This is a genomic window from Lacicoccus kunmingensis DSM 17847, from assembly GCF_059568765.1.
Map to the genome: position 1 here is coordinate 10,066 of NZ_JCANUC010000006.1, position 115,343 is coordinate 125,408.

Here is a 115,343-nt window from a genome sequence, read left to right on the forward strand (position 1 = left end):
CGTGGCGCTATATGCAGGTGTTTCGCACGTGAGTTATAGCGTTTAGCAGGCCGTACCCGTTATAATTGATGGTCTAAATTGATACTTGTGGCGGGAGACTGTTGAGCTACAGGGTTTTGTGTCATTAAGACGGGCAAAGAACAGGGTTTGAATTAACTATTAATGTCAATTATGTAAAGTGTTGATTTAACATAAGTAAAACTTATCTTTAAACTTAACTTTTTCAGTGAAGATTAATGAGCATATTAACATTAACTTAATAATTAACGGGTATAATCTAACTATAAACATTAATTTGACCATTCCCCTTTGGTCAAGTCCCCTTACCCGAAATCCTTCCCCTGGGATTTTGGGTACTTTTATTTTTAGGAAAGTATGTGTACAATAAAGCAAATATCAACTTGACTGACGAGGGATACGAATGAATATTAAAAATATTGAAATATGCGAAGGGCTGCCGAAAGTGGTCGTTTCCATCAGCGGCACGTCACTTTGTGATATACAGAAGGAAATCGAACAAGTGCATGAAAATATCGATGTGCTCGATATCATCGAGATCCGAAGTGACGCATTTGATAATATGAGCCGTTCGGAACATTTAGGTCTGGTGGATGAAGTGTGTGCGGAATTGTCCGGTCTTCCGATCATCTATACATATAGAACATCCCATGAAGGCGGCAGCGGTTCTAAATCCTACGCTGAATATAAAGACCTTCTGATGGATGTCATTACAAAGTGCGATATCGATATCGTCGACATAGAATTTGTGACCGGCGGCAAAGCGCTGTCGGAAATTGTGCATTGTGCCAGTGAGAATAATAAGAAGGTTCTCCTCAGCCATCATAATTTCAAAGAGACACCGCGCCTGGAAGAGATGCAGAAGCTGTTATACAACATGCACTCGGCAGGCGGCGAAATTCTAAAGCTTGCCTTCCGTCCGAATGATGCGGACGATGTGCTCAATATGCTGAAAATCGTCAAAATCGGCAAGGAAGCGATTGGCAATAAAATCATCGGCATCTCCATGGGAGAGCTTGGGAAAATGACGCGTCTCGCAGGCGGCGACTTTGGTTCATGCTTGACATACGGCTATATTACGAATAACAGTGCGCCCGGCCAGGTGCATGCATCAAGAATCAAAGATGCACTGAAAGCGTACGAAATTTAAAAAATGCCCGGAGATTAAAATGAAATCTCCGGGCATTTTCATATTTTACAGCTGTTCTTTTAAAAATTTCCTGACATCGCCGGGTGATTTGGCATTCAACGGATGAAGGTGGGCGGTCTTTTTACCTTGCTTAAAAATCAGCAGCGCCGGTATGCCTGTCACATCATTTTCATCTGCGGCGGAAGGCACTTCATCACGGTTCAGTTCATACCAGTCCATATATCTGTACTCTTTTAAGATCGGTTTGATGAAATGATTCAATGCACTGCAGTCCGGACACCAGTCCGCATAAAATTTTATGATGACCTTGTCATTGCTTTGAATGATCTCTTTATAATCATCATATGTTCTTATCGCATCCATCTATACCCCTCCTGACCGTATTTTAAAATCATCTTAATATTACCACTTAAATATTGTAGAATGGAAGTAAGGGGAATAATTAACATGAATACCCGCCAGACTATCGGGTATAGAATAATGACTGACTATCTATTGGAGGTACCGGATGATTACTTTTTACGAATATTCCAAGTGCACGACATGCAGAAAAGGCAAGAAGTTTTTAGAAGAGAATGGTGTTGATTTCGAAGCGCATGACATGGTGAAACAACCGCCGTCAAAAGAAACGCTGAAACAAATCGTTGAAAAGTCCGACCAGGACATCAACAAATTTTTCAATTCCAGAGGGAAGAAATACAAAGAAATGGATTTGAAAAATAAACTCCCGGAAATGTCCGATGATGAAAAACTCGATATTTTATCTTCAGATGGAATGTTGATAAAACGACCGCTTGTCGATGCCGGCAGCGATGTTCTGCTCGGTTTTAAAGAGGCGGAGTATAAGGAAACGTTTTTATAATTATTAATCTTGAGAAACTTTGTGAAATATGTCATTATATAATTGTATAGATTATTATGAGGAGGTTTTCTGTTATGGCATTACCAAATGACTTAAAGTATTCAGAAGATCATGAATGGGTAAAAGTTGATGGAAATACAGTAACAATCGGAATCACTGATTTCGCACAAGGTGAACTTGGAGACATCGTTTTCGTTGAGCTTCCAGAAGAAGGCGACGACATGACTCAAGGCGAATCATTCGGAAGCGTAGAATCAGTTAAGACTGTTTCTGAACTGTATGCGCCATTAAACGGTAAAATCGTTGAAGTGAACGAAGAGCTTGAAGACAGCCCTGAGTTAGTCAACGAATCACCATACGAAGAAGCATGGATGGTAAAAGTTGAACTTGAAGACACATCACAATTAGATAACCTGTTAGATGCTGACGGATACAAAGCAGTTATCGAAGCATAATTTTAACAACTCTAGACATTGTCTAGAGTTTTTTTAAAATAAAATAAAACTCCAAGGGTGATGGAAATGTATCTTTCTGATAAAGTACTCATTGTTGAGGGTAAAACTGACAAACGCCGTATCGAGGAAGTGCTTGTAGAACCTGTGCAGATCATCTGTACATTTGGTACAATGGGAGTCTCAAAACTTGATGATATTTTGGAGCAGCTTGACGGTTCTGATATTTATATTTTATCGGATGCCGACAAGGAAGGCCGCAACATCCGGAAGTGGTTCAAAAAACATCTCAGTGAAAGTACCCACATATATATAGACCCTAAATTTGGAGAAGTCGGCAGATGCCCGAGAGATTACCTCGCAAACCTTCTGATGCGTCATGGTTTTTATGTCGACACGAGCTTGATTATGAAAGGTAAGTTTTATGATGAAAGAGCAGTTAGAGACACAGGATATATACAATCTTATTCATACTGAAGAAAGATTTATATTATACGGATATGCGCCGATATGCGCAAACTGCAAAATAGCGGAACGTATGCTTAACTTATCACAGGAAATTATAGATTTTGAATATACGTCGATAAATTTGAATTTTCACGTGGATTTCATCAATGATTATAAAATAACGTCCGCGCCGGCGCTGTTGATATTTGAAAACGGTGAACTGAAAGAAACTGTATTCCGTTTTGAATCAGTCACTAACCTGGTGAACATACTGGGACGTTAGTATTGACGAAAGTCCGGACTGATGATAATATAATTCACAATCGAATAAATACTCTTATCAAGAGTGGTGTAGGGAAGTGCCCGTTGATGCCACGGCAACCGTCTTAATGACAAGGTGCCAAGTCACTGAATCAATCGATTCAAAGATGAGAGGCTGGATATAAAAGAAGCCTACTCATTTCATACTAAGTGAGTAGGTTTTTAATTTATAATAGTTTGGAAGATGATCAATGATAGATATTTTAAATGTAAATAAAAACTATAGTACGAAGTCAGCGGATATTACGGCAGTCGATGATGTCAGCCTGCATATCGAAAGCGGCGAGATATTCGGTGTCATCGGTTATTCAGGTGCCGGAAAATCAACGTTGATCCGTCTTCTGAACGGTTTGGAAGAGCCGACGTCAGGTGATATCACCATCGGTGAGGATACGATCAATCAACTGTCCAAAAAGGATCTGCGGCAAAAAAGACAGAAAGTATCGATGATTTTTCAACATTTCAATCTGCTGTGGTCAAGGACTGTCGAAGAGAATATCAGCTTTCCGCTTGAGATTGCGGGCGTTGCGAAAAAAGAACGCAAAAAGCGGACGCAGGAACTGATTGACCTTGTCGGTCTTAAAGGGCGTGAGAAAAATTATCCGAGTGAATTGTCAGGCGGCCAGAAGCAGCGTGTCGGCATCGCACGGGCACTCTCCAATGAACCGACGGTGTTGCTTTGTGATGAGGCAACCAGCGCACTCGACCCTGAAACGACGGATGAAGTGCTCGAGCTGTTGCAGGAAATAAGAGATGAAATGAACTTGACGATTGTCCTCATTACACACGAAATGCATGTCATCAGAAAAATATGCGACCGTGCAGCAGTCATGCAGAGCGGTAAAGTGGTTGAAACGGGGAAAGTGCTCCAGCTGTTCCAGAATCCGTCGCACAGCGTAACGAAAAGATTCGTCAAAGATGATATCAATGATGAGGAAACAGCGCTCGCCCTGGATGAAGTGAGGGAACTGTTCCCGGACTCCAAAATACTTAAAATCGGATTCGTCGGTACCAAATCCAAAACGCCGGTCGTCTCCAAAGTAATCAAGCAGTTCGATCTTAATATGAACATACTGTCAGGGAACATCAAACAGACGAACAATGAATCGTACGGCCACCTTTATGTGGCGATGGAAATTGACAGTGAGACACTGCAAAAAGTGATCTATGCGCTTGCCAATGACGATATTACAGTGGAGGTGGAGAAATAATGAATGAATTTTTCCAGGCCTTCAGTGATATGTTCAGTTTCGAAAACGTCAAATGGGACGTTGTATGGGAAGCAACAGTCGACACCATTTATATGACAGCAATCGCAACGTTCTTTACATTGATTATCGGACTTGTTCTAGGCATCATACTTTTCCTGTCCGATAAGAGCGACAACACGGGGAGTCAGCCGGTCTACGGCGTTACTGCCTTTCTCGTCAATCTGTTCAGGGCGATACCGTTCATCATTTTAATCATATTGCTGATTCCGTTCACAAAAGCGATCATGGGCACCATCATGGGCGTTCAGGGTGCACTGCCTGCCCTTATTATCGGCGCATCACCGTTCTATGCACGTCTCGTTGAAATCGGCCTTAAAGAAATAGACAAAGGCGTCATTGAAGCGGCCGAATCGATGGGGGCAAACACATGGACGATCATCCGGAAAGTGTTGATTCCGGAATCGATGCCTGCTCTGATTTCAGGTATTACGGTGACAGCCATCATGCTCGTCGGTTCGACGGCGATTGCAGGCGTCATCGGCGCAGGCGGTCTCGGCAACCTTGCCTATATGGTCGGATTTACACGGAATCAGAGTGACGTCACACTCGTAGCAACAATAGTAATACTGATTATTGTCTTTATCATTCAGTTTGCAGGGGACTTCCTTGCGAAAGCTGTCGATAAGAGATAATGATCATACATTATAAATAAAATATTGTTAGAGAGGATTGGATGTATATGAAGAAGTTTTTACTGTTTTTAGCTTTATCAGTTTTTGCAGTCGTTCTTGTCGCATGTGGCAGCGGTGAAGAAGAAGGGGCTGAAGAAAGTGCGGATACAGGTGAGGAAACTGAAGAGTCTGCTGAAACTGGGCAGGATTCATCTGAAGAAGCATCAGAAGAAGGCGGTACATTATCAGTTGCTGCATCACCGGCACCGCACGCTGAAATTTTAGAAGAAGCGGCAACGATTCTTGAAGAAGACGGCATTGAGCTCGACGTGAATATCGTCAATGACTATACCACTCCAAACCGTCTCCTTGCAGATGAAGAAGTGGATGCAAACTTCTTCCAGCATACACCTTACTTAGATGGTGAAGTCGAATCACACGGTTATGATCTGGTATCAGCAGGCAACGTACATATCGAGCCGATGGCTGTTTATTCCCAGGATTATGACGCTCTGGAAGACGTTCCGGACGGCTCTACAATTCTTGTATCGAATAACCCTGCTGAAGAAGGCCGCTTCCTGTCATTCTTTGTTGATGCAGGCTTAGTGGAAATCGAAGAGGGCATTGATATTGAAAATGCGACATTCGATGATATTACTGAAAACCCGCACGACTTCGATTTCAACAACCAGACAGCACCGGAATTATTGGTTGAAATGTACAATAATAACGAAGCGCCTGTCGTCATCATCAACTCTAACTTCGCACTTGACGGCGGACTGAGCCCGGTTGATGACTCAATCGCAATCGAAGACGGTGATTCTCCATATGCCAACCTTGTTGCTGTACGTTCAGGCGATGAGGAAAGAGAAGACATCCAGAAACTGATGGAAGTGCTTCAGGGTGATGAAATCAAACAGTTTATCGAAGATAACTATGAAGGTGCAGTCATCCCTGCAGAATAGTATGAATAAAGACCACTGTGAATCTGATGATTTACAGTGGTCTTTAATTTTTTTACACGAAGTGTGTATGTTAAAATTAAATTGTGAACACGCTATATAAATGGTATGATTACACTAAGAATATAAATAGGAAAAGGGGAGGGTAATTAATGACACAGAACACGCAGAATTCTAAAGCAGGCTATGATTCGTCACTCGTCCTTGTTTCGTATATTTTAGCGATATTTACTATGATTGTCGGTCCGCTGCTGATATGGGCATTGAAAAAAGATGATGACCCCGAAACGGCAGAGGCTTTAAGACATGTTGCAAACTTTGGCATCAGCTATACGATTTACGCATTTATCGCATGGCTGACGACTGTAGTATTGATCGGTTTCGTCCTTGGACCGATTGTTCAGGTTGCGATGATTGTATTCATCGTCATTGGTATCATTAAAACTATGAATGGTGAATCTTACAGACCGCCGTTCACACTGGATATCATCAAGTAAATACTGATTGAACGGAAGCCGGATGCTTAAAGAGCGTCCGGTTTTTATTTTTTAAATAAAAAACCATATCTTTTCAACAACGTCCTGTTATGTGTTATATTCAAATCATAGTAGTTAAATATGATTTGAGAGGATGCTTTAATTGTCAGATAAAAACACGAAGTTTGTTTCAACAGAATGGTTAAATGAGCATTTAGAAGATGAAAATTTAAGAATAATAGATGCGACGACATTTTTACAGATTCCTGAAGATGGCGGCTATTACGATGTATGGAGCGGTAAGGAAGAGTATGATAAAGAACATATTCCCGGCGCAGTATTCGCAGATTTGAAAAATGATTTTTCTGATGCGGATGCATCATACAATTTTGCGGTCATCCCTCATGATGAGTTTGTAGAAAAAATAAAAGAGCTCGGAACCACTGATGATTCCTTTGTAGTGATTTACGACCGCGGAGCGATGGTAGGGGCTGACTTTGAAGCTTCTGACTGGGCATCGCGCTTCGCATGGCAGCTGAAATTTGAAGGATTCGACAATATCGCGATACTTGAAGGCGGCTATGAAAAATGGAAGAGAGAGAATCGTCCGGTGACCGATGAGGTGAATACACCTGAAAAAGGAAATCTGAATATAGAGCGCAGACCAGAGCTTTATGCGAGTAAAGAAGATGTTTTAAACGCCATCGATGATGATAGTGTCATCATACTGGACAGTCTGCAGCCGGAAAGTTATAACGGTACGGCGGACACGTATGCACGTCCGGGACATATTAAAGGTGCAGTCAATGTCTTCTTTGGTGATTTGGCTGATTCTAATACCGGAGAAATCTATGATGACGAAAAATTAAAGCAGAAGTTTGAAGCAGTCGGCGCGCTTGATGAAGATAAGAAAGTAATCACTTATTGTGGAAGTGCAATCGCAGCGACATGGACGCAGTATCTTCTGAATAAGCTCGGCCAGGAAAATGTGGCTGTGTATGACGGGTCTTTGTCAGAGTGGGCGGCTGATGAAAAATTACCAATGGAGACTAAAAATTCAAAATAATATCATCAATTTGATGAGAGAAGTATTACAACCTGAATGATTTCTGAAATCATTTAGGTTTTTTCATTCTCAAAGAATACTAATTCCATTTAAGCTGTGATTCATACTTTAAGATGAGGGGATTCCCTTTAATATGTTTCGTTTTTAAGGTATAATAAGGCAGTATGAAACATACTCCATATCTTTGACTATAGATTAGAATTATTATAAACTAGTGGAGTATGGAAATAATATTTTCTAATTGGAGGATAAGTAAATGACTTCTGTTCTGGAAATCAAAAACTTACATGTCGAAATAGACGGTAAAGAAATCTTAAAAGGTGTCGATCTGACACTTAAGCAAGGCGAAATTCACGCGGTAATGGGACCAAACGGTACCGGTAAATCCACTTTGGCACAAGCGATCATGGGTCACCCACGTTACGAAGTAACACAAGGTGAAGTAATTCTTGATGGTGAAGATGTACTTGAAATGGAAGTGGACGAACGTGCACAGGCTGGTCTTTTCCTTGGAATGCAGTATCCATCAGAAATCTCTGGTGTAACAACTTCTGACTTCCTGCGTTCAGCAATCAATGCTCAGCGTGAAGAGGGCGACGAAATTAACTTAATGCAGTTCATTAAGAAGCTAGATAAAAACATGGAACACCTTGAAATCGATCAGGATATGGCTACTCGTTACCTGAACGAAGGGTTTTCCGGCGGTGAGAAGAAGAGAAACGAAATCTTACAGCTTATGATGTTGGAGCCTAAGTTCGGTATTCTGGACGAAATTGACTCAGGTCTTGATATTGATGCACTGAAAGTTGTTTCAAAAGGTATCAACAAATTACGCGGTGAACAGTTCGGTTCACTGATCATCACTCACTACCAAAGACTTCTTAACTACATCTCACCTGACTACGTACACGTTATGATGAGAGGTAAAATTGTTAAATCCGGCGGTAAAGAATTAGCTGAACGTTTAGAAGCGGAAGGTTATGACTGGATCAAAGAAGAATTAGGTATTGATGACGTAACTGTAGAATCTGACGTTAATTAAGACAGGAGGATCATAATGGCTACTGTATCTAATGAATTAATTTTAAATGCAGACGAAGTCATTCAGCGCGCTACTGACCGCGGTGAATCAGACTTTCTAATCAACAAAAAGAAAGAAGCACTTGAACTGATTGAAAATATCGATATGCCGAAACCGGATAAGACGAACATCAAGAGATGGGATTTCTTCACAATGTCCGAGCCGGTTGTCGACAGCAGTGTTTACAACAGTCTTGAAGAGCTGCCGGAATCGGTAAAGGCACTTCTTGATATCGAAAACACTAAAAATATATATGTACAGCACAACAACACACCTGCTTATCTCCAAATTGATGAAAAATTAAAAGATAAAGGTGTAATTATAGAGAACATTGTTGAGGCGACTCACAATCACCCGGAACTGGTTGAAAAATATTTCATGCAGGACGGCGTAAAAGTTGATGAGAACAAACTCACTGCTTTCCACACTGCAATGCTGAACGGCGGAATGTTCGTCTATGTTCCAAAAGATGTTCACATCGAAGATCCTGTCCAGATGGTTTTACTTCACGACGATGAGAAAGCATCCCTTATCAACCACGTATTGATCGTGGCGGATAAAGGTTCTGAAATCACTTACGTTGAGAACTATTTATCCAACGTTGAAGAGACTAAAGAACAGATCAACATCGTTTCAGAAGTACTTGCTTTGGATAATGCCAAAGTGACGTACGGTGCGGTTGACGTTCTTGCTGAAGGCATGACTGGTTATATCAACCGTCGCGGTATCGCTTCAGACGATGCAAGAATCGACTGGGCGCTTGGTCTGATGAACGATTCAAACGTCATCAACGATAACACGACTTATCTGATGGGCGACCGTTCGAATTCAGATCTGAAAACAGTAACAATCGGACGCGGACAGCAGATCCAGAACGTTACGACACAGATTATCCACTACGGTAAAGATTCAAACGCACATATCCTGAAGCACGGTGTGATGAAGGACAGTGCCACAAGTATCTTTAACGGTGTCGGATATATCAAACACGGCGGTACACGTGCTGATGCACAGCAGGAATCACGTATTCTTATGCTGAGCGACCGTGCACGCGGAGACGCGAACCCGATTCTTCTCATCGATGAAGATGATGTAACTGCAGGTCACGCAGCATCAGTCGGACGCGTTGATCCACTTCAGCTGTTCTATCTGATGAGCCGCGGTATCTCTCAGGAAGAGGCTGAAAGACTTGTCATCCACGGTTTCCTGGATCCTGTGGTGGCAGCACTGCCTATCGAATCAGTTAAAAGACAGCTTAAAGAAATTATCGAGATGAAAATTTTATCGAAATAAGTCTTAAAGGGGTTTTTCCCACATGGATATAAATGCTATCCGCAAAGATTTTCCAATCCTTAATCAAAAAGTTCATGGTAACCCTTTGATTTACCTGGATACTTCAGCAACGAGCCAATCACCTGTTCAGGTGGTTGACGCGATGAGTGAATACTACAATGAGTACAATTCAAACGTTCATAGAGGTGTCCACACACTGGGAACGAAAGCGACGGACGGTTATGAGCAGGCCCGCATGAAAGTCAGAGGCTTCATCAACGCACAGCGTTATGAAGAAATCGTCTTTACACGCGGTACAACTGCTGCCATCAACCTGGTAGCCCGCAGCTTTGGCGATGCTAACATTTCAGAGGGCGATGAAATCGTCGTCACTGAAATGGAGCACCACGCCAACATTGTACCTTGGCAAGAACTTGCAAAGCGCAAAAATGCCAAACTTGTTTTCATTCCACTCGAAGAAGATGGAACGATTAAGTTAGAAAATGTCGAAGCGGTAATGACAGATAAAACGAAAATTGTCGCAGTCACTCATATCTCGAATGTCCTCGGTACGATTAATGACATTAAAAGTATCGCGGAAATCGCTCATAAACATGATGCCTACATCACTGTGGACGGTGCGCAGTCAGTGCCGCACATGAGTGTTGATGTGCAGGATCTGAATGTCGATTTCTATGCATTCAGCGGCCATAAGATGCTGGGTCCTACAGGTATCGGCGTGCTTTACGGCAAAGCTGAAATACTTGATAAAATGGAACCTATCGAATATGGTGGGGATATGATCGACTTCGTAGATTTGAGAGAATCTACTTGGACTGATCTGCCGGTTAAATTTGAAGCGGGAACACCGATGATTGCCGAGGCAATCGGATTATCTGCAGCGATTGACTATATAAATGATGTCGGTGCTGATGAGATCCTCCGCTACGAACAAGAGCTGGTGAAATATGCTTACGATAAGATGTCTGAAATCGAAGGCATAGAAATTTACGGTCCAAAAGAAGAACGAGCCGGATTAATCACATTCAACTTAGATGGTGTGCATCCACATGACTTGGCAACGGCGCTGGACTCAGATGGTATCGCAGTCAGAGCAGGGCATCACTGTGCCCAGCCGCTGATGAAGTTTTTAGACGTATCATCCACAGCCAGAGCGAGTTTTTATCTATACAACACGAAAGATGAAATTGACTTTTTCATCGACTCACTGAAACGTACGAAGGAGTTTTTCACACATGAATTTTAACAATTTGAACCAGCTGTATCGTTCAGTCATCATGGATCATTACAAAACACCGAGAAACAAAGGTGTCATTGATGATGGTACAATGACTGTAGATATGAACAACCCGACATGTGGAGACGCTATTCGTTTAACATTAGACGTTCAGGATGATATCGTCCAAGATGCTAAATTTGATGGTGAAGGTTGTTCCATCTCTCTTGCAAGTGCATCTATGATGACTGAAGCCATTAAAGGCAAGTCCATAGAGCATGCGCTTGAGATGAGTGAAGAATTTAGTAAGATGATGCTTGGCGAAGATTACGATATTTCAGAAGAAGATGGGGATATAGAAGCATTGTCCGGGGTAAGCCAATTCCCTGCACGTATAAAATGTGCGACGTTAACTTGGAAAGCGCTGGAAAAAGGCGTTAAAGAAACCGGGCAGTAATATTTAGAAGGAGTGATAGTCATGGCTAAAAACGCACCAGAAATAGAAGATTATAAATATGGTTTCCATGATGAAGACGTTTCAATTTTCCGTTCAGATCGCGGATTGACACCTGAGATTGTCAAAGAGATTTCGAATATGAAAGAAGAACCACAGTGGATGTTGGATTTCCGTCTGAAATCATTACAGCATTTCTATGACAGACCAATGCCAATGTGGGGTGGAGATTTATCAGAGTTGAACTTTGATGAAATCACTTACTACGTTAAACCGTCAGAGCAGACGGAACGTTCATGGGACGAAGTACCAGAAGAAATCAAACTTACTTTCGATAAATTAGGTATACCTGAAGCAGAACAAAAATACCTTGCAGGTGTTTCTGCACAATATGAATCAGAAGTTGTTTACCACAACATGGAACAGGACCTTGAAGATAAAGGTGTAATCTTTAAAGATACAGATGCTGCACTTCGTGAAAACGAAGACCTGTTCAGAGAATACTGGGCAACTGTAGTCCCTCCGACAGATAACAAGTTCTCTGCACTGAATTCAGCTGTATGGTCCGGTGGATCATTCATCTACTGCCCTCCTGGAGTGAAACTGGATTCGCCGCTACAGGCTTATTTCCGTATCAACTCTGAGAACATGGGTCAGTTCGAGCGTACACTGATCATCTGTGATGAAGGTTCAAGCGTTCACTACGTTGAAGGTTGTACAGCGCCTGTTTATACAACAAACTCACTGCACTCTGCAGTTGTTGAAATTGTTGTTAAGAAAGATGCTTACTGCCGTTACACGACAATCCAGAACTGGGCAAACAACGTTTACAACCTGGTTACTAAACGTACTTTCGTTGAAGAAAACGGAACTATGGAATGGGTTGACGGTAACTTAGGTTCCAAGATTACTATGAAGTATCCTTCAATCTTCCTTAAAGGTGAAGGTGCACGCGGTATGACATTATCAATCGCTTTAGCTGGTAAAGGACAGTTGCAGGATGCGGGTGCGAAGATGATTCACCTTGCGCCAAACACATCTTCTACAATTGTTTCAAAATCCATCGCTAAAGGCGGCGGTAAAGTCTCTTACCGTGGACAAGTCCACTTCGGTAGAAAAGCTGAAAACGCAAGAGCAAACATCGAGTGTGATACGCTGATTTTAGATAACGAGTCCACTTCGGATACGATTCCTTACAATGAAATCTTAAACGACAACATTTCATTGGAGCACGAAGCGAAAGTTTCGAAAGTATCAGAAGAACAGTTATTCTATCTGATGAGCCGCGGTATCGGTGAAATTGAAGCGACAGAAATGATCGTTATGGGCTTCATCGAGCCATTCACAAAAGAACTTCCAATGGAATACGCGGTAGAGATGAACCGTCTGATTTCATTCGAAATGGAAGGTTCAATCGGTTAATAGATAAATTCAAAGAGGCTGTCATTTATGACAGCCTCTTTTTTGTGCAGAAATATTCGTAAGGGAAGTGAACTTATAGTAGGATGAAGGCAACGGGAGGTGGATCATATGAATATTATGATGGGCATAGTCTATTATGTGATCATCGCCTGGCTGATATTGAAAGGGCCGGATCATTTCAACCGCAGTGAAATAAAGAAAACATACCAGCCCCGTGATGATGAATCTGTCCACACACCGCAGGAAGTCATAAAAATGTATGAAGCGGGAAATATGAATAAGGCGATGGCCTACCAGCTGATTGACCAGCAGACTTTCATGGTCTTCCATAAAATGTTGGACAAAGAACCTTTGCTTGTATACGAAATGGCGAATGGTTTTTTCAACAGGCATTCCATTTCCAATGTTGCACACACTTTGAAAATAATCGGCTACTGCCATATCATCTTTACCCCGCATGGCCTGGAGAAGGGGACACCGCAATCGATGATCAGGATGGGGCCTGCATTGTTCCGCAATAAAATGACGAAAAGCGTCTTTTTGGGCATTACGAGAAGAATGTTCGTTTTCCTCTCGTTATTCACAGTAATCGCCGCAATACTGGCCGGTGATTTGATGTTCGCCCTTGAATTTCTGCCGTTTGTCCTTATTCTGACATTGATCAGCTATACTGTGTATATTCTCAGGGAAGTATGGCTTTATATCAGGCAAAACAGGTTCTCATTGAAAACTGCCGGAGAGATGGGCTTTGATATGGACGATGCCGACTATTTACGGAGGTATTTAAGGAAATCACTCTTCAGGTTCATCGTACTTCAGTTCATCCTCACCATTTTCATGTTCGTCTTGACTCTGTGGATGCTGGTTGCATTCAATGCAAGCTGAATCATCACTTTCGGATGATTGATTAAATTAATAAAACCCCCTGTGGAATGGGGGTTTTATTATGTAAAAGTTATGCAGCGACACCTGGATATGTCATCAATATCATGACGGCAAAGGTCAGTATCAGATAAAACAGTGAATAACGGAGATTGAGCTGTGACCACCTTGCAACATCTTTTGTTCTGAAGCCCTGTACACCGATGACAATCCATATGATGCTGAGTGTCAGTGTAACGATGAAGAATATGATGCCCATTTCACTAAAAAGAAGGAATGGAAACGGCAGCAATGCAATGATATAGATCAGCATCTGCCTGACGGTCAGCGGAACTCCGGACACTACGGGCAGCATGGGTACGCCTGCCTGTCTGTAATCATCCAGGCGTTTTATCGCGATGGCAAGTGTATGCGGAATCTGCCAGATGAACAGCAGATAGAACAGGGAAACCGGTATGATATGAAAGGCAGGTGCGATGACCGACCAGCCGATCAACGGTGTGAAGGCACCGGAGATGCTGCCGATGATTGTGTTCACAGTATATCGCCGCTTTGACCAGAATGTGTAGAGCACCACATAGAAGAACCAGCCGAGAAATGAATATATGGCCGCTTCGGCAGTGGTCAGCATCATGATGCCCATTCCGAGGATGGTTGCTGCGATTCCCGCATAGAGTACATAGCGCAATGGAAATGCACCGGTCACGGTCGGCCGATTCTGTGTGCGTGACATCTTTTTATCAAGATCGGCTTCAAACCAGTTGTTGAACATCAGTGCACCTGATATGACGAGTGTGCTGCCGATCAATGTCAAAGCGAGAGTGCCCAGATGATCTGTGAAACGCTCTCCTGTAAAATAAAGAGCAAGCCAGAATGCTGTAAAGACAGGGAGCACATTTGCGATGAGCACTTTGCCTTTCAGCAGATTTTTTATATTGATCAGAAAGTCTGTAAGTTTGGATGTGCTTTCTGCTTTTGATTTATCTTTAGCGGATAGTTGTTCATTCTTCAAAAATATTCCCTCACAAAAATTTATATTCGGCAAGGCCGATGCTGGAAATGTCCATTATACATTATACCAGTTAAGGATGTATTTGGCTTGTCCATGATATTACAAATGAGAGACAAATTCGAAACACGTAAAAACACCCTGAAAGATGACGTTTACGTCCGTCTTCCGGGGTGTTCTTTATTCATGAAAAATTATTATATACTATTATTAGTTGGCAAATTGGTAATAGCCCTGGCTGTGCATATGCTGCAGATCAGCAAGTGACATGCCGTAGTCCAATTGCAGGTGAGGGTAGTCGACAAACGCTTCCCAGTCGCCGCCCCATGTAAAGCCGACGCTTTTCGCTATGTTACCGACATCTTCCCAGTCAGGTACCCCGTTGCCGTTTGCATCGCGTTCAAGACCCCACTGTGCATTGCCGTATGCATCAGTTAAAACGAAGTCGATGGCAAGCCCGAAGTTATGGTAGGACTGTCCGCTGCGTGCGTTTGTAACGATGGGACCCGGTGCTGAACGGCCCTGTTCAAAAATTGCGTCCTGGCTGTCAAAAGAGCGGTAGCCGTCAGTATATCTGATTAAGATACCCTGATTTGCAGCGATCTGTTTCACAAGCTCAGCTTTCTCTTTCACATCCGGGTGCAGACCGTAATAAACGGAATCGGATGATTCACTGGCTTCCGCCTTATTGCCATATGTAAATGCGACAGCAAATAAAAGCGATAAACCAATCATAATGCCTGAAAATCTCTTGAGTGAATGTTTCAAATATTATGTCCCCTTTCACAAATTTGTTACATTCCAACCGTAACACAGGGAACTTTTAATATTGGCAATATTAACAGGATGAAACTGAATTGTAATTCCAGCGTAATCTTTTAGTTAAATATAGTGAATATATGTAAGAATCTGCTAAGCCAAGTATGCTATAATACCGACTATATATTTAATAATGAGAGGACGTTTATTTTGGCTGAGAATATCATTAAAAAAGGTACGGCTAATTACTGGCATGGCATTCATTCCGTGAAGGGGCAGATGTTTTTAACGGCAACGCGCCTGATCCACCAGCCGCGCCTGATGCAGGTGAAACGTAAGGAAACGACCATCATGCTGGAAGATGTGAAAACTGTGGAAATAGTGAACAATATGCTTGGTAAAATCCCGATTCCGAACGGTCTCAGAGTGACGACGCATGATGATGAGGTGTTCCAGTTCGTCGTCAACCGCCGTAAAAACTGGCTGAAAAAAATTGAAAACTCAATGTCGGAACTGTCCCGCGAGACGGTGGGCAGATAATTAAGAATTTAAATTGATTATGGTAAAATTAATGTAGTGAGATTACTTTAGGAGGAATCGCAGTGAATTTAAATCATTGGTTTGATAAAGGCATCACTTATGGAGAGTATGAAAAAGGTCTGACAGACCATGAAGAGAACTATAATAAAATTTACGGTCGGTTTGAACTTCCGGATGATGAGGCGTTTTTCAAACAGCTGGCTGACAGCAATTTGAGAACGATCATCATTGCGGAACCATGGTGCGGCCACTGTATGATGAATCTGCCGATATTTAAAAATCTGGCGGAGAAGACGGATACGAAAACGCGTCTATGTCTGAGAGATACACATCCTGAGCTGATGGATGCTTATGAAACAGGCGGTAAACGTGTCATTCCGATCTTCGTGTTCATCGATGAAGCGGGGAATGAAGTCGCGAAATGGGGCCCGAGAGCGCCGGAAACGACGGAAATTCAAAAAGAGGTTCTGAAGGACATGCCTGAAAAAGGTGCGCCGGACTACGATGAAATGTTCAAAGTGAAAGTGAAGGAACTCTCATCAACATTCGCAGGCAAGGAAGAATTATGGCAGGCGATTTATCAGGATATGAAGAAAACGATTAAGACCGCTCTATAAAATAAAGGTCACCCCTCCACTGAAATGGTTAAGTGGATGCGGGTGACCTTTTGGTTTGAGGACGGCTGCTGATGAGGTCGGGGCTGCTCACTTGCAGTGATTTCTGGTGTTAAGTGAGCAGATGGGCTTTATTTATTAAAGAGTTAAGAGAGTGCTGATGTGCAGGTAGATGCTAAATATCTCCTAACTAAACGGAAGCAGTGACTAAATGTGAAGATAGAATAAAATCTGTCGCCATCTAAACGGCGATCATGCTGTCCTGTTTAGTTACAGCATTTTTTTCTGCCTGTCTGAAGACGGGCATTACTCATACTTCATATCTGAGCCGTAAACATCGAGGTTATGGAAGTCAACAGTCTCTGTCTTCACATAAAATACGGCCGGGTTGGCCACTTCTGTACAGACGACATCGTCTGCATCGGCTTCTCCTGCAGCGACGGGTGTCAGTTCGAACATGAATTTCAGCAGGCCGTCATCGTTCTCGATGGACGTGAGGCTGAAACCGCAGCCGTTTTCCGTAATCGATACTTCAAACAGCAGTTCTTCTTCAAAGTCAATATCGTCTGCATCGATATCGACGCCACTCGCCTCGGCGGATGTTCTCAGCATGTCTTCGTCATGAATGAGCTCGGCGCCGTTTTGAAATCCTTCACCGGCGACGGTCTGGGACCGGTCGACGACTTCGAACCCGACATCCGTTTCCGGTTCGGCTTCGTCGCCGGAGCAACCTGCCATAATCATGAGCATCAAGCCCAAACAACTGATAAATAAGAATTTTTTATTCATAAAAAAGCACCTACTGTTCTGATTGTGTGAGTCCGACATACTGGAGTCTTTCATTAAATAGTTTCGGGTAGGATAAATATCCGACCATGACTGACGCCATTGCGGCGGTCGTCAATATGAGAAACAGTATTAATAACTGGTACATTACCGCTTCAAACGGGTCGGCGCCGCCGATGATAAGGCCGCTCATCATGCCCGGAAGCTGGACGAGTCCCATCGTTTTCTGGGCTTCGATCGTTGGAATCATGCTCGTTCGGATCGATGACTTCAGGCTTCTTGACACCGCATCTTTCGGTTCGCCGCCGAGTGACAGGATGAGCTCGACCACTTCTTCGCTGTGGTTCAGCTCATCCTTGAATTTGTTCAGGAAGAGCAGGGACAGAACCATACAGTTGCCGACGACCATGCCGCTGATCGGGATGATCTGTTCGGGTTCTGCAGGGATGATGCTGAAGCCGAGAAGAATGCCCATGGTCACCGCTTCAACAACCACGAGTGTAAATATGATGATCAGTGTAATGCCCGGAATGCCGGAACCTTTTTTAACAACGTTCTGGCTCGCTGCGGCAATCATCAGAAGAATCATCAAAATGATGAATATGACGGAATCACTTTCAAAGACGAATGTCAGTATGTATCCGATGATGAGCAGCTGGATGATTGAGCGGACTGTCGCGATGATGATGTCCTTTTCAAGACCGAGTTTCAAATATAATGCAAGGCCGAGTGGGATGGCAACAAATATCAGTGATAAGGCAAGCTGTGCAAATGACATTATTTTTCCCCCTTAACGAATGCTTGTATTTCAGGATTTTCCGAGTGCTCGATAAACTCCGCCGGGCCCTGCTCGAGGAGTTCCCCGTCACGGAGGAACCACATATCATGGCTCACCCGTTTGGCCTGTTCAAGGTCGTGCGTCACCCAGATGACGGTAATATCCATTTCGGACTGCAAGCGCTGTACGAGTCTCTCGATTTCCCGGACCAGAACGTAGTCCAGGCTGGAGGTGATTTCATCAAGCAGCAATACTTCCGGTTCGTGGACACATGTCCGTGCAAGGGATACGCGGCTTCTTTCACCGCCGGATATATCCCGCACCTGGCGGTCGAGAAATGATTCGTTCAGGTCGACAAGGCTGAGGAGCTCCGCTGCATGCCCGCGGTCGAGCGTTTCCCCGTGAATGTCCGACGGCAGATTCAAGTTGTCATAAACGGTGCCGTCAATCATCGGAGAACTCTGGAACGCCATGCTGATGCTTTTTCTGAGCTTTGTGATTTCATAATCGAAAATGTTTTTGTCTCTGAATAAAATTTCGCCCGTATCCGCTGAAAGGAGGCCGTTGATCATCTTCAGGCATGTCGTTTTCCCCGCACCGCTCGGACCGACGAAGGTAGTGATTTTACTTTCTCTCAAGGTGCCGGATATGTTGTGCAGAATGTCATTATGGCTGACATTCTTAAATTCTAAAATGTCCATTATAAGTTTCCTCCTTTGAATATATGGTAAAATAATAGTAAGGTGATTTAATGATATATATCGGTTTAACAGGCTGGGGAGACCATGAGGATCTTTACACCCACCTGACAAATAAAAAAGATAAATTAATTACATATTCAAGTGTTTTCCCAATTGTTGAACTGGATGCCACATATTACGCGATACAAAGAACTTCGACCATAAATAAATGGTGCAAAGAAACGCCGGAAGATTTTAAATTCATCGTCAAGGCGCATCAGTATATGACCGGCCACAGTGACTACAGAACGGATTACACATCCATCAAGGAAGTATTTAAAGCATTCAAAGATATGTTACACCCAATGGCTGCACAAGACAAACTTGGCTTCGTCTTATTACAGTTTCCGCCATGGTTCGACTGCACGAGTGAGAACATACGCTACGTAAAATTTGCGAAGTCGATGCTGGAACCTTACAAAGTGTCCGTCGAATTCAGAAACCGGACATGGTTTACGAGCGAATATAAAGAAGAGACGCTGTCGTTTCTTTACAACAATGATATCATTCACAGCATATGTGATGAGCCGCAGGCGGGTGTCGGAAGCATACCATTCGTCAACCGTGTGACGGACAGTACCGCATTCATCAGGCTGCACGGGCGGAATGTCCACGGCTGGACACAAAAAGACCTTACTTCGGAGGAATGGCGGAATGTGCGCTACTTGTATGACTACAACAAGGAAGAACTCGAATGGCTGAAGCGGCAGGTTGAAATACTCAAACATAAATCTAAAGATATTTTTATTGTTTTTAATAATAACTCTGGAAGACATGCGGCAGGCAATGCACAGAATTTTATTGAAATGATGGACATCAGATATACAGGTCTGTCACCAAAACAAATGAAATTATTTTAAGGGGTAGTGCATATGGAGTATCTAATATTGATATTGATCGGCCTATTTGCAGCTGCTGTGGGTTCACTTGTCGGTATCGGCGGCGGCGTTATCATCGTCCCACTATTAGTTTTTTTCGGTATAGATAACGACGTCATTTCAAATGTGACACCTCAGTCTGCCGTCGGTACATCCAGTGTTGTACTGATATTCATCGGACTGACTGCGATGATGTCCTACGGGCGCAGCAACCAGCTTGACCGGAAGAACGGGACGCTTTTCCTCTTCGGCATCATCCCGGGGGCCCTTGCAGGCTCATACTTAAGTGATGTATTTACAACCGAAAGTTTCAAACTGTATTTTGGTATATTCCTTATATTTTTAAGCATCCTTTTAATTGTGAGAGACAGAATCAAGCCGATGAATATTTTCCAGGATGCGCGCTATGTCAGACCGCACGTCGACCACATGGGTAATGTGTACCACTACGGTTTCCCGCCGTATATCGCAGTCATCGCAAGCTTTATCGCGGGTCTGACGGCAGGTCTTTTCGGTATCGGCGGCGGTGCGATCATGACGCCGATGATGCTGATGCTGTTCCGTATGCCGGCGTCCATCGCCATCGGAACGAGCATGCTGATCGTCTTTTTCGGGGCATTGTCCTCCGGGACGGGCCACCTGCTCCAGAATAACGTCAATTTTCTGCACGCGGCATTTCTGGTGCCTTCTGCTTTTGTCGGTGCTAAAATAGGTGTGTACCTCAATCAGAAATTCAATTCCGACACTGTGATCATTGCACTCAGGACGGTACTTTTACTGCTCGGTTTATACATGATTATTGAATCTTTTCTATAGGAGAGTGACAGCATGGAAATCAAACTCTTTCATACCAACGATATCCACAGTCATCTATACAACTATTTAAAAATAAAGAACTACTTGACGCATCAGAAAAAAAGATATCGTGAGAAGATGGTCTATGCAGACCTTGGTGACCATGTAGACCGCTCCCATCCTTATACAGAAGCGACACTCGGAAAAGGCAACGTCGACCTTTTGAATCAGGCGGGCTGTGATGTGGCGACACTCGGAAATAATGAGGGCATCACACTTGAAATCAATGATTTGAAATCGTTGTATGATGATGCAGATTTTGATGTCGTCTGTGCAAACCTTCTTGAAGCGGGTTCAAAAGAACCGTTTTTCGATCCCTATGTAATCAAAGATATCAACGGCATAAAGTTTGGCTTTATCGGTATTACAGTCGAATTCACCCCGTTTTATAAAGCGCTCGGATGGAAAGTGTCCGATGCGTTCGAATGGGTGGAGAGATGTGTCGATCAGCTGTCCGGCCAGGTGGACTGCCTCGTTTTGATGAGCCATCTCGGCAAGTATGACGATGAAACGCTCGCGAACCGCTTTCCTGAAATAGATGTCATACTCGGTTCGCATACCCACCATCATTTTGAGAACGGTGAAACAGTCGGTTCCGTATTGATCGGGGCGGCCGGCCGGTTCGGAGACTATCTCGGTGAGATCACCTTGACGTTCGACGGGAAGGCACTGGTGGATAAATCGGCACGCCTGATCGATACGGACCTGCTTTCGCACGTGGACGACCCTTATTACGAACACGGCAGGGACCTGATGAGGGAAAATATCATCAAATGGAATACCGCACCGGTGCCGAGACATTTATTTCACACGAGCCGCTTCATCAGCCGCCTCGCATATATGATCAGGGATTTCACAGATGCGGATGCGAGCATTATCCATACCGGGCTCATCGCGAAAAGTTTCGAAGGCGGTACATTGTCCGAGTATGAACTGCATAAGGTGCTGCCGCATCCGATCAACGTCGTGAAGATCAAGCTGACGGGCAGGGAGCTGAAGGAAATCTTCAATCAGTCGATGCGCCATGAATTCCGCGACGATATCGTCCGCGGCATGGGATTCAGAGGCGATATATTCGGCACATTCGTCACGGATAATATCGGCTACGTGGAATCGAAAAGGGAGTATTACATCGGCGGGGAACGGATCAAGGAGTCGGAGACCTACACACTCGGCACGCTCGACATGTATACGTTCGGCAGAATTTTTCCGCAGTTCAAGTCGGCAAAGAAAATCTATATGATGCCGGAATTTTTAAGGGACATCGTAAAATTATATAATGAGGATTTATAGTTGATGAAATTTGCAGTTATGCTATAATATTAATGTTAATTGAATAGAAAAAGTAGAGGTTGCGATTATTATCAGTACTACTGACGAGCAGGCATGCGTTTGAGTCGGTTGGAAAGGGATGATTGCCGAAGGGCGTTTTTGGCGGAAAACTTCCTGGGACCGGTTTGAATAAACCCGGTACTGTCATTATGATGATGCGCTACACGAATGTATATTTTGTCACGTGGCTAATCATAATGTCACGTGACTTTTTTTAATTTTTTAGGAGGAAATACATATGGAAAGTTTTTTATCATGGGAATATATGCCGCTCATACCCCCGCTTTTGACACTGGTGCTCGTTGTTTTAACGCGTAAAGTCGGCATCAGTCTGGGTGCGGGTATCATCACTGCCGCTTTTGTCGTGGCAGGCGGCAGCATCACCGGCTCCCTCGGTCTGGTGTGGGAAGCGTTCATTGGCATTTTCATCGCTGACGGCGCAATCAATACTTGGGAAGCGTTCATTCTGATCTTCCTGACGATGCTCGGCATCATGACGGCGTTCATGAATATGTCGGGCGGCGCGAAAGCATTTACGAGCTGGGCATTGAATAAATTCAAGACGAGAAGAAGTGCAGGACTTGCGACTGGTTTTCTCGGCATCATCATTTTCATAGATGACTACTTCAGTGCACTCATCACCGGCCAGGTCGCAAGACCGCTGACAGATAAATATAATATTTCCCGGGCAAAGCTCGCGTATTACGTGGATACGACCGCTTCACCTGTATCGGTCATCGCCCCGATATCCAGCTGGGGTGCCGGGATAATGGGACTTGTCGCACCGTTACTGCTCGCAGCAGGATTGACGGACATTTCACCATTCCAGGCGTTCATCTATATGATTCCGATGAACTTCTACGTCATTACGGCGATGATCATGATGTTCATCGTCATAATGACGCGTTTTGACATCGGACCGATGCGTGAACAGGAAAGAAAAGCGATCGTCGACGGCGTGGTCGTCGATGAAATGAGAGAAGTTCCCGGAGACACGGATGAAGAGCTGCCGAGCGTCAACAACAGTTCCGCTCAGGCGCTGCTTGTTCCGATGATCGGCCTTGCAGTGACCGTCATCATCATGATGTTCATCACAGGCGGGCTTGAAGCGGGCTCATGGTCTTTATTCTCAATACTTGAAAATACACTGGTGACACACAGTCTGATCGCCGGCGGTATCGTCGGGCTTGTACTCAGCCTGTTCTATTACTTCAGATACACTAAGACGAATGATGCATTCGGAGCGGATAAAATCTGGCTCGGCATAAAAACAGGATTCAAGGCAATGTTCCCGGCAATGCTGGTGCTGACACTCGCATGGATCATCGGTAACCTGATCAGCCAGCTCGGCACCGGCGACGTCCTTGGTGCGATGGTTGAAAACTCCAACCTGCCGGTCAGCCTATTGCTCGGCGTCGTGTTCGTGGTTGCATGTATCATGGCACTCGCGACAGGCACAAGCTGGGGTTCATTCGGCATTCTGATTCCGGTGACCGGCGAAATCATGATTTCACTCGGCGAAACGGACCTGTTGCTGCCGGCTGTCGCCGCAGTGCTTGCAGGGGCGGTATTCGGCGACCACTGTTCACCGATTTCCGACTCGACCATCCTGTCATCGACAGGGGCCGGGAGCAATCACATCACACACGTACTGACACAGCTGCCGTATGCGGTACTGTCAGCGTCAATCGCGCTTGTGGGGTACGTCATTTTAGGTTTCACATCCAGCGTATGGCTGTCACTCCTTGTGATATTCGCATTGCTCGCGGTTGTCGTCTTCGTGTCCAAAGCGGTTTATAAACCAATTGAAAAAACGGCACAATAATAAAGGGACCCCTTCAGCTGAAGGGGTTTTTATTTTATAGAAATACTCAGCAGGCAAAATATATGATAGTATGAAATAAACACAGATGTGCGATGAATGATTGAGAGGTGAGCGTTGACCATGATTACGATTGATCATATGAATTTTGAACTGATGGAAAATTATCGGGATGCATTTGATGAAGAACAGTTCATGGGGAAATACAGCGAGGTTTTGAACAAATATGATTATATCGTCGGTGATATCGGTTATGAAAAACTCAGACTCGCCGGTTTCTTCAGGGATAACAAGAAAAAGGTGGAGCGCGACAAAAAGTACAGCGCCATCGAAGACTACCTGAACGAGTACTGCAACTTCGGCTGCGCGTACTTCGTGCTGCGTAAAGTGACCAAGGCAGAGTTAAAAGAAAAAGGTCTAGTCGCTGATGAACGGGAAGAAAAGCACGGGGAAAAGAACGTTGCTGAGGCGGAGGCGGTGCCGGAAACGGCGCCTGAACAGGAAAAGGATGCTGCCGGTGAAGAAGAGAAGGCAGGACGGGACCGTGATAAAGATGCTGCCCGTGAAGAGAGATCGGCTAAGCCCGGACGTGACAAAGAAGCCCAGGCTAAAAACAAGCCGGAATATGACGAAAAGAAAAAGGGCGGGGCCCGTCCGGAAGAGAAGAAGAGGAAACCGGATAAGCCCCGTCAGAAAGATTCCCATCAGAAACAGGAAAAAGCTAAAAATGCACAACCGCAAAATAAAACTTTTGCCTCCTTCCAGAGGGACAGATAGCAACTATAAGTGAAATGATAAGAGAGCCCGGGTTGCGTGCTCTCTTTTTTTCGTATGGATTATGATATTAGACGGTGCCTGCTCACCTGTGCCGATATTTAATGCTGGGTGAGCAGGCTTTTTGGAACCTCAGCGTTTAGTCAAGACATTTTTCGCCCCGTCTTCACGCCCCGACAAACATAAAAAACTGCGCAGCCCACCAGAGGGCGCGCAGCTTAAACTTACTCCATATCTCCGAAGTCTGTGACGATGATGTCGCTTAAAAACTCGACGACTTCGTCACCCTGTTCCGGTTCCAGATCCAGGATGTGGGCGATATAGCCTTCTTCTTCCAGATCATCCGAACCGATTATGCCGAAACGGTTGCTCTGGGTGTTCAGCACGAGTGCCTTGCCGAAAAATCTGCCTGTCTGGATGATAGCGAGGTCATATCTGCCGTGGTCGCCGACAAAACCGACGTATCTCGAGTGGTTGTCTTCTGTTTCATCATATAAGAAAAAGTCAAGCATCATAGTTCCTCCGCTTCTACTGTACTATCAAAATTATGCTATCATAATATTATCATGACCACAAAGAATGTAGAGGAGTGTAGGCTTTGTATTTTGTAGATCGCGAATTACTGGATGAGCGGCTCGATTATATCGAATCGCTCACGAAAGAATTTAAAAATGCTGAAGGATTTGCACTGGAGCGTATTTGTCATATGCTCATCGAGTCCACTGTGGACGTAGGAAATATGATTATTGACGCTTTCATTTTAAGGGACCCGGGGACATATCTGGATGTGATGTTCATTTTGAAAACCGAGGGTGCAATAACTGAAGCGGATGAAGATGATTTCAAGGCAACATTCAAATGGAGAAACAAACTGAATCGAGAGTACACGACGCTCGACCGCGAAAGCATGAAGGATGATTTTAATAAACATCTCTCTGCTTTTGAAAATTATAAAGCAAAAATTAATGCATTTGTAGAAAATGATGGTCAGGCAGTGACCGCTTTTAAAGGTGAATGAAATGAATTATAAAGGTTACTTGATAGATTTAGACGGCACTTTGTACAACGGCACTGCACTGATTGAAACAGCGAAAGATTTTGTCGCAAGACTGACGGCGCGTAACATCCCTTACGTATTTCTGACGAACAACGCGACAAAATCCCAGGCAGAAGCGGTGCAGAAAGTGCTGGCCATGGGTGTGGAAACGACGGCCGGCAACATGTACACATCTTCCATGGCGACGGCGGCTTACATCAGGCAGCACCATCAGGGCGAGAGCGCCTATGTCATCGGCACGCCGTCACTGAAGGGAATTCTTCAGGATGCCGGCATCATTCTCACAGAGGAGAATGCAGACCTCGTCATCGTGGGGCTCGACCTCGAAGTGAACTATGACAAACTGAGCCGTGCGGCACTTTTAATCGGAGCGGGCGCGACATTTATCGCAACAAATCCGGACAAGCGTTTCCCGACTGAAAATGGCATCGTCCCCGGGAACGGCGCCATCCAGCAGGTGCTCATTGAAACGACCGGCATCCAGCCGATAACCATCGGTAAGCCGAGCAGTTTTATTTTAGACGGTGCCCTGAAGCAGCTGGGTCTCAGCAAAGATGAAGTGGCCCTCGTCGGCGACAATTATGACACGGATATTTTGACAGGCATCAATGCCGGTGTGGATACGATTCATGTCGATACGGGTGTGAGCCGTACCGAAGATGTACTGAAAAAGGACATTGCACCGACACATACTATAAATAATTTATCTGAATGGAGCATATAATATGACAAAAAAAGTGGTTGTTACAAGACAAATCAAAGATGAACATTTAAATCAGCTGAAAGAAAAATTTGAAGTATTCATGTGGGACAGCGCAGGCGAGCCATTACCGAGAGAGCAGTTCCTTGAAGAAATAAAGGACGCAGATGCGGCGCTGACGATGCTGAGTGAAACAGTCGACGCTGAAATGTTTGAAACGGCAGAGAATCTGAAAGTCGTTTCAAATCTCGCAGTGGGCTACGACAACATCGACCTTGAAAAAGCTGGGGAAAATGATGTGACCATCACAAATACACCGGAAGTGCTGACAGAAACGACGGCGGAACTGGCGTTTACATTAATGTTGACGTCTGCACGCCGCGTCATCGAAGCGAACCGTGAACTGGAAGCGGGCGACTGGACGGGGTGGAGCCCGTACCATATGGCGGGCACGGATGTTTTCGGCAAAACGATCGGCATCTTCGGCATGGGCTCGATCGGTGCAGCTTTTGCTCGACGTCTGAAAGGGTTCGACTGTAAAATCGTCTATCATAACCGCAGTGAATCCAAATATGCGGCGGACCTGGATGCAGCGCTCGTGTCATTCGATGCGCTACTTGAACAGTCTGACTTTGTATTGTGTGCAGCACCGCTGACAGATGAAACGAAATATAAGTTCGATAAATCAGCATTCGGTAAAATGAAGCCGGAAGCACACTTCATCAATATCGGCCGGGGTGCACATGTTGTGGAAGCGGACTTGAAAGAAGCGGTCGAGACAGGTGAAATCGCAGCAGCGGCACTTGATGTCTTCGACGGCGAACCGATTTCTAAAGAGCATCCGTTCATCGGCATGGACAACATGACACTGCTTCCGCATATCGGCAGTGCGTCGGTTGCAACACGTGATAACATGGTGCAGCTGTGCGTGGATAACATCACGAACGTACTGGAAGGCAAGGCACCGCTCACTCAAGTTAAATAATTTTTAAAGGGAGTGTATGTTATGGAGAAGAAAACAATCGCATCAGCGCGTACATTTGACGAAGCACGTTTTACGAAAGTGGATATATTCAAAAGCAGAAACAGTTCGATGTTCCTGCTGAACTTTACTGCGGGCCAGACAATGAAATCCCATGGCCATCCGGGCAAAGAACTGTACTTGCATGTTCTGTCGGGTAAAGGTGAATTTATAATCAAGGATGAAAAAGTCCAGGTGACAGAAGATGACGTCATCCATCTTGAAAAAGACGAGATGATCGGCTTTGAAAATGGTGACGACGAGACTTCGGTCTATGTGACGATGAATAAAATTCAGGAATAGATTTAAAGACAGACCCCATTGTTAACCTTTTTGAATTATAGGTTAACAATGGGGTCTTTTCATGCTATGATATAAAAAACAACAAGGAGGTTTCATAGATGAAGACAAAACATTTAATTTTCGTCGCACTGTTCGCTGCACTGATTGCAATCGGTGCACAGATCCGTGTGCCCATCGGGCCTGTTCCGTTTACTCTGCAGATGCCGATGGTTCTGCTCACAGCACTCATACTGGGGTCCAGACTGGGCGCTTTATCGACAATATTATATCTGCTCGTTGGTCTGATCGGCGTGCCTGTATTTGCCGGAAGCGGAGGCATCGGCGCTTTCATATCACCGAGCTTCGGTTTCGTACTCGGCTTTATACCCGCTGCATACGTCGCAGGCATCGGCGTGAGAGAAGGCCAGCCGCTGTATCAGTCGCTCATCTATACATATCTCGCAATTCTTGTAACGTTCATATTCGGGGCATTATATTTTGTCTTTGTGATGAATGTACTCATCGGCACCCCGGTCGGTGTCATTGAAGCGCTGATGATCACAGTCGTGCCCTTTGCCATAAAAGACCTGATCGTCGGCACACTGACGGTAATGTTCGCCCGTATATTGAAATCCCGGGGTATCTTAAGAATCGCAAATTAAAGCTGAAAAACCCTCTGTGCTGAAAAAAATCAGCGCAGAGGGTCTTCTTTAATCAGTCCATCGGCGGAAAAAGTATAGTCGGGACTTCTGTCATCCTAAATGATCAGAGGCGCTTTTTCCTCATCGGAAAGCTGTGCCACTTCAGATGCAGGCTTTTCTTCTTCAGCATCAGATGGTTCTTTCTCCCCGGAACCAGCGTCTGATGTCTCAGTGCTGTTTTCCTCGCTTTCAGATCATCCTTCGGACGCTTCTGCATTGCCAGGTGCAGTTTCTTCATCTGTACCGGATTCCTCTTCGTTTTCATTCACAGTTTCGTCCGTAACATTTTCAGAATCACCGGCATCTGCCGTTTCTTCTCCCTCACCATTACCGCATGCAGCCAAAAATAACCCCATTAATAAAACACTTAAAAAATACTTTTCATCGATGTCCATCCTTGATCATAATTATTTTTATTACTGTACACCATTGATGCTTTGACAATTCGGCAGTCACTCCAACTACCTTGAATCAAACTTTCTTCCTGACCAGCCATTTTACGACCGTTTCCACATCGGTATGACCGTGGGAGGCAATCTCATCATTGACGGCGACGAGGGGCACCGACAGGTCACCGTTTTCAATCTGTTCGATGAGGTTTTCATCGTAATCAGTTAAATTGTCGACGGCGTCCATATTTATAAAGGTAGAATAAAATTCCTCATCCGGAAATTTGTTTTTAAGCGTCCTCTGCAGTCTGTTACAGAAATTTTCGGAATCTGTAATAGTGACAGAATTTTCAGGCGAAATATTATGACCATACACATTTACTACATATTTCACGTCAACATCCTCCTTTAAGATGATGGATTTTTTCTTCAATATCTATTATAATACATATATAGAATCTGTATCATTAAGATTGGAGGAATTACCGATGTCAACAACTCAAGATACGATGCAAGAACAGGTCGAAGTAGTTATAGAGAAGTTACGTCCGTTCCTGCTCAGAGATGGCGGGGACTGCGAATTGGTGGATGTGGAAGACGGTATTGTCAAACTGCGTCTGCTCGGAGCATGCGGCACATGCCCAAGTTCAACAATTACACTTAAAGCGGGTATTGAAAGAGCAATGCTCGAAGAAGTACCAGGGTTCGTTGAAGTTGAACAAGTATTCTAAACCGATCGTTGGGACTCCGTGTTCCAACGGTTTTTTTATTTTCGAACGAAGGAGGGGCGGATATGTACCCGATGAACCTTGTTGAGTTCTGTAATGCGAATATGCAAAAGGGCTCTGATGAAGTATACAGGCAATTAGATGCAGATGGTGATGTGGATGTGTTAGATTATGAGTGTACCAACAATTGCGGTATTTGCAGCAAAGCGACATTTGCCATCGTGAACGGACAGCTCGTCGGTGCACAGTCTGCTCCCGATCTGCTGATAAAAATTTATAAACAGATAGAAAAACAACAGGCAATAGAAGATCAATACGATTTTTTAATATAGACATAAAGTTTGAGCTGTAAAATAACTTCTTATATAATATAAACCAATGGAGGAAGATAATATGACTCAGATTGAACTCACGGAAAGTGCAGCTTACGAAGTGAAGGACATGCTTGAGCAGAACGACATGCCTGAAGGATTTTTAAGATTCAAAGTTCAGGGCGGCGGCTGTACCGGTCTGACTTACGGTATGGCAGCAGAGATAGAAAAAAGTGAAAACGATGAAGAGTACGAATTTCACGGTGTGAAAGTCTTGGTGGATAAGTATGATTCACCAGTCATCGACGGCACGGTCATCGATTTTAAGCAGTCGCTTATGGGTGGCGGTTTTACAATCGATAATCCAAACGCATCATTATCCTGCGGGTGCGGGGCATCATTCAGAACGAAGACAAATGCAGGGGCTCCGGGAGATTGTTAATTAATTATCAAAAACTCTTGAAATATGTGAAGTAAATCGCTAATATTAATGATGATATTAATATTAGCGGTCTTATTTATAGTGTAGATATATTTAATATAATTTATGAGGAAAAGGTGACATTTATTATGAGTTTTGAGAGAAAGAAAATTCTTGTACTCGGAGCAGGTTATGCTGGTTTGACAACAGTAACCAGATTGCAGAAAATTTTGGGCTTCCAAGATGCGGACATCACTCTGGTCAACAAGAATGAGTATCATTACGAGTCTACTTGGTTGCACCAGGTGGCAGCAGGAACAATCCACTGGGAAGAAGCTACATACCCGATTACTAAAGTGATCAACACTCAAAAAGTCAGATTTGTGCCGGCAGAAGTGACTGCCATCCACCGTGATGAGCAGCGTGTGGAAACAAACCAGGGCGAATTCGAATACGATATCCTGGTTGTTGCATTAGGATTTGAAAGTGAATCATTCGGTATCGAAGGCATGGACCAGTATGCCGAGACGATCACAAGCCCACAGACAGCTGTAGATGCACGTCAGGAAATCGAAAGAAACTTCATCAACTATAAAACATCAAAAGACCCGCGTGACCTGGCAATACTTGTCGGAGGCGCCGGATTTACAGGTGTCGAATTTTTAGGTGAACTGATCGAAAGCATTCCTGAGCTGGCGAAACAGCATAATATCGACTATGACGATGTTAAAATTACATGTGTTGAAGCGGCACCGTCAATGCTGCCGATGTTCAGTGATGAACTGACGCAGTATGCGGTTGACTTCCTTGAAAGTAAAGGCGTTGAATTCAAGATCGGAACACCGATTGTTGCAGCGAATGATAAAGGCTTCGTCGTTAAAGTCGACGACAAAGAAACTCAGCTTGAAGCAAGCAGTGTAATCTGGACTGCAGGTGTCAGAGGTAACAGACTGATGGAAGAGTCATTTGAAGGTGTTAAACGCGGCCGTATCGTGACGAATCCTGACCTGACAATCGACGGTTATGACAACATCTTCGTTATCGGTGACGTTGCAGCAGTAATGAACGGTGAAGGCGAAAATGCCAGACCTCACCCGACCACAGCACAAATTGCAATGCAGCTGGGTGACCTGACTGCTAAAAACATCAAAAATAAATTGAATGGTGACAGACTGGAAACATTCACATTCGATGATAAAGGTACAGTATGTTCCCTTGGTTCTGATGAAGGAATCGGTGTTGCATTCGGCCGTGAAGTCAAAGGCGCGAGAGCAGCATTCTTAAAACGAGTCATCGATACGAGAGCGGTCTTCAAGATCGGCGGCCCGTTCCTCGCTTATTCCAAAGGTAAATTTTTATAAAAAGTAATGAACAGGCATGGGCGCTTTCTTGCCCATGCTTATTTTTTTGGAGGTTAAAAACGTGGCAATCATTATCCAACTGATCATCTCTATGGTTTTATTTTTCGTCTTATTCTACGGAATCAGTTTCATCCTGAATATGATTTTAAAAACAACCTGGCTTATGGTGGTCGTCTATCCATTCATCATCGTATTGCTGATGGATGGAATATCCACATTCAGTTACCTGACAAAGCCTGTACAGTCCTTCCAGGCTGCGTATGAAGGCATTGCAGGTCTGGATCTGCCGAATATACTGATGCTCGGCAGCGGTTTTATAGGCGTCATTTTAGCGGGCTTCACCATCAGGTTCTTAAGAAATGCCGGATATAAAATGTTTTAAGGAGAGAACACAATGAATATTAAGTACTTGGAAAGATATGAATTATCACATGAACCGATTGTTATCGGTCTGCCACACGATCTGAACGATCTGACGAATTTTGATGATGTAGACTCATTATTGAACGGTGTGCTATCGGACCTGGTCGGCGAGAGGGTTTTATCCACCAATTTCGGAGATATCACGACGACCGGTGTGACGATACAGACTGAAGTCAGAAAAATTATCGCGATCGGTCTCGGCAGGCAGGAAGACATGACGAGCCATAAAATGCATAAAGTGTTCGGAAAGCTGTTCCAGCATTTAAAGATTAATAATGAAAAAAGTGCACAATTATTATTCGAAACATTCGGCAGTGACCTACAGCTTGCTGCTGAGGCAATCGGTTATATGTCCCACGTGAGTGTCTATGAATACTCCGGTAAAAAACACCGTGAAGATGAGCCGTTCCTATCTGCCTTCGAACTGACGATCACTTCAAGAGATTCTGTGGCGTCACACGTTTCAAAAGGGATGATCATCGGTCAGAGTGTGAACGATGCAAGAGATATTTCAGAAACACCGCCGAACTATATGACGCCTGAAATATTCGCGGACAAAATATTATCCACATTTAAAGGGAGAGACCACGTGAACATCCAGATCAAGGATGAATTCGACCTGAGTGATGAAGGGTACGGCCTGATTACAGCCGTCGGCAAAGCGTCTGAAAATAAACCCCGCCTCGTCACAGTGGAATACCGCCATCCTGCGGCGCATGATGTTAAACCGGTCGCGCTGGTCGGTAAAGGCATTACATATGACTCGGGTGGTTACTCAATCAAGAGTAAGACGGGGATGCCGGGGATGAAGTATGACTTGAGCGGTGCTGCCAATGTTATCGGCATGATTCAGGGTATTGTTGAAATGGAACTGCCTGTCCATGTTGTTGCGACTGTTGTGCTCGCAGAAAACATGATCAGCGGTAATGCGATGAAACCGGATGATGTCTTCACTTCACTGAGCGGTCAGACTGTCGAAGTGAAAAATACCGATGCCGAGGGCAGACTGGTACTCGGAGACGCTGTCTTCCATGCATCCCAGTACTCGCCGCGCATCATTTTGGACTTTGCGACATTGACAGGTGCTGTAATAGCAGCCATCGGCAATGAACGTACAGGTGTATTTACAAATAAAGACCAGGATCTTGTTGCGCCGATCTTCGATTTGTCTGAAGAAGTGGGCGATGAACTGTGGAGACTGCCGCTTGGAGATAAGGAAGAGCGGTCGGTCAAGTCTTCAAAAGTCGCTGATTTGACGAATCATGTGGAAAAACCGGGGCGTGCTTCATTTGCAGCAGGCTTCATCCGTCAATTCGTCAACGGCAGCCCGTGGGCACACTTTGACATTGCAGGTACCGGTACACGTTCAAGAAGAGACGCATACGGTCCTAAAGGCGCGACAGGCGTATTGATCCGTTCCGTCATCAAAGCCGTGGAGGGTGATTTGATATGACACACAATGAACCTTCAAACCTACTTGAGTTTCTGGATATTAAAGTGGTCAATGAATCAGAAGGGCTTATGGTCATGTCCATGCCCATCACACCGAAAGTGCATCAGACTAAAGGATTTATCCACGGCGGTGCCAATGTGGTCCTGGCTGAAACCGCCGCTTCTGTCGGCGCTTCGAGACTGATTGCGGAGAATGAGATTACTTTTGGCATGGAAATCAATGCCAATCATCTCCGTACGGTCGCAGACGGCCTGATCTACGCCACAGCAACGATGCGGCACAGAGGAAAAAGTACACAGGTATGGGAAATAGATATTACTGATGAAGATGATAATTTGACATGCGTTTCAAGATGTACGATGGCCGTTAAGAAGAAAAGATAAACACCCAATACTTTTTCTAAATTTGTCATCCGACAATTATAGTGTTAATATACACTAATAAATCGATTTTCAGTGTACAAAAGCGCTTTATTTTTGTTATGATTACTTCTATAAGAAATTGAAAGGGTTAACCGGGCAAAAATTCATGAGGTTAATCTCGATGTTGTTGACTGAAAATTCGCAATAACATTCATAAAGTGAATATACAGAAATATCCGGAGGAGTCTGTCACCAGGGCATAACTATGTCTATTTTGACGATGGCTCCTTTTTGTTTTGACAAAAATCAGTTATGAAAAGGTAATCATTGTTTATCAGGAATATTGGGGGATCGAACATGACTTTATTACATATTGCGGTACTTGCACCTTTTCTATTTGCATTGCTGGTGCCATTTTTATTCAAGTATTTAAGAAAGATTCATACGGGCTGGTTCGTCATGATTGTCCCGCTCGTACTGTTCATTTATTTTGTGTCGTATTTATCGACGACGTCAGATGGCGGAACGGCGATGGAAAGGTTTGAATGGGTGCCGTCACTCGGCATCAACTTTGATTTATACGTAGATGGATTGAGTCTGCTGTTTGCATTACTGATTACGGGAATCGGTACACTGATCATCCTGTACTCAATCTATTACTTATCAGATAAGAAAGAACGGCTGAATCACTTTTACGTATATATATTATTATTTATGGGTGCGATGCTCGGGGTCGTGTTATCGGATAATATCATCGTCCTCTATGTATTCTGGGAAATTACCAGTATATCTTCAGCGCTTCTGATCAGTTACTGGTACACAAAGGACGCTTCAGTATACGGTGCCCAGAAATCAATGTATGTTACAGTGTTTGGCGGATTGACGATGCTCGGGGGCTTCTCGCTCCTATACGTTATGACTGAAACATTCAGCATCAGGGAAATGATTGCGGAATCCGACATCATATTAAATCACGAGTTATTTTTACCGGCAATGATTTTAGTGCTGGTCGGTGCTTTTACAAAGTCTGCGCAGTTCCCGTTTCATATCTGGTTGCCGGACGCTATGGAAGCGCCAACACCGGTCAGTGCGTATCTCCACTCCGCAACGATGGTTAAAGCCGGAATCTATCTTGTGGCACGTATGACGCCGGTATTCGGCGGCGGTGCCGAGTGGTTCTGGATCATTTCATCATTCGGTATTTTCACGATGCTGTGGGGCGGACTGTCCGCACTGCGTCAAAAAGACTTGAAGGCGATACTTGCATTCTCGACAATCAGTCAGCTGGGTATGATCATGAGTCTGCTCGGTGCGGGATCTGCTGCGTTTTATTATATGGATGGTGACAATGCGCTGTATACAACGGCTATTCTTGCTGCAGTATTTCATCTGATCAACCATGCGACATTCAAAGGCAGTCTCTTTATGGTTGCAGGTATCGTCGATCATGAAACAGGGACAAGGGATATCAGGAAACTCGGCGGTCTGATGACGATCATGCCGATTACGGCAACAATATCCGTCATCGGTCTTGCAGCGATGGCAGGCCTGCCGCCGTTCAACGGCTTTCTGAGTAAAGAGCTGTTCTTTACCGGTATCACGAATATTGCAGAGTATGATATGTGGAACGGCGATACCGTCGGTATCATACTGCCTGTAATCGCCTGGGTGGCGAGCATCTTTACGTTCACTTACAGTGCGATTATTTTCTTCAGAACGTTCAGAGGAAAATTCAAGCCGGAAAAGCTGCCGGTTAAGAAAGTGCATGAAGCACCGGTCGGCATGCTGATCAGTCCGATTGTACTTGTCATTGCGGTATTGTTAATCAGTATTTTTCCGAACATTCTGGCCTACTCGATTATAGAACCCGCCATGATGTCGATATTACCGGGGATACTGAGTGAAGGAGCAAACTTCCATGTCGATATATATCACTGGCACGGCATCAACCTTGAACTGACGATGACAATCGGTGTGGTAATAATCGGTGCGATCATTTATATGACGATGGACAAGTGGTCCAAGCTCGGCATCTATCAAAAAGATGAAGATATCGTCACAACAATTTACGATTATGGCTATGACGGTCTGATTAAAGGGTCTCAGTGGGTGACGGGCATTCAGATGACCGGCCTGCTGCGTGACTATATTGCTTACATGGTGGGCGCACTTGTACTGCTCATGTTCTATACGATGTTCAGATTTGATGCATTCCAGTTCAGTATGGACAATACCAGCCAGATTCAGCCGTTCATGTATTTGATATTGGTAGTGCTGATTATCTCAGTCATCCTGCTGCCTTCAGTCAAAAGCCGTATGACTGGAATCATTTTAGCTGGCTTTGGCGGCTTTCTTGTTGCATTCATATTTATGGTATTCAGAGCGCCTGACCTTGCGCTGACGCAATTGATGGTTGAGACGGTCTCGGTCGTCATGTTCATGGCAGTCTTCTATCACCTGCCGAACTTGACTAAGGAAGATATCAAGCCGCTGACAAAAGCAGTCAACATTATCATTGCGACAAGTGCCGGTCTGATGGTCACACTTGTTTCCATCAGTGCATTCACTTTTGGACAGATTGTCCCTTTTGCAACAATTGCAGAATACTATCTGGAGAACTCCAAAGTTTTAGCCGGCGGATACAACGTCGTCAACGTTATTCTGGTCGACTTCCGTGGACTGGATACGATGCTCGAGCTGCTTGTACTGGCAATTGCGGCATTCGGAGTCATTTCATTGGTCAAATTAAGATTAGGGGAGAGTGATGACGTATGATGAATAAACCGAATGATATGATGTTCCGTGTATTTATCAGACTGATTGTCATCGTCGTCGTCACCTTTTCATTCTATATATTCTTTTCAGGACACAATGAACCGGGCGGCGGTTTCATCGGCGGCCTGATGACAGCGATTGCAGTTCTTATGCTGTACCTGGTGTTCGGACGTCAGACAATCAAAGCGGCGCTGCCGTTCAACTATACTTACTTCATGGGTATCGGCCTGCTTCTGGCAGCGTTTACCGGTGTAATTTCCATGATTGCCGGAGATCAATATTTAAAACAGTACTTTGATTACTTCCAGATTCCCATGTTCGGGGAAGTGGAATTGACGACAGCACTGATTTTTGATCTCGGCGTATATCTCGTTGTCGTCGGTGCAGCCATGACATTAATTTTAACGGTAGTGGAGGATGATACGTAATGGAGATAGTGATGTCTTTAGTCATCGGGGTTATATTCGGAACTGCGATATACCTGATGTTTTCCAATAACATTATCAGAGTGCTGTTCGGCACATTGATGCTGTCTCACAGTGTCCACCTGCTGCTCTTAACGATGGCTGGCCTTCAGACTGGTGCACCACCGGTCATCTCACTGGATGCGGAAGCTTATACCGATCCGCTGCCGCAGGCGATGATTCTGACAGCAATCGTTATCAATTTTGCCATTACAGCATTCATGTTTGTTCTGGCATACAGAATTTATCAGGACCACGGCACATTGGATCTACAACAGTTGAGAGGAGCCAAGGATGAGTAATTTAATTATTTTACCCATACTATTACCATTTATCGCAGGTACAATACTTATATTCTTTGCGAAAAGCTCCAAATTACAGAAAATCATCAGTACATTCACTGTGCTGGCTTTAGTGGGTATATCGGTATATTTGGCGTTTGTTGCGTATCAGGATACGATTATCCTTGAAGCGGGCGACTGGGTCGCACCTTACGGTATTATACTGGTGCTCGACAACCTTGCAGCACTGATGATGCTGATTACGAGTATACTTGCGGCATCATGTCTGTTTTTCGCTTTTGGAACAATATCCGAAAAGCGTGAGAAGTTTTATTTCTACCCATTCTACTTCTTCCTTCTTGTCGGGGTGAATGGTGCATTTTTAACAGGTGACCTGTTCAACTTATTCGTATTCTTTGAAGTGATGTTGTTATCTTCTTACGTCTTGATTGTTAACGGGGGTTCGAAATACCAGCTGAGAGAATCATTCAAATATGTTGTTTTAAACGTTTTTGCATCAGCGCTATTCGTCATGGGCGTGGCATGGTTGTATTCCGTTACCGGAACAGTCAACCTGGCGCAGCTCTCAGAACGCGTTGCAGAAATCGGACAGCCTGGAATAGTGACTGTCATTGCAGTGATGTTTTTTGTCGTATTCGGTTCAAAAGGGGCGTTGTTCCCTTTATACTTCTGGCTGCCGAGATCATATTTCGGACCGCCGGCGGCGATTGCGGCACTATTCGGTGGTTTACTTACAAAAGTCGGGATTTATGCAATCATACGTTCATTTACGCTGATCTTCTACCACGAACCGCTCTTTACACATAAAGGGCTCATTACAGTCGTCGCAGGACTGACAATGTTCTTCGGCGTACTCGGTGCAGTATCACAGTTTGATTTCAAGCGGATTTTATCCTACCACATCATTTCCCAGGTCGGGTATATGGTGATGGGTCTCGGAATCTTTACACCGCTTGCGGTGGCGGGTGCGATATTCTATATCGTTCACCACATGTTTGTTAAAACGGCATTGTTCCTGCTTGCCGGCGTCACTGAAAAAATTACAGGGACAACGGATATTAAAGAGATGGGCGGGTTGATAAAATCACATCCGGCCCTCACATGGGGATTCTTCATCGCAGCGGTTTCTCTTGCAGGTATTCCGCCGCTGTCAGGATTTTTCAGTAAGTTCCCGATTATTTTATCCGGTTTCCAGGAAGGCCAGTGGGTCATCTCAGCCGTCGCGCTGCTTGTCGGCCTGCTGACACTGTTCTCCATGATGAAGATTTTCGGATATGTTTTCTGGCGTGAGAATAAGCTCACAGAGAAACAGAGAAATACATCCGTTACAAAATTATTGATTCCTATTGCACCGCTTGTTGCATTTTCGGTCGTTTTGGGTTTCACGGCAGAACCGATCTTTGCGTACTCACTTCATATTGCAGAGCAGATTTTAGAGCCGTCGAATTATGTAGATGCGGTACTTAAGGAGTAGATAATATGATAATTCAATTTATGATCAATCTATTGATTGCAGTCATCTGGATGTTTCTGCAGGACAGTTATTTGATGAGTACGTTCCTTTTCGGCTTTATACTCGGTGTGCTCGTATTGTTCATTCTAAGAAGATTTTTCGAGTTCGATTTCTATTTCCGGAAGGTTTATGCCTTTGTAAAGCTGATGCTGTTGTTTCTGAGTGAATTGATCAAGGCGAATATCGATGTTATAAAAGTGGTGATCAAACCGCGTCTCGATAACCAGCCGGGAATCATCGCGGTCGAGACGAATCTTGAATCGGAAATTGAAATTGTCACACTGGCGGCGTTGATTACATTGACGCCGGGAACCGTTTCTATGGATTTCTCAGCCGACGGCAATACGATTTTCGTCCATGCACTTGATGTCAGCGACAGGGATGAAATGGTTGCAGATATTAAAGGGTCATTTGAAAAAGCGATTATGGAGGTGACAAGATAATGTTCGATATCATATTAAATATTTCATTGGTTATCACTTCAATATCATTGCTCTTGGCGTTGGTGCGGGGGATTTTGGGACCGACCACCAGCGACAGGATAATGGCGCTTGATACTCTCGGCATGATGCTTGTCGCCATCATCGGCATGGTCATGCTGCTCCATGAAACAGTCGTTTATGCAGATATCGCATTGGTCGTTGCCATCATTGGTTTCGTCGGTACGATCACAATGGCGAAATTCATTGAAAAGGGTGATATCATTGACGATAACTGAGATAGTGACGAGCGTCTTCGTATTGACGGGTTCGATACTCGTGTTTCTGAGTTCACTCGGGATACTGAGACTGCGTGATGTTTACAGCAGAATGCATGCAGCAGGTAAAAGTTCAACGCTCGGGGTGATGTCGATCATGACCGGTGCCGTATTGTTCTTTTTAATGGACCAGGGGAACTTCAACTTCAAGTTATTATTGACGATAATATTCATCTTTATAACAGCACCGCTCGCGGGGCTTGCGATTAACCGTTCAGCCTATCGTACGCATGTGCCGATGTGTCAGGAGAGCGCTTTGGATGAGCTTGGTGACGCGATGGATGCAGAAAGAGAAAAAAAACGTCTGAAGGAATTTGGAAAAAGCTACGATTACGAGTAAAAAAAGCTCACCGGAGCAGGCTGGTCTGAAAATGACCATTCCGCTCCGGTGAGCTTTTTATTTTTATGAAATTTTCTATTCGACGAGATCCCGCTTCGGATCATTTTCCACATCGGGATGTGTTTCATCTCTTTTCAGGTCGTTCAGTACTGTCAGCTTATAAGGTTTGACATCTGCGTGGAATGCGCTTCTTGAAAGCAGATGGCTTGCCACGGGTGAAGTGAGCAGTATGAACAGTGCACCGAGCAGCAGATTGGTTTCAATCAGCCCTTCTATATACCAGAAGTATATGAAGGCGCCTGTCATGATCATGATGACGCCGAGCGTCGTACTCTTAGTCGCTGCGTGCAGCCGGGAATACATATCCGGCAGTCTGATGATGCCGACGACTGCAAGTGCTGTCATGATGGTTCCGCCGACCAGCATAAAAGCGATGAGGCTATTCATCATTATCTCTATCATCATCTATAATCACATTCCTTTCTAAGTATTTCGAGAAAGCGACAGTGGACAGGAATGCAAGGGTACCAATGAGTAATATGATTGGGATGAAATAAATCGATCCGAGCGCAATTGCGGTCAATGCGATCATTCCCATAAGCATGACACCGAATGCATCCAGTGCGACTATTTTATCATGGAGCGTGGGCCCGATGACGATGCGGTAGGCGAGACCGATGAGCGACAGCGCGAATACGATACTGCTGATGATGACGACAACGTTTAAAAATGTGGTCATGGCTTAGCCACCTCTTGAATCAGCTTTTCAAAGCTGTTTTTAATTGTTGCAATCTCTTGATCCACATCCAATGCGTTTATACCATGTATATAGATGGTCGAGTGATCATCGGAAATGGCAACAATCAGTGTGCCTGGTGTCAGTGAAATCAATGCTGAAATCAGTGCAATCTCCCATTCTTCCTCGAGGTCGCACGGATAGGCAAAGAATCCGGGATGGATATCTATTTTCGGACTCATAACAATTCTCGACAGTTCATAGTTCGCCTTCACCAGCTCGATTGTAAAAACGACGATGAGTTTCAGGATATAGTACACCCTGATCAGATAAAATCTGCCCGGCAGAAATCTGCGGATGATATAAATCGGGATGATCCCGATAATGTACCCCCAGACCAGACTGCCGAGAGAGAGGTCGGAAACAATCAACACCCATACGAAAGCAAGCGTAATATTAATCAGAATCTGTAATGGCATTTATTCCACCTCCAACAGGTAACTAGAGTAAGATGCAGGATCATACAGTGACTGTGCTGCACTTTCAAAGAGCGGATATACGATATCTGCGCCTAAACCGAGTATGACAACCATCGCTACCATGATAAATGATGAGAAGAGCAGCTTATCATAGCTGATCGGTTTTAATTTTGTAAAGTCCATGCTTTCACCCCAGAATACGGAGATGAAGATGCGCATGACGGAGTACAGCACAACGAGGCTTGAGAGCAGTACGATGACTGCTGCGATCAGGTGGCCGTTGTCGATGAGTGATTCTGTGATGAATAATTTTCCATAAAATCCTGAGAATGGCGGCACGCCCGCAATACCGAGCGCTGCAATGAAAAATATCCAGCCGGTGATGGGGTGGATTTTGATCAGGCCGCCGAGTTTTTTAATATCGCTTTCGCCTGTTCTGTATATGATGAAGCCGATCAGGAAGAACAGGCCGGCTTTGATGATGATGTCATGTATCAGATAGTACGTCGCTCCGATTGTGCCTGATTCGTCCATCATGGCGTAGCCTGCGGTGATGACGCCGATTGCAATCAATATGTTATAGATGATGATCTTTTTCATATCGGTGTATGCAAGTGCGCCGATCGATCCCATGACGATGGTCAGTATTGCTAAAAACAGGAGCATCTGGTGTGTAAATCCGATGTTGTCTATAAAGAATAATGAGTACGTTCTGGCAATCGCGTACACACCGACTTTCGTCAGCAGGGCTCCGAAAAGCGCCATGATTGGAAGAGGCGGTGCGAAATATGAATCCGGCAGCCAGAAATAGAATGGAAACAGTCCGGCTTTAGTTGCAAAGACGAACAGCATGACGACTGCGATGAGTGTCAAAATAGCTGTATCACCTTCGAATGCCGACAGTTTCTGGTGTATGTCCGCCATATTCAATGAACCGACTGAAACATAAAGGTATGCAACCGCCAGTACAAAGAAGTTTGATGAAATGACGTTTACAAGATAATATTTAAAACCTTCCTGCAGCTGTATCTTCTTTCCGCCGATAGTAATCAGCACGTAGGATGCGAGCAGGAACACTTCAAAGAATACGAACATGTTGAATATGTCACCTGTGATGAACGCGCCGTTTACGCCGGTGATCATGAACATGACCATCGGGTAATAAAAGAAGCGTTCTCTTGCGACACCGATGGATTGGAATGAAAATACAACGACGGTGAAGGTCACAAGTGCCGTTCCAAAGAGCAGCAGTGCAGCAAGCATATCGATGACCATGCTGATGCCATACGGGGCGTGCCAGTTACCGACATGTGTCACGACCAGCCCGTCACCTGCTATATAGACAATGGTGAAGATGGAAACGATGATGAGAAGCAATCCTGTGACGGCTGATATGACTCTGTGCAGGAAGATGTTATGTCTGCCTGTAAAGAGCATCACAATCCCTGCAAGGACCGGTATCATCACCGGTAATAAAGGTATAATATCAGTCATCATCTCTAGGCACCCCTTTCATTTCTTCGACGTTGTCTGTGCCTAGCTCTTTATAAACACGGATGGCAATGACCAGCATATAGGCAGTCAGTGCAAAAGTGATGACGATGACGGTCAGAAGCATCGCCTGCGGCAATGGATCCGAGTACGATTGAACACTGTCATCGAGTACGGGAACACCACCGCGTTTCAGTCCGCCCATCGTAAGCAGCATGAGCAGTATACCGTGGCTCAGTACACCCGTGCCGATAATGATGCGTAAAAGGCTTTTTGACAGCATGAGGTACACGGAAGCACCGATAAGAATGCCTGCAAGAACAATCACTAAAATTTCCATCAGCTTCTGTCCACCCCTTCACTGTCCGACATCGCCTGTTCCGTTGCAAGTAAGCAGATGATCAGCAGTGTGGTCGCAGCGACTGTAATGTAGACACCGACATCAAAAAACACTGCAGAGTGTACCGGAACCTCTCCAAAAATCGGCAGTTTCATATAGAAAGCCTGGTGTGTAAAGAAAGGGACGCCAAATATCATCAGTATCAGCGGAATAAACATCGAAATCGCAAGGCCGACCGCAATCAGCCATTTATGATCAAAAGGAATCATTTTATTGATTGTTTTCAAATCGTACGCAAGGAGCAGTAATATGATCGCAGCAGCCGCAAGGAGGCCACCGACGAATCCGCCGCCCGGAGCGTAGTGTCCTGAGAAGAATAGATTAACGGAAAATACCATGATGATCAGAAATACGACTTTGGCAGTGTATTTCAGGAATACATCATTCATCTGCTTATGGACTCTGGCATAACCGAGTTTTTTAAGCGTGCTCTTCATATTCATTCTCTCCTTTCTTATTTACTCTGAGTCTGAGCAGAATGAATATACCAAGACCTGCAAGTCCGAAGACCAGTGTTTCAAATAAAGTATCCATTCCACGGAAATCGACAAGTATGACGTTGACCATGTTACCGCCTGAAGCGAGGTCATATACATTTTCGATATAGAATTGGCTGATTGAATCAAACAGTCTGTTTGAGTAGGCAGCGATGCCGAAAATGATGGATATTGCGCCGACCGCGACAGAAATGAACATATTGTTCAGTTTGAATCTTCTCCGTTCCTCATGACGTGCACGTTTTGGCAGATGGAAGAACGCAAGGAGGAACAGTGACGTAATGATTGCTTCAACCGCAAGCTGTGTCAATGCAAGGTCCACTGCACGGAAAAATACAAAGAGCAGTGACAGTGAGAAGCCGATGACACTGAACATGATGATCGCAACCATTCTTGATGCTGTCACCAGAATGGCGACCAGTGAAACAAGAATAATCAGCATGATGGCCACTTCAGGAATGGTGATTTGTGAAACGGTGCTCCAGTCGAATGTCATATCAGTATTGACCATGGTAATGACTGAAAGCACAATGAATCCGCTGAATGTATAGACCAGGTAAGAACGGATGTAGCCGCTCATATAGCCTTCGGTGATTTTTTCAGCGCCAAGGCTGCTGTATATCAGACCCTGATCATAGAAATGGTTGATTGATAATGACTTGCTGCCCAGTCTGTAGACGGACATCCATGTGTTTCTGAATAAATACAACAATGTACCGATCACGACAATGGTAACGGTCGCCCACAGTGCCGGGGAATCCCAGCCGTGCCAATGTGAAATTTTTGTATTCAGAGGTTCTGTCGTATTGAGAATACTCATTGCTGCCGGATCGATGATCGTACCGGACAGAAGATTCGGGAACAAGCCGAATACAACGACGAGAACGCTGAGAATAATTGGTGAAATCAACATCAGCGGCGGTGCTTCCCTCGGTTCTTTCGGCGTCTTCGGCTGTACTTTGCCGAGGAATATGCCTCTGATCAATATAACTGAATATATTAATGTGAAGATACTGCCCACAATAGCAAGTATCGGGAACAGCACGCTCACATCAGCGAGTGCGCTGAAGTCCGCTTCGCTGATAGCGAACATCGCTTCCAAAAACAACTCTTTGGACAGGAAGCCGTTGAACGGCGGTATGCCTGCCATGGAAAGTGATGTAATGAGTGTCAATGTGAACGATATCGGCATGATGGTCACGAGACCGCCGAGCCGTTTTAAACTTCTTGTGCCTGTTTCATGGTCGACGATACCGATGACCATGAATAAAGTACCTTTGAATGTTGCATGGTTGAGCAGATGAAATACTGCTGCAACGATGGCGATTGTAAATACCTGTTCTGATGCGCCGCTGTGTACACCTAAAGCACCAATACCGAGAAGCGACATGATCAGGCCGAGCTGCGAGACGGTCGAGAAAGCAAGTACAGCTTTCAGGTCATCCTGTTTGATGGCATTGAATGACGCCCAAACAAGGGTAATGAGTCCGCCAAGCAGAATCGTCCACACCCACAATTCTGAAAAGGCGAATAGCGGGGTGAATCTTGCGACAAGATACAACCCAGCTTTAACCATCGTAGCTGAGTGCAGGTATGCACTGACGGGTGTCGGTGCCTCCATGGCATCCGGCAGCCACACATAGAATGGAAACTGGGCTGATTTTGTAAAAGCTCCAAATAGGATAAGAATTAAAGCAAACGGTGCCAGCGGGCTCTCCTGGATTGCCGGCAATTGGTTCATCATTTCCCTGATGCTGAATGTATCTGTAATCAGGCTTAGAGTAAGGAAACCGCCCAGCATCAGAAATCCGCCGAACATCGTAATCAGCATGGATTTTTGAGCGCCGTAAATCGAACGTTCCCTGTTGAACCAAAAGGCGATGAGGAGAAAGCTGGATATAGATGTGAGTTCCCAGAAAAGATAAAGCATAAGGACATTATCATTAAGAACGACACCCAGCATAGCTGTCATAAAAATTAATAAGTACACATAGAAATTGCCGAGTTTTTCCTGGTGCGACAAGTAGCCGATGGAGTATAAAACGACCAGAGCACCGATTCCCGATATTAAAATCGCGAATAATAGACTCAGACCATCTATGTATATGTCGAAGTTCATACCGATTCTCGGCATAAACTTAAGTGATTCAAAGATCACCTGATTACTACTGACGGTTGGAATTAAAGTGAATAAGTAAGCAACGATTAAAACTGGAACCGGAAGTACAAACCAACCGAGATGCACATCTTTGTAGTACCTGTATAAAACGCCGATAAATACTGCGGCTATTATAGGTAACAGTATGGCAAAGTGAATTAGAGTCACTGGCTCTCCTCCTTCATAGTTTTCGCATTATAAAATTATTATACATTATTGATACATTGAAATAAATGTATAGAGTTTGAAATATGCGAACTTTTTATAGTAATATGTATTGAGAGATTAACATTTTGACATTTATAAATTTTTAAATTAAAAGTGTGAATTTGAAATTTTTGAAACCAGGAGGCTATTATGACTTACCCACAGTTAACAAAAGAATTAGGCGAGAACGAAGTACAGGCAACAATAAAAACAAATCACGGTGACGTGACTGTTAAACTGTTCAAAGAGATTGCACCAAAAACGGTGGAGAACTTTACAACACATGCGAAGAACGGCTACTACGACGGCCAGATCTTCCACAGAGTCATCAAGGACTTCATGATCCAGGGCGGCGACCCGACAGGTACCGGCATGGGCGGCGAAAGCATCTGGGGCGGCACGTTCGAAGATGAGTTTTCAACTCAGGCATTCAACCTTTACGGTGCACTGTCCATGGCAAACGCAGGACCGGGCACAAACGGCAGCCAGTTCTTTATTGTCCAGTTAAAAGAAGTGCCGGAACAAATGGTTTCACAGCTTGAAGGTGCAGGCTACCCTACAGAAATCATCGACGCATATAAAGCGCAGGGCGGAACGCCTTGGCTTGACCAACGCCACACAGTATTCGGCCATGTCATCGAAGGGCTCGATATCGTTGAAAACATTGCTGAAGTTAAAACAGGCGCGCAGGACCGTCCGGAAGAAGAAGTTAAAATCCAGACGATCGAAGTGGCAGAATAAAATAATGTTGTGACGATAATAGATAGGCCGCCCTATGAGTGCGGTCTTTTTTGATGCTTGTGTTTGTTGTTTGGTTTCGGGTAAGGGACGGTCCGTTGGAGGCTGTATGGCTCATCACATGTGGCGGGATGGTCCGTTGGAAATGCGCTCCCGGCGCAATTCTCCCGCAGCTTTAAAATTTCCTCACAAAATAGTCATTAATCTGATGTTTATTTACATTATGGGTTTGATATAATGGCTTGGAAAAGGTGAGTGATTTAATATGATGGAATTTTTATATTTCCCGGATGATCCAACGGAATATATTCCAGCAGCGATAGCTATGATCATTTGTTTCCTGGTCGCATACTTTGTTTTTCGTTATATTAAAAATTATTCCAGAAACCAGGAACAGAAGATGAAGCACTTCGAAGAAGAAGTGATGAGAAAGCTCGAGCAAGAGGAAAACAATCGGACCGGAAGGTAATATAGAGTTATACAGACTGATTGAAGCCTGGAATCTTTTAAAAAGTGATGAAAATATGGACTATGATGCAAAAATTTATGACACAATAAATGCATTATATGACAACCCGTCCCGCGAGGCGGCGGCGATAAAGATACAAAATATATTTTCCTTCTCTTTTCTCACAGAGATTCCGCTTGAAGATATTTATCCTATGGTTGATAAGACTCACCATATAATAGAAATATATAAAAGCTAAATGCCACACCCTGACTATTTCAGGGTGTTTTTTTTAATGAAAACCGTCGGCGTCTTAAAGTCCGCTGGTTTTTATTTTGTTAAAAGAGATTTTGGTTTGTAAAAATTGTCAGCTGCTGAGTTTTCTACCGGCCAAATGAAAACGGGTTCGGCCGATAGAAACGGCACCTCTCCAAATCCATGAATTCATACTGATAAACTCAAGTTAAATGATTTACATTAGATAATATATATTGTGTGTGGTAAAATGACAATTGTATATAGAGTTTACGTAAGTGGGGTAATTGTGTGACAAAAAAATACCGCAAAAACCAGTTTGTAAAAGTTAAAGTTACTGGTATCCAACCATACGGTGCTTTTGTCCGAACCCCTGATAATCAAGAAGGTCTCATTCATATTTCCGAAGTGATGAATGATTACGTTCACGATGTCAATCAATATTTGACGAAAGGCCAGACTGTTAAAGCGAAAATAATCAGTATCGGCCCTTCAGGCAAGTTGAATCTGACATTGAAAGAAAATGAATACTTCAAGAACGAAGAGAAGAAGAAAGATAAGCGTTCAATCATAGAACAGATCAAAGAATCAGAGGAATATGGGTTTGAGACGCTCAGACAAAAGATGCCGCAGTGGATCCAGGAAGCTAAGATGCGGATGTACGATAAGTGAATACACTTATAAAGATTGGAATCTACAGTTTTGTACTGTAGATTTTTTCATTATTGCGGATGAATATATATTCGGTTAGATATGCAGAAACCCCGGCCGGCGATATGACGGAATAACCTCTGAATTATATTCATCCAGTTAACTGTATACGGTTTCAAAATAAACTCCGTACAATTTAATGATGCCACTGTTCAATGATGATTAATGCTTGAAAAACATTCGCAAAATTGTCATTATAGTGGATAGAGAGTTTATCAATAATTTAGAGGGTATACATAGTCGGATACATGCTTACAGCAATCATTTATGGAATTTCATGCTATAAATACCGTAAACGCCTGATTTTTTTCGATTTGATGAAGTTTTATTCAGTACGAAGCGAATGATTATCTATGAACCGCAGGCATAGTTCTGCTGTTTTTAAATGAAGGGATGAAAATATTATGACAAAATCAACAGAAATTATTGAACAGACAAACGACTACGGTGCACCAAACTACAACCCGCTGCCGATTGTGATCTCAGAAGCGGAAGGCATTTGGGTAAAAGACCCGGAAGGCAACAAATATATGGATATGCTGAGTGCATACTCTGCAGTGAACCAGGGACACAGGCACCCTAAAATCATTCAGGCGCTTAAAGACCAGGCGGACAGAGTGACACTGACTTCAAGAGCATTCCACTCCGACAAACTCGGACCTTGGTACGAAAAGGTCTGTAAACTTGCAAATAAAGAGATGGCGCTTCCGATGAATACGGGTGCCGAAGCTGTAGAGACAGCAGTCAAAGCGGCGCGCCGCTGGGCTTATGACGTTAAAGGCGTCGAAGACAACAAAGCTGAAATCATTGCGATGAAGCAGAACTTCCACGGACGCACGCTCGTGCCGGTATCCATGTCATCAGAACCTGATAACAGACGCGGTTACGGTCCGCTTGTTGAAGGTTTCAAAATGGTGGACTTCGGTGATATCGAACAGATTAAAGAAGCGGTCACGGAAAATACTGCAGCGGTCATCCTTGAGCCGATCCAGGGCGAAGCGGGTATCAACATTCCGCCGGAAGGTTTCCTAAAGCAGGTCAGAGAAGTATGTGATGAGCATAATGTATTGTTCATCGCAGATGAAATCCAGGCAGGACTTGGCCGTTCAGGTAAATTATTTGCAACAGACTGGGAGGAAGTGACGCCTGATATGTATATTCTGGGTAAAGCACTCGGCGGCGGTGTATTTCCAATCTCATGTGTCCTTGCAGACAGCGAAATCCTGAGCGTTTTCAACGCAGGCTCCCACGGTTCAACATTCGGCGGTAACCCGCTTGCGTGTGCTGTATCAGAAGCGGCATTGGATGTCATGCTTGATGAGAACCTGATTGAGAAATCACGTGAACTTGGCGAATATTTCAAATCTGAACTTCAGAAGATAGATGACCCGAGAATTGAAGAAGTCCGCGGACGCGGTCTGTTCATCGGTCTTGAACTGAATGAATCTGCACGTCCATTCTGTGAAGCGTTAAAAGAAGAAGGCATCTTATGTAAAGAGACGCATGACACAGTCATCCGTTTTGCACCGCCGCTCATCATCGAGCAGAAAGATCTTGATTACGCATTGGATAAAGTCAGAGCAGTTTTCGGAAAATAAACTTTTCAGCAGCGATTAGTATGATATAATATCAATGAAAACAGTTTCATAAAAGAGGCGAATATAATGTCAGAGAATACAAATTTAGTTACTTCTACACAAGCTATTATTAATGAAGCATTAGACAAATTAGGCTTTGATGAAGGCATGTATGAATTAATTAAAGAACCATTAAGAGTACTCAGAGTGCGTATTCCGGTCCGCATGGATGATGGCTCGGTGCAGGTGTTTACGGGTTTCCGTGCACAGCACAACGACGCAGTGGGGCCGACAAAAGGCGGCGTCCGATTCCATCCGGACGTAAGTGAAGAGGAAGTCGTTGCATTATCAATGTGGATGACATTGAAAGCGGGTATCGTCGACCTTCCATACGGCGGCGGTAAAGGCGGAATCATCTGTGACCCGCGTGAAATGAGCATCGAAGAAGTGGAACGTCTGTCACGCGGATATGTCCGTGCGATTTCGCAGTTCGTCGGTCCGGCAAAAGATATTCCGGCACCGGACGTATTTACAAACTCGCAGATCATGGCATGGATGATGGATGAGTACAGCATGCTTGACGCATTCAACTCACCTGGCTTCATCACAGGTAAACCGATCGTACTCGGTGGTTCACAGGGACGTGACCGTGCAACGGCGATGGGTGTTGTTCTTTGTCTCGGCTACGCACTTGAAAAGCGCGGCAAGACATTTGAAGATGTAAGAATCGTCATCCAGGGCTTCGGTAACGCAGGCAGCTTCCTGTCGAAGATTCTTTACGACTACGGTGCGAAAATCGTCGGCATTTCAGATGCCAACGGCGGGCTTCACGACCCGGAAGGGCTGGATATCGACTACCTGCTTGACCGTCGTGACAGCTTCGGCATGGTAACGAACCTGTTCGATGATGTGCTCTCGAACAAGGAAATTCTGGAAGTGGACTGTGATGTACTGATTCCTGCGGCGATCGAAAACCAGATTACCGGTGAAAACGCTGCGAGAATCAAAGCGGATATCGTTTGTGAAGCGGCAAACGGCCCAACAACATCAGATGCAACAACAATCCTTCACGAAGCAGGCAAACTGCTCGTACCTGACGTGCTTGCATCTGCAGGCGGTGTGACTGTGTCATACTTTGAGTGGGTACAGAACAACCAGGGCTACTACTGGGATGAAGATGAAGTGAACGAAAAGCTTGAAACGAAACTGAAAAAAGCATTCAACGAAATTTATGATATGCACGAAAAACGCCAGATTGACATGCGTTTGGCGGCATACATCATCGGTCTCAAACGTACAGCAGAAGCTGCGAGATACAGAGGCTGGGCATAGGATTAAAATATACGAAAGCCGGGAGATCAACATATCCCGGCTTTTTTTATTAAAAATTATTAGAATATTTTGTGTACATTTCGTGGAATACGTTGAAAATAGTTAAAAGTTATAGTAAAGTTATAGTCTAATATGTATGATTATTCACGAAAACCCAAGGGGGACATAGGAATGGCTGAAACATCTAACTTGATACAATCGACACAGAAAGTACTACATAAAGCATTGGACATGCTCGGGTATGATGAGGGGATGTTCGATCTGATAAAAGAACCGTCCAGAGTGCTGACTGTCCGCATACCAGTCCGTATGGACGACGGCTCTGTAAAAGTATTTACAGGATACCGCGCCCAGCACAGTGATGCTGCGGGACCGACAAAAGGCGGTATCAGATTCCACCCGGATGTCGATCGTGATGAAGTGATCGCGCTGTCCATGTGGATGACCTTAAAAGCGGGCATCGTCAATCTGCCGTACGGCGGCGGTAAAGGCGGCGTCATCTGTAATCCGAAAGAGATGAGCGAGAGAGAACTCGAAGGTGTATCCCGTGGATATATCCGTGCGATTTCACAGTTCGTCGGACCGCTAAAGGACATCCCGGCACCGGATGTGTATACGAACGCACAGGTCATGTCATGGATGCTGGATGAGTACAGCATGAAACACAGCGACAACCCGCTTGAGTTCATTACAGGCAAGCCGCTCGCGCTCGGCGGTTCAAAGGGCAGATCGACGGCAACGGCGATGGGTGCTGTCATGGTCATCAAAAAGGCGCTTGAAAAGAGAAATATCAAAATGGAAGATGCGAGAGTCGCTGTACAGGGCTTTGGTAACGCCGGCAGCTTCATTTCGAAAATCCTTTATGAAGCAGGCGCGAAAATCGTCGCAGTTTCAAGGTCGACACGCGCCATTTATGATGAGAATGGTCTCGACATCAACTACATCATTGAAAATAAAAACAAAGTCGATATGGTAGAGACGCTCGGTGCAAAAGTGCTGACAAACCCTGAACTGCTGGAAATCGACTGTGATATTTTAGTACCTGCAGCCATCGCAAACCAGATTACTGAAGAAAATGCGGACAGAATCCAGGCGGAAATCATCGTTGAGGCGGCAAACGGTCCGACGACAGAAAAAGCGACGGAAATGCTTACTGAAAAAGGGAAGCTTCTTGTACCGGACGTACTTGCATCTGCAGGCGGCGTCACTGTATCTTATTTCGAATGGGTGCAGAACAAGACCGGCTATTACTGGGAAGATGATGAAATCCAGGAGCTGCTCGAAGTGAAGATGAATGAATCTTTCGATGAAATTTATGATTTCCATGAAACGAGACAGGTGGATATGCGCCTCGCGGCCTATGTGATCGGCATCAGAAAGACGGCCGAGGCGATCAGATACCGCAACTGGGCATAAAAGAATTAATTTCATGCTTGCAATATTCAGACATTTGAGATAAGATGAATTCCAACATCAAAAATAATTGATTTTGAAAGAAGAGTAGCAGACTTATTTTTTCAGAGAACCAGTGGTCGGTGCGAACTGGTAAAGTAATTTTGTGAATGGACTTTCATTTGAACCAATATTAAATGTATTGGCGTTTAACCAGCGTTATATGGACTTTCAGCATGCCGAGACATGTTGTATATAAAGTGGACTGCATCACGCAGTCAATTAAGGTGGTACCACGGCTCCCCGTCCTTTTTACAGGATTTGGGGAGCTTTTTTATTTTAAAATGAATAATGATATCGATCAGAGTAAGTACACTGATATGATTTGTCACAGAGAGATGCCTGCCGGTGAGAGGGTGTCCAGTCATATTTTTGGAATGGGCCTGATAAGCAATGATATCGCGTGTAGTTGACGTTACAAACTGTGAGTGAAGCATGAGCTTAACTGAGGTGGCACCGCGGAAATCCGTCCTCCATTGGTCTATATGACCGATGGAGGATTTTTTATATCAAATAATAAAATGGAGGTTTTTATCATGACACAATCATTAGTACAAATCACAGAGGACACAATTTCAGTTTATCCATATATTTTAAAATTATCCCGTAAGGAAGACCTGACATTCGACGAAATGTACGACGCGTTTGATGCGGTGCTTACGGACCAGGCGACGGACAGCGAAGTGGCATCACTGCTCGTCGGCCTGAAGGAAAAAGGTGAAACTGTCGAAGAGATTACAGCGCTTGTGACTGTACTGAAAGATCATGCGACAAAACTTCCCGAGGACATTCCGAATGTCATCGATAACTGTGGGACGGGCGGAGACGGCTCACACAGTTTCAACATTTCAACAACATCCGCATTCGTCATTGCAGGTGCCGGCGTCAAAATCGCCAAGCACGGCAATAAAAGTATTACAAGCCTGACCGGCAGCTCGGACGTTCTGTCCGGACTCGGCCTACAGATGAAATATTCCCCGGGAAATATTGCAGACCAGATCAACGACATCGGCATCGCATTTTTATTTGCACCATATGTCCACCCGAAAATCAAGCAGATCATGAAAGTGAGAAATGATCTGAAAGTGCCGACGGTCTTCAATATGATCGGGCCGCTCATCAACCCGGTGGACCTGGACTACCAGTACCTCGGCATCTACAAGAGAGACCAGGTCGAAACGATGGCACACGTCCTTAAATCGCTCGGCAGAAAAAGAGCGGTCGTCGTGAACGGGGCACACGAAATGGATGAAGCGAACCTTGCCGGTGAAAACCGCATCGCAATCCTGAAGGACGGCCAGGTGACCACGCACATACTGAAGCCGGAAGATGTCGGCATGAACACATACGACATGGAAGAGTTGAGAGGCGGTGACGGTCACATCAACAAAGAAATTCTTTTGAACATCCTTAAAAATAAAGCGACGGATGCACAGAAAGATACAGTACTGCTGAATGCAGGCATCGGCCTGTTCGTTGCAGAAAAGGCACAGTCGATTAAAGAAGGTGTCGAACTTGCGAAGAAGAGCCTCGAGTCCGGCAATGCGGATGAAAAACTGAACCAACTGATCAAATACACAAATGAGGGTAAATAATGACTATATTGGATAAAATCGTCGCAGCTAAAAAAGAAACTTTGAAAGATTATCCGGAAACGATTGAAGTATCTACAAAAAGAAAACCGGTCCCATTCAAAGAACGGGTCGAAAAAGAAGAACGGCTCAGCATTATCAGCGAAATAAAAAGAGCCTCGCCGTCAAAGGGGGATATCAATATTGATATGACTCCGGCGGAGCAGGCGGCATTGTATGTTGAAGGCGGCACGACCGCAATCAGTGTACTGACAGAAGAAAAGTTCTTCAAAGGGTCGCTTAAAGATCTGGAAGCTGTGCGCGGAGTGGTCGATGTGCCGATACTGAACAAAGACTTCATCATTGATGAACGCCAGATCACCGATGCCTATAACCACGGTGCGGATATCATCCTGCTGATCGTAACGATTTTGGACGATGCGGCACTTGAAGCATACTACAAAAAAGCGAAGTCGCTCGGCATGGAAGTCATCGTCGAAGTGCATGACGAGGAAGAACTGCAGCGCGGGCTGAAGATCAATCCCGACATCATCGGCATCAACAACAGGGATTTGAAAACATTCAAAGTCGATTTGAACAACACGGTCAGACTGATTGATAAATATTATGATGACAACATACTGTTCATCGCTGAAAGCGGCATGCAGACAGCAGAAGATGCAACGCTGATGGCTGAAGGCAAAGCGGCATGCCTGCTCGTCGGTGAAACGCTGATGAAGGCGGGCGATCCGGCTGAAATGATCAGGGAACTGAAGGTGAAGAAATGACTAAAGTGAAAATTTGCGGCATGCAGACATTGGAAGATGCGGAATATGCGGTTGAGGCAGGCGCCGATTTCATCGGCTTCGTCTTTGCCCCGAGCAAAAGGCAGGTCACATTTGAACAGGCGACGGACATCATAAAAAAACTGGATACCGGGCATGCACAGACCGTCGGCGTCTTCGTCAACCCGACCGCTGAAGAAGCGAAAAAGGCACTGGAAGAGACGGGCCTTGATTATATTCAGTTCCACGGCGATGAGCCGGAAGCGCTCGTTGAACAGTTTAAAGCACGTTCCATCAAGGCATTCCCGAGCAACTCGGAATTATCCAACCGGGAAAAGTTCAACTATCCAAGCGGTTTTATTTTAATAGACAGTCCGAGAAAAGAATATTACGGCGGTTCCGGCACGACGTTCGACTGGGACTCATTCGACCAGGACGGGCTCGATAAAAGCCGTTTTGCGCTGGCCGGCGGATTGAAACCGGACAATATTAAAGAAGCGATTACGACATTCAAACCGGCGCTTGTAGATGTTTCGAGCGGCGTCGAGACTGACGGCAGGAAAGATTATAAAAAAGTAAGTGAATTTATTAAAAATGTTAAAGAGGTGCTATAGATGGTCATGTCATATGAATTTCCGGACAAAAAAGGTAAGTACGGCGGATTCGGCGGAAAATACGTCCCTGAAACTTTAATCGGGGCACTCGACGAGCTGGAGACGGAATATAATAAAGCGATCCGGGACGAAGCATTTTTAAAGGAACTGGATGACTACCTGACCGATTATGTCGGGCGGACAACACCGCTGTATTATGCAGAACATTTAACCGGGCATATCGGCGGTGCGAAAATATATTTGAAACGTGAAGATCTGAACCATACGGGCGCACATAAGATCAACAATACGGTCGGGCAGGGACTGCTTGCCAAACGTATGGGTAAAACGAAAATCATCGCTGAAACCGGTGCGGGCCAGCACGGCGTTGCGACAGCGACAATCTGTGCGAATCTCGGGCTTGAATGTATGATTTTCATGGGCAAGGAAGACGTCAGACGCCAGGAGCTGAATGTATTCAGAATGGAGCTGCTCGGCGCTGAAGTGATCAGTGTCGATGCCGGGAGAGGCACTTTGAAGGATGCGGTCAATGCGACGCTCCGCCACTGGGTGGCAAATGTGGATGACACGCATTACATTCTCGGTTCTGTCCTCGGCCCGCATCCGTTTCCGCAGATCGTCAGAGACTTCCAGAGCGTCATCGGCAGTGAAACGAGAGAGCAGATTCAAAAAAAAGAAAACCGATTGCCGGACACCGTCGTTGCCTGTATCGGCGGCGGCAGCAACGCGATGGGCATGTTCTATCCATTCATCGAAGATACGGATGTGGAACTCATCGGCGTCGAAGCGTCCGGTAAAGGTCTCGATACCGATGAATATGCCGCGTCGATTTCGAAGGGTCGTGTCGGCGTGCTGCACGGTGCGAAGATGCATCTGCTGCAGGATGACAACGGCCAGATTGAAGAGGCATACTCTGTTTCTGCGGGTCTTGATTACCCGGGCATCGGTCCGGAACACAGCCACCTTCACGAATCGGGGCGCGTCAATTATGTTTCCCGTACGGATGCGGAGGCACTGGATGCATTTACGCTGCTCAGTAAAAAGGAAGGCATCATCCCGGCACTGGAAAGTGCCCATGCTGTGGCAGAAGCGATTGAAGTGGCCAAAGGAAAAGGCAAGGATGAAGTTGTCGTCATCTGCCTGTCCGGCCGCGGGGACAAAGATGTCAGCGAAGTAAAACGACTGCTCGGAGGTGAAGACAATGACTAAAACTAAAATCGATGATGTGTTCAATAAACTGAAATCAACCGGTGATAAGGCGTTTATTTCTTATATTATGGCCGGCGACGGCGGGCTCGATAAACTGAAGGGCCAGATTAAGACGCTTGAAGCGTCGGGTGTGGATATCGTCGAGCTCGGCATTCCATTTTCAGATCCCGTGGCAGACGGTCCCGTCATTCAGCAGGCGGCAATCCGCGCGCTTGAACAAAATATTTCCCTGCAGAATATTTTGGATGAACTGAAAAATATTAAAGATGAAATCACTGCACCGATTGTGCTGATGACTTACATCAATCCCATCTTGAATATCGGCTACGAGGCATTCGCCAAAGATGCAGCTGAGTCCGGTGTTTCCGGCATCATTCTGCCGGATGTGCCGTTCGAAGAAGAGGAAGAAATCAAGGAACATCTTTCGGCGTATGATATTGCGGTCATCCGACTCGTCACTTTAACAAGTGATGAGGAAAGAATTAAGGAACTGTCGGAAGGCGCAGAAGGATTCCTCTATGCGGTCACAATCAAAGGGACGACCGGCGGCAGAAAAACGTTCGGTGAGGACACTTACAGTCACCTCGAAAAAATCAAAGCCATTGCCGATGTGCCGGTATGCGCAGGGTTCGGCGTTTCCAACGTGGAAATGGCTGAACAATTGGGCAGCTATTCAGACGGTGTCATCGTCGGCAGTAAAATTGTCGAACTCCTTCATAAGGGTGAGGACGATAAAATAAAAGATCTCATCCCTCGAAAAAGTCCAGCAGTTAAATAATATAATATATTATATGTATGTCGTGACCGGTGGGCTGTCAGTCCTGCCGGTCATCTGTGTCTATCGGCCAAGTGAGGGTTGGTTCGGCCGATAGGCGAGTTCTATCGGCCAAGTGGATGTTGGTTTGACCGATAGGGGTGTTCTATCGGTCAAGTGGAGAGTGGTTTGACCGATAAGCAGACCCCAGCCCACACAAAAGTAGATATCATTTGAAAAATCGGCTGGAGATTTTTACAATAGAGGTTATCAATTAACTAAACAAAAGGATGGTTTGATGTCTGACAACTACATAGATTTAAACTTACAATATACAAACTCATTTATAAATGATCATGAAATGGAGCTGCTCGCCCCTTACGTGACCGCGGCGCATGATCTCATATTTGATAAAACCGGCATAGGGAATGAGTTTCTCGGGTGGACGACTCTGCCTGAATCATACGATAAAGAGGAATTCTCCCGCATCAAAAAAGCGGCCGGGAAAATCAACGGCCATTCGGATGTGCTTGTGGTCATCGGGATCGGCGGCTCGTACCTCGGTGCGAAAGCCGCACTAGAAATGCTGCTGCCGGCTTTTGAAAATAAAGGGACCGAAATCATCTTTGCAGGGCATCATCTGTCCGCCCACTATATGAATGAGCTGAAAAGCTATCTGAAAGACAAGGATTTTTCAATCAATGTCATCAGTAAATCAGGCACGACGACGGAACCGGCCATCGCATTCCGCGTTTTCAAACAGCTGCTTGAAGAAAAATATGATAACGTGAAAGACCGTATATTCGTGACGACGGACAGTGAAAAAGGTGCACTCAAAAAGCTCGCAGATACGGAAGGGTTCGAAACGTTCACAGTGCCTGATGACATCGGCGGCCGCTTCTCTGTACTGACTGCTGTCGGACTTTTACCGATGGCTGCAGCGGATATTGATATCAATGACGTCATGGCCGGTGCGAAACAGGCGAAAGATGAACTGGCGAGTCAAAGCGTCAGCGAGAACCAGGCTTACCGTTATGCAGCGGCACGGAATGTATTATACAAAAAGGGCTACAGTACGGAATTATTCGTCAACTATGACGACCGGTTCAAGTATTTCGCCGAGTGGTGGAAGCAGCTGTTCGGTGAAAGTGAAGGAAAAGACAATAAAGGCATCCTGCCGCACAGTGCAAACTTTACGACGGATCTGCACTCTCTCGGACAATATATTCAGGAAGGCCGCAGAAGTTTATTTGAAACGGTTGTGACGGCACGCACACCGGTGAGCGACATCACAATCGAAGAAGAGGACGAGAATCTGGACGGGCTGAATTATTTAGCCGGCATGTCGGTGGATGCGGTCAATAAAAAGGCGGCAGAAGGCACGGTGCTTGCGCACGTCGACGGCGGAGTGCCGAATATTTTGATAGAAGTGCCGGATATGAGTGCCTGTACTTATGGCTATCTTGTGTACTTTTTTGAATTGTCATGTGCGATAAGCGGCTATCTGCTCGGCGTCAATCCGTTCGATCAGCCCGGTGTAGAGGCGTATAAGAAGAATATGTTTGCGCTCCTCGGTAAACCTGGATTCGAATCACTTCAGAAGGAATTAAATGACAGACTCCAATAAAAATAATATAATAAGCAGTAATGTTATAATAGGCTATATTCTAAAAATATAGCCTTTAATTTTTCAGGTGAGGTTTTATTATTGGAGCGAATTATTGAATTACTTACCACCGAAGAAGGCATCAGGACCATCTTCGAACAGTTTGAACAATTTGGGATATTGGCAGGTTTTTTTCTGATAATATTGGAAGCATTTCTTCCGATATTACCTCTATTTGTCATTGTGATTTTAAACATCAACGCCTATGGTATACTTGTCGGATTCCTGACGAGCTACACGGCGACCGTGACAGGAAGTTTCCTTGTCTTTCTGGTCGTCCGGTTTTTATTCAGGGACCCGGCACAGAGGTATATACACAGGAGGCAAAAGTTGGAGCGGCTGCTCAGATTCGTGGATGACCGGGGTTTTACGTTTGCGTTTATCATGCTGGCACTGCCATTTACGCCGACATCGGTGGTTAATGTCATCGCTGCCCTGTCCAATATGAGGGCGAGAGTCTATCTGCTCATACTGGTAGTGGCAAAATTTATAATGATTGCCTCGATGTCTCTTGTAGGGTATGATATTGTCGGGTTTTTCGGTTCACCGGGGCGCCTGATCACTTCAGGCATACTGCTCGTGGTGTTATACCTGTTCTCGAAATGGTATCAGCGGTATTTAAATAAGAAAATGAATAAATAGAGGTGCATCATTGTGAAAAAAGAAATTATGGAGTGGCTGGTCGCGATTGCGGTCGCCGTCATTTTAATAGTGGTTATCAGGACATTTTTCTTTGTGTCCTATACAGTTGACGGATTGAGCATGGACCCGACGTTCAAGGACGGGGACCGTGTCGTTGTAAATAAAATCATGGATTACTTCCAGGATTATGAATATGAAGATGTCGTCGTCTTCGATTCGGAAATGGGGCCGGCATACGTCAAACGTGTCATCGGCGCACCAGGAGATACGGTGGAAATGGAAGATAAGCAGGTGTATCTGAACGGGGAGCCCCTCGAAGAAGATTATGTTGTACATAGGCAAGATTCGTACATGGACAACTTTACACTCGAAAAACTGGGCGTGGAAGGGGACGTCATCCCTGAAGACCATTATCTGGTGCTCGGTGACAACCGGCCGATTTCAAGGGACGGCCGTGATTTCGGACTGATTCATGAAGACAGCATTGTCGGCGAAGTGACTTTGAGATTTTGGCCGCTTAATGAAATAGCATTTAATTTTGATTGATGAAAAGACACCGGTGCGGTGTCTTTTATTTACTTATAAACAAAAAGGAGTGAGACGATGGGCGTCAATATATGGACCGGGGTCAGTGGTACGGGTAAAACCGATCAGATGTTCAAAGAGATTGAAGCAATAACGATGGACGAGCCGCTGGGTTCGAATATTTATATCATCACACCGACACAGAACACACTGCAGTATGAGCGCATCATCACCGCACGCACGAATGAAAATATCGTCGGCAGTCTGAGGGCGGGTGTGTTCAGCTTCCAGCGTTTCATCTGGCATATTTTCAATGAAATCGGCCACGGCAACAGGGAAACTCTGAGTGAAAGCGGCCAGGTCATGCTGTTACATAAAATAATGAACGATATGAAGCCGGAATTTAAATATTATCAGGATTCGGGCCAGTATATAAAATTCTCCAAAAAAGTGCTCGATATGCTGAAGGAATTCAGGACGTACCAGGTGACGGTCGATGATATCGGCCTTGTGACTTCTGAAAAGGAACGTTATCAGGATAAGCTGTACGATCTGACGCATATCTACAAATATTGGCTTGAACAGATTGAACAGCATAATATTGAAGATCTGAACATCATCAATACGTTTATGAACGTGCTCGATGTCAATCCGGATGTGAAGTCTCTGAAGGACGCGGTCATCTACATCGACGGCTTCCATAACTTTACGGAAAGTGAATTCCAGCTCATTGCGAAACTGTCAAAAAGAGTGAAGACCGTCAACGTCCTGTTAACGCATAAAGGTGAAAATAAAACCCTCTTCAGAAAGACGGATACGAGCATCGAACGCCTGCAGGAACTGCTCGGAAGCGACGTTAAAATCGTCCACTTCGAAGATCAGTTCAAACGTTCGGGCAAAATGGGACTGATCCAGCTGGAGGAATATTTCTCAAACAACCGCCCGATGACACTGTACGACGGCATAAAAATTACGGAATCACCGAACATCATCGATGAAGTCACCAATGTCGCCCGGGAAATCGAAAGGCTGACGGCGGACGGCGATGTGAACTATAACGATATCGGCATCCTTTACCGCGATCAAGGGTATATTCAGCACATCCATTCCATTTTCAGACGTTTTGATATTTCATACCACGTCGACAGAAAGGTCCCGATGTACTCGCACCCGTTCATCCAGTTCATCATTGCGGTGCTCGAGTGCTACATGCGGAAATTCGATTTCACGGCACTGATGGATGTTTTAAAAACCGAATATTTAACGGACGCGGCAGACCGGGATTACATTTTCGAGTTTGAAAACTTCGCACTGGAGCGCGGACTGACGAGAAGCGCTTTATTCAGAGATGAATTGTTTACGGTCAAAAAGATTCGCAATTCAGAAGGAAAAATCATCGAAAAAGATGTCACCGAAGACGTCGAGGACCTGCTTAATTTTAAAAATAAAGTGCTCAGCCAGCTGTCGGACCTGTTCAACCGGTTCGATGAGGCCGTGACGGTGAAGGAGTATATCACGATCATCCACAGCTTCATCACGGCGCACGGCATCGATGCGAGAATTGAAGCGGAGATTGAACACCTTGAACAGACGGGCGCACTGATTAAGCGGGATGAAACCGAACAGGCCTATAACCAGCTGATCCGGCTGATGGATGATGCGTATATCGTCTTCAGAGAATCCGAAGTCACGTTCGATATATTTTATGAAACATTCAAGGACGGGTTGTTGAACGCGGAGTTCAATCTGCTGCCTTCAACCATCGACCAGGTCATCATCGGTAACCTTGACCTTGCCAAAGTTGAAAACAAAAAGTATGTATTTCTGATCGGCATGAACCGGAACGTCATGCCGAAGGAAACGCGGACGAACGCAATTATCAGAGAAGAGGAAAAAGAACTGTTCGAAGCACACGACATCATCCTGTCGCCGAGTGCCAAAGTGCTTGCCCAGGACGAACGGTTCGTCTTTTACCACGGGATAACACGGGCGACCGACGGTCTGTATATCAGCTTTTCAAATACGCTCGCAGGCGGCGAGACGACAAAGATCAGTCCGTTTGCCGGAGAGATCATTCCGGAGCCGGACCACCAGAAAGATATCGTCTACAGCCGGACATCGCTGTATGAAAACTTCGAGCCGGAAAAACTGGTGTCATCGGCACGGAGCATGGAGTCGCTCATCCACCTGAAAATGCGGGAACTGCTCAATATAAATAATGCGGCAGTGCAGGAAATTGCGAAATATCCTGAATTCAACACATGGATCCGCCTGTATCAGATGATCAAACAGTATGATACGACGGGCATGTACTCGAGAATCAAGGCGAGTCTCACGGATGACAACCGTTCGGAGCCGATCTCACATGACACGGCTGAGCAGTTATACGGTGAATCGATGATGGCGAGTGTGTCGAGGTTCGAATCATTCAACCGTTGTGAGTTCCAGCATTTTTCAAACTACGGACTCAAGCTGAATGTCAGACAGCCGTTCAAAGTGGCGCCGCTCGACCTCGGTAACCTGTACCACCACGTACTTGAGCATGTGACGCGAAAGCTCGATTTTACATTCCAGCATGAGGACGATCATATCGGCAGCATTATTGAAACGGCGATTGACGAAGAAGCGGCAGCCATACAGTACGGCATTTTCAACGAATCATTTTATAATGCTTCACTGAAACGCCGTGCCAAAGATGCACTGGAAAGACTCATCCATTTCATGCGCGATATCGAACGTCTCGGGGAGTATAAGATCTCCCGCGTCGAAATGTCGTTCGGCAAAGAGTATGATGACCTCGGTGAAGTGATACTGAAAAGTCACGAAGGCCGTGAAATCGCCCTCCGGGGTAAGATCGACCGCATCGATGCGTATAATACCGGCGGCGATTCATACGTCAATCTGATCGACTACAAATCAAGCACGAGAAGCATTTCAAGAACCGGCATACTGAACGGTCTCGAACTGCAGATGATCACTTACATGTATGTCCTGACCGAAAAGGGCAATACTTTATTCGACGGGGAAATAAAGCCCAACAGCATGCTGTTCTTCCCGGTCAAGGACCCGGTGCTCAATCTTAAAGAGGAAAAGGATCCGGAAGACATCATTAAAGAGCAGAATAAACAGCTCAAGCCCGACGGCGCGTTCATCAACGAACATCCGTCGTTCAATGAATATCTGGACGACACTTCAGTCGGCCTCAGCGGACTCTTATCAGACCTTGAAGACTATACCGAATACGGCGAATTTTATCCGATTACGGTGTCCGCGAAGGGCAAGATCAACGCACGGACGAAAGGGCGCTACTTCAGCCCGGCGCTGTTCAGGCATTATGCGGACTACGTCATGGAGCTGTATAAGACGGTGACGGATGATATATACAGCGGGGCAAATAAAGTGAATCCCATGGCGACAAAAGATGTGCTGCCATGTAATTTCTGTGATTTCAAGTTTGCCTGCCGTGTGGATTATTTACTGAATGCACGCGACATCCGTGAAAATAAGATGGATGAAACAGAAATCGAGCAATTTGAAAGTGAGGTGACGGGTGATGGTGGCCTGGACGGATGAACAGTATGAAGCGATTCATTTCAGCGGTTCGGATATATTGATTTCGGCCGCTGCGGGAAGCGGTAAGACGACGGTGCTTGTTGAACGGATCATCCAGAACATCGTCGGCGGCCGGTATTCGGTCGATGAACTGCTCGTTTCGACATTTACGAATATGAGCGCAAAAGACATGAAAGAGAAAATTGAAAAAGCGCTCAGAAAAAAGTATATCGAGACCGGGGACGCCCGGCTGAATGAAGAGATATTAAAACTGAACGAAGCCCATATATCGACCCTTCACAGCTTCTGTCTCTACTTGATCAAGATGCACTACAACGTCATCGGCATTTCGCCGGATATGCGCACGCTGTCCGATATCGAAGGGCAGATCCGTCTCGAAAGCGCCATCGACCAGGTGCTGGAAAACTATTATGAAGACGGTTCGGAAGCATTCGTGGAGCTGAATCTGATGACAGCCTCCGATAAGAACAACAGCGGGCTGAAAGATATCATTAAAAGTATGTATTTCACCGCTGTTGCGAGTCCCAGGCCGCAAGTCTATCTGACTTCGCAGTTCAACCAGTATGAAAACAATGTGCATATGCAAAAAATACTGGATGATTACAACGATATCATCAAACATAAACTGATTGCGCTTGAGGCATCACTCGACAGCCTTCATAAGGATTATCTCGCGGTCAGCCACGACGAACTGAAAGATACACACAAAAGGGATGCCTTCGATGCGCTCCAGGATATGATCCGGACAGTGGCGTTTGCCCGCGAAGACAATCTCGAGGGCAGAGCGATCGCTCTGCCGCCGTATCAGTTAAAAGACGGAAGAACTTCTTTTTTCAAAAAGATCGCAGATCCCGACGCAAAAAAAGAACTGACCGACACGCAAAATAAAGTGAAGGATGCCTATAATGGTCTGCTCGCGCTTCATGCGTATACGTACGAGGAAGTGGAGAGCGAGCTTTCGCCGATGAATGAGATGAATAATGTGCTGGTTCAGATCGCGCTCGATGTGCTCGAGCTTTTCAAGGAGAAGAAAGCGAGCAGAAATGATATGGACTTTTCGGACTATGAACATTATGCGCTCGCAATTTTAAGTGCGGACGACAATGAAGTCGCGAAAATTTATCAGGCCCAGTTCAAGGAAATCATGATTGACGAATACCAGGATATCAACCGCGTGCAGGAAGCGATCATCTCGCTCATTAAAACGGGTGGGGAGAAGGACGGCAACCTGTTCATGGTCGGCGACGTCAAACAGTCGATATATAAATTCAGACAGGCGGACCCGTCGCTGTTCATAGAAAAATCGAACCGGTTTGCCGAACCGGGCAGCGGGAAAGTGATTCATTTGAACCACAACTTCCGTTCAAAAGGCGAAGTGCTGGATCTGACGAACAGCGTGTTTGAGCGGATCATGGACACGACGGTCGGTGAAATCGACTATGATGACGGACAAAAGCTCGTGCAGGGCAACTATTTGGATGCCCCGGACACCAGCCAGGAAGTGCATGTTCTGGAAGATGCGGAAGGCATTGACGGCAACGTCGAGATCAGGCATATCATCGATGTCATCAAGGATAAGGTGCGCCGCGGCGTGAACTATAAAGATATCGTCATTTTAACCCGTAACACGAGGGACAATGATGATTACAGAAAAATGCTGAGTGAAGCGGAGCTGCCGGTATACGTCAACAACCGGACAGGGTATCTCGATACGCTTGAAGTGCGCACACTGCTGAGCATCCTGTCCATCATCGACAATCCGTTGCAGGATGACCATTTTGTCGGCACGATGCGTCTGCCGCAGTTTGACTTCAGTGAGGAGGATATCGCAAAAATCCGTTCACTGTCGGATGCGGATTACTTTTACACAGCATGCCGGGAGTACAGCGAAGATGATGAGCTGAAAAATAAAATTCTTGAATTTTTTAATGTTCTGGATGCGCTCCGTATGCAGGCGCGGTACTTGAGTGTGCCCGAGCTCATCGATGAAATTTATTACCGCTTCAATCTGCCGGAATATTTCTCAGGACTTCTCGGCGGTCAGAACAGGCGGGCGAACTTGAACGGTCTGATTGAAAAGGCCATGGAATTTGAAGAGATGTCGCATATTTCCCTGTATCAGTTCATTACGACAATCACCCGGATGATCGAAGACGGTCAGGACTTCGGCGAGGAAAATACAGTGTCGCCGGATGATGATATTTTACGTGTCATGACCATCCACGCTTCAAAAGGGCTGGAGTTCGAATACGTGATTTATGCAGGCATCCACAGAAATCTGAACTTCAGGGACCTGCAGTCGAGAGTCATTGTCCATGCGGATTACGGCATCGGCTTCAAACAGTTCAGACCGGCCGATAATACGATTTTACCGAGCATCCACTCGACGGTCATGCAGGAGTATATTAAAAAAGAGACGATATCAGAAGAGATGCGGCTCATTTATGTGGCGATGACGCGTGCGGTGGAACAGCTCATCATACCGATCGTCTTCAAAAAAGAGGAAAAGCAGAAGTATTTATATAACGGGGGCATGGTGCTTGCCGATCACCGGCTGAATATTACGAGTGTCCAGGACCTGCTTTATCCGATACTCAAATATTTGAATGATGAAAACTTTGAATTCATCAAGATGGACAATGTTGTCATCGAAGATGAGGCAGAGGAAGAAAAGACGCACCATATGACGCTCGATATGCTTGAAACGGTCGATGCGGGGCGTTCGGAATCTTTATATGAGCGGTTCAACTACCAGTATCACAGTCCTGAACCGACGAACGTCGTCCATAAGGAATCGGTAACTGAAATCAAACGTAAAAATGACGCGCCGCCGGATGATGCGAAAGTGATCCGGCATACGAGACAGGTCAATTTAAAAGAACCGAATTTCAAAAGGGACCAGGTCGAGGCGCCGATTTTCGGGACCATCATGCACGAAGTGATGATGCATCTGTTAAATGACTGGAGTACTTTCAACGGTCTGGAAGTTTCGGACAGGGCAGCGTATATCAGCCGCCTCATCCAGAACATCGAGGACAGGGAAACTTTCCTGACCGAAGTACACGTTAAGAAAATCCATGAAAACGTCCTCCGTTTCATCAGTGATGAGACGATGATGGCCCTGCTCGATAAACAAAAGCAGATTCACACTGAAATTCCCTTCATCATGAACCAGCAGGCGATCGGCTATTCCGAATATGAATCGCAGATTGTCCAGGGGATTATGGACTGTTTATTGGAAATCGACGGTCATTATACTATCATTGACTATAAAACTGACTGGATTCCGCCAACGTTTACAGAGGAAGATCTTGCGGACCGGTACAGAACACAGATGGATATTTACCGCCGCTCGGCCGAAAAGGCGCTCGGCCGGGAAGTATCGGTATATCTCTATTTCTTTTCTTATGGAGCGATAAAAGTTGAAGACTGACAATAAACGACGCATATTTTTTATAATGGCCATCGCGATTCTCCTCCTCGCCCTGTCAAACGGCATGAGGTTTACAATACCGCTCGACGTCATCAACCCGTATGAATACTTTTACGGTACCGAGCGGATGCATTTTCAAATTATGAACATCTTTTTAGGCGGCGCAGCGGTATCATTCGCTGCGGTTGCCGCCGGCTACATGCTGATGGCTTTCAAGGACCATCCGCTAATGAATATCATTTTGACGCTTGTGGTGATGATGATCGTATCGGTGATTTCTGCGGTCTTTCTTTTCGGGTTCGATCCGCTGCCGGGCATCCTTCTGATGCTGATCATCGCGGCATTTTTCATCCGCACGGACAGACGGATCGTGCTGGGCGCATTTGTACTGCTCTTTACGCTGCATGTGATTGTCAACGGTCTGATGGTCTTGATCAGCGGCATGCATTCACCGGGGGACATCATCTACTCGAGCATCCAGGAAGTGAACAGATTTTCGAGTACATTCAGAAGCAGTGATTATTTTGCGATCATCGGGTTGAATCTGGAAGTGTTTTTCACATATCAGGTGAGTGAATGGTTGATGTGGGTACTGGGCATTTTGCCGTGGACGCTTCTCGGTATTGTGCTGTACCGATTCAATGTGGCGGAGCTGTTTAAAAATAACGGCATGCTGATGATATCGATGACTGCGGCACTCCTTACGGGCGGCCTCCTGATCAAGATGATCGAAGTCATTTCAATCGGCTCCTTTACAGCCGCTGAATTTGCGGAACGTTTCGGCGGCCCGCTGCTCGGCACAGGCTACTTCATGCTTGTATTTCTGATCTATAATCTGCTGCCGGAAAAACTGTCAAAAGTATTCGGTGCGGCAGGCGAGAAGGGACTGACGGTCTACGTGCTGTCGAATATTCTTATGGCTTTCGCATCATACGGCATCGGATTTACGTTGTACGGTGAAGTTGCAATCAGCAATATGATCTTTATTATATTAATTATTTATGCAGTTTTACTTGTTATTATGAACATTTTGAGGAATTATGACGTAAAAACGCTTGAGGAATTAAGTGCTGTCACAGTCAGAAATGAAAACATTAAGTGAGTATGTTTGTTATAATATATATAACTAAAATTTAAGGAGAGAATTCCATGAAATTTTTAACTTTTGAATATGAAAATGAGACGTATTACGGGGTAAAAGTAAAACGAGAAGAAAGTGCATGGATTTTACCAAAGTTATTTGTTGATTTTGGAGAAGCGGACAATTATCCAAAGACTTTACTCGAAGGAATCTCAACTTATCACACACTGGATTTTCAGGAAATCGTCAGAAAGTTGGTGGAGAAGGCGAATGCATCGGAAAATCCTGAACGATATAAGGCACCTTTCAATGACATTAAATTTTTAGCGCCGGTGACGCCGCCGAATAACGTGATCGCGCTCGGCCGCAACTATAAAAAGCATGCTGAAGAGATGAACAACAAGGCGGACAGCCTGTATGTATTCACAAAACAGGCGTCAAGTCTTGCGGGGGATGAAGCGGTCATTCCGAATCATAAGGATATTACGGATGAGCTGGACTATGAAGGCGAGCTTGCGGTCGTCATCGGCAAGCAGGCATGGAAAATCGAGAGCAATATGGCGCTTGACTACATTTACGGCTACACGATCATCAATGATATTACGGCGCGTGATGTGCAGAGGGAACATGCGCAGGCGTTCCTGTCGAAAAACCTGAAAGGATCGTCTCCGATGGGGCCGTTCATCGTGACGAAGGATGAGCTGCCGAATCCTGAAGAAACGTCAATCGTCACAAAAGTGAACGATGAAATCCGTCAGGACGGTTCAACGAGCGATATGGTCCTTAAAATTGCGGACATGATTGCTGAAATTTCGAAGTATATCACGCTTGAGCCGGGGGACGTCATTGCGACAGGCACACCAAGCGGTGTCGGTGCAGGGATGAATCCGCCGCAGTATCTCGAGCCGGGTGATGAAATCCGCATCTCCATCAACGGAATCGGCACACTTACGACACATATTGAAAAATAAAGGGCTGAAAATGTCTTGAATTCGATGTTATAATAGGTTGGAAATCTTTATAAACGAATGGAGAAAGGAAAGTATAATGATACATTTACACTTAACTACGATTGTACTTGCTGTTATTTTATATGTCATCGCACTGGTTTTCTATCAGAAAGGCGGCCAGGGCAATGCAGGTAAAATGTCTCATATGATTTTACGTGCAGACTATATCTTCTTAATATTCAGCGGTCTGATTGTCTACATTCAAAACATGGAAGGTATCGGCAACATGGACGGCGGACATATGTTTTACGGCATTAAAGTACTGTTCGGCCTGGCGGTTGTCGGACTTATGGAAATGAGCCTGATCAAGACGCAAAAAGCTGCAGGCGCTGCAAATACTTTGAAAATCATAGCGGTCATTGTATTGGTCATTACTGTCGGACTGGGCATTTATTTACCGCTGGGTCCTTTAAGCTCCATGTTTTAATTAAGGCAGCATGCTGCAGGCCACTATCGGTCTGCAGTTTTTTTATATAGATTTTATGAACTTTTCATAAAAACCGACCGGAAAATATATAAATCTAGTATACTGGTATGAATGAAAGTAAAGGCAGGCATAGATAATGAAGATATTAAAGTTGATGATGATAATGTTTTTAATCGGCACAGGCTCGCTGACACCATATACATACACATCCGCAAACACGCTCGTGGATACGGATACCGACAGAATTTACAGCATAGTGGTGGACCGCTTCCTGAACGCAGATGAGGCGAGCGACCAGAATGTGACTGTGGATGAAAACCCTGAAATGCGCTTCGGCGGGGATTTCCAGGGGATTGAAGACAACCTAGATTACATAAAAAAGATGGGCTTTACAGCAATCCATCTGTCACCGGTATTTAAGTTCTCGGACGATGATTATCTCGGTTACGACGTTGAAAGCTATGACGAAATCGATGCAGGTCTCGGCGGGGAAGAAGGGCTGAACAGCCTGGTTGAAGCCGCACACGACATGGACCTTGAAGTATTTGTCGACATGCCGGCAGTATCTGCTGACGGTGAAAACACGGTGGATGACGTGAACGTCAATGACATTTACTCAAGTTACCTGGAAGAGAAGGACATCGATATTCTGGATCTTAATGATGCATCCGTCCAGAGCGATTATCAGGATAGGGTCCAGAATTTTGTCGATGAGTACAATATCGACGGCGTCTCGATGATGGTCGCGCAGGATGACGTGGACGCGTCCCAGATCTTTCCCGAAGGAATAAAAACCTATGGCTTTTTGACAACGGAAGATGCAGCTGCGGGCGGGTTTGATTATGTCGCGGACGAGTCAATGAGAACTGAAATTGCGGAATCATTTGCGACCGTCGACCGTGAAGTGACGGAACTCCCGGAGTCTGAAAATATGCTCCTCGTCGACCACTGGTTCAGTGAGCGTTTCACTTCACATGCTGTTGCCGAGAACATGTTCCCGGGTACGCGCGTCAAGCAGGTCATGACATATATGTACAGCCATCCCGGCCCGGTCGGCATGCTGTACGGAACGGAAGTCGCGTTCAATGGTGAAGAGATGCCGACCATCCATCCGCAGATGGATTTATGGACGGACCAGGAAGTGGTCGAATATTTGGAGCATATCAACCAGGTGTTCAGTGACCATAAGAACGCCCTGACCGGCGAACTTGAAACACTGCATAACAACGACGGACATTATATCGCCCGTTACCACACGAACGAAGTGGACTTTATTTTAAATGTGAATGATACCGGCGCGACGCACGGCGTCAACCTGGTGCTCGACGATATCGATGAAGACCATGTGCTGAGCGGTATGCTGATCGGTGACATGGTCAGAGCGACATCGCCGGGTGAATACATCGTCGTTCTCGACCGTGAAGAGACGGAGCTGTACGCAATCATCGAAGAGCAGGGCTTTAACAACGGCTACATCATCGCAAGCATCATCATCTTCGGCGGATTCGCAGTATTCATCTTCTTCGCAGCATGGAACGGCAGAAAAAATAAGAAAAAATCATAATGATAATATGCGCCACTAAAAAACTTCATGTTTTTTAGTGGTTTTTTGATTTTGGCGCTGTGAGGGTCGTGGCGCTATAAGTGGCGGTTCGGCGCATGAGTTATGGCGCTATGAAGGGCGTGGCGCTATAAGTGGCGGTTCGGCCATGAGTTATGGCGCTGTGAAGGGCGTGGCGCTATAAGTGGCTGTCCGGCGCATGAGTTATGGCGCTGTGAAGGGCGTGGCGCTATAAGTGGCGGTCCAGCGCATGAGTTATGGCGCTGTGAAGGGCGTGGCGCTATATATAGTAGTCGAGAATGATGCTTGTGGCACGAGATTGATGAGAAATCGGAGTTTACTTCGATTCGAGGATAATTTCGACATAACCATCAAGTATTTCAATGAATTATGTCCGCTGCCCCCAGGAAAATAAAAACCACAACTCCCCCTCGAAAAAGGTGAGCTGTGGCGATAATATGATTTTACATCAATCCGCGATTCTTCATCTCTTCAATCGCTTTGTATCCGACCATGTTCAAAAAGCTTTTCGGACTTGAGAACGGCGGGGAATAGGCAACCTCGATATTGACGAGGTCCTGCGCTTTCCCGCCCATCCGGATATGCGTGGCCAAAGTATCGAGACGCTTATCGACACTGCTCTTGGAAATGATCGACGCTCTCAAAATCGTGCCGTCATGTGCAATATAAATCTTGATTTTAATCTTCGACGCGCCTTCCATGTAGCCGGCCTTGAAATTCTGCTGATGGTCGATGACGAAATGTTCGTAATCCCGGACCGCTTCCTGCGGAATACCGACAGACCCGACTTCATAATCGAAGAACCGCATAATATTCGTCCCGAGCAACCCCTCGAACGTCACATCATATTCCCCGTGAATATGATTCGAGATCACGTAAGCCATGCGGTGCGCCGGCCAAGCAAGCTTAATATTCGCCGGCTGTTTTGGCACATGCAGATACTTCGTCTCCATGACGTCGCCGAGTGTATAGACATTTTCCACATTCGTCTGCCCATACTCATTGACCGGAATCTGTCCGCCCGCAGTCATCGCAATGCCCGAACCCCTCAGAAACTCAGTATTCGGATGGAGTCCGATCCCCTGGATGATCAGAGGCGCTTTGATCTTTTCATTATTTGTTAAAAATAAAAACCCGTCCTCATAGCGCTCGACTTCGGCGTTTATTTTCAACTCTATGCCGTTTTTCTCCATTTCCTGGTGAAGCACGGCGACGATGTCCGCTTCGACATGGCCGTAAATATTTTCATTTCTGTGGACGATGGTCACGCCGATGTCACGCATCCTCAAATTCTCGGCCATCTCGAGACCAATGAAGCCGGTGCCGACGACAACGGCCTCCCGGACTTTATTTTCATCAATGAACCCGATGATTTTATCCATGTCTTCTATGTTATGAAGTGAAAAGGCTTCGTCGACATTTTCAAGGCCGGATACGACTCTTGCCCGGCCGCCCGGGGAGAGGATCAGATAGTCATAAGTATCGTTGAATTCTTCGCCGGTGGTCATATTTTTGACCGTGACAAACTGCTTGTCGGCATTCACACCGACCACTTCATGGTAAGTGAATACGGACACCCCTTTATCATTGAATGACTCGGGTGTCGCAGCGATAAGCTTGCGGCGCTCGTCGACCTCGCCGCCGATATGGTAGGGCAGGCCGCAGTTCGCAAAACTGATATCGCGGTCCTTTTCGTAAATGGTAATGTCAATTTCCTGATTGAGACGTCTCAGTTGAGACGCTGCGGTAGCGCCGCCTGCGACGCCGCCGACTACAATGACTTTTGCCATCGGTTACACTCCTTCATTGAAGTAGAACATTGCGACTGTACCGTTACCTGTGTGGCTCGAAATTGTCGGGCCGATCATACTGATATTGACGACTTTGACTTCCGTTTCTTCAAGAATCTTCTGCTTCAGCTGCTCAGCGTAATCCAGTGCATTCGACTGCACAATATGGATTTTTCCGGTAATCTGATCGTCATTGATGTGCTCAATCATGCTTTTGTACACTTTTTTGATGCCTCGGTGTTTTTCAAGCGGAACGAGTTTGCCGTCCTCAATGTGTAGAAGTGGTTTGATGTTCAGCAGTCCGCCGACAAATGCACTGCCTTTAGACAATCTCCCGCCTTTTGCAAGATAGTCGAGATCGTTGACCGTAAAGAAGTGACGGATATTTTTAACATTCTTTTCAACGTTTTTAATCACTGCTTCATTGGACAGACCGTCTTTTAAATCATCACTCGCATTTTCTACAATCATGCCGAGACCGTAGCTCGCAGCATGTGTGTCGATGATAGTGATATCCGCATCAGGATAATCATCGAGCAGCGTATCACGCGCAATGACTGCACTTTGGTAAGTACCGGATAATTCACTTGAAAATGCGATGTAGAGGATGGATTCACCTTTTTCAACGAAAGGTTTGAAAGCCTCGACAAAATTTTCCGGGTTGACCTGGGAAGTTTTCGGGCGCTCACCGTCAGTGATCGCCTGAAGCACTTCCTCACTTGAAATATCAATCTGGTCTTTGTAATTATTCTCACCGATATTAATGGTCAGAGGCACAACTTCGATACCCCGTTCTTTACTGTCTTCCAATGCGATATCCGCACAGCTGTCTGCAAATAAAATCATAGTATACCCCTTTCATCATCTTATATTTTTAAATTAAAGTAATTTGCCAAAAATTTACCGACACCGTCATCATTGTTTGATTCGGTGACATGATCCGCAACGAATTTAATATCATCGATCGCATTGCTCATCGCGACACCGTGCTGTACATATTCAAGCATTTCGGTATCATTATCCTCATCGCCGAATGCAATCGTATTTTTCTGGTCGATGCCGAGATATCCGCGGACATAGTCCACACCGACTGCTTTATTGATGCCTTTTTTGATGATTTCAAGCACCGGATACGGCGCGCCCCAGCGTCTGTGTTCGATCGCTTCGGCGAACAGGTCATCCAGTTCCTGTCTGATTGCCGGAATCTCTTTTTCTTCCGCCTGAATCAGAATCGTTGTCGGGCCTTCTTCCATCGTCTGCGTCAGCTCACCGACTTTGACGACCGGCTCACCCATGCTGAACGCGTCAAATAAAACTTCATCATGATAATGAAGGTAGACCGTGTCCTTTATTTCAGCAACAATATTTTGTATGTTCAGTTCAGGAACTCTGCGTGCAATCTCGATGGCCACATCAAGATCCAGTTCTTCATGAACCGTTTTAAAATTGAAATCGCTCGGGTGGTGGACGAAGGCGCCGTTGAAGTTGACCACAGGTGTGTTCATACCGAGTTCTGTATAATAAGGCTCACTCGCACGGTAAGGTCTTCCCGTAGAAATCATGATCTCATGACCCTGTGTTTTAAGTTCATTTAAAACTTGTTTAGTATACGGAGTGATTGTTTTTTTATCCGTTAATAGTGTTCCGTCTAAATCCAGACATATTAAATACTTCTCCATAGCTTAGCTCCTCTATTAAAGTTCACAATTCTATGATAGCATTTATATTTAAACCTTGTTAATAATTTGTTATTATAAAGATAAGTAATTCTCTAAAGGAGTGAGATGGATGGATAAGGAAATGGAAGAAAGCATGATGGGTGCAATAGAAAACGTCATCGACCCTGAGCTTGGCATAGATATCGTCAACCTGGGTCTGGTTTATGGCGTGAACCTTGATGAGGATGGCAATGCAGGTGTAGAAATGACATTGACATCAATGGGCTGTCCGATGGGACCGCAGATTGTTGACGGCGTTAAGCAGGCGCTCGCAGAACTGCCGGAAGTAAAAGACACAGAAGTAAACATCGTCTGGAACCCGCCTTGGGACAAAGACAAGATGAGCCGCTACGCTAAGATTGCACTCGGCGTAAGCTAAATAGATGATTATATAACTGAGGACCGTCACATTGTGACGGTCTTTTATTTTTGTTTGGGAGTTGCATGATCCTTTTTTGAAAATAAAGACCGATCGGCCGTTAGGCGTGTGCGATCGGCCAAGTGGGGTGCGGTTCGGCCGGTAAAAATATTCAATCGTCCACTCCATACAAAAAAACAGACGGCCACAGCCGTCTGTTCACCAACTTCAATTATATCAATGTATTTCTCCAAATGGACTGTTGAGGTCATCGCCTTCGCACGCCATCGTTTCGATCGCCGCGTGCAGCCCCCGAACGATATCATTCAGCGGTATCGCGGGCATACGGTTTTTATTTTCAACCAGCTCTTCGGCATACGGCACATGGATGAAGCCGAATTTTGAACCGGTGAATTCGGTGTCGACGAGGCTGCCGAGCTGATATAGGACGTGGTTGCATACGAACGTGCCGGCGGTGTTGGAGAGCCGGGCAGGGACGCCTGCGTCCTGAATCGCCTGGACCATCCTTTTGACCGGCATGTTGGAAAAGTAGGCGGGCGGGCCTTCCTGCTCGATCATTTCATCAATCGGCTGGTTGCCCGCGTTGTCCGGGATTCTGGCGTCATCGATGTTGATGGCGACGCGTTCAACGCACATTTCACTTCTGCCGCCGGCGAGGCCGACCGCCAGGAAGAAATTGAAATCATCGCCGATCATCAGTTCACGGAGTATATTTTTCGATTCATCGAACTCGGTCGGAATCTCCGCTTTTACGATTTCAAATCCGCTGATCGCATCCGGTAATTTTTTCACCGCTTCATAAGAAGGGTTGGTCTCTGCACCGTTGAACGGGTCGAATCCGGTAACTAAAATTTTCATCAAAACACTTCCTTAAAATATGAAATGGTAAAGAATCGCAAATGTTCCGAGGCCAAAACAGTAATAGCTGAAAATGATCAGGTTGCCGCGTTCCATGACGCCCTGCAGCCATCTGAGCGCGTAGTATGTCGCAATCAGTGATGCAACGAATGCAAGTACATATGCGAGCCATAAAGTATCGATATTCGGGTCGCCGATGATGTCCGGGATGCCGATCAGCGCCGTCCCGAGGGAGACCGGGATGTAGAGCAGGAAGACGAATCTGAGTGCGTTTTCCTGATTCAGGCCGACTGCCATCGCGCCGACAAGTGTCGCACCGCTCCGGCTGACGCCCGGCGTCAGGGCGACGACCTGTGACAGACCGACGATGATCGAGTCTTTGACGGTGAGTTCGCCGTCACGCTTCTGGCCGCGTTTATTTTTAATGAACCAGAGCGCGAGGCCCGTCACAAGCAGCATCAGCCCGACGAAGCCCATCGAAATGTTGTCGCCGATGACGTCATTGAGCAGGAGCCCCATCACACCGACAGGAATCGTCGCGATGATTAGATACATCGTGTACCTGGCGTCTTTTATTGCCTGGGCGTCCCTTGCCCCCTGGAATAAAAACCGGCTTAAATTTTTAATGATTGCGATAATATCATTTCTATATATGATCAGCACCGCGAACAGCGATGCGGTATTTAAAAATATTTCAAACGACAAGCCTGAGGATTCGATGCCGAAAAGCTCCCTCGCGATCACCAGATGTCCGCTCGATGAAACCGGAATCGGTTCGGTGATGCCCTGCAGCAGCCCCAAAAATATGTATTTGATCAATTCCCAAAATTCCATTGTTACGCCTCCTAAAAATCTAAACTATAGTATAAAATAAATTTCATTTAAAAGCGATAAATAACTTGAAAAGAGGGTAAAAAGTAGTATAATTAAATTAAGGTCAAAAAAGGTCAAACTCTTAAAATTCATGTGAGGTGACATTTATGGATATAAATAAAATGACCTATCAAGTGCAGTCGATCATCGAACGTGCCCAGGGCATATCGGTGGATCTCAAACTGCAGGCGATAGAATCTGAAGCGGTGGTAAAAGCAATGCTGACCATCGATGAAAGCATGTCGAGAGACATATTGGAACGTGTCAATATTGATGTCGACGCACTCATTGAAAAATACGATGAAAAGCTTGAGAAGTACAACGTGGTCACAGGCGAGAATGTCCAGTACGGCCAGTACATGTCGAACGGATTTACAGGCATCGTGGGCCGTGCGGAAAAGTATATGGCTGAAATGGGAGATACATTCATATCCCAGGAACATATGCTGCTTGCGGCGATCAGAAACGACAATATAATGAAAGAAACTGTCGGCAACAAAGATGAAGTGATCAAAGAAGTGATAGAGAAAGTCAGAGGAGGGAATCATGTGACATCACAAAATCCTGAAGTACAATATGAAGTGTTGCAAAAATACGGCCGTGACCTGGTCGAAGAAGTCAGACACGGCAATGTTGACCCTGTTATCGGCCGTGATGAAGAAGTGAGAAGTACGGTGCGCATATTAAGCCGTAAAAGAAAGAATAACCCGGTGCTGATCGGTGAGCCGGGTGTCGGTAAAACGGCGATCGTCGAAGGACTCGCCCAGCGGATCGTCCGGCGTGACGTACCGGATAGCCTGATGGACAAGACCATTTTTGAACTGGATCTGTCCGCGCTTGTCGCCGGTGCGAAATACCGCGGTGAATTCGAAGAGCGTCTGAAAGCCGTTCTTAAGGAAATAAAGGAATCCGAAGGCCGGATTATTTTATTCATAGACGAAATCCACATGCTTGTCGGTGCCGGTAAAACGGAAGGTGCCATGGATGCGGGGAATATGCTGAAGCCGATGCTCGCACGGGGTGAACTGCACTGTATCGGTGCGACGACGCTGAATGAGTACCGTGAATACATCGAGAAGGATTCCGCCTTGGAACGTCGTTTCCAGAAAGTGCAGGTGCCGGAGCCGGATGTTGAAGATACGATTTCAATTTTGCGCGGCCTGAAGGAGCGTTATGAAGTGCACCACGGTGTCAGAATCACTGACCGTGCACTCGTTGCGGCTGCGGAATTATCCGACCGTTACATTACGGACAGATTCCTGCCGGACAAGGCCATCGACCTGATGGACCAGGCGAGTGCGACAATCCGTACGGAAATGGGCTCGAACCCGACCGAACTGGACCAGATCAACCGCCGCGTCATGCAGCTGGAAATCGAGGAACAGGCGCTTAAAAATGAAGACGACTCCGTATCAAGACTGCGCCTCGATGAACTGCAGAAGGAATTGTCGGAAGCACGTGAGGCGCAGGGCAGCCTGGCGCAGCGTGTCGAAAAAGAGAAAGAACAGATCGGCCGCGTGAACGATAAGCGTGCCGAAGTGGATAAGGCGAGACAGGAACTTGAAGAAGCGGAAAACAATTATGAATTGGAACGTGCCGCCGAGCTCAGACACGGCAGACTGCCGCAGCTTGAAAAGGAAATGGTCGAGCTCGAAACGGAACTGCAGGAGGCGAGTGCCGGTGAAAACCGCATCATCCGTGAAGTCGTGACCGAAGAGGAAATCGGCTATATCGTCAGCACATGGACCGGCATCCCGGTTTCGAAACTCGTTGAGACCGAGAAGGATAAACTGCTCAAACTGTCGGATATACTGCATGAGCGCGTCGTCGGCCAGGATGAAGCCGTTGACCTCGTTGCGGATGCAGTCATCCGTGCAAGAGCCGGCATCAAAGATCCGGACCGTCCGATCGGGAGCTTTTTATTTTTAGGACCGACCGGTGTGGGTAAAACAGAACTTGCCAAAACACTCGCGTCCACGATGTTCGACTCCGAGAAACACATGATCCGCATCGATATGAGTGAATACATGGAGAAGCACGCCGTGTCACGGCTCATCGGTGCACCACCGGGATACGTCGGCCACGAAGAGGGCGGTCAGCTCACTGAAGCCATCCGCCGCCAGCCGTACTCCGTCATTCTGCTCGATGAAGTGGAAAAGGCGCACAGCGATGTATTCAACATCCTGCTGCAGCTGTTGGACGAAGGCCGCCTGACAGACTCAAAAGGACGGTCGGTCGATTTCAGAAACACGATCATCATCATGACTTCAAACATCGGCTCCGGCCACCTGCTGGATGCCGTCGAAAACGACGGTGTGCTGACAGACGAAGTCAAAGATACGGTGATGGGCGAAGTCCACATGTACTTCAAGCCTGAAATCATCAACCGCATGGACGACATCGTCATGTTCAGCCCGTTATCGAAAGACAACATGGGCATGATCGTCGACAAGCTGATTGCCGATCTGAACCGCAGACTCGATTCTCAGCATATGACCGTCGAAGTGTCGGACGCCGCAAAAAGATGGATTACAGACGAAGCATACGAGCCCCAATTCGGTGCCCGTCCGCTGAAACGCTTCATCACACGGCACATCGAAACACCGCTCGCCCGCAAAATGATCGCGAGCGACCTCGTCGAAGGCCTGAACTTCAAAGTCGACTACACAGACGGCGAACTCAAATTCGAAACAAAATAATTTAATGGAAATAAAAATCATGCCCCAGGAAGCAGAGGAAACTCTCTACTTCCGGGGCATCTCTTTGTTTTATGGGGTGTTGCAGGCACTCGTGGGTGTGGCGAGTACCTATAAAGTCCATTTAACACGCGTTCGTGATTCAAAAGAGCATGTGCTGAATCGCCATCGGAGCCTCGATTCCAATTCGAAGCGTTGATAGAACGCCATCGGAGCCTCGATTCCAATTCGAAGAGCCGATAGATCTCCATCGGAGCCTCGATTCCAATTCGAAGCGTTGATAGAACGCCATCGGAGCCTCGATTCCAATTCGAAGAGCCGATAGATCGCCATCGGAGCCTCGATTCCAATTCGAAGCGCCGATCCCCGCCAAACAACCATGAAAAATCCCCTGCCAGCACCTGACAGGGGGTTCAACTTTCATAATAATTTATTTAACAAATTCTCCAACTGCATTCTTCAATGCAAACTCAAGTTCATCTACCATCTGATCGCGCGTTTCATCGCTCCAGCCGAGTGTCTTCTGCATAAGAGCGACCACACCGTCCTGATATTTAGTGACGAGATCAACATCGAAATATAAGTCGCCGGTACGGCGGACGAAGTAGTCCGTCGGTTTGGCGATCATTTCATTCTGGATGCTGTAGATCACTTTGGCATGCTCGACAGGCGGCAGGCCGAATTCATTATCAGTATCGACTGCGCCCGCTAAAGTAAATATCTTTTCAGCGTTGCTGCCGTATTTACTTGCAATCGTGCGGCCTTCTTCCTGGGTCAGACCGAACGATTCGGCTTTCAGAGCAGCAGCTTCGACGAATGCTTCGAAGTTGTCACTGCCGCCGACATCTCCTCCGGAAATGACCTGATGCTCTGTATCGCACGCTTTGAACTTCATTCCATATTCTTTCTTCAGTTCTTTCGCCACACGGTCGACGATATCTTCAGCCATATGGCGGTAGCCTGTAAGTTTACCGCCGGCAATATTGATCAGCTTGCTGTCAGCCACCCAGATTTCATCTTTTCTGGATAATTCAGAAGGGCCTTTGCCCGGCTGCTGAATCAATGGACGGATACCTGCCCAGCTGGACTCGATATCATCATCTGCCAGATCAAGTTCAGGAAACATATAGTTCACATTTTTCAGCAGATAATCGCGGTCTTCCTGAGTTGCGATCGGCTTGGCGATATCTTCATCATAAAATGTATCCGTTGTTCCGACATACGTCTTGCCGTTTCTCGGAATCGCGAACATCATTCTGCCATCATCTTTCGTATCGAAATAAATGGCCTGTCCGAGCGGGAAATCACTCTCATCGAAGACGATATGAACGCCTTTTGATAAGACGATATGCTTCTTGATATCTTTAGAAGCAGGGTCTTCCGCACGCACGTCGTCGACCCATGGGCCAGCGGCGTTTATTACCCTGCGGCCTAAGATTTGATACTCACGGCCGCCGAGCGCATCCTGTGCGCGAATACCGACGACTTGCCCTTTGTCATATACGAAACCAGTTGACTTCATGTAATTGACGGGATCGGCACCAAATTCGACGGCTTTTTTCATCACTTCGATCGTCAACCTGGCATCATCGGTTTTGTACTCGACATAGTAACCGCCGCCGAGCAGACCGTCCTGCTTGACGAGAGGCTCTTTATTTTTAACGTCGTCGACTGAAAGCATCTGACGGCGTTCACCTTTTTTCACTCTTGCGAGTGCATCATAGACTTTCAGCCCGATGCTCGTCATCGTCTCGCCGTACGAACCACCTTTATGAAAAGGCAGCAGCATCCATTCCGGTGTTGTCACATGCGGGCCGTTTTCGTAAACGACTGCACGCTCGATACCGGTGGATCTCACGACACCGATCTGCATCTGTTTCAAATAGCGCAGACCGCCGTGAACAAGCTTCGTACTGCGGCTCGATGTACCTGCTGCGAAATCCTGCATCTCCACCAAAGCGACTTTCATACCCCGTTTTGCTGCGTCCAGTGCAACACCTGCACCGGTTATCCCACCACCAATCACCACGACATCATAATCGACTTTTTCCATATGCTCAAGTTGATCTTTTCTGGTTAACATATTTAACATGTTGCAAATCCTCCTAAATGATTGGTATTTCTATATGAATAAACTTATTCTTCTTCTTTGACACGTTTCGGTTTGAAGGACTGCGTGGCACTGACTGCCGCTTGCCAGCCTTCATATAACTCATCAATTTTTTCCTGTTCCATTTCCGGTTCAAATACGGAATCCGTTTCTGTCACCTGCTGGATTTCATCGACGGAAGACCAGAAACCTGACGCAAGTCCTGCAAGATATGCTGAACCGAGTGCAGTCGTTTCAAGCACTTCCGGACGCTCAACACGTGTTCTTAAAAGGTCGGACTGGAACTGCATCAGAAAATCATTTTCTGCAGCGCCGCCGTCGACTCTCAGCATGTCAAGGTTCGTGTCCGCATCCTTCTGCATCGCATCCAGCACATCTTTCGTCTGGTAGGCGAGGGACTCGAGCGTTGCACGGACAAAGTGCTCTTTTTCAGTACCGCGTGACAGTCCGAAAACCGCACCGCGCGCTTCTGAATCCCAGTAAGGGGCACCGAGACCGGTAAATGCCGGCACGACATAGACGCCCTGTGTATCATCCACACGCGTTGCATACTCTTCCGTCTGAGCGGAATCAGTGAACATCCTGAGGCCGTCTCTCAGCCACTGGATGGCACTGCCGGCTACGAAAATTGAACCTTCCAGTGCGTAATGCACTTTTCCGTCAAGTCCGTATGCAATTGTCGTCAGCAGTCCGTTTTCACTCTTCATCGCTTCTGTACCCGTGTTCATCAATAGGAAACAACCGGTACCGTAAGTATTTTTCGTCTGACCTTTTTCAAGACACAGCTGGCCGACAAGTGCTGCCTGCTGGTCACCCGCAATACCTGCGATCGGTACGTTGATGCCGAAGAAGTGTGCTTTCGTCGTTTCACCGTAAACTTCACTAGAAGATTTAACTTCCGGAAGCATCGATTCAGGCACCGTCAGATGCTCAAGCAGTTCAGAATCCCACTTGAGCTCGTGGATATTGTACATTAAAGTACGGCTCGCATTCGTATAATCCGTTACATGCACGTTACCTTCAGTAAAGCGCCAGATGAGCCATGTATCTATTGTCCCGAATAAAAGCTCGCCGTTCTCTGCTTTCTCTCTTGCACCTTCTACATTATCAAGAATCCATTTAACTTTTGTTCCTGAGAAATAAGGGTCAAGAAGCAGACCTGTACGTTCTTTGAATTTCGGCTCCAAATACTGGCTTTTCAGTTCTTCACAAATATCCGCCGTCTGGCGTGACTGCCAGACAACCGCGTTATAAATCGGCTTGCCGGTATTTTTATCCCAGACGACAGTTGTTTCCCTCTGGTTCGTAATACCGATCGCTTCCACCTGTGAAGCCTTGATATTATTCTCGGACAATACTCCGGCAACGCATGCCAGCACCGAGCTCCAGATTTCATTTGCATTGTGCTCGACCCAGCCGGACTGCGGGAAGTACTGCTTGAATTCCTTTTGGCTCGTCGCCACGACTTCTGAGTTTTTATTGAAAAGAATCGCTCTTGAACTCGTTGTACCCTGGTCAATTGACATAATATACTTTTCCATTTTAAAATCCCCCTTGGATTACATTAATTTAGATGTTTCTTCTTTTAAAATCGTCTTGTTTAAGAATACCCCGAAAACGAGTACGGCAATCACGAACACGATGCCTGCAACTAAGTACACATCAGGCGCCCCGAGGAATACGGTATTGTAAACAGCCGCTCCGAGCGCACCGCCTGAAAGCGGTCCTAAAATAGGCACAGGTGCATATTTCCAGTTTGAATCGCCTTTGCCTGGAATCGGTAACAAAAAGTGTGCGAGTCTTGGACCGAAGTCACGTGCCGGGTTGATGGCATATCCTGTTGTACCGCCGAGTGACAGACCGATTGCTGTAATCAGGAAACCGACAATCAACGGATTCAGACCTTCTGTAAATTCATTGGCGCCGATAAATAAAAGTCCCATGACCAAAATGAACGTACCAATCATCTCACTCGTGAAGTTTGCGACATAGTTCGGATAAACCGCGTTTGTTGCATAAACGCCAAGCTTCGTACCCGGGTCCTCCTCTGCTTTAAAGTGCGGCATGAAGTGCAGCCAGACGAGCAGTGCACCGACCATGGCACCTAAAACCTGCGCAATGATGTAAGGCACAACATCCACCCATGGAAATACGCCGGCAAATGCAAAGCCGAGTGTGACTGCGGGATTGATATGAGCGTCCGAAAACTGGCCGACGGCATAAACACCGAATGTTACGGCGAAGCCCCAGCCGAATGCAATGACGACCCAGCCGGCCCCGTTTGCAAGTGATCCTTTCAAATTGACGTTTGCGACAACGCCGGTACCGAACAATACGAGTATCGCGGTGCCGACAAATTCTGCAATATAAACATTCATAACTTGTTTCCCCCTTTGGATTTGTTAATAGGAATTAAAAAAGTCCACACTTATAGTAGGACACTATAAATGCGGACTCTAAATCTCCATCGCTATTAACTTGATTTAAAATATACCCTCTCGATTTTGAAAAGTCAAATTTAAACTTAATCAAACCATAAATCAATTTTTGAAGTGGTGACGAATTTCGCCCCCGCCTGAATCGCCTGATCGACTTCCTGCTGCGTTTCAATCAAACCGCCGGCAATAACATCCACGTTCTGTGTATGTGTATAAAAGTGAATCATCTTCGGCACGATGCCCGGCAGAATTTCTATATAATCGGGACTCGTCTGATTGATCATATCGATACTTTTCTCTACAGATGAAGAATCGATCAGAAAAACACGCAGAATCGTCTGAAGCTTTATCGACTTCGCCTTGTTGATCAGCTTTCCGCGGGTCGTGACGATGCCGTAAGGTTTGAACTTCTGATGGATGTATTCAAGCGCCTCGTTATTAATCGCAAGCCCCTTGATCAGATCCAGATGAATATACACCTGGAAACCATGTTCATGCATCACTTTCATATGACTGGCAAGATTGCCGATGTGAATATCCAGCAGCACCACCTTTTTATAAGGGCCGCCGATCAGCTTTTCAAAATCTTTCATCGAACGTATTGCAGGTAAAATGTTTGTCATGTTAAACCTCGATTATTTTCAATTGGTAAATAAAAACCCCCAGCCGCTGAAAGTCAGCAGATGGGGGAGAATGTCCGCTGCTCTATTCGGCAGCCTCGTTTGGATCTTTCATCATGATATCCAGAACGAAAACAGTCACAGTAATCAATACCGCAAGCAATATACCGCTCATAAAACTGTACGGTCCACCGCCGGCCAGACTGTTCAATATAAAGTTGACCATCTGAGACAACATCAGCGCCCAAACGAAAGTAACGATATATTTCATGGAAGCGACAACTCCTAAACATAATTTAGCTACTCTATATAATAATACAAAATGGATGAAAAGTATAGATACATATCAATAAAAATCTTAATTAATTAATTATTTCACAATGTCTTTGTGAAACCTTTGCCAGTCAAGGGTTGTGTTGAAATCGCTTTCATCGTGCGATAATTCATTACAAATATGTTATTGAAAATAAATATTCAATGGTGTATATTTAAATCCGGAAACCCGTATTGGGCCCAAACATTGAAGTTGCTATTGAAAATATATGATTGGATAATTACAATATGATATAGAAGTGATATTATTTAAAAAATCTCGCAATTCAAAAATCACAAAGATAAAGCGAGTTTGTGAAAAACAAAAAGCGTATAAATAAAAATTAAAAACCATTTTTAAAATCGCGATATAATTGTTTGAATTTTTCGTCTTTTTAAATAAATCAAAGGCTTTAAATAATAGAAGGAGAGATGGGTGATGGTTAATGGTTAAACATCTTTTGGAGGTTAATAACTTAACAACTTCATTCAAAATAGATGGTGAATATTATCCAGCTGTTGATGATGTAAATATGCGTATCCGGGAAAATGAAGTGCTTGCACTGGTCGGTGAATCCGGTTCCGGCAAAAGTGCGACGGCATTCTCACTGATGGGGTTACATAGCCACGCAAGAGTATCCGGAGAAGTTTTATTCCAGGGACAGGACCTGCTTAAAAATAATGAACGTAAAATGAATAAAATCAGAGGCGGAAACATCGCGATGATATTCCAGGATCCGATGACGGCACTGAACCCGCTGATGAAAATTAAACATCAGATTTTAGAAACGCTGACAATCCATAATACAAAAAAGAAAAGCGAACGGGAAGCATACACAATAGAACTGCTTGACCGTGTGGGCATTCCGCGTCCTGAACGTGTGGCAAATGCATACCCGCATGAATTGTCCGGGGGGATGCGCCAGCGTGTCGTCATTGCGATCGCCATCGCTAACCGGCCGAAGCTGCTCATAGCGGATGAGCCGACAACAGCGCTTGACGTGACAATCCAGGCACAGATTCTCGACTTGATCCGTGAGCTGCAGGATGACCTCGGCTCCGGGGTTTTATTGATTACACATGACCTGGGCGTTGTGGCCGAGATGGCCGACCGGGTTGCGGTGATGTATGCGGGGCAGATTGTCGAAGTGGCGCCTGTAAAGGAACTGTTCACCAATCCGCAGCATCCGTATACACGGTCGCTGTTGAACTCGCTGCCGTCGGAAGAACTGCTCGGCGGAAAACTGCACGTCATACAGGGCGTCGTACCGGCACTCAATAAGATGGACCGGGACGGCTGCAGATTCGCACCCAGAATTCCATGGATCAAAGCTGAAGAGCATGAACATAAACCGGAGCTCCGGGAAATTGCACCGGAACACCTGGTGAGATGTACTTGTTATAAAAACTTCTATCTTGATAATTCCATTGATCATAAAGAGATGGAAAAGCACGTTGAAGCCGGGCAGATGGATGGAAAGAAGGGGGCGTCGGTGAGCAATGAGTAACGCATTTTTAGAAATCAATGATTTGAAAATTCACTTTCCGATCAAAGGGGGCTTCTTTAATACGGTGAAAGACCATGTTAAAGCGGTTGACGGAGTGAATATTTCAATTCCAAGAGGAACGACATACGGACTTGTAGGGGAGTCCGGTTCCGGCAAGACGACGACCGGAAAAGCGGTGATGGGACTGAATGACATCACTGAGGGAGAGATTTTTTTCCAAGGGGAAAAACTGAGTGGTAAAGGGAAGAAAGTGGGCGTCAACCGGGATATCCAGATGATATTCCAGGACCCGTATTCTTCATTGAACGTACGTAAACGAGTCTTCGACATCGTTGCGGAACCATTAAAAAACTATGAGAGCTTTTCAAAGAACGAACTGATAGAAGAAGTGCTCAAGCTGCTCGAAAGAGTCGGTCTGCCGCCGGGTTCCTTATATAAGTTCCCGCACGAATTCTCAGGCGGTCAGCGCCAGCGTATCGGGGTCGCCCGTGCGATTGCGCTGAATCCGAAGCTGATCATCGCTGATGAGCCGGTTTCCGCACTCGACGTATCAGTGCAGGCACAGGTGTTGAACTTCATGCAGGAAATTCAGCAGGACATGGATTTGACGATGCTGTTCATCGCGCATGACCTTGGGGTAGTGCGTCATATGTGCCAGCATATCGGTATCATGTATCACGGACGGCTGGTCGAAGAAGGGACTGCCGAAGAAATATTCAACAATCCGCAGCATATATATACGAAGCGGCTGATTGCGGCGATACCGGATACGAATGTCGAAAAAGTGGAAAGTAATCTGAAGCTGCGTCAACAGATCAAAGAAGAGTATGACCAGCATTTTACAGAGTACTTGGACGACGAAGGACGGGCTTTCCCGCTCCAGTCAATTTCCGATACGCATAAAGTTGCGTTACCGGTGAAAGGTTGATGATCTATGATTAAATTTACTCTAAGAAGATTACTTATAACTTTCCCGCAGCTTGTGCTGCTCAGCATACTGGTGTTCTTTATGGGTTCATTGATGCCGGGAGATGCGCTGTCCGGCCTGATTGACCCGTCAATACCGGCAGAAGCGATAGAAGCAAGGCGTGAAGCATTAGGACTTAACAACCCATGGTACATACAGTACAGAGACTGGGTCGTTGCCATGTTCCAGGGGGATTTCGGACAGTCGATATTCCACCAGAGACCGGTAATGGATGTAATTGGAAGCAGGTTGATGAACACAATCTGGCTGTCAGTATTTTCAGTGATCATCATCTATGTCATTGGTATTCCTTTAGGTCTGATTTCAGGCCGTTATAAAGATTCACTGCTTGATTCAGTGATTACAGGCTATACTTACTTAGGTTTTGCGACACCGACATTCGTGTTCGGTCTTGTAGTGTTATGGATTTTCGGTTATCACTTTGGTGTTTTCCCGACGAACGGAAGTGTCGGCGCCGGACTTGAACCGGGATCGGTTGAATATATTTTAAGTAAAATAAACCACTTGATACTGCCGAGTTTCTCAATCGCGCTCATCGGGCTGGTCGGCACCGTGCAGTATTTAAGAAGCGGTGTCATTGAAGCACAGCAAAAGGACTACGTTATGCTTGCCCGTGCCAAAGGGGTTAAGCAAGTATCACTTTACCTTAAGCATATATTCAGAAATGCAATCATACCGATTGCCGCTTTCTTCGGGTATGAGCTGGTCGGACTTCTCGGCGGTTCCATATTCATCGAATGGGTATATGCATATCCGGGCATGGGTGCACTGTTCCTTGAATCTATCCAGACGAGAGACTTCAGTGTGGCCAACGTGTTGATATTGTTCTACGGATTTCTGACTATTGTCGGTGCACTGTTATCTGACATTATTCTGAGTATCGTGGATCCAAGGATTCGAATCAAGTAAGGGAGGGATGTAAAATGAGTCAAAAAGATAAAGATTTGAACAATGAAACAAATGAAGAGACGACTGATGCATCTCGAGAAGAAATCGAACGCCAGAACCGGAGGGCAAGTAATGAACAGAGTACTTCCCGCGATTCGGACGGCCGAGATCCTTACGGAAACAGAGGAGATGAAAGGCTTCACGGCTCATCTGAAATGTCGACGCATATGAATTCCGATATGCCGCCGGGTGCAGGAGACCACGGGGGGTTGGATTATAAAAATCTGCCGAAAAGTACACCGGGCTGGAAAGTGCTTGTGCAGGAACTGATAGCGGATAAGCTGGCTTTATTCTCATTGATAATATTTATATCGATTACGGCTTACGTATTTGGTCTGACGATGTTCCTCGATCAGGCGGAGATTGTATTCGTTGACCTGTTTGCAATCCACGAGCCGCCGAATGAAGAGTTCCGTCTGGGTACGGACTACGGCGGACGTGATATATTCGGACAGCTGATCATCGGCACACGTAACTCACTCGCAATCGGCTTTTTAGTTACATTGATGAGTGTCGGTTTCGGTATCATTTACGGCTTGATTTCAGGTTACTTCGGTGGACAGGTGGATAATGCGTTAATGCGCGTCGTTGACTTCTTCCTTGTACTGCCATTCCTGATGATCGTTATCGTTTTCGTTACGATTGTGCCATCTTATGATATTTGGACATTCAGTGCGATTATGGCGGCGTTCCTGTGGATGGGTACGGCAAGATTGATACGTTCGCTTGCTTTGCAGGAAACAGAGCTTGATTACATCAATGCATCAAAGACATTGGGTACATCAAACTTGAAGATTATCTTTTCACAGTTGATGCCGAATCTTGTCGGGATCATTATCGTAAACGGTACACTATCACTCGCTGCCAACATTGGTATAGAGTCAGGGCTGTCGTTCCTCGGCTTCGGTTTCCCTGAGGACTATCCGTCCCTTGGAACACTGTTGTCATACGCAACGCAGACACAGACCCTTCAGAATAGATGGTGGGTGTGGCTGCCTGCAGCATTGATGATTCTGATATTGATGTTATGTGTCCGTAATATCGGTGAAGCACTGAGACGTGCAGGTGACGCAAGACAGAGACAGGCTTAATATAATTGATGAACAGCGGCTGAAACGGCTGCTGTTTTCTTATGAATTGACGTAAAAAATTTGAAAGAACCAAGAATTGTGGAATTTTTACAATAAATTTGTTAAAAATCGTGAAAGCGCTTTACATACAAAATCTAACAATTTATAATAGAAGGACAAACTGCATTCACTAAATGTTCAAGAGGTCTGAAAGTATCAGAATTAAATTACAAATATAAAATTATACAAAAAATCAGGATACTTAATAATTTTAATGTGTCCACAATTAACATACATGATGATATACATAATAGTATAAATTTCCAAACATGATAAAAATATTGAATTGCATATTGTCTTTTCAGATAATTGTGATAATATTATTTTCAAAGGGATTTCATTATATTTTTAACAAAATGAAATACTTATCCAATTTTTGGTACTGAGTTTCAGGGGACTGAACTTTAGTATATATACAGTTTAATTTTCTACAATAGGGGAGGAAAAATGATGACGAAATTTTCGTGGTCAAGATTAATGTTTTTTACCATGCTGATCTTCGTATTGGCGCTTGCTGCCTGCGGTAACGGCGACTCTTCAGAAGAGGGATCATCTGAAGAAGGCTCGGATGCAGAAACTGAAGAGGGGTCTGAAGAAGGTTCCGAAGATGGCGGCGACGCTGAATCCGGTGATGACGCTGCAGACGGCGGCGATGTATACAACTATGAAGACTTTCCACAAATAGTATCCAATGATGCAGAACCGACAGGGGAAGGCGAACTGACAGTTGGTTACGGTTCAGATACACCTTTTGAAGGTACTTTGAACTGGGCATTCTACCAGGGTGCGCCGGATGCTGACATGATGAGCTTCTTTGGTGAATCAGTGTTCACATTCGACGAAAACCAGATTGCAACAAACGATGGCGCGATCACATACGAAATGAATGAAGAAGACAGTACTGTTACATTTACTGTACAGGATGGCGTGACATGGCATGACGGTGAGCCGCTCAAGATTTCTGACTATGTCGCTTCTTATGAAGTTATTGGACATCCTGACTACGACGGAGTCCGCGGTACAACAGACGGTTTCACTTTAATCGAAGGTTACAGTGAATACCAGGCTGGCGAAGCGGATGAAATCTCAGGTATCGAGATCGTCGATGAGCAGACAGCAGTATTTACTTATACAGAACTTGCGCCTTCACTGACTAACGGTGGTTTCTGGTTCTATGCATTCCCGGAACATCACTATGAGGGTGTTGAAGTTGCAGATATGACTACAGCAGAACAGACTCGTGAAAACCCGATTGGTATCGGACCTTACCAGGTAGAATCAATCACACCGGGTGAAGCGGTTGTTCTTACAAAATATGAAGATTACTGGAGAGGCGAACCAGCTCTTGACGGTATCACAGTTGAAGTTACACCGACTTCTTCAATTGCTAACGCAATCGAAAGCGGCAACATTGACGTTGCAATGAACTTCCCGACTGACCAGTATCCGGATGTTGCGGATATGGAGGGCGTGGAATGGCTTGCACAGCTTGACGCAGCATACACTTACATCGGCTTTAAGCTGGGTAACTGGGATGCAGAAGAAGGCAGAGTTAACTACACACCTGAAGAAATGAAGATGGGTGACGTTGAATTACGTCGTGCTATGTGGCATGCAATGGATAACGATGCAGTAGGCGAACAGTTCTACAATGGACTGCGCTGGAAAGCGACATCATTGATCACACCTTACCACGCAGCATTCCATAAAGATGACTTAGAAGTACCTGAATACGACCCGGCACAAGCTGAAAGTATTCTTGACGAAGCAGGATATGAAGATACGGACGGCGACGGTTTCCGTGAGGACCCGAACGGCGAGCCACTTGAAATCCAGATGGCATCAATGAGCGGTGGCGATGTTGCTGAGCCGCTTACAAACTATTACATCCAGTCATGGAGAGAAGTTGGCCTGAACGTTGTTAAGACAGACGGCCGTCTGATCGAGTTCAACACATTCTACGATATGGTTGAAAACGACGACGAAAGCATCGACATCTACCAGGGCGCATGGGGTGTAGGTACGGATGTTGACCCGGGCGGACTATACGGACCGGAGGCACCATTCAACTACCCGCGTTATGAAACTGAAGAAAGCACTGAGCTGATCCAGAGAGGTAACTCTGAAGAAGCGCTTGACACTGATACTCGTACTGAAATCTATCACGAGTGGCAGGAACTGATGGTCGAAGACATTCCGGTTGCACCGACACTTTACCGTGCATATGTAACACCGGTTAATGAAAATGTGGTTGGCTGGAGTGAAGAGTATGGTCATGATCCTGAAGGCTATAACAGCTTAACAGCTGGCGGCTTATACCAAGTCGGTTTTTCTGAATAGTAACTAGTATGAAGCACTCACTTGATTGTGGGTGCTTTTTTATATTTGTGGAAAGATGTATTTTGTGTTAAATTAGTACCAAGTTATAATATGAGATTATAAGGTGTGGTCAAATGAAAAATGTAGGCGTATTGGGCTTAGGAACCTATGTGCCCGATAGAGTATTTACCAATTTTGATTTCGAAAAAATACTGGATACATCAGATGAATGGATTACAGAAATGACAGGAATAAAAGAACGCCGTTTCGCTGAAGACGATATGGAAACGTCTGATATGGCGGTGCTTGCCGCTGAGCAGGCGCTTGAAAACTCCGGCGTGGATAAAGAAGATATAGATCTGGTCATTGTTGCAACTTCCACAGGCGACCACCGTTTCCCTTCCGTTGCCAATATTGTGCAGGACAGACTCGGCCTTAGAAATGTACCATCTATGGATCAGCTCGCAGCCTGTACCGGTTTTATTTACAGTATGGTCACAGCAAGCCAGTTCATCGAGGCAGGCACATATAAAAATGTACTGATTGTCGGCGTGGATAAGCTGTCCAAAATCACTGATTTTACAGACCGTTCGACGGCAGTCCTGTTCGGGGACGGCGCGGGTGCTGCTGTAATGGGTGAAGTGGACGCGGGCTTCGGCATCAAATCATTCGAACTTGGCAGTAAAGGCAGCGGTGCCTCTTACCTCTATGATGATCAAAAGAGTGGATATCTGCAGATGAATGGACGAGAGGTCTTCAAATTTGCGGTCCGCCAGATGGGCGAGTCCAGCGTCAATGTTACTGAAAAGGCCGGTCTCGATGCAGATGATATCGATATGCTTGTGCCGCATCAGGCGAACATCCGGATTATGGACGCGGCAAGAGAACGTATGAACATGCCTAAAGACAGAATGAGTAGTACAATAGATAAATATGGCAATACTTCAGCTGCATCCATACCTCTCAGTATTCATCATGAGCTGAAAAATGGTAAAATAAAGTCAGGAGATAACCTCGTGTTGGTCGGCTTTGGCGGCGGTCTGACTTGGGGGGCAATTTGCTTAACTTGGGGTAAGAATAAGGAGGAGAAACATGACTAAGCGAAGAGTCGTAATTACGGGGATTGGTGCGTTGACACCAATCGGAAATACAGCAAAAGAAACATGGGAAAATGCACTGGATGGTGTGAACGGTATTGATAAGCTCACAAGATTTGACAACAGTGAGTTCAATATCCATGTTGCTGGTGAATTGAAAGACTTCAATATAGAAGATTATTTAGATAAAAAGGAAGCAAGAAGGATGGACCGTTTCACGCAGTATGCGGTCGTAGCTTCTGATGAAGCGGTCAAGGACTCCGGACTTGTAATCGATGAAAATAATGACACACGTGTAGGCGTGTGGATCGGTTCAGGAATCGGCGGCATCCAGGCACTTCAGGACGGTTTCAAAGTATTGTATGAAAAGGGACCGCGCAGAGTAAGTCCATTCTTCGTACCGATGATGATTCCGGACATGGCAAGTGGACAGGTTTCCATCCGTCACGGTGCAAAAGGACCGAACGGCGCAACTGTCACAGCATGTGCGACAGGTACAAACTCAATCGGTGACGCTTTTAAAATCATTGAACGCGGCCAGGCTGACGTGATGATTTCAGGCGGTACCGAGTCACCGATCACTGAAATGGGCGTGGCAGGGTTCCAGGCGAACCGCGCACTCAGTAAATCAGAAGACCCAAACTATGCATCCGTGCCATTCTCCAAAGACCGTGACGGTTTCGTCATCGGTGAAGGTGCAGGCGTTGTCGTCATTGAAGAATTGGAACACGCACTTGAACGCGGTGCGCACATTTATGCAGAAATCGTCGGCTACGGCATGACAGGCGACGCATACCACATTACAGCTCCGGCTGAAAACGGTGAAGGCGGCGCACGTGCAATGGCTGAAGCATTGAAAGATGCGGAAGTCGAGCCGAATGAAGTCGGCTACGTCAACGCACACGGTACGAGTACAGGCTACAACGACCTGTATGAAACACTCGCACTGAAAACAGTGTTCGGCGAGCACGCACCAAACCTGCTCATCAACTCGACAAAATCCATGACAGGCCACCTGCTCGGAGCAACCGGTGCAGTTGAAGCAATCATCGCTTCCCTGAGCCTCGAGAACGGTAAAGTCCACCCGACAATCAACCTGACCAACCCGGACCCGGAATGTGACCTCAACTACGTCCCGGACGGCACAGTCGACAGCGACCTAAAATACGCCATGAGCAACAGTCTCGGCTTCGGCGGACACAACGCATCACTGCTGTTTAAAAAATATGAAAAATAATCGACTCAAACCTCTTCTGAAATTCAGGAAGAGGTTTTTTTATGAAATAAAGATCTCGCCGGCGGTGTGAGTGGCAGCGCGATTTCGCTTAAGTCCATCGCATCGGCCAAGTGAGGCGTGGTTCGGCCGATAGAGATAAGAATATTCATCCAACGGACCTTCCCGCACCCCAGGATGAGCCGCTAGCCCTCCAACAGACCTTCCCGCATCCCGGGATGAGCCGCTAGCGTTCCAACAGTCCTTCCCGCACCCCGGGACGAGCCGCTAGCGCTCCAACGGACCTTCCCACACCCGGGGACGAGCCGCTAGCGCTCCAACGGACCTTCCCACACCCCGGGACGAGCCGCTAGCGCTCCAACGGTCCATCCCACGCCTCGGGACGACGCATTAAACGTCTATCGATTAATCGTAAGAAAAAAACCGCACACTCTTCAAAGTGTACGGTCTTTATTCTCATATTCATACATATTATAGTAGAAACTTATTTTCTCTTACGGCCGAGTCCCATCGCGCGCTCCATTTTTTCGACCATCTTGTCGGCTTTGCGGCTGGCGTGCGCCTGGCCTTCATCGAGGATATCATCAATGCGTCCGCTTTCTACATACTCATTCACACGGCCCTGGAACTCAACCAAAAAGTTCTCAACGACTTCGCCGAGCGCCACTTTGAATTCACCGTAGCTCTTGCCTGCATATTCAGCTTCGAGATCCTTGATGCTCTTCTCCGTCAGTCCGCTGTAAATCGTCAGCAAGTTCGAAATACCGGGCTTGTTCTCTTTATCGAACATAATTTCAGAACCGGAATCTGTCACTGCACTGCGGATCTTCTTCGCAGCAGTCTTCGGATTATCAAGCAGTGAAATGTAAGACTTTGTATTATCATCACTTTTACTCATTTTACGGGTCGGGTCGTTCAGGCTCATGATGCGCCCGCCGACTTCAGGGTGTTTTACTTCCGGCACTGTAAAGATATCGTTGTATCTGTTGTTGAAACGTTCCGCAATATTGCGTGTCAGCTCGAGGTGCTGATCCTGGTCGTCACCGACCGGCACAACGCTCGCACCGTACAGAAGAATATCCGCCGCCATCAAAGTAGGGTATGTAAGCAGTCCGACATTGATGCCGTCCTTTGAACTCTGCTTCTGAGCCTTATCCTTATACTGCGTCATACGCTCGAGCTCCCCGATATAGCTCACGCACTGCAGCATCCAGCTTGCCTTCGCATGTGCAGCGACTTCACTCTGGACGAATAAAGTGATCTTCTCCGGATCGAGTCCTGACGCGAGGTATATGGCTGCCAGAGTTTTCGTGTTGTCCCGGAGCTTCAATCTGTCCTGAGGCACTGTGATCGCATGCTGGTCGACGATGCAGAAATAGGAGTCATACTCCTCCTGAAGTTCAGTGAATTGCTTATATGCGCCCAAGTAGTTTCCGATTGTCGGAATACCGCTTGGCTGTACACCTGAAAATAATGTTTTCATTTTAGTTACCTTCCCTTTTGACTGTCGATTTTAGTCTTAATAACATAATGATAATAAAATTCACGCATAACTGCAATACAGCCGTCCTTAAATCGAAATAAAACTAAATGTGACAGAAATATAATTTTTCTAAATTTTTGTGTTTTATTAACGTTTTCTCATTTTATTTTAATGTTGGACGGTTATAATATGAATTGTAAGTTAGTTAGACACATAATCATTCCTAAGGATGGTTACATTTTGTCCCACATGGGGTATACTAATATTACAAATCTAATTGAGTATTGGAGTGTGATTTATATGGTAACATTGTTTACTTCTCCAAGTTGCACGTCTTGCCGAAAAGCTAAAGCGTGGTTACAAGAAAATGAAATTCCGTATACTGAAAGAAATATATTCTCTGAGCCATTGACTTTAGAAGAAGTCAAAGCCATTTTAAGAATGACAGAAGATGGTACAGATGAAATAATTTCAACGCGTTCAAAAACTTTCCAAAAGTTGAATGTGGATATCGAATCATTACCTATGAAAGAATTATACACATTGATCATGGAAAATCCAGGTCTGTTGAGAAGACCGATAATCATGGATGAAAAACGTCTGCAGGTCGGCTACAACGAAGATGAGATCCGTCGTTTCTTACCTCGTAAAGTGAGAAACTTCCACCTTCTAGAAGCAAAAAGACTTGCTGAAATGTAATCATCTGTTAAAAAATAAGATTCAGTTTTATCCCCCCTTATATAAACTGATGTATATGCTAATAGGAATGCCTGTAGATTTGTTGAAATCTACAGGCATTTTCAGTATACTTTATAGAACAAAATCAATGTATTTGTTTTATTATTGTAAATGAAGGTATACTATAAGTAAGAATTCTCTTGTGAGAGGAAGTGAAATCAATGAGGATAGAACGTGTTAATGAGTCCACGATAAAATTCTTTATGACTTATGCGGATATTGAAAAGCGCGGCTTTGACAGAGATGAGCTGTGGATGAACAGAAAACGCGGCGAAGAATTCTTCTGGTCGGTTATGGATGAAGTCAATGTGGAACACGGTGAAGGCTTTGGCATGGAAGGCCCGCTATGGATTCAGGTGCATGCATATGACCGTGGTATCGAGGTCGTCGTTTCCAAATCTCAAAATGGTGAGGAAGATTACTCAATGGACCAATCAAATATGAACGTCAATAACAACGATATAGAGTCTTTCCTGAACAATGCCATCGATGAATCTGACAGCAATCAGAAATCGAAAGTTGCCGAGCAGTTTGCATTGGTGAAATTTGATAATTTTGAAACGCTGATTGAGTATGCCCATCAGGTCGATCAGGATGAAACGGTCTACGAGGACCTGCTCCATGTTTATGATGGTGAATACTATTATCAGGTTATCTTCGACAATCGCCTGTCAAAACTCGAAATAGAAGGCATAGAGGCTTCTTTAACCGAGTACAGCAACCCATCCGACGTGGCACCGGCATTGATTGAAGAATATGGTCAAATCATCATGAGCCACAACGTCCGCCGCCAGGTAAGAAGATTTTTCCAAGAAAAATAATTTATTTAACAATAAAATAAATCAAAAACCCCCTTTTTCGGCATATATATAAAAGGGGGTTTTTTATTTTGATTATAGCAATGGATAATCAGGGCACGCACGTCACCGCAGAAAACGCCGTCAGAGGAAAAGATTACTACTGTCCCGTCTGCACTTCACGGCTTACACTGAAGCGGGGCACCATCAAGGCGCCGCATTTTTCGCATCTCCACATCATCGACTGCATAAAGTATTTGTACAAACGGGAGTCTCCCGCACACCTGGAACTGAAAGCGGTGCTCTTTAGCGCACTCCAGCCGCACCATCAGACGGCCATCGAATTTTATTTACAGGAAATCGAACAGATCGCAGATCTTCTGGTCAATAAAAACCGTGCGCTCGAGATACAACTGTCTCAAATTTCGCCGGCGCTGATTGCCCGGCGGACGAAAGGGTATGCGTCACTCGGCATTGAGACGATCTGGCTGCTCGATACGGCAACCATCAAACATGACGCGAGCTATATGTATCCGACGCATTTCCAGCTGTCGACGCAGTCTGCGCATAAAATCTATACGATGGATTTAAAGAGCCATCATATTACGGTGTTTCATATCGGCAATCATATGGGCTGCGGCCGCTTCAAGTACAAAAAGGAACAGCTCACTCCGGAAGACCTCGTTACAGGCATGCCCGCTCCGATACCCATTACAAATAAAAAGCTGTCCCGCCATGAAATGAAAACGATCATTCAGCGGGAGAAGCGTCAGTGGACGGTCCAGAACCCGACGCTGACTTTTTTATATCAGACGGGTCTGACGATGGACACGCTGCCTCTTTACCTGACGTACAGTACGCCGAACGACCGCTATTTGATGAATTCACCGCTCGAGTGGAAGCTGTTCATCTATTACCATCTGGAAGCGGGCACGTTCAACAAAGCGGGCTTCCAGCAGATGCTGAAGCCGAGAATCATGTTTGACTGCCCGGACATCGGCACGCTTTCCAACAGACTGATCGAAGAATACATTATGTTATACAATTCACAATAACGTTCGAAACTTGAAATTTCTCTCAAGAATTGAGAAAATTGAAACATCACAAACAATGGAGGGGTTAATATGGCGAAAGTCATAACGAGAGATGAGCAGAAACTGGAGAATACGTGGGATTTGACTACGATTTTCGAAAGTGATGAAGCTTTTGACAAAGAATATGAAAAGCTTGAGTCCCATCTCGGGGATGAAGAACAATTCGAAGGTAATATAGATTCTGTTGAAAAATTGGCGGGTGCGCTTGAAACGCAGCGTGAACTCGGTGACCGACTGGGCAGATTATTCGTCTATGCGCATTTGAAGCACGACCAGGATACATCGAATGATACTTACAGTGCACTCGAGTCACGTGCACGTTCACTTGCGGTCAAATTCAATTCGGCGTGGAGTTTCCTGACGCCTGAGATTTTAAAGCTGGATGAAGATACATTGAAAACGTTCATTCAGGATGACCGTCTGAAAGAATTCAAATTCGACCTTGAAATTTTAAATAATGAACGCCCGCACATATTGAGCGACAAGGAAGAGAAACTGCTTGCACAGGCAGGCGAAGTCATGTCGACGCCGACATCCGTCTACGGCATGTTCAACAACGCGGACCTCGAGTTCGAACCGGCAGTCGATTCAGAAGGGAACGCGCACGCACTCACACAGGGCACGTATATCGATCTGTTGAAATCACCGGACAGAGCGCTGCGTAAATCGGCATACGAAAACCTGTACAGCCAGTACGGTGCGTTTAAAAATACGCTCAGTCAGACGCTGTCAGGCGTCGTCAACACACACGTCTTCAGCGCAAATGTCCGCGGTTACGAGTCGAGCCGCCACCAGGCGATGCAAAACAACCACATCCCTGAAAGCGTGTATGACCAGCTTGTCGACACGGTCAATGACAACCTGCACCTGATGCACCGCTATATGGAGCTGCGTAAAAAGGTGCTGAAGCTCGACAAACTTAAAATGTATGACATCTACACCCCGCTGGTCGAAGACGTCGACTTTGAAGTCACCTACGAGGAAGCGAAAGACTGGCTTGAAAAAGGGCTCTCTCCGATGGGCGGCGACTATCTCAGCATTTTAAAAGAAGGGCTGAACAACCGCTGGGTCGACATTTATGAAAATAAAGGGAAAAGAAGCGGCGCGTATTCGTCCGGCACTTACGGCACCAATCCCTTTATTTTAATGAACTGGCAGGATAACGTCGATAATCTGTTCACGCTTGCGCACGAGTTCGGCCATTCGGTGCACAGCTACTACAGCCGTAAAAATCAGACGTCGAACCAGGCGGGCTATTCGATTTTCGTTGCGGAAGTGGCGAGTACATTCAACGAGGCGCTCCTTGCAGACTACATGTATGAAAATCTGGACGATACGAAGAAGAAACTGTATCTGTTGAACCAGCAGCTGGAAGGCTTCAGAGGCACGGTGTTCCGTCAGACGATGTTTGCGGAGTTCGAGCATGAAATTCACAGATTGAAAGAAGAAGGCACACCGCTCACTGCATCGAAGCTTGACGAAGTGTACGGCGGACTCAACAAGAAGTATTACGGCGATGCTGTGGACTACGATGAGTATATCGAAGTCGAGTGGGCGCGCATTCCGCACTTCTACATGAACTATTATGTATACCAGTATTCGACTGGATATGCTGCAGCTGCGACACTTTCAAAACAGGTGCTCGACGGCGGCCCTGAAGTGCGCGACCGTTACATCAATGAATTCCTGAAGAAAGGATCCTCGGACTATCCGATTGAAATCCTGAAAAATGCGGGTGTCGATATGACGACAAGGGAACCGATCGACCACGCAATGAGAGTATTTGAAAGTCAGCTGGATGAGTTTGAAAGACTGCTCGGGGAAGCGTAATCCACTCAAAAACACCAACTTGTATGTATTTACTGTACAAGTCAGTATGTGAATACGTTTACATTATGAACAAATTGTGAAAAGCTGTTCATAATGTTGCTCTAAGCCAATGGGGATGTTATATTTTATACATGAAAATTTTATCACTGAAAAACATACCCCTTTGTTAAACAGTGAAAAATTTCTCCCATCCCCTTTGTTTAAAGTAGCACACTATAGAAGGTGTGCTACTTTTTTTATGCCCTCATTTATCTGAATATTAAGACTTCGATCTTTTCGAACAAACCTTCCAGAGATGTGACCCAAATCACAATGCCCCTCTCAAAGTATTTATACAATAGAGATAAGTTAAAAACGAATACATCATAAATAGGAGGGTTGATCCATGGCAGAAAAATTAAGAGAAGAGGAAAAGCCGGTGGAAAGAAGTGCGCCTGAAGATCTGACTTTGAAGGGCACTTTATTTTCAACATTGTTCTTCGTCGGCGGCTCGATCGTTTTATGGACCGGAGTGTTGCTCGTGTTATTCATAATGCGTTTCTGAATACAGGTTAAGAAGGGAGTCTTAATACAATGAAAATGAACAAGATGGAAGAAATCTGGATGATCGTTGCGGTCGCCATCATCATTGTTGCGATGGGTATTACAGGGTACCAGGCATTCGCAATGGGCATGGCGCCCCCGTCGCATAAGGAACATATCGATCCGCAGACTGTGGAGGAGCATCCGGAGTTTTCGGAACCGGGTGTTTATGAAACCGGCGATAATGAGTATGAAGTCATTATGACCTTGCAGGCATTCCAGTTTGAACCGAGTGAAATATCGGTGCCGGAAGGCGCTGAAGTGACATTCAGAATGGCGACCAAAGACGTGGTGCACGGTGTGAACGTCCCCCATACAAACTTAAACACGATGGTCATACCTGGCCACATCCAGGAAATCACACAGACGTTCAATGATGCGGGCGAGTACATTATGGTATGTAACGAATACTGCGGTACGGGGCACCACATGATGTCTGCAACAATTACGGTAGAGGAGTGAGACGATGAAGAAACCACTTAGAGTTGTGACTGCAAACAAACTGGCACTGACGAACTTGGCAACAGCATTCGCTCTGCTCCTCGTCGGCGGGTTTTTCGGACTGCTGCAGGGGCTGAACAGAGCGGGCGTCCTGACAATCGTCGGCGGCATGAACTACTACGAAATGTTGTCGCTGCACGGCGTATTATTAATATTGGCCTTTACGACATTATTTATGAACGGTTACTTATGGTCGGCGGTGGACTACGTCCTCGGCGGATTGACTAAAGGAATAAAGACCCTGGGCTGGGTGGCATACGGTCTCTTCATGTTCGGCGCAATACTCGTCGCCATCATGATCTTCGCAGGTGAAGCGACGGTGCTCTACACATTTTACGCACCGATGGCCGCCAATCCATGGTTCTATATCGGACTCGTATTTGTAGTACTCAATATCTGGATGTCGGGAATCGGTGTATTCATCAGCGCATTCAGATGGAAGCGTCAGAATAAGGGCAGGCACTTGCCGCTGTTCGCTTTCTTCGCAGTCGGCGTGTACGTACTGATCACTTTCGGTTCCGCATTCGTTGCAGCTGAAGTATTTTACATCATCCCGTGGACACTCGGATGGATCGATACGATCAACGTACTTCTGACAAGAACTTTATTCTGGGCATTCGGGCATACGCTCGTCAACGTCTGGTATCTCGTTGCGGTGTCCGCATGGTACATGGTCGTCCCGAAAGTCATCGGCGGTAAACTGTTCAGTGACTCGCTCGCAAGAGCAGTCATCATACTGATTGTCGTCCTGAACGTACCGGGCGGGTTCCACCACCAGATTGTGGACCCGGGATTCACTGAAGGCCTGAAATTCATGCACTTGTTCATGAGTCTTGCGATCGCGGTGCCTTCATTGCTGACGGCATTCGCATTGTTCGCAACGCTGGAGAGAACGGGACGCCGCCGCGGCGGAAAAGGCCTGCTCGGCTGGTTCTGGAAACTCCCTTGGCATGACGTCAGATTCCTTGCCATCATGCTTGCGATGATTTCATTCATCTTCGGCGGCGCAGGCGGTATCGCCCAGACGAACAACCAGCTGAACCAGGTGGTCCATAATACATTATGGGTCGTCGGACACTTCCACGTGACCGTCGGAGTCGCAGTCGTCCTGACATTTTTCGGACTCGTCTACTGGCTCATCCCGCATCTGTCGGGCAGAGTGCTGACGAAAAAGATTCACAATCTCGGCATATGGCAGACGATGATCTGGACGGTCGGCATGCTGTTCATGTCGCTCTCCATGAGCTACGTCGGACTCATCGGTTCACCGAGACGTACGGAATATACGACGTACGGCGGGCACCCGACCGCGCTTGAATGGGATCCGTACCTGATATTCCTCGGCGCAGGCGGGACGCTGTTATTCGCCGGTGTCGTCATCATCGTCTATATCGTCTTCCACCTGATGTTCCTGGCACCGAAAGGTCACACGGAATTCATGATGGTCGAAGAGCAGGAAGAAGACGCACACAAAACACCAAAATGGACGGAAAACTGGGGGCTCTGGGTCATCGTTGCGATACTGATCATCTCGATGGGTTACGTTGTACCGCTCGTCGACATCATCGGAAACGCACCGCCGGGATCACCGCCGATACGTACATTCTAACTTGATGATTAATATTGAAGGAGGTTGCCGGAGATGAAAAAAGAACTCATAATCAGCGGAGTCATCTTAGTCTTGGGTGGCCTCCTGCTGTTTTTCTCAACAAGCGGATTTTCCGCATTCACGATGGAGGCCCAGCGGCTGCAGGACTTGAAAGCCCAGCCGCCGGAGTTTCCGGATATCGAAGTCGTGGATAATAAAGGCCGCGAATACAATTTTGATGCATTCGAAGGCAAGCACATGCTCATGACGTTTATTTACACTTCATGCGCAACAGCGTGCCCGGAGATGACATCGAATATGAAATATGTGTACGACATGATCGATATGGAGAAGTACGGCGATGATCTGGTCTTTCTCAGCATGTCATTCGATACGGAGCGGGATACGGTTGAAGTGCTCGACAGATACGCCGGATACTTCGATGCCGACGGCGAGAGCTGGAGAATGCTCCGCGTGCCGGATGCGGGCGATCTGGAAGAGATTTTGAATATGTACGAAGTGACCGTCATTCCTGAAGGCGATACCGATTTCCAACATAATACATCATTTTATTTGATAGAGCCGGACGGCCGGTTGGGTGAAGTGCTGGATTACCGGGAAGTCGATGATGCTGCTGCGACGATTGTTGAAGCGGTTGAATCAGTCGAGGAAGAGGAGGTCGCTGCACAATGAAACAATTCTGGTATGGATTGGTTTTGCTGATGTTTCTCGCTCTGCCGCCGGTCAGGGACCTGCTCGAATCGGTCATGGCATTCCACATGCATATGCAGATGCTGCTGTTGTTCGTTTCAGGGCTGTTGATGGCACCGTTCTTTCAGAAGCATGTCGGGGGTATATTTGATAAATATAATAAAACCGGCCTGCCCGGCGTCGTTTTGTTCCTCGTCATCCTGCTCTACTGGATGCTCCCGCGGACGATGGATGAAGCACTTGAAATATGGTTTGTCGAATTGTGGAAATTTGTCTCGCTGCCGTTTCTGGCGGGCGTGCCGCTACGCGACAGCTGGAAGAAGATGTCCCAGACATTCGAAATCGTGCTGTTCATGATTTTGATGATCATATTCTCGGTCATGACATATCTATATATATTTTCCGAAAGCACATTATGCAACAACTATTTGATGATCGACCAGCAGACAGTCGGCTGGGGATTCGCATTTTTCGTACTGTGCATTATCATGTATGTGCTGCTCGTGTTATTCACCGATCAGAGCCAGTACTTCGGCGATGATTCGGAAGCATAGATGAACTGAACCCGCATATCCTGTGCTGGATATGCGGGTTCTTTATGTTTGGATGTATTTATTTGTGTGAAGCTTGGCCCTATCGGCCGAGTGGAGAGCGGTTTGACCGATAGGTGTGTTCTATCGGCCAAGTGGGAAGCGGTTTGCCCGATAGGTGTGTTCTATCGGCCAAATGGAGAGCGGTTTGCCCGATGGGCGTGTTCCATCGGTCAAGTGAGATGTGGTTCACCCGATAGAGGGGTTCTATCGGCCAAATGGAGAGCGGTTTGCCCGATGGGCGTGTTCTATCGGCCAAGTGAGATGTGGTTTGCCCGATGGGATTATCAGTAATTAACTAACACGTCATCCCGTTCCCCGGGACGGTCCGTTAAACGTCTATTGCGTCATCCCGCTCCCCGGGACGGCGCGTTGTCCCCGAATCTAACGAACCCCGCTCACAAATACGTCTCCAGCTCCTCAAGATCCACGATCATCCGCCCGGCACCGTCAATATCAATGATTCCGCTCTTCCGGAACATGGAGATGTTGCGGCTCACCGTTTCGCGTGTCAGCCCGATCATGCTGGCCATCTCCTGCTTGGTCAGCTTCAGAGTAATCTCCCGCCGCCCGTCACCAAGCACGAGCCCGTGCGCATGGGCAAGGCGCCGGATCAATAAAAGCACCTGCTCATCCGTCGGCTTCAAAATCTTCTCCTGCAGACGATGCTGGAGATCGATGATGATCTCTCCTATGTATTTGAATAGCTTCACCGCAATATCCGGCTGGCTCCGCACGAGATCCTCGAACTCACGCTTATCGATAACAATGATTTCAGACTGCTCCGTCGTCATCGCACTCGCAGGATAAGGATCCGCCCTGAAAATCGCATGATGCGGAAACATCTCCCGCTCACCGAAGAAATTGATGATCTGCTCGCGGCCTTCCTCATCGATTCTGTAAATCTTCACATTCCCCTTAACCACGAAGAAAAAGCTCGTCATCTCCTCACTCATATGAAACAGATGCGTACTCTTCTCAACATTCCTGTGGAGCGCAATACCGGCAAGCGACTCAATCTCCGAGTCCGTCAACGCCTCAAAAATCTTCATGGATGATAAATAATCTGCCAGCAACAACCTCTCCTCCTTTAAAAATCATTCCCCTAATATTAACATTAATCAACGAAAAAACCTGCCAAGCGTTAAAATTCCACTCAGCAGGCCTAAAAATTATATAGTACTTAAACATCCTTTAAAAAATAAAAACCGTCCGGCAATGAACGCATAACGTCCAAAAACCCAGTCCACCGCACACGTGGCTCACTGGACGTTGTTCAGCACCTGGGTGCCGCCCCGGATCTGATAATACGTCGCTTCATCCGTCGTCACTTCCTCGATCAGACGCTGCAGCCTCAGTTTCTTCAGTTCATTCAGAAGCAGGCCAGTGCGCCATTCGAAAACGGTCTTCAGTTCATGAAAGCTCACAACTTCAAATGATTCGATGTAATCATAAATGCTCGGCAGCGGCTTTTTCTCTATATCCAGCTCGAGCAGTTCATTGATGATGTACGTGAAAATATGATACGGGTAGACACCTTCCACTTTGATGCCTTCTGCGTGAATATCACCACTGAAGAACACCATCGACGGGAGTGTCTCGATATCCATTTCACGATACACCGCGAGATCGCGTTTCAGCATGCTTTTAACAGTACTGGAGTTTATTTCTTCGAAAAAGCTCTGTACGTCCAAGCCGGCAAGCTGTGCACTTTTGTACATATGGTCATAAGTGCAGATGCTTTTTGTCGGCATGATACGGTTTAAAATATAGCGCATGAATGCACGTGCCTTATTACGGCCCTGTACTTCCGCGGCTTTGTAGGCAAGTGCGAGATTATCATGGTCTGAGGTTGACTGTGCCTGACATTTTGTCAAAACTGTCAGTGACGGGGCAAGTATCTTTTGAATGGTGACATATCCACGGTACTCGATGATCAGTTTGTTGATGATCGGTTCCATTTCACGGCACTGTTCGGAAAACGGGTCGAAGAAATAGAATATCTCAACCTTCTGATCGGTCGGCTGCACCGTCGGCCATTCCTGTGTCATACGGTCCATCGAAGTTCCTCCTTACTCATAATCACACTTGACTGAAATTTAGTCGGGTGTATTCACCATATGGTTTGCTGTCATTGTAAACCTTTGGAATAAAAAGTCACGCAATTCCTCGGGGATATCCACATCGAGCATCGCCTGATACATATTCTCAAGCCATGCTTCTTTCGCATAAGGTGTAATGACGAACGGCATATGGCGCGCCTTCATCATTGGGTGGCCGTACTCCTGGATATACAGGTTCGGTCCGCCCAGAAACTGGACTTGAAACAGCTTCTGTTTGAAGGCCGTTTCTTTAAAATCTCCGGGAAACAAATAGTTGATCCGGTCATCACGTTCAACATAGTAATAGAAACGGTCGACCATTTCAAATAATTTCTCTGTGCCGATCGCTTTATATGGGTTGGACAGCGGGTTCTTCTTTACCATTTGGACTCATCCTTTTCTTTCCTTAAGACCTGATAAAAGCGTTCACTCTTCGTCACTTCCGGACGGCGTTCTATTTTATATTCCTCGAGCAGTTCGTCAAATCTCGTTTCGCCCTGATCGTAGTCGGTCACTTCATATTCAATCTCAAAATCCTCTGTATCAAGGAATGCGCTCGCATCAAGCACGAGCAGGCCGTCCTTGTAATCCGTTTCAAAACGTTCCGTTGTCAGGCTGCCGTAAACAATCAATTCATGTGCATTGATGTTTCTCGCGTTCAATTCATGGGTAATGATTTCAGGGAGGTCGTCGTGTGACAGTGTAGTCACCGACTCCAAATCGTAATCGACCTCGGCATTGAATTCCAAAATCCCTTTTTCAGTCGGTGCTTTCAATGTCATCATCTGCGCACCGGATGTCACACGTATTCTGAGCAGCAGTGTATTTTTTCTGAGATCCAGATTTTCTGTATCTATGTAATAGTTGAGTAATGATTGCTTTTCTTCCGCTTTGAAGAAAGTGTTGTATAAAGTCTCATGCTCATCTGCGGTCAGCAAATTTTTAAATTCAATTTCTAACTCCGGCATTGTCTCACTCCTTAATACATATTATCTAAAATTTAAAATGGACTGTAAAGTAAACAGATTTAAGAGATTATCAAAGTTCCGGTGTTATGGTAAAATAAAATGCGTCAGCAGTGAGCGGAATACTCCTGCACCAGAAGGGAAACACATGAAGAAAACACCACGAAATGCTATACTGAAGGGGATTCAGAGAGCGGCAGAATTAATAATAAATGAAGTTCCAACCATAAAGGTGTGCAGCGGCGCACCATTTGAACTGAAAGAGATATAACTGGAGGCGTTTAGATGGATGGATGGGATGAATTTCTTGCGCCCTATCAACAGTCAGTCGAAGAACTGAAGATTAAACTTAAGGGGATCCGTAAAGATTATCAGCTGAACCGTAAATATTCGCCGGTTGAATTTGTCACGACACGTGTCAAACCGGTGCAGAGCATTATAGAAAAGGCAAGTACCCGCAACATACCGTATGACAGGCTGCGGGAGGAAATGTACGATATCGCAGGCATCAGAATCATGTGCCAGTTCGTCGATGATATCGAATTGATCTGCGAACATATCAGGAAGCGGGAAGACATGTCCGTCATCGAAGAACGCGACTACGTGGAAAATACGAAGGAGAGCGGCTACCGTTCGTATCACCTCATCATCGAGTATCCCGTGGAGTCGATCGACGGACCGGTCAACATACTCGCTGAAATCCAGATCCGTACACTTGCGATGAATTTCTGGGCGACAATCGAACACACATTGAACTATAAATATTCCGGCGAATATCCGCCGGAAATCAGAAGAAGGCTCCAAAATGCAGCTGAAGCGGCATTTCTCTTAGACGAAGAAATGTCCCAGATCAGGGAAGAAATACAGGATGCACAAAAATATTATTCCAAGAAACGTAATATATAAATGAACAGATTAGGTGGGATGTCATGAAGTTTGTCATCGTGTCGAAAGGTGACACTAAATCGAATGCATTGAAAGACCGCATGGTGAATTATATGGCGGAAATGAAAATGAAATATGATGAAACCGCCCCCGAAATGGTCATTTCGGTCGGCGGTGACGGTACATTGCTGCAGGCATTTCACCGCTACCAGCATCTGTTGGATACCGCATCATTCGTCGGTGTCCATACCGGGCACCTCGGGTTTTACGCCGACTGGCTGCCACACGAAGTGGAGCGGCTGATCATTTCGATCCAGAACGATGAATACCAGCTGATCGAATATCCGCTCCTTGAAATCATCATCACTTACGAGAAATTCGGCGCGGAGTCAAGGTATCTCGCGCTGAACGAATCCACTTTGAGAACGGACGACGGCACGACGCTCGTGTCAGATATCGATATACGCAACCAGCATTTCGAACGCTTCCGCGGCGACGGCATCTGTGTGTCGACCCCGTCCGGATCCACTGCGTATAATAAAGCCCTCGGCGGCGCGATCATACACCCGTCTATCGAGGCGCTGCAGCTGACGGAAATCGCTTCGATCAACAACAGCGTATTCAGAACTGTCGGCTCACCGCTTGTTCTGCCGAAACACCATACAACACAGGTGAATCCGGTGAACAGCGAAATTTATAAGATGACTGTCGACCACATCAACCTGGTACATAAAGGTGTGCGTCAGATCCAGTTCAGAGTCGCGGACGAGAAAGTCAAATTCGCAAGATTCAGACCGTTTCCGTTTTGGAAAAGGGTCCATGATTCCTTTATTTCAGATAGAAACTAATCAAATTTAGGTGGTGGGCACAATGCCGGAATTAGAAGAAAGAACTGAAGTGGAAATTGAACAAGAAGCATTGCTCACCCAGCTGAGAGAAAATGATATTGACGGCTTCAGGGAAGACTTCCTGGAACTCCATACTTACGAGCAGAGTGAATTTTATGTAAGCCTCGAAGAAGCGGATAAAGATCTGTTGTATCACATCCTGTCACCGGAAGAGGTATCGCTGTTCTTCGATAATCTGGAAATTGACGACGAAGATTATGATGCACTGTTTGACCAGATGGATTCACGCTACGCGGCAGAAATGATTGGGAAAATGCAGTACGATAACTCGGTCGATATTTTAAACCAGCTGCCGAAGACGAAAGTGACGACATTTTTAGCACTGATGGACAAACAGGACGCAAAAGAAATCCGCGGCCTTCTGAATTACGAGGAAGACACGGCCGGCGGTATCATGACGACGGAATTCGTCAGCCTGACGTCCCTCATGACCGTCCGGGAAGCGATGCGTCACCTGAAGGAAGTCGCACCGACATCCGAGACGATCTACTATGTGTTCATCGTTGATGAGGAACGTAAGCTCGCCGGGATCCTGTCCCTCCGTGAGCTCATCATCGCGGACGACGACGAGTATATCGGCGACATCATGAACGAACGTGTCGTTTCCGTGCTCGTGTCCGACGACCAGGAAGAAGTCGCACAGATCATGCGTGACTACGACTTCCTCGCACTCCCGGTACTCGACTACCAGGACCACCTAGTCGGTATCATCACAGCCGATGACATCATGGACGTCATCGACGAAGAGGCCGGGGAGGACTACTCCAGACTTGCCGGTATGAGTGATACCGAAAAGACGAGCGATACAGCGATGGAAACGGCCAAAAAAAGGCTGCCCTGGCTCATCGGATTGACATTTATGGGGATGATCACGGCCGCGATGCTGTCCGTTTTCGAAGACACGCTCGCACAGGTCGTACTGCTCAGTGCCTTCATACCGCTCATCTCCGGGATGGCGGGTAACACAGGCACGCAGTCGCTGGCCGTCGCGATCCGCGGTATTTCCACCGGGGAAATAAAAGAATCGAGCAAGATAAAACTCGCCGGGCGTGAAATCGGCTCCGGCTTTTTGACAGGTCTTGCATGCGGCATCACGATATTCATCGTCATCATCATGATGTACCAGCAGCCGATACTCGGACTGATCGTCTGCCTGAGCCTGGTCGCTTCAATGACCGTTGCGACACTGATCGGTACAATTGTGCCGCTTCTCATGGATAAAGCGGGCATCGACCCCGCGATCGCCAGCGGTCCGTTCATTACGACGGCAAATGATATCATCAGCCTTTTAATATATTTTGCGCTTGCGAACATGTTCATGGCATCGCTCCTCGCGTAGTGGAGATAACCATCGTGATTGTGATGGTTTTATTTTCATGAGATACCGGATGTATTATTTGTTGCAATTTGGGATCATTATTAGTAAATTAGTAGTAGGTACTAATAACTAACGATAAAATTATTTATATGGATAAAGGAGATTTTACCATGAATTTAAAAGGCAAAACTTATGTCATTATGGGCGTTGCGAACAAGCGCAGTATCGCATGGGGCGCGGCGCGTGCGCTTGACGCGATGGGTGCGAACCTCGTGTTCACGATTCTGAACGAGCGTTTCCGCAAAGAATTGGATAAGCTTCTCGGCGACCTTGAAGGTGATCATGATGTCATCGTTGAATGTGACGTGTCCAAAGATGAAGAAGTCGAGCGTGCGTTCACTGAAATCAAAGAAAAAACCGGCGGCATCGACGGCGTCCTCCACGCAATCGCTTATGCGAACAAGGACGAGCTTAAAGGCGGCTACAGCGAGACTTCAAGAGAAGGATTCGCGCTTGCGCTCGATATCAGTGCGTACTCCCTTGCGATCGTTGCGAAACATGCGAAAACTGCCTTCAACGAAGGTGCAAGTTTAGTCACGATGACTTACCTCGGCGGCGAACGCGCAATGCCGAACTACAACGTCATGGGTGTTGCAAAAGCAGCGCTTGACTCCAGCGTGCGTTACTTAGCACTTGATCTGGGTGCAGACGGCTACCGCGTGAACGCAGTGTCCGCGGGCCCGATCCGTACACTGAGCTCCAGTGCAGTCGGCAAATTCAAGTCGATCCTGAAAGAAATCGAAGAGCGCGCACCACTCAAGCGTAACGTCGACCAGCTTGAGGTCGGCAACACAGTCGCATTTTTACTCAGTGACCTCGCTTCCGGCATCACAGGCGAAATCATCCACTGTGACTCCGGCGCAAACATTACAGCATAATCTTATGAAAATAAAAACCGGCTAGCCGCTCGATAACGAGTGCGCTGCCGGTTTTTCTATGTATGAAGGTTGGCGGGTTTTGGGCGCAGCTCCTCGTGATGCGCCTATCGGCCAAGTGGAGAGCGGTTTGACCGATAGGGGCGTTCTATCGGCCAAGTGGAGAGTGGTTCGCCCGATAGGGGCGTTCTATCGGCCAAGTGGGGAGCGGTTTGACTGATAGGGAGCGGATATAATATGCTGCGAATATTGAATGGTGAAACACATTAAAAATGTTGATGGTTTTTATTAGAATAGAGCAGTGAACGTACCGTTTTCGATCATGATGAAAATTCCCAGGCCGATGAATACGATAGGGACGATCCAGCGCTCGTACTGTTCAATTTTTTTGGACACGAAATTTATGTTGGCCAGGCGGTGGCTGACGGAGCATAAAACTGCGACCATGATGAAAAAGACGATGCTGGCAATGAGAATTTCCGCCAGGTTGAGTGCTGTGAAATATGGAATGTATATCGAAAAGTCGTCGGCGCTGGATGAGAGCACGATTAAAGCGACCGTCAAAAATAATAGATTCGGCCGACGGGAGCCGAACAACGATAAAATATCACCTTCGTCTTCGTCCTCCCCGCCCTGCCTCCATATTTTAACTCCCAGAAAGATCGGGATGAGCCCGAGGAGTCCCAGTGCCCAGCCGGCGGGAACGACCCACGTGATTCCGAGTGCGACCAGGAGGCTGACTGCGATGATGATCGCGGTCCCCAAATATTGTCCGATCCATATATGCTTTGCCTGTCCCGCTTTGATCTGTGAAAATAAAAGAATTAAAATAACAATATAATCAATGCCTGTTGCGACATAGACCGCCGCAGCGGTCAGCGCTATTGTAATCAAAATTTCATCTCCAATGCTGAAAAGGTTGCCGGTTTTTGAAATCCAGCTACTATCCAGTTCAGTATCTCAATCACTTATTATGAGTGCAATATTTTCATACTTTAATGGCACATCCCGCCCCTCGGGATGACGCATTAAACGTCTCGCGATGCATCGCGCCCCCCGGGATGACGCATTAAACGCCTTGCGATGCATCCCGCTTCCCGGGATGACGCATTAGCAGTCAACCAGCACCACCATCCATCCCACCCTCAAAATCAACACAAAAAAACCGCAATCCCAAGATTGCGGCCCAAATATAAAATTACTCGCCGAGTCTGAATGTCTCGGAAACCTGCCACATGCCGTTATCCAGCTGATAGGCAAGGCTGAGTTTGTAGAGTGTTTCTTTATGGTCAATTCCAGCCATTGAAAGATGACTGAACGTGTCTTCGAATTGTTGTGAAGTTGTGCCCTGCGCAATTGTGAAGTGCGGCACGAATGAATGTTTATCTTTACCGTAAAAATCCCCTTGGTTCAATGCTTCATGAATAGATGTCAAAGTCTCGTTCGGTTCTACTTTAAAGTAAATAACAGGTGAAGTGGGAGCGAAGCTGGAAACTTTTTTGATCTGGATTTCCGTCGGCTGGTGATCTTTCGCCACTTGCTTCAACTTATCAACGATTATATCCTTTTCACTCTCATCTGCTTCGAATTGTTCTTTAACAGTAATGTGAGGTGGAATAAATGCATATTTTGAATCGTATCTTTTCCTGTAATTGTTTACTTTATCCTGCAGTTCTTTTGATGGAAATAAAGCTACACCAAATTTCATGTTAATTCCTCCCAGTGTCATTTCTTCAATTATATCAGATTGTACGTAAATTTCATACATAAGTTAGGCGAGATAGTGTCTGAGGACGCTCTCCAGTTCAGGCTTCCACGTCTTCCAAATGTGGCCCCCTTCAAGCTCCTTGTATTCATATTCAATCGGTTCGGTCTCCAGAAACTCATTCAGCTTCCGGTTCGGTGTCAGGAAGTCCGCCTGCTCACCCATGATGGTTTTAAAGTCATCTTCCTCGAGCCCGATTGTATGATACAAGTTCAGCTGCAGCAGATTCGGCTGCGACTTGAACCGCTCGATGAATGCATCATCCACGAACGGACTGAATGCGACCGCATTCGGGAATGTCGTCGGATACTGCAGCGCCACACTGAACGCAAACGTCCCTGCAAGTGATTCTCCCATGAGCACCCGCGAGTTCGCCATATTCAGCGTATTGAAATTGCTGTCTATCCATTTGATCAGTTCACGCCCGACGAACGTCACCATATTTTCATGGTGCTCCCCGTTCGGACTGAAATAGTCATTCCGCCATTCCACGCTCGGATACGGCACCCCCACGATGATTGCCCGGTCGATTTCTTCATCGACACGCAGCTTCTGGTAGAGCCTTTCAATTTGACCGTATTTGAAAAAATCCTGTGAATCAAAAGTGATGATCACATTATGTTTATAAAGGTCACTAAAATTTTTAGGCAGATAATACTGTATTTCAAATGTTTCATTACAAACTTTCGAAGCAACTTCCGCCGTATGAATTTTGCCTGCTGTCATCTCCATAAAATCCCCTCCTTATTCGTCATTGTACCAAGATATGAAATTTATTTATATAAATATCACCATCTTTTATCAGATAAACGTATAAAATTCAGTTTTTTTAATTTTTGAAAATAAAGAGCTTATGTCCGTTAAATATTTTCAGTAAAGTTATGTTTTATGATACAATTTATAAAAATACCTACGTAGATTAAGGAGTAGTGGCAGATGGCGAATAAGGCATGGTTCCAATCCGGTATTGCGATCATCATCACCCTGCTGATTATTATGCTGGTCATCCAGGTGCAGGTCGTATTTGAACCGATTTTTACAATCATTGCAACGATATTTGTACCTGTACTGCTCGGCGGGCTGTTGTACTACATCACCCAGCCGATCCAGAGTTTCCTTGAAAAAAGGAAGGCGAACAGGCTCGTTGCGATTTTATCCATATTCATAATCATACTGATCGTCATCAATATACTTGTAATGGTCATCGTCCCGGTCATATCCGACCAGGTCCAAAACCTGATGCAGCGCATGCCTGCATTGCAGCGTGACTTCCAGGGTGCACTCGACTTTTTACTCAAGCAGCGTGAAGAGCTGCCGTTTGATGTCGACATCGAAGGCTTCACCCAGGACATTCTCGATCAGAGTGGGGAAATCGTCAGCAATATCATGAGCAATGCGATTTCAATTCTGACAAGTACGGTGAGTGTGCTGATTACACTGGTCCTTGTGCCGTTCTTCTATTTCTTCATGTTAAAAGACCATGAGAAATTCATTCCGGCAATGGTGTCACCGTTTGAAGGCACTGTAAAACAGTTCATGACTGAACTGCTTTACGATATCGACCGTACGCTCCGTTCATTCATCCAGGGGCAGGTGCTGGTCAGCTTCATTCTCGGTGTGCTTCTGTACATCAGTTACACGGCCATCGGCCTCGAGTACGCATTGTTGCTCGGTATGCTCGCACTTTTCCTGAACGTCATTCCGTTCATCGGACCGTGGATGGCATTCGTCCCGGCAGGACTCCTGGCACTGATCCAGAGTCCGTTCATGTTCGTCTGGGTCGCGGTCATCACACTCGTTGCGCAACAGATTGAAAGTAATCTGATTACACCGAACGTGATGGGTCAGTCACTGAAACTGCACCCGCTGACAGTCATCGTGGTCGTACTCGCAGCAGGAAACATCGCAGGCTTCATCGGCATGCTCGTTGCGATTCCGACATACGCGGT

The 115,343-nt window shown here is 45.9% G+C and carries 122 protein-coding genes, 1 pseudogene, 2 riboswitches and 1 other annotated feature (1 of these 126 running past the window's edge); of the genes and pseudogenes, 88 read left to right on the forward strand and 35 right to left on the reverse strand.

The window, feature by feature from the left end:
• Positions 1-421 precede the first annotated feature (421 nt).
• On the forward strand, positions 422-1,168 hold the full coding sequence (aroD, locus tag BO48_RS07625) for a type I 3-dehydroquinate dehydratase (RefSeq protein WP_496366835.1): 747 nt from the start codon (positions 422-424) through the stop codon (positions 1,166-1,168).
• Between the two features lie 45 nt (positions 1,169-1,213).
• Here aroD and BO48_RS07630 read toward each other — a convergent pair whose 3' ends face one another.
• Positions 1,214-1,531, reverse strand: a complete 318-nt coding sequence (locus tag BO48_RS07630; RefSeq protein ID WP_496366836.1) for a thioredoxin family protein — start codon at positions 1,529-1,531, stop codon at positions 1,214-1,216.
• 145 nt (positions 1,532-1,676) lie between these two features.
• On the opposite strand from BO48_RS07630, the gene BO48_RS07635 reads away from it, so the two are divergent.
• The 15 genes from BO48_RS07635 (at position 1,677) to BO48_RS07705 (ending at position 13,987) form a co-directional block, all read left to right on the forward strand.
• On the forward strand, positions 1,677-2,030 hold the full coding sequence (locus BO48_RS07635) for an arsenate reductase family protein (protein ID WP_496366837.1): 354 nt from the start codon (positions 1,677-1,679) through the stop codon (positions 2,028-2,030).
• Positions 2,031-2,104: 74 nt separating this feature from the next.
• Complete coding sequence (gcvH, locus tag BO48_RS07640) at positions 2,105-2,485, forward strand: glycine cleavage system protein GcvH (protein ID WP_496366838.1); 381 nt, start codon at positions 2,105-2,107, stop codon at positions 2,483-2,485.
• 66 nt (positions 2,486-2,551) lie between these two features.
• Positions 2,552-2,959, forward strand: coding sequence for a toprim domain-containing protein (locus BO48_RS07645; protein ID WP_496366839.1), 408 nt, complete (start codon positions 2,552-2,554; stop codon positions 2,957-2,959).
• Positions 2,910-3,212, forward strand: coding sequence for a thioredoxin family protein (locus BO48_RS07650; RefSeq protein WP_496366840.1), 303 nt, complete (start codon positions 2,910-2,912; stop codon positions 3,210-3,212). The genes BO48_RS07645 and BO48_RS07650 overlap by 50 nt, the downstream gene beginning before the upstream one ends.
• A gap of 51 nt (positions 3,213-3,263) precedes the next feature.
• Positions 3,264-3,364, forward strand: a riboswitch (SAM riboswitch).
• Between the two features lie 77 nt (positions 3,365-3,441).
• Positions 3,442-4,461: a methionine ABC transporter ATP-binding protein gene (locus BO48_RS07655; protein WP_496366841.1), complete on the forward strand. Its 1,020-nt coding sequence runs from the start codon at positions 3,442-3,444 to the stop codon at positions 4,459-4,461.
• Entirely contained in the window at positions 4,458-5,153 is a 696-nt protein-coding gene (locus BO48_RS07660; protein ID WP_496366983.1) for a methionine ABC transporter permease, read from the forward strand. Before BO48_RS07655 ends, BO48_RS07660 begins: the two co-directional genes overlap by 4 nt.
• 47 nt (positions 5,154-5,200) lie before the next feature.
• Positions 5,201-6,097 (forward strand): MetQ/NlpA family ABC transporter substrate-binding protein, encoded by an 897-nt coding sequence (locus BO48_RS07665; protein WP_496366842.1) that lies wholly within the window; start codon positions 5,201-5,203, stop codon positions 6,095-6,097.
• Between the two features lie 149 nt (positions 6,098-6,246).
• On the forward strand, positions 6,247-6,591 hold the full coding sequence (locus BO48_RS07670; RefSeq protein ID WP_496366843.1) for a DUF4870 domain-containing protein: 345 nt from the start codon (positions 6,247-6,249) through the stop codon (positions 6,589-6,591).
• A 142-nt stretch (positions 6,592-6,733) separates the two neighbouring features.
• Positions 6,734-7,636, forward strand: a complete 903-nt coding sequence (locus BO48_RS07675) for a sulfurtransferase (RefSeq protein ID WP_496366845.1) — start codon at positions 6,734-6,736, stop codon at positions 7,634-7,636.
• Between the two features lie 256 nt (positions 7,637-7,892).
• A complete protein-coding gene (gene sufC, locus BO48_RS07680) occupies positions 7,893-8,678 on the forward strand; it encodes a Fe-S cluster assembly ATPase SufC (RefSeq protein WP_496366846.1) in 786 nt (261 codons plus the stop codon).
• A gap of 15 nt (positions 8,679-8,693) precedes the next feature.
• Positions 8,694-10,010 (forward strand): Fe-S cluster assembly protein SufD, encoded by a 1,317-nt coding sequence (gene sufD / locus BO48_RS07685; protein ID WP_496366847.1) that lies wholly within the window; start codon positions 8,694-8,696, stop codon positions 10,008-10,010.
• A gap of 22 nt (positions 10,011-10,032) precedes the next feature.
• Positions 10,033-11,256: a cysteine desulfurase gene (locus BO48_RS07690; protein WP_496366848.1), complete on the forward strand. Its 1,224-nt coding sequence runs from the start codon at positions 10,033-10,035 to the stop codon at positions 11,254-11,256.
• Positions 11,246-11,683 (forward strand): Fe-S cluster assembly sulfur transfer protein SufU, encoded by a 438-nt coding sequence (gene sufU, locus BO48_RS07695; protein WP_496366849.1) that lies wholly within the window; start codon positions 11,246-11,248, stop codon positions 11,681-11,683. The genes BO48_RS07690 and sufU overlap by 11 nt, the downstream gene beginning before the upstream one ends.
• A gap of 21 nt (positions 11,684-11,704) precedes the next feature.
• Positions 11,705-13,102, forward strand: a complete 1,398-nt coding sequence (sufB, locus tag BO48_RS07700; RefSeq protein ID WP_496366850.1) for a Fe-S cluster assembly protein SufB — start codon at positions 11,705-11,707, stop codon at positions 13,100-13,102.
• A 108-nt stretch (positions 13,103-13,210) separates the two neighbouring features.
• Positions 13,211-13,987, forward strand: coding sequence for a hypothetical protein (locus tag BO48_RS07705; RefSeq protein ID WP_496366851.1), 777 nt, complete (start codon positions 13,211-13,213; stop codon positions 13,985-13,987).
• Between the two features lie 70 nt (positions 13,988-14,057).
• Here the strand turns inward: BO48_RS07705 and cyoE are convergent, their stop codons facing one another.
• Both cyoE and BO48_RS07715 read right to left on the reverse strand, forming a co-directional pair.
• The gene (gene cyoE / locus BO48_RS07710) at positions 14,058-14,996 is read right to left on the reverse strand and encodes a heme o synthase (protein ID WP_496366852.1); all 939 of its coding nucleotides are present in this window, start codon (positions 14,994-14,996) and stop codon (positions 14,058-14,060) included.
• A gap of 207 nt (positions 14,997-15,203) precedes the next feature.
• The gene (locus tag BO48_RS07715) at positions 15,204-15,761 is read right to left on the reverse strand and encodes a M15 family metallopeptidase (protein ID WP_496366853.1); all 558 of its coding nucleotides are present in this window, start codon (positions 15,759-15,761) and stop codon (positions 15,204-15,206) included.
• 201 nt (positions 15,762-15,962) lie between these two features.
• Between BO48_RS07715 and BO48_RS07720 the strand changes: the two genes are divergently transcribed.
• Both BO48_RS07720 and BO48_RS07725 read left to right on the forward strand, forming a co-directional pair.
• A complete protein-coding gene (locus BO48_RS07720; protein WP_496366854.1) occupies positions 15,963-16,292 on the forward strand; it encodes a GRAM domain-containing protein in 330 nt (109 codons plus the stop codon).
• 62 nt (positions 16,293-16,354) lie between these two features.
• Positions 16,355-16,909 carry a thioredoxin family protein gene (locus tag BO48_RS07725; protein ID WP_496366855.1) on the forward strand — a complete coding sequence of 185 codons (555 nt, stop codon included), beginning with the start codon at positions 16,355-16,357 and terminating at the stop codon, positions 16,907-16,909.
• Positions 16,910-17,212: 303 nt separating this feature from the next.
• On the opposite strand, the gene BO48_RS07730 is transcribed toward BO48_RS07725, so the two are convergent.
• From BO48_RS07730 to BO48_RS07740, 3 genes are read right to left on the reverse strand one after another with little or no spacing between them, the layout of a single operon-like run.
• On the reverse strand, positions 17,213-17,695 hold the full coding sequence (locus tag BO48_RS07730) for a hypothetical protein (RefSeq protein ID WP_496366856.1): 483 nt from the start codon (positions 17,693-17,695) through the stop codon (positions 17,213-17,215).
• Positions 17,696-17,705: 10 nt separating this feature from the next.
• Positions 17,706-18,470 carry an ABC transporter permease gene (locus BO48_RS07735; protein WP_496366857.1) on the reverse strand — a complete coding sequence of 255 codons (765 nt, stop codon included), beginning with the start codon at positions 18,468-18,470 and terminating at the stop codon, positions 17,706-17,708.
• Complete coding sequence (locus BO48_RS07740; RefSeq protein ID WP_496366858.1) at positions 18,470-19,171, reverse strand: ABC transporter ATP-binding protein; 702 nt, start codon at positions 19,169-19,171, stop codon at positions 18,470-18,472. Before BO48_RS07740 ends, BO48_RS07735 begins: the two co-directional genes overlap by 1 nt.
• 50 nt (positions 19,172-19,221) lie before the next feature.
• On the opposite strand from BO48_RS07740, the gene BO48_RS07745 reads away from it, so the two are divergent.
• From BO48_RS07745 to BO48_RS07765, 5 genes are all read left to right on the forward strand, one after another.
• On the forward strand, positions 19,222-20,070 hold the full coding sequence (locus tag BO48_RS07745) for a DUF72 domain-containing protein (RefSeq protein WP_496366859.1): 849 nt from the start codon (positions 19,222-19,224) through the stop codon (positions 20,068-20,070).
• A 12-nt stretch (positions 20,071-20,082) separates the two neighbouring features.
• Complete coding sequence (locus tag BO48_RS07750) at positions 20,083-20,904, forward strand: sulfite exporter TauE/SafE family protein (RefSeq protein ID WP_496366860.1); 822 nt, start codon at positions 20,083-20,085, stop codon at positions 20,902-20,904.
• Between the two features lie 12 nt (positions 20,905-20,916).
• Positions 20,917-22,236 carry a bifunctional metallophosphatase/5'-nucleotidase gene (locus tag BO48_RS07755; RefSeq protein ID WP_496366861.1) on the forward strand — a complete coding sequence of 440 codons (1,320 nt, stop codon included), beginning with the start codon at positions 20,917-20,919 and terminating at the stop codon, positions 22,234-22,236.
• A 45-nt stretch (positions 22,237-22,281) separates the two neighbouring features.
• A riboswitch (Lysine riboswitch) is annotated at positions 22,282-22,446 on the forward strand.
• Positions 22,447-22,513: 67 nt separating this feature from the next.
• Complete coding sequence (locus BO48_RS07760) at positions 22,514-24,100, forward strand: Na+/H+ antiporter NhaC family protein (protein ID WP_496366862.1); 1,587 nt, start codon at positions 22,514-22,516, stop codon at positions 24,098-24,100.
• 120 nt (positions 24,101-24,220) lie between these two features.
• A complete protein-coding gene (locus BO48_RS07765; protein ID WP_496366863.1) occupies positions 24,221-24,874 on the forward strand; it encodes a YutD family protein in 654 nt (217 codons plus the stop codon).
• Positions 24,875-25,095: 221 nt separating this feature from the next.
• Here BO48_RS07765 and BO48_RS07770 read toward each other — a convergent pair whose 3' ends face one another.
• Entirely contained in the window at positions 25,096-25,383 is a 288-nt protein-coding gene (locus BO48_RS07770) for a DUF3055 domain-containing protein (protein ID WP_496366864.1), read from the reverse strand.
• Positions 25,384-25,469: 86 nt separating this feature from the next.
• Here BO48_RS07770 and BO48_RS07775 point away from each other — a divergent pair, with 86 nt between their 5' ends.
• From BO48_RS07775 to BO48_RS07795, 5 genes are all read left to right on the forward strand, one after another.
• Positions 25,470-25,889, forward strand: a complete 420-nt coding sequence (locus tag BO48_RS07775) for a DUF86 domain-containing protein (protein WP_496366865.1) — start codon at positions 25,470-25,472, stop codon at positions 25,887-25,889.
• Between the two features lies 1 nt (position 25,890).
• Positions 25,891-26,652 (forward strand): TIGR01457 family HAD-type hydrolase, encoded by a 762-nt coding sequence (locus tag BO48_RS07780; protein ID WP_496366866.1) that lies wholly within the window; start codon positions 25,891-25,893, stop codon positions 26,650-26,652.
• A gap of 1 nt (position 26,653) precedes the next feature.
• Entirely contained in the window at positions 26,654-27,613 is a 960-nt protein-coding gene (locus BO48_RS07785) for a 2-hydroxyacid dehydrogenase (protein ID WP_496366867.1), read from the forward strand.
• A gap of 21 nt (positions 27,614-27,634) precedes the next feature.
• A complete protein-coding gene (locus tag BO48_RS07790; protein ID WP_496366868.1) occupies positions 27,635-27,952 on the forward strand; it encodes a cupin domain-containing protein in 318 nt (105 codons plus the stop codon).
• 98 nt (positions 27,953-28,050) lie between these two features.
• Positions 28,051-28,593 carry a biotin transporter BioY gene (locus tag BO48_RS07795; RefSeq protein WP_496366869.1) on the forward strand — a complete coding sequence of 181 codons (543 nt, stop codon included), beginning with the start codon at positions 28,051-28,053 and terminating at the stop codon, positions 28,591-28,593.
• 103 nt (positions 28,594-28,696) lie between these two features.
• Here BO48_RS07795 and BO48_RS07800 read toward each other — a convergent pair whose 3' ends face one another.
• From BO48_RS07800 to BO48_RS07810, 3 genes are all read right to left on the reverse strand, one after another.
• Positions 28,697-28,849 (reverse strand): hypothetical protein, encoded by a 153-nt coding sequence (locus BO48_RS07800; RefSeq protein WP_496366870.1) that lies wholly within the window; start codon positions 28,847-28,849, stop codon positions 28,697-28,699.
• Positions 28,827-28,988 carry a hypothetical protein gene (locus BO48_RS07805; RefSeq protein WP_496366871.1) on the reverse strand — a complete coding sequence of 54 codons (162 nt, stop codon included), beginning with the start codon at positions 28,986-28,988 and terminating at the stop codon, positions 28,827-28,829. The genes BO48_RS07800 and BO48_RS07805 overlap by 23 nt, the downstream gene beginning before the upstream one ends.
• Before the next feature lie 115 nt (positions 28,989-29,103).
• Positions 29,104-29,415 carry a DUF1462 family protein gene (locus tag BO48_RS07810; RefSeq protein ID WP_496366872.1) on the reverse strand — a complete coding sequence of 104 codons (312 nt, stop codon included), beginning with the start codon at positions 29,413-29,415 and terminating at the stop codon, positions 29,104-29,106.
• Between the two features lie 112 nt (positions 29,416-29,527).
• Here BO48_RS07810 and BO48_RS07815 point away from each other — a divergent pair.
• From BO48_RS07815 to mnhG (BO48_RS07880), 14 genes and pseudogenes are all read left to right on the forward strand, one after another.
• A pseudogene (locus BO48_RS07815) lies at positions 29,528-29,752 on the forward strand (NifU family protein); the annotation flags it as partial.
• Between the two features lie 62 nt (positions 29,753-29,814).
• Complete coding sequence (locus tag BO48_RS07820) at positions 29,815-30,081, forward strand: YuzB family protein (RefSeq protein WP_496366874.1); 267 nt, start codon at positions 29,815-29,817, stop codon at positions 30,079-30,081.
• A gap of 61 nt (positions 30,082-30,142) precedes the next feature.
• Positions 30,143-30,502, forward strand: coding sequence for a HesB/IscA family protein (locus tag BO48_RS07825; RefSeq protein WP_496366875.1), 360 nt, complete (start codon positions 30,143-30,145; stop codon positions 30,500-30,502).
• Positions 30,503-30,630: 128 nt separating this feature from the next.
• Complete coding sequence (locus BO48_RS07830) at positions 30,631-31,842, forward strand: NAD(P)/FAD-dependent oxidoreductase (protein ID WP_496366876.1); 1,212 nt, start codon at positions 30,631-30,633, stop codon at positions 31,840-31,842.
• Between the two features lie 61 nt (positions 31,843-31,903).
• Positions 31,904-32,224, forward strand: coding sequence for a YuiB family protein (locus tag BO48_RS07835; RefSeq protein ID WP_496366877.1), 321 nt, complete (start codon positions 31,904-31,906; stop codon positions 32,222-32,224).
• A 12-nt stretch (positions 32,225-32,236) separates the two neighbouring features.
• Positions 32,237-33,718 (forward strand): M17 family metallopeptidase, encoded by a 1,482-nt coding sequence (locus BO48_RS07840; RefSeq protein WP_496366878.1) that lies wholly within the window; start codon positions 32,237-32,239, stop codon positions 33,716-33,718.
• Positions 33,715-34,101, forward strand: a complete 387-nt coding sequence (locus BO48_RS07845; RefSeq protein ID WP_496366879.1) for a PaaI family thioesterase — start codon at positions 33,715-33,717, stop codon at positions 34,099-34,101. The genes BO48_RS07840 and BO48_RS07845 overlap by 4 nt, the downstream gene beginning before the upstream one ends.
• Positions 34,102-34,437: 336 nt before the next feature.
• Positions 34,438-36,855: a Na+/H+ antiporter subunit A gene (locus BO48_RS07850; RefSeq protein ID WP_496366880.1), complete on the forward strand. Its 2,418-nt coding sequence runs from the start codon at positions 34,438-34,440 to the stop codon at positions 36,853-36,855.
• Entirely contained in the window at positions 36,852-37,283 is a 432-nt protein-coding gene (locus tag BO48_RS07855; protein ID WP_496366881.1) for a Na(+)/H(+) antiporter subunit B, read from the forward strand. Before BO48_RS07850 ends, BO48_RS07855 begins: the two co-directional genes overlap by 4 nt.
• Entirely contained in the window at positions 37,283-37,621 is a 339-nt protein-coding gene (locus BO48_RS07860) for a Na(+)/H(+) antiporter subunit C (RefSeq protein WP_496366882.1), read from the forward strand. The genes BO48_RS07855 and BO48_RS07860 overlap by 1 nt, the downstream gene beginning before the upstream one ends.
• The gene (locus tag BO48_RS07865; RefSeq protein ID WP_496366883.1) at positions 37,614-39,095 is read left to right on the forward strand and encodes a Na+/H+ antiporter subunit D; all 1,482 of its coding nucleotides are present in this window, start codon (positions 37,614-37,616) and stop codon (positions 39,093-39,095) included. The genes BO48_RS07860 and BO48_RS07865 overlap by 8 nt, the downstream gene beginning before the upstream one ends.
• 5 nt (positions 39,096-39,100) lie before the next feature.
• Positions 39,101-39,577 carry a Na+/H+ antiporter subunit E gene (locus tag BO48_RS07870; protein ID WP_496366885.1) on the forward strand — a complete coding sequence of 159 codons (477 nt, stop codon included), beginning with the start codon at positions 39,101-39,103 and terminating at the stop codon, positions 39,575-39,577.
• On the forward strand, positions 39,577-39,852 hold the full coding sequence (locus BO48_RS07875) for a Na(+)/H(+) antiporter subunit F1 (RefSeq protein WP_496366886.1): 276 nt from the start codon (positions 39,577-39,579) through the stop codon (positions 39,850-39,852). Before BO48_RS07870 ends, BO48_RS07875 begins: the two co-directional genes overlap by 1 nt.
• Complete coding sequence (gene mnhG, locus BO48_RS07880) at positions 39,839-40,231, forward strand: monovalent cation/H(+) antiporter subunit G (protein ID WP_496366887.1); 393 nt, start codon at positions 39,839-39,841, stop codon at positions 40,229-40,231. The genes BO48_RS07875 and mnhG (BO48_RS07880) overlap by 14 nt, the downstream gene beginning before the upstream one ends.
• 75 nt (positions 40,232-40,306) lie before the next feature.
• Here mnhG (BO48_RS07880) and mnhG (BO48_RS07885) read toward each other — a convergent pair whose 3' ends face one another.
• Genes mnhG (BO48_RS07885) through BO48_RS07915 form a run of 7 tightly spaced genes read right to left on the reverse strand, consistent with a single transcriptional unit; the run spans position 40,307 to position 46,160 of the window.
• The gene (gene mnhG, locus BO48_RS07885) at positions 40,307-40,681 is read right to left on the reverse strand and encodes a monovalent cation/H(+) antiporter subunit G (RefSeq protein ID WP_496366888.1); all 375 of its coding nucleotides are present in this window, start codon (positions 40,679-40,681) and stop codon (positions 40,307-40,309) included.
• On the reverse strand, positions 40,671-40,970 hold the full coding sequence (locus tag BO48_RS07890; protein ID WP_496366889.1) for a Na(+)/H(+) antiporter subunit F1: 300 nt from the start codon (positions 40,968-40,970) through the stop codon (positions 40,671-40,673). Before BO48_RS07890 ends, mnhG (BO48_RS07885) begins: the two co-directional genes overlap by 11 nt.
• Entirely contained in the window at positions 40,967-41,446 is a 480-nt protein-coding gene (locus BO48_RS07895; protein ID WP_496366890.1) for a Na+/H+ antiporter subunit E, read from the reverse strand. Before BO48_RS07895 ends, BO48_RS07890 begins: the two co-directional genes overlap by 4 nt.
• The gene (locus BO48_RS07900; RefSeq protein WP_496366891.1) at positions 41,447-42,943 is read right to left on the reverse strand and encodes a Na+/H+ antiporter subunit D; all 1,497 of its coding nucleotides are present in this window, start codon (positions 42,941-42,943) and stop codon (positions 41,447-41,449) included.
• Entirely contained in the window at positions 42,933-43,277 is a 345-nt protein-coding gene (locus BO48_RS07905) for a Na(+)/H(+) antiporter subunit C (RefSeq protein ID WP_496366892.1), read from the reverse strand. The genes BO48_RS07900 and BO48_RS07905 overlap by 11 nt, the downstream gene beginning before the upstream one ends.
• Positions 43,277-43,774 (reverse strand): Na(+)/H(+) antiporter subunit B, encoded by a 498-nt coding sequence (locus BO48_RS07910; protein ID WP_496366893.1) that lies wholly within the window; start codon positions 43,772-43,774, stop codon positions 43,277-43,279. The genes BO48_RS07905 and BO48_RS07910 overlap by 1 nt, the downstream gene beginning before the upstream one ends.
• Positions 43,758-46,160 carry a Na+/H+ antiporter subunit A gene (locus BO48_RS07915; RefSeq protein ID WP_496366894.1) on the reverse strand — a complete coding sequence of 801 codons (2,403 nt, stop codon included), beginning with the start codon at positions 46,158-46,160 and terminating at the stop codon, positions 43,758-43,760. The genes BO48_RS07910 and BO48_RS07915 overlap by 17 nt, the downstream gene beginning before the upstream one ends.
• A 186-nt stretch (positions 46,161-46,346) precedes the next feature.
• On the opposite strand from BO48_RS07915, the gene BO48_RS07920 reads away from it, so the two are divergent.
• From BO48_RS07920 to BO48_RS08020, 21 genes are all read left to right on the forward strand, one after another.
• A complete protein-coding gene (locus BO48_RS07920; RefSeq protein WP_496366984.1) occupies positions 46,347-46,940 on the forward strand; it encodes a peptidylprolyl isomerase in 594 nt (197 codons plus the stop codon).
• 262 nt (positions 46,941-47,202) lie between these two features.
• Entirely contained in the window at positions 47,203-47,406 is a 204-nt protein-coding gene (locus BO48_RS07925; protein WP_496366895.1) for a hypothetical protein, read from the forward strand.
• Positions 47,407-47,425: 19 nt separating this feature from the next.
• Positions 47,426-47,644: a DUF1871 family protein gene (locus tag BO48_RS07930; RefSeq protein WP_496366985.1), complete on the forward strand. Its 219-nt coding sequence runs from the start codon at positions 47,426-47,428 to the stop codon at positions 47,642-47,644.
• A 287-nt stretch (positions 47,645-47,931) separates the two neighbouring features.
• Positions 47,932-48,312 carry a S1 domain-containing post-transcriptional regulator Ygs gene (gene ygs, locus BO48_RS07935; protein WP_496366896.1) on the forward strand — a complete coding sequence of 127 codons (381 nt, stop codon included), beginning with the start codon at positions 47,932-47,934 and terminating at the stop codon, positions 48,310-48,312.
• A 443-nt stretch (positions 48,313-48,755) separates the two neighbouring features.
• Entirely contained in the window at positions 48,756-49,949 is a 1,194-nt protein-coding gene (locus BO48_RS07940; protein WP_496366897.1) for an ornithine--oxo-acid transaminase, read from the forward strand.
• A 66-nt stretch (positions 49,950-50,015) separates the two neighbouring features.
• Positions 50,016-51,260: a Glu/Leu/Phe/Val family dehydrogenase gene (locus BO48_RS07945; RefSeq protein WP_496366898.1), complete on the forward strand. Its 1,245-nt coding sequence runs from the start codon at positions 50,016-50,018 to the stop codon at positions 51,258-51,260.
• A gap of 171 nt (positions 51,261-51,431) precedes the next feature.
• Complete coding sequence (locus tag BO48_RS07950) at positions 51,432-52,676, forward strand: Glu/Leu/Phe/Val family dehydrogenase (RefSeq protein WP_496366899.1); 1,245 nt, start codon at positions 51,432-51,434, stop codon at positions 52,674-52,676.
• 62 nt (positions 52,677-52,738) lie between these two features.
• Positions 52,739-52,966 (forward strand) — a binding site (T-box leader).
• Positions 52,967-53,248: 282 nt separating this feature from the next.
• Entirely contained in the window at positions 53,249-54,307 is a 1,059-nt protein-coding gene (gene trpD, locus BO48_RS07955) for an anthranilate phosphoribosyltransferase (RefSeq protein WP_496366900.1), read from the forward strand.
• Complete coding sequence (gene trpC / locus BO48_RS07960; protein ID WP_496366901.1) at positions 54,307-55,071, forward strand: indole-3-glycerol phosphate synthase TrpC; 765 nt, start codon at positions 54,307-54,309, stop codon at positions 55,069-55,071. Before trpD ends, trpC begins: the two co-directional genes overlap by 1 nt.
• Positions 55,068-55,682, forward strand: a complete 615-nt coding sequence (locus tag BO48_RS07965) for a phosphoribosylanthranilate isomerase (protein ID WP_496366902.1) — start codon at positions 55,068-55,070, stop codon at positions 55,680-55,682. Before trpC ends, BO48_RS07965 begins: the two co-directional genes overlap by 4 nt.
• Before the next feature lie 6 nt (positions 55,683-55,688).
• Complete coding sequence (gene trpB / locus BO48_RS07970; RefSeq protein WP_496366986.1) at positions 55,689-56,891, forward strand: tryptophan synthase subunit beta; 1,203 nt, start codon at positions 55,689-55,691, stop codon at positions 56,889-56,891.
• The gene (gene trpA / locus BO48_RS07975) at positions 56,884-57,669 is read left to right on the forward strand and encodes a tryptophan synthase subunit alpha (protein ID WP_496366903.1); all 786 of its coding nucleotides are present in this window, start codon (positions 56,884-56,886) and stop codon (positions 57,667-57,669) included. The genes trpB and trpA overlap by 8 nt, the downstream gene beginning before the upstream one ends.
• A 274-nt stretch (positions 57,670-57,943) precedes the next feature.
• On the forward strand, positions 57,944-59,272 hold the full coding sequence (locus BO48_RS07980) for a glucose-6-phosphate isomerase (protein WP_496366904.1): 1,329 nt from the start codon (positions 57,944-57,946) through the stop codon (positions 59,270-59,272).
• An 81-nt stretch (positions 59,273-59,353) separates the two neighbouring features.
• Positions 59,354-59,953, forward strand: coding sequence for a TVP38/TMEM64 family protein (locus BO48_RS07985; RefSeq protein ID WP_496366905.1), 600 nt, complete (start codon positions 59,354-59,356; stop codon positions 59,951-59,953).
• Between the two features lie 12 nt (positions 59,954-59,965).
• Entirely contained in the window at positions 59,966-60,499 is a 534-nt protein-coding gene (lepB, locus tag BO48_RS07990; protein ID WP_496366906.1) for a signal peptidase I, read from the forward strand.
• 57 nt (positions 60,500-60,556) lie between these two features.
• On the forward strand, positions 60,557-64,051 hold the full coding sequence (locus BO48_RS07995; protein ID WP_496366907.1) for a PD-(D/E)XK nuclease family protein: 3,495 nt from the start codon (positions 60,557-60,559) through the stop codon (positions 64,049-64,051).
• Complete coding sequence (gene addA, locus BO48_RS08000) at positions 64,032-67,484, forward strand: helicase-exonuclease AddAB subunit AddA (RefSeq protein ID WP_496366908.1); 3,453 nt, start codon at positions 64,032-64,034, stop codon at positions 67,482-67,484. Before BO48_RS07995 ends, addA begins: the two co-directional genes overlap by 20 nt.
• Positions 67,474-68,586 (forward strand): DUF418 domain-containing protein, encoded by a 1,113-nt coding sequence (locus tag BO48_RS08005; RefSeq protein WP_496366909.1) that lies wholly within the window; start codon positions 67,474-67,476, stop codon positions 68,584-68,586. The genes addA and BO48_RS08005 overlap by 11 nt, the downstream gene beginning before the upstream one ends.
• A 47-nt stretch (positions 68,587-68,633) precedes the next feature.
• Positions 68,634-69,536 (forward strand): fumarylacetoacetate hydrolase family protein, encoded by a 903-nt coding sequence (locus tag BO48_RS08010; RefSeq protein WP_496366910.1) that lies wholly within the window; start codon positions 68,634-68,636, stop codon positions 69,534-69,536.
• Positions 69,537-69,612: 76 nt separating this feature from the next.
• A complete protein-coding gene (locus BO48_RS08015) occupies positions 69,613-70,002 on the forward strand; it encodes a DUF1516 family protein (RefSeq protein WP_496366911.1) in 390 nt (129 codons plus the stop codon).
• Positions 70,003-70,159: 157 nt separating this feature from the next.
• The gene (locus tag BO48_RS08020; protein WP_496366912.1) at positions 70,160-71,566 is read left to right on the forward strand and encodes an alpha-amylase family protein; all 1,407 of its coding nucleotides are present in this window, start codon (positions 70,160-70,162) and stop codon (positions 71,564-71,566) included.
• Positions 71,567-72,027: 461 nt separating this feature from the next.
• On the opposite strand, the gene BO48_RS08025 is transcribed toward BO48_RS08020, so the two are convergent.
• From BO48_RS08025 to BO48_RS08035, 3 genes are read right to left on the reverse strand one after another with little or no spacing between them, the layout of a single operon-like run.
• Positions 72,028-73,374 (reverse strand): CoA-disulfide reductase, encoded by a 1,347-nt coding sequence (locus BO48_RS08025; RefSeq protein WP_496366913.1) that lies wholly within the window; start codon positions 73,372-73,374, stop codon positions 72,028-72,030.
• Positions 73,375-73,377: 3 nt separating this feature from the next.
• Positions 73,378-74,220, reverse strand: a complete 843-nt coding sequence (locus BO48_RS08030; protein WP_496366914.1) for a DegV family protein — start codon at positions 74,218-74,220, stop codon at positions 73,378-73,380.
• A gap of 20 nt (positions 74,221-74,240) precedes the next feature.
• Positions 74,241-75,053 carry a Cof-type HAD-IIB family hydrolase gene (locus tag BO48_RS08035; protein ID WP_496366915.1) on the reverse strand — a complete coding sequence of 271 codons (813 nt, stop codon included), beginning with the start codon at positions 75,051-75,053 and terminating at the stop codon, positions 74,241-74,243.
• Between the two features lie 109 nt (positions 75,054-75,162).
• Between BO48_RS08035 and BO48_RS08040 the strand changes: the two genes are divergently transcribed.
• Complete coding sequence (locus tag BO48_RS08040) at positions 75,163-75,471, forward strand: metal-sulfur cluster assembly factor (protein ID WP_462420111.1); 309 nt, start codon at positions 75,163-75,165, stop codon at positions 75,469-75,471.
• Positions 75,472-75,687: 216 nt separating this feature from the next.
• Here the strand turns inward: BO48_RS08040 and pcp are convergent, their stop codons facing one another.
• The gene (pcp, locus tag BO48_RS08045; protein WP_496366916.1) at positions 75,688-76,329 is read right to left on the reverse strand and encodes a pyroglutamyl-peptidase I; all 642 of its coding nucleotides are present in this window, start codon (positions 76,327-76,329) and stop codon (positions 75,688-75,690) included.
• Between the two features lie 12 nt (positions 76,330-76,341).
• Entirely contained in the window at positions 76,342-77,163 is an 822-nt protein-coding gene (locus BO48_RS08050) for an undecaprenyl-diphosphate phosphatase (RefSeq protein WP_496366917.1), read from the reverse strand.
• A gap of 146 nt (positions 77,164-77,309) precedes the next feature.
• Here BO48_RS08050 and clpB point away from each other — a divergent pair, with 146 nt between their 5' ends.
• Together clpB and BO48_RS08060 are read left to right on the forward strand one after the other, a co-directional pair.
• Entirely contained in the window at positions 77,310-79,901 is a 2,592-nt protein-coding gene (clpB, locus tag BO48_RS08055; protein WP_496366918.1) for an ATP-dependent chaperone ClpB, read from the forward strand.
• Positions 79,902-79,905: 4 nt separating this feature from the next.
• A complete protein-coding gene (locus BO48_RS08060; RefSeq protein WP_496366919.1) occupies positions 79,906-80,097 on the forward strand; it encodes a hypothetical protein in 192 nt (63 codons plus the stop codon).
• A gap of 231 nt (positions 80,098-80,328) precedes the next feature.
• On the opposite strand, the gene BO48_RS08065 is transcribed toward BO48_RS08060, so the two are convergent.
• From BO48_RS08065 to BO48_RS08085, 5 genes are all read right to left on the reverse strand, one after another.
• Positions 80,329-81,990, reverse strand: a complete 1,662-nt coding sequence (locus BO48_RS08065) for a glycerol-3-phosphate dehydrogenase/oxidase (protein ID WP_496366921.1) — start codon at positions 81,988-81,990, stop codon at positions 80,329-80,331.
• Between the two features lie 44 nt (positions 81,991-82,034).
• Positions 82,035-83,549 (reverse strand): glycerol kinase GlpK, encoded by a 1,515-nt coding sequence (gene glpK, locus BO48_RS08070; protein WP_496366922.1) that lies wholly within the window; start codon positions 83,547-83,549, stop codon positions 82,035-82,037.
• Positions 83,550-83,567: 18 nt separating this feature from the next.
• On the reverse strand, positions 83,568-84,386 hold the full coding sequence (locus BO48_RS08075; protein ID WP_496366923.1) for an MIP/aquaporin family protein: 819 nt from the start codon (positions 84,384-84,386) through the stop codon (positions 83,568-83,570).
• A 146-nt stretch (positions 84,387-84,532) separates the two neighbouring features.
• On the reverse strand, positions 84,533-85,069 hold the full coding sequence (locus BO48_RS08080; RefSeq protein WP_496366925.1) for a glycerol-3-phosphate responsive antiterminator: 537 nt from the start codon (positions 85,067-85,069) through the stop codon (positions 84,533-84,535).
• A gap of 82 nt (positions 85,070-85,151) precedes the next feature.
• Positions 85,152-85,337, reverse strand: coding sequence for a DUF2929 family protein (locus tag BO48_RS08085; protein ID WP_496366926.1), 186 nt, complete (start codon positions 85,335-85,337; stop codon positions 85,152-85,154).
• Positions 85,338-85,824: 487 nt separating this feature from the next.
• Between BO48_RS08085 and BO48_RS08090 the strand changes: the two genes are divergently transcribed.
• From BO48_RS08090 to fabF, 7 genes are all read left to right on the forward strand, one after another.
• Positions 85,825-86,886 (forward strand): ABC transporter ATP-binding protein, encoded by a 1,062-nt coding sequence (locus tag BO48_RS08090; RefSeq protein WP_496366928.1) that lies wholly within the window; start codon positions 85,825-85,827, stop codon positions 86,884-86,886.
• Complete coding sequence (locus BO48_RS08095; protein WP_496366929.1) at positions 86,879-87,814, forward strand: ATP-binding cassette domain-containing protein; 936 nt, start codon at positions 86,879-86,881, stop codon at positions 87,812-87,814. The genes BO48_RS08090 and BO48_RS08095 overlap by 8 nt, the downstream gene beginning before the upstream one ends.
• A gap of 6 nt (positions 87,815-87,820) precedes the next feature.
• Positions 87,821-88,783, forward strand: a complete 963-nt coding sequence (locus BO48_RS08100; protein ID WP_496366930.1) for an ABC transporter permease — start codon at positions 87,821-87,823, stop codon at positions 88,781-88,783.
• A gap of 218 nt (positions 88,784-89,001) precedes the next feature.
• Positions 89,002-89,913: an ABC transporter permease gene (locus BO48_RS08105; protein ID WP_496366987.1), complete on the forward strand. Its 912-nt coding sequence runs from the start codon at positions 89,002-89,004 to the stop codon at positions 89,911-89,913.
• A 489-nt stretch (positions 89,914-90,402) separates the two neighbouring features.
• Positions 90,403-92,292 (forward strand): oligopeptide ABC transporter substrate-binding protein, encoded by a 1,890-nt coding sequence (locus BO48_RS08110; protein ID WP_496366931.1) that lies wholly within the window; start codon positions 90,403-90,405, stop codon positions 92,290-92,292.
• A 113-nt stretch (positions 92,293-92,405) separates the two neighbouring features.
• Positions 92,406-93,371 (forward strand): beta-ketoacyl-ACP synthase III, encoded by a 966-nt coding sequence (locus BO48_RS08115; RefSeq protein ID WP_496366932.1) that lies wholly within the window; start codon positions 92,406-92,408, stop codon positions 93,369-93,371.
• Complete coding sequence (fabF, locus tag BO48_RS08120) at positions 93,364-94,605, forward strand: beta-ketoacyl-ACP synthase II (protein WP_496366933.1); 1,242 nt, start codon at positions 93,364-93,366, stop codon at positions 94,603-94,605. The genes BO48_RS08115 and fabF overlap by 8 nt, the downstream gene beginning before the upstream one ends.
• Positions 94,606-95,086: 481 nt before the next feature.
• Here fabF and trpS read toward each other — a convergent pair whose 3' ends face one another.
• The gene (gene trpS / locus BO48_RS08125; protein ID WP_496366934.1) at positions 95,087-96,085 is read right to left on the reverse strand and encodes a tryptophan--tRNA ligase; all 999 of its coding nucleotides are present in this window, start codon (positions 96,083-96,085) and stop codon (positions 95,087-95,089) included.
• A 300-nt stretch (positions 96,086-96,385) separates the two neighbouring features.
• Between trpS and spxA the strand changes: the two genes are divergently transcribed.
• The 9 genes from spxA (at position 96,386) to BO48_RS08170 (ending at position 104,480) form a co-directional block, all read left to right on the forward strand.
• Positions 96,386-96,784: a transcriptional regulator SpxA gene (gene spxA, locus BO48_RS08130; RefSeq protein ID WP_097042729.1), complete on the forward strand. Its 399-nt coding sequence runs from the start codon at positions 96,386-96,388 to the stop codon at positions 96,782-96,784.
• A 200-nt stretch (positions 96,785-96,984) separates the two neighbouring features.
• Positions 96,985-97,644 (forward strand): adaptor protein MecA, encoded by a 660-nt coding sequence (gene mecA / locus BO48_RS08135; RefSeq protein WP_496366935.1) that lies wholly within the window; start codon positions 96,985-96,987, stop codon positions 97,642-97,644.
• Between the two features lie 68 nt (positions 97,645-97,712).
• Positions 97,713-98,675, forward strand: a complete 963-nt coding sequence (locus BO48_RS08140; RefSeq protein WP_496366936.1) for a competence protein CoiA — start codon at positions 97,713-97,715, stop codon at positions 98,673-98,675.
• Between the two features lie 69 nt (positions 98,676-98,744).
• Complete coding sequence (pepF, locus tag BO48_RS08145) at positions 98,745-100,544, forward strand: oligoendopeptidase F (protein WP_496366937.1); 1,800 nt, start codon at positions 98,745-98,747, stop codon at positions 100,542-100,544.
• A 385-nt stretch (positions 100,545-100,929) separates the two neighbouring features.
• Positions 100,930-101,088, forward strand: coding sequence for a hypothetical protein (locus BO48_RS08150; protein WP_496366938.1), 159 nt, complete (start codon positions 100,930-100,932; stop codon positions 101,086-101,088).
• A gap of 29 nt (positions 101,089-101,117) precedes the next feature.
• The gene (locus BO48_RS08155; RefSeq protein ID WP_496366939.1) at positions 101,118-101,588 is read left to right on the forward strand and encodes a cytochrome c oxidase subunit II; all 471 of its coding nucleotides are present in this window, start codon (positions 101,118-101,120) and stop codon (positions 101,586-101,588) included.
• Between the two features lie 4 nt (positions 101,589-101,592).
• Positions 101,593-103,236, forward strand: a complete 1,644-nt coding sequence (locus BO48_RS08160) for a cbb3-type cytochrome c oxidase subunit I (protein WP_496366940.1) — start codon at positions 101,593-101,595, stop codon at positions 103,234-103,236.
• 33 nt (positions 103,237-103,269) lie between these two features.
• Positions 103,270-103,908, forward strand: a complete 639-nt coding sequence (locus BO48_RS08165) for an SCO family protein (RefSeq protein ID WP_496366941.1) — start codon at positions 103,270-103,272, stop codon at positions 103,906-103,908.
• Positions 103,905-104,480, forward strand: coding sequence for a hypothetical protein (locus BO48_RS08170; protein ID WP_496366942.1), 576 nt, complete (start codon positions 103,905-103,907; stop codon positions 104,478-104,480). Before BO48_RS08165 ends, BO48_RS08170 begins: the two co-directional genes overlap by 4 nt.
• 434 nt (positions 104,481-104,914) lie before the next feature.
• On the opposite strand, the gene BO48_RS08175 is transcribed toward BO48_RS08170, so the two are convergent.
• The 4 genes from BO48_RS08175 to BO48_RS08190 form a co-directional block, all read right to left on the reverse strand.
• Positions 104,915-105,592: a Crp/Fnr family transcriptional regulator gene (locus BO48_RS08175; RefSeq protein WP_496366943.1), complete on the reverse strand. Its 678-nt coding sequence runs from the start codon at positions 105,590-105,592 to the stop codon at positions 104,915-104,917.
• A gap of 186 nt (positions 105,593-105,778) precedes the next feature.
• Positions 105,779-106,576, reverse strand: a complete 798-nt coding sequence (locus BO48_RS08180) for a DsbA family protein (protein WP_496366945.1) — start codon at positions 106,574-106,576, stop codon at positions 105,779-105,781.
• Positions 106,577-106,615: 39 nt separating this feature from the next.
• A complete protein-coding gene (locus BO48_RS08185; protein ID WP_496366946.1) occupies positions 106,616-107,002 on the reverse strand; it encodes a globin domain-containing protein in 387 nt (128 codons plus the stop codon).
• Positions 106,996-107,586 (reverse strand): CYTH domain-containing protein, encoded by a 591-nt coding sequence (locus BO48_RS08190; RefSeq protein ID WP_496366947.1) that lies wholly within the window; start codon positions 107,584-107,586, stop codon positions 106,996-106,998. Before BO48_RS08190 ends, BO48_RS08185 begins: the two co-directional genes overlap by 7 nt.
• A 145-nt stretch (positions 107,587-107,731) precedes the next feature.
• Between BO48_RS08190 and BO48_RS08195 the strand changes: the two genes are divergently transcribed.
• The 5 genes from BO48_RS08195 (at position 107,732) to fabI (ending at position 111,632) form a co-directional block, all read left to right on the forward strand.
• Positions 107,732-107,854 carry a hypothetical protein gene (locus tag BO48_RS08195; protein ID WP_496366948.1) on the forward strand — a complete coding sequence of 41 codons (123 nt, stop codon included), beginning with the start codon at positions 107,732-107,734 and terminating at the stop codon, positions 107,852-107,854.
• Between the two features lie 14 nt (positions 107,855-107,868).
• Positions 107,869-108,489, forward strand: coding sequence for a GTP diphosphokinase (yjbM, locus tag BO48_RS08200; protein ID WP_496366949.1), 621 nt, complete (start codon positions 107,869-107,871; stop codon positions 108,487-108,489).
• 23 nt (positions 108,490-108,512) lie between these two features.
• Positions 108,513-109,316, forward strand: coding sequence for an NAD kinase (locus BO48_RS08205; protein ID WP_496366951.1), 804 nt, complete (start codon positions 108,513-108,515; stop codon positions 109,314-109,316).
• A gap of 22 nt (positions 109,317-109,338) precedes the next feature.
• Positions 109,339-110,715, forward strand: a complete 1,377-nt coding sequence (mgtE, locus tag BO48_RS08210) for a magnesium transporter (RefSeq protein WP_496366952.1) — start codon at positions 109,339-109,341, stop codon at positions 110,713-110,715.
• 149 nt (positions 110,716-110,864) lie between these two features.
• Positions 110,865-111,632 (forward strand): enoyl-ACP reductase FabI, encoded by a 768-nt coding sequence (gene fabI / locus BO48_RS08215; protein WP_496366953.1) that lies wholly within the window; start codon positions 110,865-110,867, stop codon positions 111,630-111,632.
• Between the two features lie 285 nt (positions 111,633-111,917).
• Here fabI and BO48_RS08220 read toward each other — a convergent pair whose 3' ends face one another.
• The 3 genes from BO48_RS08220 to BO48_RS08230 all read right to left on the reverse strand — a co-directional run bounded on the left by BO48_RS08220 (position 111,918) and on the right by BO48_RS08230 (position 114,126).
• Entirely contained in the window at positions 111,918-112,523 is a 606-nt protein-coding gene (locus tag BO48_RS08220) for a CadD family cadmium resistance transporter (protein WP_496366954.1), read from the reverse strand.
• A 304-nt stretch (positions 112,524-112,827) separates the two neighbouring features.
• Positions 112,828-113,337 (reverse strand): 2'-5' RNA ligase family protein, encoded by a 510-nt coding sequence (locus BO48_RS08225; protein WP_496366955.1) that lies wholly within the window; start codon positions 113,335-113,337, stop codon positions 112,828-112,830.
• Positions 113,338-113,400: 63 nt separating this feature from the next.
• Positions 113,401-114,126 (reverse strand): alpha/beta hydrolase, encoded by a 726-nt coding sequence (locus BO48_RS08230; RefSeq protein WP_496366956.1) that lies wholly within the window; start codon positions 114,124-114,126, stop codon positions 113,401-113,403.
• Positions 114,127-114,330: 204 nt separating this feature from the next.
• Here BO48_RS08230 and BO48_RS08235 point away from each other — a divergent pair, with 204 nt between their 5' ends.
• Positions 114,331-115,343: the 5' portion of an AI-2E family transporter gene (locus BO48_RS08235; RefSeq protein WP_496366957.1), read on the forward strand. The gene runs 97 nt beyond the window's last position; 1,013 of the gene's 1,110 nt are visible here — the first part of the coding sequence; its start codon is at positions 114,331-114,333; the stop codon falls past the right edge of the window.

Excerpts from the sequence above, each read along its gene's own strand:
- aroD (WP_496366835.1), top strand. The coding sequence starts at position 422 with ATGAATATTAAAAATATTGAAATATGCGAAGGGCTGCCGAAAGTGGTC.
- BO48_RS07630 (WP_496366836.1), bottom strand. The coding sequence starts at position 1,531 with ATGGATGCGATAAGAACATATGATGATTATAAAGAGATCATTCAAAGC.
- BO48_RS07635 (WP_496366837.1), top strand. The coding sequence starts at position 1,677 with ATGATTACTTTTTACGAATATTCCAAGTGCACGACATGCAGAAAAGGC.
- gcvH (WP_496366838.1), top strand. The coding sequence starts at position 2,105 with ATGGCATTACCAAATGACTTAAAGTATTCAGAAGATCATGAATGGGTA.
- BO48_RS07645 (WP_496366839.1), top strand. The coding sequence starts at position 2,552 with ATGTATCTTTCTGATAAAGTACTCATTGTTGAGGGTAAAACTGACAAA.
- BO48_RS07650 (WP_496366840.1), top strand. The coding sequence starts at position 2,910 with ATGAAAGAGCAGTTAGAGACACAGGATATATACAATCTTATTCATACT.
- BO48_RS07655 (WP_496366841.1), top strand. The coding sequence starts at position 3,442 with ATGATAGATATTTTAAATGTAAATAAAAACTATAGTACGAAGTCAGCG.
- BO48_RS07665 (WP_496366842.1), top strand. The coding sequence starts at position 5,201 with ATGAAGAAGTTTTTACTGTTTTTAGCTTTATCAGTTTTTGCAGTCGTT.
- BO48_RS07670 (WP_496366843.1), top strand. The coding sequence starts at position 6,247 with ATGACACAGAACACGCAGAATTCTAAAGCAGGCTATGATTCGTCACTC.
- sufC (WP_496366846.1), top strand. The coding sequence starts at position 7,893 with ATGACTTCTGTTCTGGAAATCAAAAACTTACATGTCGAAATAGACGGT.
- sufD (WP_496366847.1), top strand. The coding sequence starts at position 8,694 with ATGGCTACTGTATCTAATGAATTAATTTTAAATGCAGACGAAGTCATT.
- BO48_RS07690 (WP_496366848.1), top strand. The coding sequence starts at position 10,033 with ATGGATATAAATGCTATCCGCAAAGATTTTCCAATCCTTAATCAAAAA.
- sufU (WP_496366849.1), top strand. The coding sequence starts at position 11,246 with ATGAATTTTAACAATTTGAACCAGCTGTATCGTTCAGTCATCATGGAT.
- sufB (WP_496366850.1), top strand. The coding sequence starts at position 11,705 with ATGGCTAAAAACGCACCAGAAATAGAAGATTATAAATATGGTTTCCAT.
- BO48_RS07705 (WP_496366851.1), top strand. The coding sequence starts at position 13,211 with ATGAATATTATGATGGGCATAGTCTATTATGTGATCATCGCCTGGCTG.
- BO48_RS07730 (WP_496366856.1), bottom strand. The coding sequence starts at position 17,695 with ATGAATAAAAAATTCTTATTTATCAGTTGTTTGGGCTTGATGCTCATG.
- BO48_RS07735 (WP_496366857.1), bottom strand. The coding sequence starts at position 18,470 with ATGTCATTTGCACAGCTTGCCTTATCACTGATATTTGTTGCCATCCCA.
- BO48_RS07740 (WP_496366858.1), bottom strand. The coding sequence starts at position 19,171 with ATGGACATTTTAGAATTTAAGAATGTCAGCCATAATGACATTCTGCAC.
- BO48_RS07745 (WP_496366859.1), top strand. The coding sequence starts at position 19,222 with ATGATATATATCGGTTTAACAGGCTGGGGAGACCATGAGGATCTTTAC.
- BO48_RS07750 (WP_496366860.1), top strand. The coding sequence starts at position 20,083 with ATGGAGTATCTAATATTGATATTGATCGGCCTATTTGCAGCTGCTGTG.
- BO48_RS07755 (WP_496366861.1), top strand. The coding sequence starts at position 20,917 with ATGGAAATCAAACTCTTTCATACCAACGATATCCACAGTCATCTATAC.
- BO48_RS07760 (WP_496366862.1), top strand. The coding sequence starts at position 22,514 with ATGGAAAGTTTTTTATCATGGGAATATATGCCGCTCATACCCCCGCTT.
- BO48_RS07765 (WP_496366863.1), top strand. The coding sequence starts at position 24,221 with ATGATTACGATTGATCATATGAATTTTGAACTGATGGAAAATTATCGG.
- BO48_RS07770 (WP_496366864.1), bottom strand. The coding sequence starts at position 25,383 with ATGCTTGACTTTTTCTTATATGATGAAACAGAAGACAACCACTCGAGA.
- BO48_RS07780 (WP_496366866.1), top strand. The coding sequence starts at position 25,891 with ATGAATTATAAAGGTTACTTGATAGATTTAGACGGCACTTTGTACAAC.
- BO48_RS07785 (WP_496366867.1), top strand. The coding sequence starts at position 26,654 with ATGACAAAAAAAGTGGTTGTTACAAGACAAATCAAAGATGAACATTTA.
- BO48_RS07790 (WP_496366868.1), top strand. The coding sequence starts at position 27,635 with ATGGAGAAGAAAACAATCGCATCAGCGCGTACATTTGACGAAGCACGT.
- BO48_RS07795 (WP_496366869.1), top strand. The coding sequence starts at position 28,051 with ATGAAGACAAAACATTTAATTTTCGTCGCACTGTTCGCTGCACTGATT.
- BO48_RS07800 (WP_496366870.1), bottom strand. The coding sequence starts at position 28,849 with ATGCAGAAGCGTCCGAAGGATGATCTGAAAGCGAGGAAAACAGCACTG.
- BO48_RS07805 (WP_496366871.1), bottom strand. The coding sequence starts at position 28,988 with ATGGGGTTATTTTTGGCTGCATGCGGTAATGGTGAGGGAGAAGAAACG.
- BO48_RS07820 (WP_496366874.1), top strand. The coding sequence starts at position 29,815 with ATGTACCCGATGAACCTTGTTGAGTTCTGTAATGCGAATATGCAAAAG.
- BO48_RS07825 (WP_496366875.1), top strand. The coding sequence starts at position 30,143 with ATGACTCAGATTGAACTCACGGAAAGTGCAGCTTACGAAGTGAAGGAC.
- BO48_RS07830 (WP_496366876.1), top strand. The coding sequence starts at position 30,631 with ATGAGTTTTGAGAGAAAGAAAATTCTTGTACTCGGAGCAGGTTATGCT.
- BO48_RS07840 (WP_496366878.1), top strand. The coding sequence starts at position 32,237 with ATGAATATTAAGTACTTGGAAAGATATGAATTATCACATGAACCGATT.
- BO48_RS07845 (WP_496366879.1), top strand. The coding sequence starts at position 33,715 with ATGACACACAATGAACCTTCAAACCTACTTGAGTTTCTGGATATTAAA.
- BO48_RS07850 (WP_496366880.1), top strand. The coding sequence starts at position 34,438 with ATGACTTTATTACATATTGCGGTACTTGCACCTTTTCTATTTGCATTG.
- BO48_RS07855 (WP_496366881.1), top strand. The coding sequence starts at position 36,852 with ATGATGAATAAACCGAATGATATGATGTTCCGTGTATTTATCAGACTG.
- BO48_RS07860 (WP_496366882.1), top strand. The coding sequence starts at position 37,283 with ATGGAGATAGTGATGTCTTTAGTCATCGGGGTTATATTCGGAACTGCG.
- BO48_RS07865 (WP_496366883.1), top strand. The coding sequence starts at position 37,614 with ATGAGTAATTTAATTATTTTACCCATACTATTACCATTTATCGCAGGT.
- BO48_RS07870 (WP_496366885.1), top strand. The coding sequence starts at position 39,101 with ATGATAATTCAATTTATGATCAATCTATTGATTGCAGTCATCTGGATG.
- BO48_RS07875 (WP_496366886.1), top strand. The coding sequence starts at position 39,577 with ATGTTCGATATCATATTAAATATTTCATTGGTTATCACTTCAATATCA.
- mnhG (WP_496366888.1), bottom strand. The coding sequence starts at position 40,681 with ATGATGAATAGCCTCATCGCTTTTATGCTGGTCGGCGGAACCATCATG.
- BO48_RS07890 (WP_496366889.1), bottom strand. The coding sequence starts at position 40,970 with ATGACCACATTTTTAAACGTTGTCGTCATCATCAGCAGTATCGTATTC.
- BO48_RS07895 (WP_496366890.1), bottom strand. The coding sequence starts at position 41,446 with ATGCCATTACAGATTCTGATTAATATTACGCTTGCTTTCGTATGGGTG.
- BO48_RS07900 (WP_496366891.1), bottom strand. The coding sequence starts at position 42,943 with ATGATGACTGATATTATACCTTTATTACCGGTGATGATACCGGTCCTT.
- BO48_RS07905 (WP_496366892.1), bottom strand. The coding sequence starts at position 43,277 with ATGGAAATTTTAGTGATTGTTCTTGCAGGCATTCTTATCGGTGCTTCC.
- BO48_RS07910 (WP_496366893.1), bottom strand. The coding sequence starts at position 43,774 with ATGAAGAGCACGCTTAAAAAACTCGGTTATGCCAGAGTCCATAAGCAG.
- BO48_RS07925 (WP_496366895.1), top strand. The coding sequence starts at position 47,203 with ATGATGGAATTTTTATATTTCCCGGATGATCCAACGGAATATATTCCA.
- BO48_RS07940 (WP_496366897.1), top strand. The coding sequence starts at position 48,756 with ATGACAAAATCAACAGAAATTATTGAACAGACAAACGACTACGGTGCA.
- BO48_RS07945 (WP_496366898.1), top strand. The coding sequence starts at position 50,016 with ATGTCAGAGAATACAAATTTAGTTACTTCTACACAAGCTATTATTAAT.
- BO48_RS07950 (WP_496366899.1), top strand. The coding sequence starts at position 51,432 with ATGGCTGAAACATCTAACTTGATACAATCGACACAGAAAGTACTACAT.
- trpD (WP_496366900.1), top strand. The coding sequence starts at position 53,249 with ATGACACAATCATTAGTACAAATCACAGAGGACACAATTTCAGTTTAT.
- trpC (WP_496366901.1), top strand. The coding sequence starts at position 54,307 with ATGACTATATTGGATAAAATCGTCGCAGCTAAAAAAGAAACTTTGAAA.
- BO48_RS07965 (WP_496366902.1), top strand. The coding sequence starts at position 55,068 with ATGACTAAAGTGAAAATTTGCGGCATGCAGACATTGGAAGATGCGGAA.
- trpB (WP_496366986.1), top strand. The coding sequence starts at position 55,689 with ATGTCATATGAATTTCCGGACAAAAAAGGTAAGTACGGCGGATTCGGC.
- trpA (WP_496366903.1), top strand. The coding sequence starts at position 56,884 with ATGACTAAAACTAAAATCGATGATGTGTTCAATAAACTGAAATCAACC.
- BO48_RS07980 (WP_496366904.1), top strand. The coding sequence starts at position 57,944 with ATGTCTGACAACTACATAGATTTAAACTTACAATATACAAACTCATTT.
- BO48_RS07995 (WP_496366907.1), top strand. The coding sequence starts at position 60,557 with ATGGGCGTCAATATATGGACCGGGGTCAGTGGTACGGGTAAAACCGAT.
- addA (WP_496366908.1), top strand. The coding sequence starts at position 64,032 with ATGGTGGCCTGGACGGATGAACAGTATGAAGCGATTCATTTCAGCGGT.
- BO48_RS08010 (WP_496366910.1), top strand. The coding sequence starts at position 68,634 with ATGAAATTTTTAACTTTTGAATATGAAAATGAGACGTATTACGGGGTA.
- BO48_RS08015 (WP_496366911.1), top strand. The coding sequence starts at position 69,613 with ATGATACATTTACACTTAACTACGATTGTACTTGCTGTTATTTTATAT.
- BO48_RS08020 (WP_496366912.1), top strand. The coding sequence starts at position 70,160 with ATGATAATGTTTTTAATCGGCACAGGCTCGCTGACACCATATACATAC.
- BO48_RS08025 (WP_496366913.1), bottom strand. The coding sequence starts at position 73,374 with ATGGCAAAAGTCATTGTAGTCGGCGGCGTCGCAGGCGGCGCTACCGCA.
- BO48_RS08030 (WP_496366914.1), bottom strand. The coding sequence starts at position 74,220 with ATGATTTTATTTGCAGACAGCTGTGCGGATATCGCATTGGAAGACAGT.
- BO48_RS08035 (WP_496366915.1), bottom strand. The coding sequence starts at position 75,053 with ATGGAGAAGTATTTAATATGTCTGGATTTAGACGGAACACTATTAACG.
- BO48_RS08040 (WP_462420111.1), top strand. The coding sequence starts at position 75,163 with ATGGATAAGGAAATGGAAGAAAGCATGATGGGTGCAATAGAAAACGTC.
- pcp (WP_496366916.1), bottom strand. The coding sequence starts at position 76,329 with ATGAAAATTTTAGTTACCGGATTCGACCCGTTCAACGGTGCAGAGACC.
- BO48_RS08050 (WP_496366917.1), bottom strand. The coding sequence starts at position 77,163 with ATGGAATTTTGGGAATTGATCAAATACATATTTTTGGGGCTGCTGCAG.
- clpB (WP_496366918.1), top strand. The coding sequence starts at position 77,310 with ATGGATATAAATAAAATGACCTATCAAGTGCAGTCGATCATCGAACGT.
- BO48_RS08060 (WP_496366919.1), top strand. The coding sequence starts at position 79,906 with ATGGAAATAAAAATCATGCCCCAGGAAGCAGAGGAAACTCTCTACTTC.
- BO48_RS08065 (WP_496366921.1), bottom strand. The coding sequence starts at position 81,990 with ATGTTAAATATGTTAACCAGAAAAGATCAACTTGAGCATATGGAAAAA.
- glpK (WP_496366922.1), bottom strand. The coding sequence starts at position 83,549 with ATGGAAAAGTATATTATGTCAATTGACCAGGGTACAACGAGTTCAAGA.
- BO48_RS08075 (WP_496366923.1), bottom strand. The coding sequence starts at position 84,386 with ATGAATGTTTATATTGCAGAATTTGTCGGCACCGCGATACTCGTATTG.
- BO48_RS08080 (WP_496366925.1), bottom strand. The coding sequence starts at position 85,069 with ATGACAAACATTTTACCTGCAATACGTTCGATGAAAGATTTTGAAAAG.
- BO48_RS08085 (WP_496366926.1), bottom strand. The coding sequence starts at position 85,337 with ATGAAATATATCGTTACTTTCGTTTGGGCGCTGATGTTGTCTCAGATG.
- BO48_RS08090 (WP_496366928.1), top strand. The coding sequence starts at position 85,825 with ATGGTTAAACATCTTTTGGAGGTTAATAACTTAACAACTTCATTCAAA.
- BO48_RS08095 (WP_496366929.1), top strand. The coding sequence starts at position 86,879 with ATGAGTAACGCATTTTTAGAAATCAATGATTTGAAAATTCACTTTCCG.
- BO48_RS08100 (WP_496366930.1), top strand. The coding sequence starts at position 87,821 with ATGATTAAATTTACTCTAAGAAGATTACTTATAACTTTCCCGCAGCTT.
- BO48_RS08105 (WP_496366987.1), top strand. The coding sequence starts at position 89,002 with ATGCCGCCGGGTGCAGGAGACCACGGGGGGTTGGATTATAAAAATCTG.
- BO48_RS08110 (WP_496366931.1), top strand. The coding sequence starts at position 90,403 with ATGACGAAATTTTCGTGGTCAAGATTAATGTTTTTTACCATGCTGATC.
- BO48_RS08115 (WP_496366932.1), top strand. The coding sequence starts at position 92,406 with ATGAAAAATGTAGGCGTATTGGGCTTAGGAACCTATGTGCCCGATAGA.
- fabF (WP_496366933.1), top strand. The coding sequence starts at position 93,364 with ATGACTAAGCGAAGAGTCGTAATTACGGGGATTGGTGCGTTGACACCA.
- trpS (WP_496366934.1), bottom strand. The coding sequence starts at position 96,085 with ATGAAAACATTATTTTCAGGTGTACAGCCAAGCGGTATTCCGACAATC.
- spxA (WP_097042729.1), top strand. The coding sequence starts at position 96,386 with ATGGTAACATTGTTTACTTCTCCAAGTTGCACGTCTTGCCGAAAAGCT.
- mecA (WP_496366935.1), top strand. The coding sequence starts at position 96,985 with ATGAGGATAGAACGTGTTAATGAGTCCACGATAAAATTCTTTATGACT.
- pepF (WP_496366937.1), top strand. The coding sequence starts at position 98,745 with ATGGCGAAAGTCATAACGAGAGATGAGCAGAAACTGGAGAATACGTGG.
- BO48_RS08150 (WP_496366938.1), top strand. The coding sequence starts at position 100,930 with ATGGCAGAAAAATTAAGAGAAGAGGAAAAGCCGGTGGAAAGAAGTGCG.
- BO48_RS08155 (WP_496366939.1), top strand. The coding sequence starts at position 101,118 with ATGAAAATGAACAAGATGGAAGAAATCTGGATGATCGTTGCGGTCGCC.
- BO48_RS08160 (WP_496366940.1), top strand. The coding sequence starts at position 101,593 with ATGAAGAAACCACTTAGAGTTGTGACTGCAAACAAACTGGCACTGACG.
- BO48_RS08165 (WP_496366941.1), top strand. The coding sequence starts at position 103,270 with ATGAAAAAAGAACTCATAATCAGCGGAGTCATCTTAGTCTTGGGTGGC.
- BO48_RS08170 (WP_496366942.1), top strand. The coding sequence starts at position 103,905 with ATGAAACAATTCTGGTATGGATTGGTTTTGCTGATGTTTCTCGCTCTG.
- BO48_RS08180 (WP_496366945.1), bottom strand. The coding sequence starts at position 106,576 with ATGGACCGTATGACACAGGAATGGCCGACGGTGCAGCCGACCGATCAG.
- BO48_RS08185 (WP_496366946.1), bottom strand. The coding sequence starts at position 107,002 with ATGGTAAAGAAGAACCCGCTGTCCAACCCATATAAAGCGATCGGCACA.
- BO48_RS08190 (WP_496366947.1), bottom strand. The coding sequence starts at position 107,586 with ATGCCGGAGTTAGAAATTGAATTTAAAAATTTGCTGACCGCAGATGAG.
- BO48_RS08195 (WP_496366948.1), top strand. The coding sequence starts at position 107,732 with ATGAAGAAAACACCACGAAATGCTATACTGAAGGGGATTCAGAGAGCG.
- yjbM (WP_496366949.1), top strand. The coding sequence starts at position 107,869 with ATGGATGGATGGGATGAATTTCTTGCGCCCTATCAACAGTCAGTCGAA.
- BO48_RS08205 (WP_496366951.1), top strand. The coding sequence starts at position 108,513 with ATGAAGTTTGTCATCGTGTCGAAAGGTGACACTAAATCGAATGCATTG.
- mgtE (WP_496366952.1), top strand. The coding sequence starts at position 109,339 with ATGCCGGAATTAGAAGAAAGAACTGAAGTGGAAATTGAACAAGAAGCA.
- fabI (WP_496366953.1), top strand. The coding sequence starts at position 110,865 with ATGAATTTAAAAGGCAAAACTTATGTCATTATGGGCGTTGCGAACAAG.
- BO48_RS08225 (WP_496366955.1), bottom strand. The coding sequence starts at position 113,337 with ATGAAATTTGGTGTAGCTTTATTTCCATCAAAAGAACTGCAGGATAAA.
- BO48_RS08230 (WP_496366956.1), bottom strand. The coding sequence starts at position 114,126 with ATGGAGATGACAGCAGGCAAAATTCATACGGCGGAAGTTGCTTCGAAA.